Genomic DNA, 114,694 nt, shown 5'->3' on the forward strand with positions numbered 1-114,694 from the left:
AGCAATAGTTGTCTCAAGGTCCAAAGCAGTCCATGTCGTCCACTAAACTTAGCCGAATGTCGCGAACCCTGGTGTCTCTCTTCGCTTTCATTGCCATTGCGTACCTGGTGCTCTGCGCGGCGCTGTTCGTGTTTCAACGCGCCCTCATCTACTACCCGCAGCCACGCGCCATCGACGCACCCGAAACGGCGCTGACGCTGCAAGTCGCCGACGCGCAGGTGCTGGTGACCGTCAGGCCGCACGACGGCCCGAAGGCGTTGATCTACTTCGGTGGCAATGCCGAGGACGTTTCCCGCAACCTGCCGGGGTTCTCGCAGGCCTTTACGGATCATGCGATCTACTTGCTGCACTACCGAGGCTACGGTGGCAGTTCCGGGTCGCCGTCCGAGGAGGCGATTCAGCGCGATGCCATGACCTTGTTCGACAAGGTCTACAACACTCATCCCACGATTGCCGTGGTCGGGCGCAGCCTGGGTTCGGGCGTTGCCGTGCGCCTCGCCAGCCAACGCCCGGCCTCGCGGCTGATCCTGATCACGCCCTACAACAGCCTTGAAGACCTCGCCATGCGCCAGTTCGGCTGGTTCCCGGTGAAGTGGCTGCTTCGGGACAAATTTGAATCCTGGAAATACGCCGCTCACATCACCGTACCGACACTGTTGATTGCCGCCGAGCACGACGAAGTCATACCGCGCTCAAGTACCGATCAGCTCTACACGCATTTCGCCAAGGGCGTGGCATCGCTGCAGGTCATACCGGGCACGGGCCACAACTCGATCTCCGAGAGCCCTCAGTACCTCAAGCTGCTCGGCGCCGCGTTGTGAGTCAGGTGTAGGCCAGCAGTCGGCCGCACAGCACCACGGTGACCCATAACCCCATCGAAATCACGGCCTGCACTTTTGCAATGGCCGGTGCCGCGATGCCCGTGTTCCACCGGCTGACTGAGCGGTATACACCGACGTGGAAAAGGGCTGCATTGAGCCCCGCCGTAGCGATCAGGCACAGCTTCAATATGAAAATGTCGTTGGTGGCGAAGTCATGGGGATGGGCGGTAAACATCATCAGGCCGGCGGGTACGATCAACACCAGGGCCGCGACGGACCATCTCAGCAGATGCCGAGCCAGGGCCGTCACCGGAATATCTTTGGACAGGCCGAGCACCCGCAGATCGAACATGACGACCGAGCCGACGAGCACCACAAACCCAATGATGTGAACCACCTCGACTATCGGGTAAAGCCACAACTCGCTTCGCATGGCCCACCCAAGTCGCGAGTCATCCAACCAGTCCAGCCAGCTTTGCGAACCGGCCCCTGGGCGGGTGCTTGTGGCGTCCATCAGCGTAACTCGGTGGTTTTATCGTCGATGGTGATGCGTTCGGCTCGCAGTTCATCGGGCTTGTTTCGATTCGGGTAGCCGACCACGGTAGCCGTCGTACCGACATTCAGCATGTCCTTCGACAGCCCACGGTTCTCCATGCGCGATGGAGGCGCCAGGACAATGATCCACGTCTTGTCGACGGTTTTGAGACGCAGGAGCCCGTGCGGATGGGAATAGCCGGATTCCTCTATCGTGCCGTTCAGCTGCAAGGATTTGCTGGAGTCATACTCGCTCCAGCCGTGATGAGCGAACGCCGCAGTGGCCACCAGTAGCGATGACAGTCCGATGCTCCTGAGCAAGACGTTCATGATGCGGTTCTCCTGTTTTATCTCGCGCTGCTGGTGATACGACAACGGGCTGCGACAGCTTTCTCCTTTGGCGAGACGAAACCATGGGCTAGTCGTCGGAAAGAGAACAAGGCCGTCTACTTTGGAGCAGGCGTTGCCGTGGCAAATTCTTGTCTATATTCCAGTCCGAGACCCACGACACCGTTCCAGCACACTCAGAATCAGGGAGAGTACATCGTGCAGCGTACCCACAGAGACCCCGTCACCGTTCCAGAGGAACAGAAGGATCTGATTGTGCTGTTTCATTCCATGGGTGGCTCCGAAAAAAAACTGCAGCATCTTAAGGCTGCGGTACTGCAAGCCTGGGAGCAGCGTAAAGCGCCAGCGCCGGTTGTCTTCATTCCCAACTTACCGATTGGAACCCTGTCTTTCGCTGATCCTTGCGACATCACACGCTCGGTCATGGAGCAAATCGACAGCGTCTGGCAGAACTCGGAACACGGGTTTGCAGGTATTTACCTGGTTGGGCACAGCATGGGCGCATTGCTGGCGCGCAAGGTGTATGTCTGCGCCTGCGGAGAAACGCCGGAAGCGCCTTTTGAGCCTCAGCTGAAAGGCTGTGTAAAACGCCCGTGGGCCTCACACGTCCAGCGGGTCGTGCTGCTGGCAGCGATCAATCGAGGCTGGCGTCTTTCTCCCCATCTTTCCCTTATTAATTTTCTACGGTGGGGGGCCGGTGTTGTGCTCGGCAACACGGTAATGGCGATAACCTTGGGCCGATTAACGCCGCTGGTCTTCACCATTCATCACGGTGCGCCCTTTTTGACACAGCTGCGTCTTCAATGGATGGCCATGCGCAGACACGCCAAAAATGAGTCATCCACGTCCGCCATCACCGTTCAATTACTGGGCTCCACCGATGACCTGGTCTCGCCCGAGGACAACATCGACCTTGTCGCAGGGGATGATTTCTATTATCTCGACGTGCCCAAGTCTGGTCATGTCGATGTAGTCGACGCCGATGGCACCGCGGCGGGTCATCTACGGCGGCAAGTGATCATTAAAGCCCTCAATTCATCCCCGCAGGAGCTCAGTGATCTCTCTATCCTTCCGACAGACCAGGACCTGCCAAAACCCGACAACTCCATCACCGATGTAGTGTTTGTCATTCATGGGATCCGTGACCAAGGCTACTGGACACAGAAAATCGCCCGGCGGGTTGTTGCCCTGGCTCGCCAACGGAACAAGATAATTGACCGTCATATCGACGCCGATATCGTTGGGCCGACACCTCAAAAACAAATTATCAAAACCGAGACGTCCAGCTACGGATACTTCGCCATGCTGCCCTTTCTGCTGCCCAATATTCGGCGAAAACGGGTGGAATGGTTGATGGATCGCTACGCGGAAAACAAAGCGGTCTACCCGAATGCCTCATTCTCTTACGTTGGCCACAGCCACGGCACTTACATGCTGGCCAAGGCCCTCAGTACTTATTCGTGCTTGCGTTTCAAACACATTGCTTTCGCCGGAAGTGTGGTGAACGTCAATTATGACTGGAAGACCCTGGCGGGTTTGGGACGGGTCAAAGGCGTCGTGAACTTCGTTGCCAGTGCCGATTGGGTCGTTGCCATTTTCCCCCGCACCTTCCAAATGCTCAGGCTGCAGGATCTTGGCAGCGCTGGCCATGACGGTTTCGAGCAGGAAAACAAAGAACTCTTCGAATCGGAATATGTGAAAGGAGGTCACAGTGCGGCGTTGAGAGAGGAAAACTGGGACGTCATCGCCTCTTTCATACTCGATGGAAACAAGCCTTCGGAACCCGATCTTGCCCATGAAAGAAATCCGTGGACTGTCGACCTCGGACACTATGCCCCTCAACTCATACTGTTGGTGCTGTTCCTGGTTGTCTTGGGTGGATACCTTCTTCTCGCACCGTTACTGGCCATGGAGCGCGGGCAATGGCACAGCGTGATTGCGTTCATGCTGTACGTGCTGGGGGTGTGGAAAGTGCTGACATGGCTTTGAAAAGCCGACAGCCCGTTAAGAAAAGGACCTGCCAAGTGCAGAACCTGTGGCGAGGGGGCTTGCCCCCGTTGGACTGCGAAGCAGTCCTAACCTGCAACCTCGTTCTGCCAGGCACACCGCATGCACCGGATTTGCGACTGCTTCGCAGCCGAACGGGGGCAAGCCCCCTCGCCACAGGTTCTGCACCTGGACGTCCTTTTCTTGACTGACTGGCATCAGCCCATTCGACCACCTATCGGACAACAAAAAGATGTTCCCCCCCGCTGCCATAGCGCACATTCCAGGTCTTTAATGGTTGCAGGATTCAAAGCCAGCCCCCTCAACCCGTCCAGAAACACGACGCCCAAGTGGGGCTGACACCTCGCAACCCACTGCGCACGCATCGGGAGACTGGACATGAAAATCGTCGTCATTGGCGGTTCCGGGCTGATCGGCAGGCAGCTCTGCAAAAACCTGCAAAACCTGGGGCATGAAACCCTGGCCGCGTCACCGAGCACCGGCGTCAACGCCCTCACCGGCGAAGGATTGCAAGACGCCTTGCAAGGCGCCGACGTGGTGGTCGACGTGGCCAACTCGCCCTCCTTCGAAGACGCTGCCGTGCTCGAGTTCTTCGAAACCTCCGGGCGCAACCTGCTCGCCACCGAGAAAACCGCAGGGGTCAAACACCATGTCGCCCTATCGGTGGTGGGCACCGAGCGCATGCTCGACAGCGGTTACTTCCGGGCGAAAATGGCGCAGGAAACACTCATCAAGGACTCAGGCATCCCTTACACAATCCTGCGGGCCACGCAGTTCTTCGAATTCATCGGGGCCATTTCGCACTCGGGCGTGCAGGAAGGCGACACCGTGCGCTTGACCTGCGCCGAGCTGCAACCGATTGCCGCGGTCGATGTCGCGACGGCGCTGACAAAGGTCGCCGTGCAAGCACCGAGCAACCAGACGCTGGAAGTGGCCGGGCCTGAGCGCTGGCCACTGGTGGAGTTCGTGCGCTTGTTTTTGCAACACACCAACGACCCGCGCCAGGCCCAATCGGACGACACCGTCCCCTACTTCGGCGCGCCGATCGATGACCACTCGCTCACGCCGGGAGAGCACCCCATCATCGGGCCGACGCGCTTCGAAACCTGGCTCAAGCGCACAATGCTGTTCACTTAAGCGCCTCTGAGTCAGTGAGAAACCTGTGGCGAGGGAGCTTGCTCCCGCTTGAGTGCGTAGCACTCACAAAAATCGGCGATTGTTATCAGATTTTGGGGCCGCTACGCAGCCCAGCGCGAGCAAGCTCGCTCACCACAAAGGTAAGCATGACTGAAGAGTCTCGCTTAAGTGAACAGCATTGGGCTCAAGCGCAGCGCTTGATACTCAAACGAGGCCCTACACCAACCGCTCAATCTTCTGATGCTGCCAGACCATTTTGTAATACAGCGTCTGCAGCATCAGCATGCCCAGATACGCCACCGGAAACGCCATCCACACCCCTTGCAACCCAAAGCGCGCATCCAGCAAATACGCCACCGGCAATTGCACCCCGACCACGCAAACGATCGAAACCGCCATCGGCACCAACACAGTGCCGCTGGCGCGCATGATGCCGCCGACGATCGCCTGGAAGCCAAACACCAGCAGGCTCCAGAGCATGATGTGCAACAGGTGTTCGGCCTGCACCCGCGTACTCTCGTCGGTGATAAACAGCCCCAGCAACCAGTGCGACAGCAAATAACCCAACACCACCAGGCCACCGGTCAGGCACACGTTGATCAACAACCCCGTGCGCAGAATCGGCCCCATGCGCTCGATGCGCCCGGCCCCAATCGCTTGCGCGCCAAGGATCGACGCCGTGATCGCAATCGACAGCGCCGGGAACTGCACGTAATTGACGATCTGCGTCACCGCCCCATACGCCGCCGTCGCCTGGGAACCGTGCTGGTTCACCAACGCCAGAATCACCAACTCCGACACCGACAACACCACCATCTGCAACCCCGTGGGCAGCCCGATGCGCAACACCTTGCCGAGGATCTCCATGTCCAGCCGCATCGCCGCAAACATCTCCCGATCCGGCGCCAACGGATGCCCCTTGCGAATCAACCGCCACGCCAGCCACCCCATCGCCGACAAGTTCCCCACCAACCCCGCCCACGCCGCACTCTGAATCCCCATCGGCGGCAGCCCCAACCACCCGAGAATCAACGCCGGCGTCAGCAGCAGCCCCACACACGTGGACACCACCAGCGCCAACAACGGCGACACCGTATCGCTCACCCCACGCAGCAACTGCGTAAACAACACAAACACCAACAGCGACGGCATGATCCACATCATCACATGCGCATACGTCACCGCATCGTCCAGCACATCCACCGGCGTCCCCAAACCCTGCAACGCCGGCCGGGCGAACACACTGCCCAACACCGCCGCCGCCAACCCGATCATCGCCCCCAACAGCAACGTCGAACCGGCAATGGCCTTCACCAAATGCGGCTCGCGAGCGCCCCAAGCCTGGCCGATCAACACGCCTGCGCCAGCGCCGAGGCCGATGACCAGGGCGATGAAGAAGAACACTACGGGGAACATGCCCGATACCGCCGCTAAAGCCTGGGTGCCGAGCATTTGGCCGATGTAGATGCTGTTGATCGTGCCGGACATGGATTGGAGGAAGTTGGAGAGGACCATGGGGGCGAGGAATAGGAGGTAGGTTTGCCAGAGGGGGTGTTGGGTGGTGGGGGTTTGCATGGAGGTTCCGACTCGGGTGGGGGCTGGCGTTTTGGAAATTCTACGCTACGGAACTGGGAACGACGCGCTTCTATTTTGCGGGTTTGGGTAGCATGAGTAATGCTTTCAGCCAGAACCGAATATTCGTGCTACTCCTTCAAGCTGATGCTCGTATCCTAGGTCTGAAAGTGATCGCCGTATGGAGTATTTCCTTTCGGTCTGCGCCTAGCACGCATCTTGCCGCTACCCAAATATCGACCACTTCGTATTGGTCCATGCGCTGAAAGAGATTCTCGGTGAAATAGACTTTTCAGGTTTTACGGCACGCTGGCTTGTGCTGAATGACCTCCAGATGATTTGTGTACATCGCGAAACCATGTTCCTCAAGGCAGGCGCGGGTGATGACCTAGCACTTCCAGCCCTAGTTGCATCAGCGTCTGGTCGATAGCCGTTACCGGTTTTGCACTGATGGACGATGGACGATGGACGATGGACAGCCTGTGGCAGCGATAGCGGCGTAGCAGCTACCTAGTTATGATCCGCAAAAGGAAAACTTTGATGCACAGTGCTTGACACACATGTGCCACTTTCGGAACGTTTAGGACGCACTAAATGCATCGTCTAGGAGCAATCGAAGAAGCAAGAGCCAAAGTATTAGCCGACGCGCATCGCTGCATGGAGCGCATCCGAAATGCTGCCGCCGTCTCTTTCGATACGCCAAGCGACGCGGTTCAAGTACTTCAGCGCGTTCGATCAGAGACATACGAAGATCTGAACCAGATCCAGCATGAGTACCTGATCATTTGTGCCGCTGAATGGCTTTTAGCGCAGCGCATCTGTGGACAGGAAACGCTATGGCACTGGAATCCCCGTCAAACAGGTGACCACACCGAACCTGATCTAGTGGGCATAGATGATGGCGTAATCGTGTTGTCGGCTGAGATCACAACTTCTGCAAAACCTGATGGCGTTATAGATACACGCATGCGCAAGACGCTTACAAAGCTTGCACAACAACGTGGCCAGCTTTACTACTTTGTCCAGACTCCCGCCATGGCAACTAGAGCAGCAACAAAAATTCGCAAGGCAGGCTGGAATATACGAGTTTCTCAACTACCATGAGAGTCCGCCCTAATAATTCATTAAAATTGACACCGCTTTGCGGAACAGCTTAACTCGATGTTGGAGCTTAAAATGGCAGGCCATACGACCTTCACCATTGGATACATGACAGTAACTCGCGCAGAGCACGATGAAAAATATTCGTACTCCAACTGCCACTCCACAGAAACTGTCGAACCTGGAAAGCAACCCAAGATATCTTTCATTTCAAATAAGGCTAAATGATACCTGCTACTCACGATACGAAAGCTGCCTAAATTAAATACCAAAGCACATGTCAGTTTTAGAGCCCTAACAATGCACTCGACACTGCTCGCTTCGCTGGTTGGACTCGCAAAGGCTACGCTTTTGCAAGTCCAACCAGCTTAATCATTAACCATCTACATGAAATACGGAGAACTCATGACCAAAGAGATATATTTGTATGCAATCGCTTCCGGGGCACTTGGCGCATTTTCTTCCTATTTACTAATGCTTTTTTCCGGTTTCGAGAGACTCCCTTCAAACGTTCCAGACCAAAGCAGACCTATAGTCCTTCAGCGCATATATTTTTGCTTTGGCCGCATGATTTTTGGCGTAACCACCGCAATGATATTGATATTTTTTCTAATGGATTCATTTCTTGCTCACGAGATATCTAAATATAAATTATATGGTTACACAAGCTTGGCAGGATTTAGCGTTTCCACACTAAGCCAGTTCTCCAAGGCAGTAATGCCTCAGTGGCTAACAAGGCGCTGAAATTCCTCATACCACTTGCTGAGACGGGCTAAAGCCCGTCCCTTAGCTTAATTGTTATGTGGAGAAGCCATGAGTACTGATCTGATGAAGCATCTAAGCGACATGCTCTCTCTGTCGAGATAGCTACCAGGAAAGGGAGCGACCTTATGAAACCCGTCAGAATTCGTACCCTACAAAGTACTGACGCTGAGGCGTTGCTGGCATTTGAACTGGACAATCGCGAGTGGTTCGAGCGTTTCATTGATGCGCGCGATGCTGTTTTTTACTCGGTGCAGGGTGTCACCGACCACATTGCGGCTTATTTATCTGATTTTGCCGCCGGAACCTGGCGCCCATTTGTCATTGAAGATGCTGGCGGAAAAATAGTGGGTCGGGCGAATCTGAAGGGCATCGACATGTCCGAGCGGTCGGCAGAAGTCGGCTATCGGATTGCTCAACGTGCTTGCGGACGGGGACTGGCAACGCTGGCGGTGAGGCATCTGATCCAGGAGGCGCAGTTGCATTGGAATCTTAAACAACTGGTTGCCAACGTATACGCTGGAAATATCGGCTCGGCAAAAGTACTCAAAAGGTGTGGCTTCTTGATCGAACCTAATTCTCGGCAAGAAGGTACAGAGCACGATTATCGATTTGGCCTTTCGATTTAGATGAGTGAATTGTTGGCCAATCTGTACCTATCGTCCCAAGCCAACCCGTTATAGATCAGCTCAATTCGGAAATAGCGCCATGAAAATCCATCGAACTCTGAGGGTGTCGTGGTTACCATGGACGCCGGTTTGGCAGGAGGCATGCAATGGAGCTGAAGTTCAGTCACGTAGATGTACTGGTCAATAATCTCGACGAAGCCTGTGCTTACTACGCGCAGATACTGAAAGCCAGGATCTCCAAAACGCTCGTCTGGGAACGAGGTGGTCTGCACGTGCGCTACGCGATTGCGCTGATCGGTCAAGAGCGTTTCATGCTGGTACAGCCGTTGGCGGGGAACCTGAGGGAGCTGTTGGACTCCTCGGGCGAGGGGATGATTTACCGCCACTGCTACTCGACACCGGACATCGAGAAGGCCTATGACGAATTGATGGTCGCCGGTGTTCAGCCAGAAGACGAAAACGGAAAGCCATTGGCCCGCGCGAACCTGCAATCCCCGTCCGGGGCACGCATCATCTGGTTGCCCAAGCGCTTCGGGCACTTCTCTATCGAGATCCTGGAAGACAAAGCGCTGGAGGCATTTATCGAGGCTGCGTTTGCCTGAGAAATGCTGCGTTGAAAACAGGCTCGTGCGCGAGTCCAATCGGAATGCTCATTTACTGCCCGCTTCTGAAGCACCACTACCGGCAGCCAAAGCGAACCCATGCAAAGGAAGATGATCAACGACGTCAGAACCCAGACGCCCGGACTGAGCATTTACGTCTAAAATTGAGAAGGAACCAGGGTTGCCCTTTTGGGACAGGATGCACGGCGAAATTTTTAGATTATTGAGCGCTATTACCATCCTCGCCAAGAGGGGGGCCTTATGAATATTCTAGCCACATGCAAGGGTGTATGTATTCCTCTGACGCTGTGCGTGGCTGTGCTCCTGGCCTTTGTGGTTTCCTGCAGTACATTGCCAAGGATAGTGCCTGACATGGCTCGCGCGCCCTCTGCGCCAGTGCAGCTCGACGGGATACACGGACCTCTGTCAGCCGAGCGCAGCAAAGCCATTCTCGACCGACTCAAGTCCACCGGCGCAGAGACCAACATCTTCGACGTGCACCTCGCAATCGAAGAATCCATCGTCGGCAGCCCGCTAACGGAAGGAAACAAGGTCGACTTGCTACAGGACGGCCCCACCACCTACCAGTCGATGATCAAAGCCGTGGAAGCTGCGCGCGACCACATCAACATGGAGACCTACATCCTCGACGACGATGAAGTCGGCCAGCGCTTCGCCGCCGCACTGATCGCTCGGCAACAGAAAGGCGTACAGGTCAATCTGATCCGTGACAGCGTCGGAACCCTTGGAACACCATCAGCGTTTTTCTCTCGATTGACCGAAGCGGGCATTAAGGTGCTGGAGTACAACCCCGTCAATCCGATGACGGCCAAAGCGGGCTGGGACGTGAACCAGCGCGACCACCGAAAGCTGCTGATCGTGGACGGCCGTATTGCCTTTCTCGGCGGGATCAACATCAGCAGCGTCTATTCGGGGGGCTCGTTCAGCTCTCACTCGAAGACTCGCCCAACGGGTGATCTGCCCTGGCGCGATACCGACTTGCGCATCGAGGGGCCCGTGGTTGCGGACCTGCAGAAGCTGTTCATCGGAACCTGGACGACCCAGAAAGGTGAACCACTCGCGGCTCGCCACTACTTTCCGCCACCTGAGCGCAAAGGCACCGAGGTGGTGCGCGCCATCGGCAGCTCGCCAGATGAGCCGTTCAGCCTGATCTATGCCACGCTGATTTCGGCGCTGCGTAGCGCGCAGACCGAGATATGGCTGACTAACGCCTACTTTGTACCCGATCCGCAGTTGCTGGCGGCACTCAAGGAGGCGGCAGCTCGAGGAGTCGACGTCAAGCTGGTGCTGCCCAGCAGCACCGATTCGTGGCTGGTGTTCCATGCTGGACGCACTTACTACAGCGAGCTGCTGAAGGCCAACGTCAAGCTTTACGAGCGCCGTGACGCGCTACTCCACGTCAAGACCGCTGTAATCGATGGCGTGTGGTCGAGTGTCGGCTCCACCAACCTCGACTGGCGCAGCTTCCTGCACAACGATGAAGTCAACGTTGTTGTGCTGGGCACCGGGTTTGGAAAAAAGATGCAGGCGGCATTCCTGGCTGATTTGGCCAAGTCGAACGAAATCAAGCTGGAAAAGTGGCAGCGCCGCTCGCTCGGTGTGAGAGCCAAGGAGCAGATGGCGCGACTTTGGGAATACTGGCTATGAGTTGGGATGCACTGTTCTGCACCCTGATGGGTATGTCGCTGACCCAAACCCAAGAAGCAGCGCAAGCTTTGAAAACTACGTCACCCTGGACCACAGATTGGCCAGTTACGCCCACCTGACATGCCCGTAGCTGAAGTGTTGCGTCCAATTGAATCTCGATAACGCGTTTTAGGGTGTACTATCAATACCTGTCCATCGGATATCAGTTAGCCATGTCCACGCTAAGCGAAGAGAGCCGCCAGATCGTAGCTTCTCTGGCGCACCGCGTTGGCCCCAACGCTGACAGTGCAAAAATCGCCCAAGCGATCGTTTCAACTTTGCAGGATATGGACGCAGCCCTCACCCCCATCATCGGCCAGCAAGGGGTTGTTGCGCTTTATCGTCGCAGCCTCCATCTGTGCGTCTCCACTAATCCGCGTCTGGCCGGCACCTATGACAGTGTGCAAGCTGCCATGGATCTGACGACCCTCACATCCATACTCGTTCAGCAAAGCGAAGCCGATGTGCTATTTCTCGGTGAGGTGTTGCTGACCACCCTCTACGAGCTTCTGAGCACGCTGATTGGGCCCTCGCTCACCGCACGTTTGCTTAGTGGCGTGTGGGAACCTTCTTTGAGCGACACCCCTTCGCAGGAAAATTCGCCATGAGCACCAAAGTGACTATCAACCGCTTGGCCACCGGCGTGCCAGGGCTGGACGAGGTGCTGGGCGGAGGACTGCCGGAGTTTTCGTTCAACCTGATCGCCGGCCCGCCAGGCTGCGGCAAGACCACCCTGGCCCACCAGATGATGTTTGCCTTGGCAACACCCAAGCGCCCGGCGCTATTTTTTACTGTGCTCGGCGAGCCGCCGCTGAAAATGCTGCGCTATCAGCAGCAGTTCGATTTTTTCGACAGTGATGCGATCAACCAGTCGATTCGCTATATCAACCTGGTCGATGACACTCTGGCCGGGGATCTGGATCAGGTACTGCGGCGTATCGTCAGCGAAGTCGAAACCCACTCGCCGTCGCTGGTATTTGTCGACTCGTTCCGTTCGGTGGTGCTGGCCAGCCAGACCCAGGACAACCCCAACAACAACCTCCCGCAGTTCATCCAACAGTTGGGCATGTTGATGACCAGCTGGCAAGCGACGACCTTTCTGATTGGCGAATACTTCACCGAAACCGACACCAACCCGATTTTTACCGTGGCCGATGGTCTGATCTGGTTGCGCCAGAGCGTTCAGCGCAATTCCATGGTGCGCAAGATGGAAATCATGAAGATGCGCGGCCAGCCGACGCGGCCAGGGCTGCACACCTTCCGCATCGCTACGTCGGGGATCAAGGTTTTTGCTCCAGCGGCAATCAATCCGGCTGAGGCTCCGCTGGAGTTCCCCATCAAACGCCTGAAAATGGGCGTGCCACGGCTCGATGACATGCTCGGTGGCGGTCTGCCACGCGGCTATTCATTGCTGGTGGCCGGGCCTTCGGGCTCGGGTAAAAGTATTCTGGCGGCAACCTTCCTCGCCGAAGGCGCACGCAATGGTGAAACCGGCGTGATTGCAGTGTTCGAACAGCGCCCCAATCATTCACAAAACGCCACGCTGGCCAGCCTGATCCAGAGTGGCCAGATCGGTCTGGTGGACAGCCGCGCGCCGGATCTATCCATCGACGAAATCGTCCAGTTGCTGTTAGCCGAGATCGCCCGACTGAAAGCCACTCGCGTGGTGATCGATTCGCTGTCGGGTTTCGAACTGGCGCTGGCGCCGACCTTTCGCGAAGATTTTCGCGAGTCGCTGTCACGCATGGTCACTGCGCTGACCAGCGCCGGGGTCAGTGTACTGATGACCTCGGAGCTGGAAGACCGCTACACCGATCTGCGATTCAGCCCTTACGGCACCGCGTTTCTCACCGACGCGATCATCGTTCAGCGCTATATTGAAGTGCAGAGCCGCTTGTTGCGCATCATGGCCGTGGTCAAAGTGCGGGCCAGCACCCACTCCGATGAGTTGCGCCTGTACCACATTGACGATAACGGCCTGCAAATCGGCGAAATGTTGCCGGATCAGGAAGGTTTGCTCGGGGGGCGGCCAACCCGGCAGCGTCCCGGAGACAACAATGCGTGAGTCAATGTCATGAGCAAGGCCGATGGCAAGAACGAAGAAGCGGTGGCCAATGCCGCTCACGAACTGTTCCTGCTCGGCCAGAAAACCGTTAAGGCGCGGGCAGTGTTGGCGGCATTGCAAAGAGAGTTGAACGACGCCAACACCCAACTCGTCGATAGCCAGCAGGTCGAGCAACTGATCGAGGCCAATCAGCAATTGGTGCTGGCGATCCTCCTGGCGCATTCAGAGGCGGCCCCCCCCCAGCGCACGCAAGAAGAACAACGGCTGTACCTGGAAATGCGCGAAGCCAACGAACAATTGGTGATCGCCGCCCTCAGCGCGCAACATTTGCAAGCCTCGGCCGAACACTCGCTGGAACAACAACGACACATTCTCGCCATGGTGGCCCACGAGCTGCGCAACCCGCTGACGCCCATCAGCATGATCGCCGGACGGTTGGCGCGGGTACCCAGTGAAGAACTGCCGCGAATGCAGGCGTTGATCGAAGGCCAGGTGCGGCACATGTCGCGGCTGGTGGACGATTTGCTCGACGTCTCTCGCGCCAGCACCGGCAAGCTGCGCCTCGATTGCCGCACGGTAGACATGATGCAGATCATCCATGAAGCCATTGCCGTGTGCAGTCCGGTAATGATTGCTCACCATCTGCACTTCACGGCGCGGCTGCCCGAGTGTGCGCTGGCGGTGAACGGCGACCCGGTGCGTCTCACGCAGATTCTCGGCAACCTGCTGGGCAACGCGGCCAAATACACACCAGAAGGCGGCACTGTCACGCTTTCGGTCTCGACCGAGGTCGATGTACTTGAGATGAGCATCTGCGATAACGGCATCGGCATTTCCGCCAAGGCACTGCCGTTTATCTTCGAGCCGTTTGTACAGGACGATCATGCCGTCGGCTTCAACGGCGTCGGTCTGGGTATTGGTCTGACGGTGGTGCGTGAGTTGGTCGAAGCCCACGGCGGCACCGTGACCGGCATGAGCGAGGGTGATGGTAAGGGAAGCGAGTTTGTGGTGACGTTACCGTTGGTGAGCCATTGAGTTTTGATGCAGGGCCATGATGGACCATTCGCGCGTCGGTCGACGCTTGCGGGCGCAGGCGGCGGAGTAAATGAAAACGGGCGTCTTTTGTAGACGCCCGTTTTGTTTGGCACTCGGTAATAGCCCAGGAGAATTGCCCTCTCCCCTCGCGAGAGAGGGCAACTGCCAACCTTAGGTGTGATGAATTTCCCGATCCTTGGTTTCCGGCAGGAAGAAGGTGCCAAGAATGGCCGTCATCACGGCGATGACGATGGGGTACCACAGCCCGTAGTAGATATCACCCGTGGCCGCGACCATGGCGAATGCCACCGTGGGTAGAAAGCCGCCGAACCATCCGTTGCCGATGTGGTACGGCAGCGACATCGAGGTGTAGCGGATGCGTGCCGGGAAGAGTTCCACCAGCCAGGCGGCGATCGGTCCGTAGACCATGGTCACGTAGATCACCAGGATGGTGAGGAGCAGCAGCACCATCGGGTAGTTGGTCTTGGCCGGGTCGGCCTTCTCGGGGTAGCCGGCGTCCTTGAGGGCGGTGCCGAGGGTGGCGGCGAAGGCGTCGTTGCGGGTCTTGAAGTCGGCGGCCGGCATGCCGGTGCCTTCGAAGCGCTGGATCACTTTCTCGCCGATGCGCACTTGCGCGATGGCACCCGGTTCGGCCTTCACGTTCTCATAGGGTATGGCCTTCTTCGCCAGCACGGTCTTGGCGAGGTCGCAGGAACTGGTGAATTTGGCCTTGCCCACCGGGTCGAACTGGAACGAGCACTGGCCGGGGTCGGCGACCACAGTGACCGGGCTCTTCTCCTGCGCGATGAACACGTCGGGGTTACCGTATTGGGTCAACGCATGGAAGATCGGGAAGTAGGTCAGCGCCGCGAGGATGCAGCCGGCCATGATGATCCCTTTGCGGTCGATGCGGTCGGACAGGCTGCCTAATATGACGAAGAACGGCGTGCCGATCAGCAACTAGCCGGCAATCAACAGGTTGGCGGTCTGCGCGTCGATCTTGAGCGTTTGCAGCAGGAAGAACAGCGCATAGAACTGCCCGGTGTACCAGACGACGGCCTGGCCGGCAGTGCCGCCGAGCAAGGCCATGATCACGATTTTGAGGTTTTCCCAGCGGGCGAAGGACTCGGTCAGCGGCGCCTTGGAGGATTTGCCTTCGGCTTTCATCTTCAAGAACACCGGCGACTCGCTGAGTTGCAGGCGGATGTACACCGAGACGATCAGCAGCAGGATCGACAGCAGGAAGGGAATCCGCCAGCCCCAGGCCTCGAAGGCTTCGGTGCCGAGAATGGTGCGGCAGGCGAGGATCACCAGCAGCGAAAGGAACAGGCCGAGGGTCGCGGTGGTCTGGATCCACGAGGTGAAGTAGCCGCGCTTGCCTTTCGGCGCATGTTCGGCCACGTAGGTCGCCGCGCCGCCGTACTCACCGCCCAGGGCCAGGCCTTGCAGCAGGCGCAGGGTGATCAGGATGATCGGCGCCGCCACGCCGATGGTCGTGTAGCCGGGCAGAAAGCCCACTATGGCCGTGGAGATACCCATGATGACAATGGTGATGAGGAAGGTGTGCTTGCGCCCGATCATGTCGCCCAGCCGGCCGAACACGAAGGCGCCGTACGGCGAAGCCCGCGGCGAACGCGAGCAGTGCGAAGATGAAGGACGTTGTCTCGTTGACGCCAGCGAAGAAGTGCTTCGCAATAATCGCGGCCAGGGAGCCGTAAAGGTAGAAGTCGTACCACTCGAATACGGTGCCCAGGGACGAGGCAAAAGTAACCTTGCGCTCCTCCTTGGTGATCCCGTGGTGGGGCGCGCTGCCCGTGGACGTATTGTCGATTGCGGCCATGAGTCTTCTCCGTCTTGCTCTTGTTACAGGCCGGAGTACCTCACTGTCTTTTTCCCGCATCCAGGCCCTGAGGCTGATGTCATCGGATTACGCGAAGCATGGAAGCAAGTAGACGGCCTCGCATCGCTGCAAGGTTTCTTGAAGCATAATCGGCTTCGCGCAGATATCCACTCGCCTTCCGGTGATTCCGGGAAGGTTAGATCATCAATACAAGTCAAAGGGACAACACCGTGACGATGCTGGACAGCACAAAGGGAAGTAGTCGAGTGAAAACAACGGCAGACCATCGTGTACTTTTGGGGGCTGGCCACTCGGTAGCGTTTCAGGATTTTAGCGATATGTTTTTGAAATTATTGTCCGTACTGCTCTTTCTCTGTGCGACTCATGCAAATGCCGAAAGCATCGAGGGTGTTGGAGCGAAGAAGCTCGAAGTGATCGATCCCGTTGAACAACGCCCGATGGAAGCGGTGGCGTTCTTTCCCAGCCCCGAACGAACGGGAGTGACCCGCATTGGCCCCTATGAGATTGCGGCGTCGCGATCAGCCTCGATCGGAGGCAACCGCTACCCTTTGATCTTGATATCCCATGGGAATATGGGGGGCATGTGGGGCCACCATGACCTCGCCTCCTCCCTCGCGCAACAAGGGTACATCGTCGTCAGCGTGACCCATCCGGGCGATAACTTTCAAGACGCAAGCCGGATCGGCGCTACCAGCACGATTTATGGCCGCCCCATGCAGATATCGGCGGCCTTGACGGCCGCTCTCAAGGACTCCGTGCTCGCTGGGCACATCGATCGCGACCGAATCGGGTTCGTCGGATTTTCGGCAGGGGGCACCACAGGGCTTATCCTCGCAGGGGCCAAGCCTGTCCTTGCCAATCTCGCAGGTTATTGCGCCAAGCGTCCTGATGACCGCCACGTCTGCGAAGCGCAAGGGCGCATCAGGATCGATCGCGCCGAACTTACCCCGTCTGCTGATCCGCGCATTCGCGCCCTCGTTCTGCTCGCGCCCCTCAGCGTGGTATTCCCTGCCGAGCAATTGAAGTTCATCACGACGCCAACGCAGGTGTATGTCGGGGAAAAGGATGAAGAGTTATCGCCCGAAGATAATGCCGTGGCACTTGCGCGCCAGATGCCATCCGAAGCCAAAGTGCAGGTGATCCCGAACGCCGGCCATTTCACTTTCCTCGCGCCGTGCTTACCTCAATTGAGCCGTACCATGCCGGCGCTATGCGTCGATCATCAAGGCGTTGATCGCGTCGCGCTCCACCGAAGCATCAATTCCGACATTGCGAGGTTCTTCACTGAAACGCTTGAGACAGTGGCTCCATAAGTTTGCGAGTAGTCGCGGTGCGAAACCTGTGGGAGCGAGCTTGCTCGCGAACGCGGTGTGTCAGTCGGCATCAATATTGACTGGGCCGCCGTCTTCGCGAGCAAGCCCGCTCCCACAGGGATTGCGCCTTAAGTGATTGGCATTGGCCTCATCAGCCGGGTTTAATGAGGTGCTCGCCTTCAACCTGCTGGATTCACCGCTCAATTGACACGACAAGGAATGCCCGCTCATGAAATTTGGCTACATGATCATCTACGTCCCGGACGTTGTTGCCTCACTCCAGTTCTTTTCGTCAGCCTTCGGGCTTGACGTTCGCTTCCTCCATGAATCCAACACCTATGGCGAACTCGAAACGGGAGAAACCGCGCTGGCATTCGCCGCCGATGAACTGGCTGCGATGAACTTCAGCACCGGCCATGTCTCGGCGCACTCTTCCCCCAAACCACTCGGAATCGAAGTCGGCCTGGTGACGGAGGACGTTCCGGCGGCGCATGCCAGAGCGTTGAAAGCGGGCGCTACCGAAATTTCTGCGCCAGGCACCAAACCCTGGGGACAAATCGTCTCCTACGTTCGATGCCCTGACGGAACGCTGGTGGAACTCTGCACGCCGATACAGCCGTAATGGGGGATCGGTGAGCGCATCGTCGCGACAGGCATGACCGTCCGTAAGCCTGTCCCGGCGGTCTCTGCGCCTTCGCTATTCTTAACCTCACACACCGCAGGCACGGCTGAATGCAGGGCTTGCAGCATCATCGCCAGGAGTAAGGATCCGGGTAAGGAGCACGCCACTTCTAACTGAGTGTCGAATAATGAAAATGCTACTGATGGTCGAATTCCCCCATGAACCTTTCAATGCGCTTGTCAGGTCCGGGAAGGTCGGCGAAATCATGAACCGAATCCTGGAAACCATTAAGCCGGAGGCGGCTTATTTCACTGAGCATGACGGAATGCGAAGCGGGATTTTTCTGATCGATATCGTGGATCCTTCCGAAATTCCCGGCTATGCGGAACCCTTCTTTCTCAACTTCCAGGCCAACTGCAAATTCCGTGTGGTCATGAGCCCGCAAGACCTGCAAAACGCCGGTCTGGAGGAGCTCGGAAGAGCATGGGCGTGAGGCGCTAATACCAGTCAGTCAGCCATTTCAGCCGCGACGCACTCTTCGTAGCAGCCGAACGCAGGCTTCGCCAGCTGCTACGAAGAGTGCATTACGGCTGAAATGTCTGAAGGTAAGCCAACAGATTTTCGACCTTCTCCGGATCGCTGATGCCCCAGAAAATCATCCGGGTTCCGGGGACCACTTCTTTGGGGTCTTCGATGTAGGCGATGAGCGTTTCGCGGGTCCAGACGACGCCCGATGACTTCATCGCGGATGAGTATTGGTAGTCCGTCGTACTTCCCGCATGGCGCCCAAAAATGGCATTAAGTTGCGGACCAAAGGAACCCCGAGCCGAACTCCCGACTTGATGACAACCGCCGCAGATACGGTTAAATAGTTTCTGACCGGCTTCAGCATCCCCCGCCGCTTCTGTTGGCATGCTGAATAACCCGGTATTGAGCATCAAGGCGAAAGTAAGTACGGCGGCGTTTTTCATGTGGTGCTCCAAATCAGGTGTTGCTGACAGCAAAAACGGGTGGCTATTTCATCACGACTGGCTGCTACACCGAAGCCTGAGCCTAACCTATAACGTTCCTTTAACGCTGCTGCAGGAGGGCCAGGATGAAACCCGTCGAACCCTTTTTCCAGGACGCAGGCATGGGCCCGGGGGTTGTCTGCTTTCACGCCAATGCGAGTCACTCGGCGCAGTGGCGTGGGCTGCAAGATCGCCTGGCCGCGAAGTTTCGCGTACTCGCGCTCGATTCGTTTGGCGCCGGCAAGAGCCCGGCATGGCCCACCGATCGAATCGTCACCCTCGGTGACGAAGCGCTCTTCGCCGAGCCGGTGCTTACCCGCGCCGGCCAACCGCTCATACTGGTCGGCCACTCTTACGGTGCGGCGGTGGCTTTGATCGCGGCGTTGCAGAACCCCGGCCGGGTTCGCGCCATGGTTCTGTATGAGCCCACGCTGTTTGCCCTGCTCGACGCCCAAACGCCCCCACCCAATGAAGCAGACGCCATCCGTGACGTCGTCGCAGACGCCGGGCTCGCGCTTGAGGCGGGCAACCGGAACGCGGCGGCCCAGCGATTCATTGATTACTGGATGGGTGCCGGGGCCTGGGAACAAATCCCGGAACAACGCAAGCCCTCCATCGCGGCCGCGGTGGTCAATGTGCGGGGCTGGGCTCACGCGTTGCTGAACGAGCCAACGCCATTGCAGGCGTTCCGTTCGCTCAACCTGCCGGTGCTGTATATGGTTGGCAAAGACTCGCCTGCATCGTCACTGGCGGTGGCGAGCCTGCTGACCGGCGTATTGCCGAACGTTGAAGTGGTAGAGCTCGAGGGGCTCGGACATATGGGGCCGATTACGCATCCCGAGATCGTCAATCAAGTCATTGTGCGATTCATTGAGCGCAGTTGATGTGAGCTCTCGCTCTATACTGGCTCCCCATGATGATAATTAGAGCGATGTCCGTCATGCCTGATCAACGTCCTCCAGTCATTTTGGTCGCGGCTCAACAAAGCGATGTGGACAATCTTGTGGCTATTCGAATTGAGGCCATGCGTGAAAGTCTGGAACGTATCGGGCGATTTGATCCAGTACGCGCGCGTGAGCGCTTTCTCAACGGTTTTGATTCCCGCAACACGCGTCACATTGAGCTGGCCGGTGAGCGGATCGGTTTTATTGTGGTCAGGCATCACCAAAAAGAACTGCTGCTTGACCACTTGTATGTGAGACCGAAAGCTCAGGGATCAGGTGTGGGCGCCGCTGTCCTCAAACAGATTTTCAAAGAAGCAGACGCTGCCGCGCTCCCTATCAGGGTCGGCGCACTCAAAGAGAGCGCTTCGAATCGGTTTTACATCCGTCATGGTTTCCAATTCGTCGAAAGCGGCGAGTTCGACAATTACTATGTTCGTCCGAGCGCCGCGCCTTGACAGGTACGGGTGACATGCATGAATGATCCAATTGCGCTTTTCGCATGAAAAAAGTCATTTGCGCACCTACCTCCCGCGCATTCCCCGCCCTAAAGTGCACCGTTCTACTCAACCCTCGGCGCAATTATGAATCTCTGGTTTCGACTTATCCTCATGCTGTTTCGTCGCCCGTGGCGCAAGCCCGTTGACGCCCTGGCCACTACCGTCATCCGCATGCGCGTCTGGCCGCTGGACCTCGACCTCAATCGGCACGTCACCAATGGCCGCTATTTCACCCTGGCCGACGTAGGACGCATGGATTTCGTGCTGCGCAGCGGTGCCTACCGAGTAGCCCTGCGTCACAAGGCGGTACCGATCGTTGGGGATACCTGGGGCAAGTTTCGTCGTGAACTGAAGCTGTTCGAAGTGTTCGAGATTCACACTCGAATGCTCGGTTGGGACGATAAGTGGAGCTTTATGGAACACCGCTTCGTGAGCAAAGGACGGGTGATCGGCGTCGTCATCATGCGGGGGCTGTTCCGCGCTGCCAAAGGCACAGTTGCACCTGCAGAGTTCGTCCGGGAGTTGGGATTGGCCGAACAGTCCCCCGAGATGTCGGCATGGCTGACGGCCTGGTCGCAAAGCTGCGACGACATGAGCCGTCAGCTCCGAGAGGAGGAAGGTCTGGTCGCTCAACCGCCCTTCTGAAGAGAGATCAAAGCGAGTCAATTCAGCTCGATTCCTGTGGGAGCGGGCTGTGGTGAGGGGGCTTGCCCCCGTTGGGTCGCGAAGCGACCCCGGCATTTCAAAGTCAAACCGCATGTAATGGGTTTACGACTGCTTCGCAGCCGAACGGGGGCAAGCCCCCTCGCCACACAAGCCCGCTCCCACAGGGTCCGCACCTGACTGCTCAAGCCCATCGATCACCTGGATGAACCGGGCGCTACTCACACCGACGTGTTGAGCGTCACGGCGGCGCGAATGAGCGCCTTCAACCCTGTTTCATCAATCCTGTCGCCCTCATGGATATCAATGGCACGTCGGGTGTTGCCTTCAAGGCTGGCGTTGAAGAGACCTGAAGGATCCTCCAGCGAGGCGCCCTTGGCGAAGGTCATTTTCACGGTATTCTTGTACGTCTCGCCAGTGCAGAGGATGCCCGCGTGGGACCACACCGGAACGCCCCTCCACTTCCATTCCTCGACCACGTCGGGGTCGGCCTGCTTGATGAGTGTTCGGACCCGAGCGAGCGTCTCGCCTCGCCAATCCCCCAGCTCCTTGATTCTCGCCTCTATCCGTTGAGAGGCAGAACCTCCCTCCTCGGCTTCCTTTGACTCGACCTTCTCCTTGCTCATGATGGTTATCCACCCTCTTCATGATGATTGTCGCCTCACCCGCCACTTGAGTATTGCCGATAGCCCGTCGAGCATTTTCCCCTTTTCAGGGAGTGCTCCAAATGACGGGGCATTTGTTTAGGGGGCGATGGCGTCAGGATCTGAAATATTGGATTTTTGTTGCTTGATGCGACTGCTATAGATGGATTGGATCTAACGAAAGACTAAAAAAGCTTATTTCGAAGCCACAAGGAATAATAGCCATGCCGTCAACTGCGTCCACCAGTCACGCTCCTGCCAAGGGTCTGTTCGGACTTTTTTGCCTGGGCAGTTACTTGTTATCTCTGTCTTATGGCACCACGTTTTTATTGGCCATGAAGCTCAGGGAAAGCGGAGGCAGTGAATCCGACGCCGGTACAATCATCTCGATCGCCATGCTCAGCACGTTCCTGGCGGTGATATTTTCCGGGCACCTGACCGACCTGATCGGCGCACCCAAGGCAATCGCCGCCGGCGCGCTGTTGCTGGCCGCGGCCTGCCTGGGCTTCGCAACAGTCCCCACTTACGGCGTGGCCTTGTTGGCCTGCGGCCTTCTTCTGGGTTTTGGCTGGGGTGTTTTCTACACCTTGGGCCCGATCATCGTGGCGATGATCATCGAACCCGCCCGGCGGGTGAAGTACTTTGCCTTGCTGTCGGGCAGCATGATGAGCGGGATCGGTACTGGCCCATTGGTAGGGCGAGCAGCCGAGGCGCTGGGTTATTCGGTGGAGTCGGCGTTTCTGGTGGCCGCGATCACCAGCCTGTTGGGGGGCCTGGTGTTTTTCCTGATCGGACCGAAAATCAAACAGCAACAAGCCAATCTTGGCCCGGTCACCGTTTGCAAAATCACGGCCCGGGCAGCACGTTCGGTGCTGCGCTCCAAGGCCGTCTTCGCCATTGTCATGGTTGGACTGGGTGGCGCAATCTTCGGCGGGCTGTCAAGTTTCCAAACGTCTTATGCGGCGCTCAACCACCTCGATTACTCGCTGTTCTTCCTGGGCTTCATGTGCGCGGCGATCTCATGTCGCCTGCTGATCGCGGGATTTATCGTCAAGCGCGACCCGTACGTGATGTCCTGCGTGCTGACCGCGTTAATGGTGGTATCGGTCCTGATGTTTATCTTCACAGTAAACTCTTCGGGCGCTTATTTGCTGGCCGCGGTCGTTCTCGGGGTGGGCTATGGTTTGACTTACTCAGTCATTAACGGGCTTGCCGCCAACGAAGCACCTGCCGGGCAAACAGCGCAATCATTGGTGTTGTTCAGTCTTTCTTATTTTGTCGGCGTGTTCGGGTTCCCCTTGTTCGCCGGCAAAGTGATCGTCAGTTACGCAATGCCCGCCCTGCTCTATATCATTCTGGTTATCGCCTTGTGCAACTGGTCGATTACGTTGGCTCGTATCGTGTGGCGACGGACGATGGTGGGCGCTACGGCGTAAAATTTCTCATAGGGATGCGCCCTGGCAGGTGGTTAAATAGGAGCTAATATCCTCCTGAATCCCCCTGCCAAGGACTGCAACCATGAGCCGGCTTGAGCTACTGACCAAATGGAATCGCATGATTGTTCGGTTGCAGATTGAACACGAAATCAGTGCCCGGGATTTCGAGAAATTCAGTTGGAAACTGGGCATCCCTTGCGTGGTGCTGTCGGCGGTAGTCAGCGCCAGTGTCTTTGGCTCGATCAGTGACGCATCGCCCATATGGCTCCAATATGTAGCCGGCATCCTGTCACTCCTGACCTTGGTGTTGAGTTCGGTTCAGACCTTCCTGAACTTTGACACCAGGGCTGCCGGGCACAAAGACACCGCCGAGAAACTCGGTGCGATCTCTCGTGAGATTCAGGACGAAATCGCCAGCGGCAAGGATGAGGCTCTCCTGGGCCCCATCGTTTTTGACATCCGCAAGCGCATTGATTCGATTCTTCTTGATGCGCCGACCTTGCCTAAATCGACGATAAGGAGACTGGGGGATGTTCGCGTCTACACAGAGACACCGCCCGCCGAGCAAGACACCGTCCCCGCTTGAATAGAGGCCAGACGCTGGTCCGCAACATCGTGAAAGGAGGCGTTTGAAATGCAACTCATCACGTTGAAAATCGATAAGCCGGAAACGACGAACTTCATTTTGGGTCAGACGCACTTCATCAAGTCCGTCGAGGACATCCACGAAGCGTTGGTCAACGCCGTGCCCGGTATCCAGTTTGGCGTGGCCTTTTGTGAAGCCTCCGGCAAATGCCTGGTGCGCTGGTCTGGCACCGATACCGCCATGATCGAACTTGCCCGAAAAAATGCGCAAACCATTGCCGCAGGCCATAGCTTCATCATATTCCTTGGCGACGGCTTCTATCCGCTGAACGTGTTGAACACCGTCAAGATGGTTCCAGAGGTGTGCCGTATTTTTTGTGCCACAGCCAATCCAACCGAAGTGATTCTCGCGCAGACGCAACAGGGCCGAGCGATCCTGGGCGTCGTGGATGGCTTCTGTGCCAATGGCATTGAAGGCGACGAAGACATCCTGTGGCGCAAGAACTTGTTGCGGCAGATCGGCTACAAGCTGTGAATTGCCCCTGCGCAAACGAAAAAGCCCGCCCTGTGCGTAATGCCAGTCAGTTAAACCGTAATGCGATCCGTAGCAGCTGCCGAAGGCTGCGTTCGGCTGCGAAGCAGTCGTGAATCCGGCTGACGCGGTCTGCCCGACATACCGCATGCTCTGGTTTTACGACTGCTTCGCAGTCGAACGCAGCCTTCGGCAGCTGCTACAAAGAATGCGCCCGCGGCTGAATTACACCTTGTGCGGGCTTTGAGGCTCACCTGCCGGAATTGTGCACGAGCTGCTCAACGAAGAACTCCACATGCCCTCTGGGGTGAGTCGGCAAAGGCCAGGTGTCGACGTTGTGAGCAAGGGCCAGGAAGGCTTGAGCACATTTGGAGCGGGGAAAGGCTTCAACCACTGCACGTCCCTTCTGCGCGGCCTTGTGCGCACATTCGTCGTTCGGCACCGCGCCGACGTACTGCAGCGAGACATCAAGGAACATATCGGTAATTTTTTCCAGCTTGGCAAACAGATTGCGACCTTCCGCCGGGCTGTTCGTCATGTTGGCCAGCACGCGAAAACGGTGCATACCGTAGTTCAGATTGAGTAGCTTGATCAGGCCGTAGGCGCCGCTGATCGAGGTGGGTTCATCGCACACGACCACCATCACTTCCTGAGCCGCGCGCAGGAAATTGATCACCGAGCCACCGATACCGGCCGCCGTATCGATGATCAGCACATCCAGTTTGTCCTCAATATCGCTAAAGGACTGGATCAGCGCACGGTATTGCGCAGGCTCTAGATGAATCATGCTCTGCAAGCCTGAAGAGGCAGGGACCACACTAATCCCTCCAGGCCCTGGCACCAGTACTTCGGACAGCTCGCAGCGCCCTTCGATGACGTCGGCCAGTGTGTACCGCGGGGTCAGCCCCAACAGAATGTCGATATTGGCCAGGCCAAGATCGGCATCCAATAAAACGACGCGCCTTCTCATTTTCGCCAACGCTAACGCAAGGTTAACGGCCACCGTCGTCTTGCCCACGCCACCCTTACCGCCAGTCACAGCGATAACTTGCACGCAATGCACATCATCCATTTTTTCTTTCCCTTCCCTGCGCATCGTGTGCCACGACGTAATGGCTACCATCCAGATGCCGGAAGAATAGCTGAAAAGCGCGGAATAGCAGCTTTGTCTCCCGACGAGAGGCATTTCGCCGTACTCCATCGAACCGTTTCAACGAAAACGCCGCGGGCTCAGGTGACTCGTTATCAGCCTGATTCAACCCGGATCAGTCCCCACGGCGCCCGCCGCTAAATTTGTCTGCGCCCCTCGTGAACCAGTCTTCAGACCCGCAGTCTTAGCCGTGCCGTAAAAGAAGCTCACCCAAAAAAGCGCTCCTACGGTCATTGCGCGTTCCTATTCCCCCTATCGTCGTCATCTCATCAGAGCTGTGTGTCTCATGCGCCCAACCGTCCGCTGCTGCCGCTTTATCTCGCTGTGCCTGATGCCTTTGCTCCCGCTGCTCGCCAGCCCCGCCCACGCCAGTGGAGAACGGCAACTGGTGGAAGTCATCAACGATTACCGCGCCGACCCCGATCGCTGCGCGGGGCGTACGGTCAAGCCATTACGGCCGCTGTCGCTGAAATCGAACCTGGCTTTACCGGTCGGCTATGGTGGCGGTCTTCGGGATGCGTTGAAAGCCAAGGGCTATCAAGCGGTGACCGTGCGGACCATCCGCCTGGTGGGCGCGCAAGATGCCGACGAGGCGTTTGACATGCTCGAGAGCAACTACTGCGGGGCGCTGCTCGATACCCAGTTCGCCGACATCGGCGTCACTCGCGCCCGCAGCGAATGGCAGGTGGTGCTGGCGCAACCGGTGCTCGATGGGCGTATCGGCGATTCGCGCGCCGTGGGCAAGGCGTTGCTGGCGCAGGTCAACGCGGCACGGGCCAGGCCGCGCCTGTGTGGGCGCCAACGCTTCGCCGCCGCACGGCCATTGGCCTGGAATGCCGCCTTGGGGGCCGCTGCGCAAGGGCACAGCAAGGCAATGGCCTACGGCAATTACTTCGCCCATCGCGATCCCGACGGCGATACGCCGCTGGATCGGGCCAGAGCCGCTGGTTATCGGGGCCGGCAGATTGGCGAGAACATCGCCGCCGGGCAAAGCTCACCGAACAAAGCGATGGCCGGCTGGCTGGCCAGCCCCGGGCATTGCGCCAACCTGATGAACCCGATGTTTACCCAAGTGGGTGCGGCCTATGCCGCCGATTCGCGCAGCGATGAGGGTGTTTATTGGACGATGCTGTTTGGCGCGCCTTGAGTGAGGTGCGTTCCATAGCCCCTGAAATGCCATTCGGTTAAACGCAAAACTCGTAGGAGCCAGGCTTGCCGGCGAAGGCGTCCTGCAGATCGCCTTCGCCGGCAAGCCTGGCTCCTATGAAAAGCGCCCGCGAAGGCGGCGGTACAGTCGACATTGATGTCGCCTGACCCACCGCTTTCGCGAGCAAGCCCACTCCCACAGGTTCCGACGGTGTTCTTCAGACTCGGATCATGATTCAAATGCTCGACGGCGCTGCCACGCTTTGCCGCCCTTTGAAGGCCAGCGAAAAACAGAAAAATATCGCCAACGCAAACCCTGCCGGGAACAGCCAGATGTTTTTCCAGTCATGGCTGTCCGCCAAAGCGTAGTGATCGGTTACCTGCCCAGCCACCCAAAAGCCAATCAACATGCCCAAGCCGTATGTCGCGAGCGTGATCAACCCTTGCGCGGAGCTTCTGAAACGCTCCGACGCTTTGGCATCGGTGTAGATCTGCCCCGAAACAAAGAAGAAGTCGTAGCAGATGCCATGCAAGGCGATGCCGGTGAACAACATGAAGGCGAGGTCGCCGTTGTTGCCGTAGGCGAACAACAGGTAGCGCAACGCCCACGCCAGCATCCCCACCAACAGCGCGATCTTGATGCCGAAACGCTGGATGAACAGCGGCAGAAGCAACATGAACAGCACTTCCGAGACTTGTCCGATCGCCATCTTGGCGGTTGGATTGGTCACGCCGATTTCCGCCAGAAACGGGTTGGCATTCTGGTAATAAAACGCCAACGGAATGCAGATCAAAATGGAGGCGATGAAGAACACCAGGTAGCTGCGATCCTTCAACAAACCCAAGGCATCCAGCCCCAGCATTTGCTTTAAGCCGACACTGCCCGGCTCAGGTTTGAGCGGCGCGGTACGCGGCAGGCTGAAGCTGTAGACCCCGAGTACGAGGGAGGCGATGGCCGACATCAGAAACGTGTTGCGCAAGCCACCGGATGAGATCGCTTGTTGCGAATCCCAGGCAAACACAAAGCTGATCACCACGCCCGCCACAATCCAGCCGATGGTGCCCCACACTCTGATCCGCGAGAACTCCAGGGCCGGGTCGCGCATCTGCCGGAACGCCACCGAATTCACCAATGCCAGCGTCGGCATGTAGATCATCATGTAGGCCAGCACGAACGGGTAAAACGCACTGAAGTCAGGCGCTCGATAGAGTTGCAACAGCAGCACCGCGCCGATCAGATGCAATACCGCGAGGATGCGCTCGGCATTGAAGTAGCGGTCGGCAATCAAACCGATCACAAAGGGCGCGATGATCGCGCCCCAGGACTGCGTCGAGAACGCCATGCCGATCTGCCCGCCGCTGGCCCCCAGGTTACTGGAGAGGAAGGTGCCGAGGGTTACGAACCATCCGCCCCAGATAAAGAACTGCAGGAACATCATTACGCTTAATCGCGCACTCATCGTGGTCATATCAGTCACCGCTTTATTGTTTTTTTTGGGGGAGAAAAGGGCAAACAGGTTTTTCAGGCGTCGGGCAACCCCAATAGCCGTCGATTGAAACGCTCGTCAGACGCCACGCGGGCGAAATCGTCAAACGCCTTTCGGGTTTTGCTGATCATGTGCTGCTGGATGAAGGCCGCTCCTTCTGCGGCGCCCTGCTCCGAATCCTTCAGGCAACACTCCCATTCCAGAACCGCCCAGCCGGCAAAGTCGTACTGCGTCAATTTGCTGAAAATCGATTTGAAATCGATCTGCCCATCGCCCAAAGAACGGAAGCGGCCAGGCCGCTCGACCCAGCCTTGATAGCCGCCGTAGACACCCGAACGGGCATCGGGCCGGAACTCGGCGTCCTTGACGTGGAACATGCGGATGCGCTCGTGGTAGCGATCGATGAAGCCCAGATAGTCCATTTGCTGAAGCAGCAGATGGCTCGGGTCGTAGAGAATCGCGGCGCGCGGATGGTGATCAACGGCCTCAAGGAAACGCTCGAACGAGGCGCCGTCGTGCAGGTCTTCGCCGGGATGGATCTCGTAGCAGAGGTCGACGCCGGCCTGCTCGAAACAATCGAGGATCGGCAACCAGCGCTTGGCGAGCTCGGCAAAACCCTGCTCGACCAGACCACTCGGGCGTTGCGGCCACGGGTAGACATAGGGCCAGAGCAGCGCACCGGAAAACGTCGCGTGCGCCTTCAATCCCAAGCGCTGGCTGGCGCGCGCGGCGAGCTTCAACTGATCGATGGCCCACTCGGTTCGTGCCTGGGGCTGGCCGCGCAAATGCGCGGGAGCGAAGTCATCGAACAACGTATCGAACGCCGGATGCACCGCCACCAGTTGGCCCTGCAGATGCGTCGACAGCTCGCTGATTTCGACACCCGCCTGGGCGCAGACGGCTTTCAATTCGTCACAGTAATCCTGACTGTCGGCCGCGCGCGCCAGATCGATGTACTGCGTGCCCAGGGTCGGCAATTGAATGGCTTTGTAACCCTGCGCTGCGGCCCAGCGGGCAATGTTGGCGAGGGTGTCGAAGGGTGCTTCGGCGGACATGAACTGCGCGAGGAAAATGCCCGGGCCGCGCAGGCCTGCCGGTGTTGGGGAGGTGTGGTTCACGGGAGGGTTCTCCGGATTCATGGGTTGCAGACCAGTTCGGTCCACTTCGCGTCGCCGCGATGATTGGCGACCACCGCCTCGATGAACGCCATGCCACGCAACCCGACGTCGATGCCTGGCACGCCGGGGGCATCGTTGCCTTCGATGTTGCTGCGGATCGCGGTGGCGAAATCACCATAGAGATTGGCCATGGCCTCGAGATAACCTTCGGGATGCCCGGCGGGCAAACGCATGCGCTGGCTGGCGGCCTCGCATAACCAGGGCTGGCCGACACCGGAACGAAGGATGCTCAACGGTTGATCGAGGGAACGATGGATCAGGCTTGCAGGCTCTTCCTGACGCCACTCCAGCCCGCCCTTGTCGCCATAGACGCGGATCTTCAACGGGTTCTCTTCGCCGGCGCAGACCTGGCTGGCGATCAACACCCCGCTGGCCCCGGCGGCCATCTTGAACAGCATCGCCGCGTCATCGTCCAGTTGCCGCCCGGCAACGTGCGCACCCAAGGTTGCGCACACCTGTTCGATGGGTTGGTCCGCGACGAATTCAGCCAGTGAAAAGGCATGGGTGCCGATGTCGCCAATGCAGCCACCCAGCCCGGACTGCTCGGGCTGATCGCGCCAACTCGCCTGCTTGTTGCCCTGCCCGGCCACATCCCGGCTCAGCCAGCCCTGCGGGTACTCGACGATGACCTTGCGCACAGCGCCGATCACGCCGGTACGCACCATCTTGCGCGCCTGCCAGACCATCGGATAACCCAGATACGTGTGGGCCAGTCCATAGAGGCGGTCGCTGCTTTTCACCACTGCCTTGAGCGCCAACAGCTCGGACAGATTCAGTGCCGCGGGCTTTTCGCTGAACACATGAAAACCCGCGCTCAGTGCCTGGCTGGCGATCGGCGCGTGCAGGTGATTGGGAGTGACAATGACCAATAGCTCCATGCGTTGGTCGGCAGGCAGTGCGCGCTCGCTATCCAGCATCTGCTGCCAGTTGCTGTAGCAGCGTGAGGCGGACAATCCCAGCGCGGCGCCGGTGTCCTGATTGTTGCGGGCGTCTCGGCTGAATGCACCGCACACCAGTTCAAAACGACCATCGAGGCCGGCGGCCTGGCGGTGGGCTTTGCCGATGAAGGCGCCCTCGCCGCCCCCGACAAACCCCATTCTTATTTTTGCCGTTGCAACATTCATCGCAAATTTTCTCTTTTTCGGGGCGGATTAACGCTCAGGTTTGACTATGATGTAACCGGTTACATCATGCCGGAAATTTAGGCTCAGTTACTTCAGGTGTCAAACCCGGGATTAAAAATGAAGGTCATTTCAGCGCACGGCCGGACTGCGGTAAGCTCGCCGGCCATGTTTACATCTGCCGGTTCGATAACGAGGTCGTCTTGTCCAATATCCGTGAAGTAGCCCGGCTGGCCGGCGTCTCGGTGGCCACCGTGTCCAGAACGCTGAAGTCACCAGAGCGCGTACTCCCCGAAACCCGAGACAAGGTCAACGCCGCCGTGGAACAGGCCGGCTATCGGCCGAACCTCATGGCCGTGCAGTTTCGTTCGCGCAGAACCGGCAACCTGGTGATTCTGGTCCCGGCCATCGCCAACACGTTTTTCGCACGGGTGATCAGCGGTGCCCAACAGGCGGCTCAGGCGGCCGGTTATCGACTGCTGTTGTGCGACACCCAGGGCCGCGAGGAAATCGAACGGGAATTTGCCGCGCTGGTGTACGCCCACCAGGCCGACGGCGTGATTCAGTTGCGCGCCTACGACCCGTTTGAATCGCCCTTCCCCCACGGCGAGTCACCGCCCTTGGTCAACGCCTGCGAGGTGATTCAAGGCGGGCGGCATCCGACGATCAGCCTCGACAACCGGGCTGCGGCCAAGGCCATGACGGAGCATCTGATCGATCTGGGTCATCGCCGGATCGGCCTGATCAAAGGCCCGAAAAGCAGCCCGCTCACACGCGACCGCGTGGCCGGTTATCAAGATGCATTGCATCAGGCCGGTATCGAGTCGGATCCGCAATTGATCTGCCACGGGGACTTCACGTTGCAGGCCGGTTTTGATGGCGCGGGAATGCTGCTGGAACTGCCCGACCGCCCGACCGCGTTCTTTTGCGAAAACGATGAAATGGCGATCGGTGCATTGAAGCGCATCAAACAACAGGGTTTGCGGGTACCCGACGATATTTCGTTGGTCGGTTTCGATGACATTCCGTTCGCGGCCTACTGTGATCCAGCGTTGACGACCATTGCGCAACCGGCAGAAATCTTTGGCCAAAAAGCCGTTGAAATGCTGATCGCCCTCATTGAAAAAAAGCCCATCCCGGACCGCCAGGTGGTGCTGCCGTTCACATTAACCCTGCGTAACAGTACGACCGCCCGAAAGGGATGAGGGAGAAATCATGGACATCAAAACCGACCTGCAACGCATCGCGCTCCAGGAAGAAACCCTGAGGTTTGAGCGCTTCGACAAAGCGACGGCCTGGGACTTGGGCACCCGTTTAAAAACTGCCTGCGAGGAGCAAGGCGTGTCCGCCACCATTGAGGTCAGGCTGGCACGGGACACCGTGTTTTTCTACTCGATGCCGGGAACCTCCGCCAGCAATGCCGACTGGGCACGACGCAAGCGAAATGTCGTAGAGCTGATGGAGCTCAGCTCATACCGCGTAGGCCTGTCCTTTGCGCTTCAGGGCAATTCACTCGAAAGTTTGATGGGGTTGCCCCTGCGTGATTACGCCGATCATGGCGGCAGCTTCCCGGTGTCGGTCAAGGGCGTTGGGTGCATCGGGGCCGTCACCGTTTCAGGCCTGCCCCAACGTGAGGATCATGCTTTGGTGGTTCAAGTGTTGGCACAGATGTGTGGGGCCGACCCGAGCGAACTCGCGCTCGAAGGTGAGTAGCCAACCCATTAAGTCGCAATGCGATCTGTAGCAGCTGGCGAAGCCTGCGTTCGGCTGCGCAGCAGTCGTGAAATCAGAGATTGCGGTACATCAGACAGACCGCATCAGGCGGATTCACGACTGCTTCGCAGCCGAACGCAGCCTTCAGCAGCTGCTACAAAAAGTGCGTTACGGCTGAAAGAGGCTCATTAGGCAAGGCTCACCTGGCCGGCCATATTGTGCTCTCCCAAGAATGGCTTACTTCGGTTGCGCCACCGTGCGCAAATAAGGTTTCACCGTCTTGAAGCCATCTGGATATTTCTTCCTGGCATCCTCATCGGAGACCGAAGTGGGAATGATCACGTCCTCGCCCGGACGCCAGTTCACCGGAGTGGCAACGGTGTGCTTGGCGTTCAACTGCAGAGAGTCGAGCAGACGCAGCACTTCATCGAAGTTGCGCCCGGCACTCATCGGGTAGATCAGCATCGCCTTGACCTTCTTGTCCGGCCCGATAATGAACACTGAACGCACCGTGGCGTTGTCCACGGCAGTCCGCGCGCCGCCACTGGCATTCGGATGAATCATGTCGTAGAGCTTCGCCACCACCAGGTTCTCGTCCCCGATCATGGGATAGTTGACCGCATGCCCTTGGGTCTCTTCGATGTCTTTGGCCCAGGTCTGATGGTTGCTGACGGGGTCGACGCTGAGCCCGACGATCTTGGTGTTGCGTTTATCGAACTCCGGCTTGAGCCCTGCCATGTAGCCAAGTTCAGTGGTGCATACCGGAGTAAAGTCCTTGGGGTGCGAAAACAGGATCGCCCACTTGTCGCCGATCCACTCGTGGAAATGCAGCGGGCCTTCGGTGCTTTCGACGGTAAAATCCGGTGCTTCGTCGCCAATACGGATTGCCATGTTCGTTCTCCTTACTGTTGAGTCGTAGGGAAGCCGCTGGCTGCTGCTCCAGCGGCATTCAGGATCTGCGTTGAACCTGTCAACGCGGATCAGTATAGGAGACGCGTGAACACAAGGAAGTTATCGCCGCGTCCACTCTGCAGCCCTTGAACGACGGGGCCTTCAAGCCTTCGAGTTACCTTCGACCGACACAGCAAGCGCGGATGTCCTGGCCACCCAGTAGTAGAGAATGCCCGGTACCACCAGCCCGACGATCCAGGAAATATCGACGCCGCCAAGCTGCGCGACCATCGGTCCGGAATAGAAGTGCGTGTCGACAAAAGGCAGCTGAACCAGCACACCGAAGACGTACACGCTGATCCCCAACACATTCCATCGGCCATAACGCCCCGCCGGATCGGACAACGCGGGAATGTCATAACGCTCTTTGTTGATGAAGTAATAATCCACCAGGTTGATCGCGCTCCACGGCGTGAAGAAGGTCAACAGAAACAGGATGAAGTATTTGAACGTCGTCAGAAACGAGTGCTGCCCCAGCAATGCAAGCGCCGTGGACGCCCCGACAATCGCCAGCACAAACAGCATGCGTTTGCCGGCGGATATCTCGAAGCCACGACGAAAGCCACTGATAATGGTGGCCACGCACATGAAGCTGCCATAAGCGTTGAGGGTCGACACCGTGACCTTGCCGAACACCACGCTCAAATACAGCAAGGAAGCGATCACCCCGGTACTGCCCAACCCGACGATGGTGGCGACTTCATGCCCGCGAAAGCTCGTGCCTGCCAACGCAGCAGCGAACACCCCCAGCACCATGGACGCCTGGGCGCCCAGCACCGTTCCCAAGCCAACGGCGGTGAAGGTCTTCCAGGACGAAGTCTTGCTTGGCAGGTAGCGTGAGTAGTCGGCCACATAAGGGCCAAACGCGATCTGCCAGGACGCGGAAAGGGACACCGCCAGCAGGAAAGTGCTCCAGCCGAAATGCCGATTTTCCAGCAACAGGCCGATGTCGTTGAGCGTCATCAATCGGGTAAACAGGTAGACGAAGGCAATGATGCCCAGCACGCTGGCCACCCGTCCGACCAAGTGGATGACCCGATAACCGAAGATCGTCAGAAACGCGATGCAGGAAGCGAAAATCAGGATGCCGGCGCTGTCGCTGACATCGATCAACTGGGCAATGGCCTGCCCCGACAGTACCGCGCCGGTGGCGCTGAAGCCGAGGTACATCAGGCACACCAGCACAATCGGGATCGCCGCCCCATAGACGCCAAACTGCACGCGACTGGAGATCATCTGCGGCAACCCAAGCTTCGGTCCTTGTGCCGCATGCAGGGCAACCACCGCACCGCCGAGCAACTGGCCGATCAGCAAACCAATGAGTGACCAGAACACATCGCCACCCAACACCACGGCCAGAGCGCCGGTCACAATCGCCGTGATCTGCAGGTTGGCGCCGAGCCACAGGGTGAACTGGCTGTAGAGGCTGCCATGACGCTCGGCCTCGGGAATGTAGTCGATCGAACGTGTCTCGATCAGGGGACTTCGCTGCTGACTATCGCTGACCTTGGTCATTACGGTGTTCTCTTTTGAGGGCAGATGGGTACGGATGTTTTGTGGCGAGCGAGCTTGCTCGCGCTGGGCTGCGAAGCGGCCCCAAAAGCGACGGCTGCTGCGCAACCGAACGGGGGCAAGCCCCCTCGCCACAAGCAAGCTCCCTCGCCACAATTGATCGCTTGACTGTTAACTGACTGACAGGGCTTTTAACGCTTAGAAGGCCTTGCTGGCACTGGCTACCACGGTGGCAGTGCATAGATCACCGTAGCCGTACCAGCTCGCGCATTCGCTTTTCGACAGGTCGGTATCGATATAACTGAGTCCCCAGGTCACGCCCACGAAATCACGGGTCAGTTTGGCTTCCCACTCGGTGTAGGCATCACGGCTTTCACCGTTGGCGGACCAGAAAGCCGGGTCTTTGACATCGTTGCGACCCACGCGCAGGTCCAGGCCAATCTCCGCCGGCAATTCGATTTTGTAGCTGAGGTAGGTGTAAAGGGTGTCCTGATCCTCACCAAAGAAGTTCGGCGTATCGTTTGAGTAGTTGGCGCCGAGCTTCACGCCATAAACGTCAAGGATGGCGTAGACCTCACTCATGTTGAATTGGCCTTCCTTTGGATAGTCGTACTTGATGTACCCCAGATCGAGACTGATTGCCTCGGTCGCCTGCCAGTAGTAGCCCGCGTAATACTCGAGTTCCTGCCGGGTCTTGTAGGGGCCGCCGAAATCGACATTCGAGGTCCAGGCGCCAATGTACAAGCCGCTGCTGTGCACCAGCGTGGCGCTGGCCTGAACCGCCGGATCCCCCAGGGTTTGCGAAATGCCACGGGTGCGGTAGTCACTGAAAACGCCCAGGGTCATGTCCAGGCTGAAGTTGTCGTTAAGTGTCAGTGCCTGGCTGGTCAGGGGAGCCAATACAAGGCTGGCAAGGGTCAATGCTGAGCGTACGTTCATACAAGTCTCTTATTTTTATGGATCAGCGGGTAATTTCGGGCATGGCGTTGCCCAGCCCCTCGCAATGCGAGGAGCAGGAGCATTTTTTTCGGTGCTGCCGGCGGGTAGTCGTCAGGACGCGGGCGCGTAAACCTGCTTGCCAGCGAAGAAAGTCTTCAGGACCTTGGTGTCGAACAGCTCGTCGTCGCTGACCTTGAACACATCACGGTCGAGGATGATCAGATCGGCCTGTTTGCCGGGCGCCAGCGAGCCAATCTGTTGCTCCAGTCGCAGGACTTTGGCGGCATTGAGGGTGTAGGCGTAGAACATGGTCTGGCGATCAATGCTTTCATTGGCATTCAACACACCCAGCGGCCCTTTGCGAGTGCTGGCCTGAGCAATGGCATTCCATGGGTTGGGGCTGGACACCGGCCAGTCACTGCCACCCGCGATGACCGCACCGGCGTTATGCAGAGACCTCGCGGGATACTGATAACCGTAGGCGAACGCGCTGATATACGGTTTGACCAACTCCACCGTGTAAGACTCGCCGGTAGCCCACAACAGCTGCATGGAAGCGATCACGCCAAGCTGCTTGAAGCGCGGGAATTCCTTTGGATTGACCAGTTGCAGGTGAGTGATGCTGTGGGCCATCGGTGTCGGGTTGAGCTTGCGCGCGTATTCAAAGCCATTGAGTGACTCACGTACGGCACGGTCGCCGACCGCATGCGTGTGCACAATCCAGTCACGCTTCTCCGCCGCAACTACCAATTCACCAAAGTGTGCCGGGTCGATCAGCAACTGACCGTTTTTATGACTGTTGTAGAAGGGAACGATCACCGCTGCCGTCTGCCCTGGAAACTCCAGAACACCGTCAGCGAAGACCTTGATGCCAGGGAAGCTCAGGTTGGGCACGCCCTCGAATTTCTTCATCACCTTGGCCAGCACCTCCAGGTCCGCCGGCTGGCTTTTTGGGTTGACCAGCAGCAGAGCCGCGACGTGGGCATTGAGCTCGCCCTTCTCTGCCAGTTCGCGGTAAAGCGGTAGAACACCATAACTCTGCTCGGTGGCCTGGAAATCGAACAGCGAATCACCACTTCCGGCATTCGCTGCCGCGTCCATCCAGGCGGTAACGCCATATTGATTATTGACCTTCACCGCCTCGCGGGCAGCCTTCAGCATGACCTCGTTGCCGGGCGCGGGGATCTGACTGCGTACCTTGTCCCAGCGCGACTCGGCGAACAAACCATTGGGAGTGAAGTCCGCTGCGTGCCCCACGAAACTGCGGTCCTGTTCCGACAAACCTTTTACCAGTGCCGCGTCGATCTTCAGACGCTTGAGCATCGCGTTATTGGCCCAGCCGGTATGCCCGTCAATCCCGCTGAGGACTACCGGTTGGTCCGCCCAGCGTCCCTGATTGAAGCGCTGACCGAGCTCGCGGCTTTTCTCCCAATAGGCCGAACTCACCCCGGCAATGCTGATCACGTCACCGGCCCGTGCACGCCCCGCTTCATCCTGCTCGATCACCCATTGCTCAAGTTCCGGCAACGGCTTCACTTCATCCAGCAGGTTGGCCCCCTGGCTGTTGAAGGCCGCAACCACCGGGTGGCTATGGGTATCAATCATTCCAGGCATCAGTACTTTGCCCGCCAGATCGATTCGTTGCGTCTGGGCATCGGCCAGCGCGTTGATCTCGGCATCGCTGCCCACTTTAAGAATCTTGCCGTCTTGCACCGCCACGGCCTGAACCAGTCCTTGACCGGGTTCGGCGGTAAAGACCTTGCCGTTGAACAGCACAAGATCAGCGGCGGCCATGGCCTGCGCCGAGGAAATGGCCAGGGCTGCGGCCAACAGGTTGGGAATGAATAGTTGCATCGGAACACTCTCTTGTTTTTATTGGGCGGTTCGGGATGTGGAAGCTTGTGACAATGCCTTCGGATCAAGTCCAACGAACGGCGCCTTGGCCCACACGACCTTGCCGCCGACCATCGTCAGCAGCACCTCGTTTCGGCCCAGCTCATCCTCCGGCACCTGCATGAAATTCTTGTCCAGCACGACCAAATCGGCGAACTTGCCCACTTCGACCGAACCGACGACAGCGTCCAGTTTCAGTTGCTCGGCGGCGTTCAAGGTGATGGTGCGCAGCACGTCGGTGCGCGTCAGCGCCGGGTCGGCATTCAACCTGCCCGCATACTTGGGGCCATAGCTGTGCGGGTTCAGCGGATCGCCCGAGCGGGTGACCCCGATCTTCAGCGCCAGGAATTCATCGAGCGGATCGACGGGCCAATCGCTGCCATAAGCAACCCGGCCGCCAGCGCGGCTGATGCTGCCCGATGGCTCCATGCGGGCAAAACGCGCAGGCCCGAGATGATCGCTGGTGCCGTCGACCGTGGACGGCGCCTGCTGGGCCCACTGGAACGACATGTTGGCGGTCACATCGAGCGCCTTGAAGCGTGCATAGTCAGCGGGGTCCACCGACTCGGCGTGGGTAATGGCTGGACGAAAACCATTGCCAGGCAATTGCTGGCGCACGTATTCGATACCGTTCAACGAGTCACGCACCGCCCGGTCCCCGGTGGCGTGAAGGTGCGGATCGAGGCCGGCCTGCACCGCTTGCAACAGCAGCGGATTGAGCACTTGCGGCGGGAAGTACAGCTCCCCGACATTCTTGCCAGGCGTCCACTTGGGCGCGGCATCGGTGCCGGCATTGCGCAGGTACGGCGTCAGCATTGCCCCGGTATCCGCAGGAGCGTTGATAATGCCGTCCATGAACAATTTGACGTGGCGCATGCTCACACCGGGCGCGACTTTGGCTTCGCCCTGGTCATAGGTGTTGGCCAGTGCCTTGGCCTCGGCAATGGTTTTCGCCGGGTCTGCAGCAGCGGCGGCAGGGTCCAGTTTGATCGCCAGCAAGGCCCGTGCGGTCAGCTCGCCCGACTGTTGCAGGGTGGTAAACGCTTTGCCATTTTCAGGCCCCGACAAAGCATCGAAGAAACTGGTGATGCCTTGCTGGCGCATGGCGTCGAGCGCCGCGCGGGTCTGGTTGAGTTTTTCTGCGTCGCTGGCCGGCGGCACCACGGCGGCCATGGCATCGGCGGCACCGTCTTCGCAAATACCGGTCGGGTTGCCGGCGCTGTCGCGCACGTACTTGCCATCCCCCGGATTGGCCGTGTGCTTATTGATGCCAGCCACCGCCAGGCCACGGGAGTTTGTCAGCACGGTATGGAAGTCGGTGGAACGGACCTGAATCGGGCGAGTGGTCTTGAGCGCGTCCAGCGTTGATTTGTCGGGATCGCCATCGAGCCCGGTCATGCCCATGCGGTCCCAACTGCCCACTTCAAGCCAGACATCCGGGCCCTTGTCCTTGTCGGCATCCAGACACGCCTGAATGGTTTCCTGGAAAACCTTGCGGGTCATCGTCTGGTATTTCAGGTCGCACAACGTCATGGCGCGACCGCCGTCCCCCGGATGCATGTGCGCATCGATGAAGCCCGGCATCAACATGCGTCCCGCCAGATCGATCAGCTGTGTCTGCGTGCCGATGTACGAAGCAACGCCTTCATCGCTGCCGACATAGACGATCTTCCCGCCCGTGACGGCGATCGCCTGTTGCACCGAGTTCTTGCCATCGACGGTGTAGACATAGCCGTTGCGCATCACCATGTCAGCAGGTGTCGAACCCTGTGTCTGACACCCCACCAGCGCCATGCAGGAAAATGCCGTTGTCGACGCAACGGCGATAAACAGCCTGGAAAATTTCAACTGCCTCACCTCTATTTTTATAGTTTTGGAAGTGGCCCGAACAGACGGCCGCAAGCCTCTGATATGCAGGGCATACCCTATAGGGCGCGGGCGTCGGATGGACCTCTACAAATGAGGAGGGGTGAGGCAATTAAATGACAGGGATCCGATCTGGTGTAGCGGCGGAACCTGTGGGAGCGGGCTTGCTCGCGAACGCGGCGGCACAGTCAACATTGACCGAAGAGGCTTGTTTAAAAGACCTCAAAGTTACTTCCTGAAAGCTACAAAACCTTGCGCCGTTGCCTACGGCTGCACCAGAATCCGCCGGCTTGTGCGCTTTGGGGTCACTCGGTAACTTGATTCCTGTCACTGCCCATCAGTGATCGGGTTTAGCAGCCCGCGATAACTTGGCTGTGCGTGCATCTGTCATGCAGGTATTTTCATTGCCTGTAACTTGATGGTGGCTGTACGTAGGGCGCCCTCGGGCGCGCCGGATTGCTGAGTTTCCCGGTCTGCTAACCTGCGTGCAGCTGCCACCCTCTTCGTTTAGCAGCAGGAGGGTCGGCACACCATTAGGTAACTCAGCATATGATAAAGCCTTCACCGAACCCACCAGACGCCGATCCGATATCCCCGTACGAACCCGATTCAAAAAAGCTCAATGAGGCCGCCAAACGCGCCCTCGACTTCCACTCCCCGTCGAATGCCGACATCAAAGCCACTGCGCGAACACGCAGCACCCTGTTTTTCGTGGACCCAGAAGCCACGGCCGAAACCCTGGCGGTTTTTTTGGTTGAGACGCTAGCCTCAGTCGATGTGATGGTCCATCAGTTGGTGGATCATCTGGAGGGTGAGTCGCGCTACGCCCTGCTGGGCATTTCAAACAGCATCATGGTGGCGGAGATCACCGCGAACCGGGTGCTGGATAAAATCGATACACCTTAGAAACGTGAGCTCCATTCCCCTGTAGGAGCGAGCGGTGCGGCGATCCGACTTGCCCGCGAAGGCGTCAGGTCTGGCACACCGCGTTATCGTTCTTCGCGGGCAAGCCTCGCTCCTACAAGGGACGTGTCGTATCCGAGGCCGAGGTCGCTGAACGCAGCACCGAACCCAGTTCCACCTTGCTCTTCACGCCCAGTTGCAGGTAACAGTTGCGCAGATAAGTGCGCACTGTCGCAGGACTCAACTCAAGGATTTTGGCAATTTCCTTGTAGGAATGGCCGGCGGCGAACAGCATCGCTGCCGTTCGTTCGCGTGGCGCAAGCATCGCCCCGCGTGACTGGGCTTCGAGCGACAGGATAACGTGCTCGGCGTTAGGGCTCAGTGTCAGGGCGCAGCGGCCCAGGCGCATGACGCAGGGTGCCTTTTGCAGTTGCGCGATCACCGGCGCGGGAAGCATTGAACCGTTCCAGCCGGGCAATTCACGTTCAATGGCTGCACACAGCGTTGCCCCCACGTACAGCAAGCTGCCGTCCATGCGCGCGACGCCAAAGTCAGACGCCCCGTTGCCCGTGTTGAAGCGGATCATGTCCTGCACCTGGAATCGCCACAGCTGCAACAGATGGTCGCAGAAGGCCGAAAACAGATCGGCCTCACTGTCGTTGAAAGCCGAGGCATCAACGCCTCGGTAGAGACAGACGAAGAACATCAAACCGCTTTCGGGTAACTCGAAGGTGATGCACATCAGGTAGTAGAGGTCGTGGCGCCGGGCGAATGCATTCACTTCTTCATTGGGGTCGGTGAAGCCGCTGTCGCGCACGACCTCACCGGGTCGACTCATGGTGTCATGGGAGAATTTGTCGTTGCGCGCACACGTGTGCCACTCGGCGGCAAACGACTCGGGCAGATTGATTCGCCCGTGCATCCAGTTTCTGGGCGAAACATCGACGCCTGACCCAGACATCTCGCCCCACCAGGCCGAAGCGAAGGGCACCAGTTGGCTGAATGCCTGCAGGCCGTCGGTGATGAACCGGGATGCACCGCGATCTCGGGCAAGACGCCCCAGGTGCAATACGCAAAGGTTGAACGCTTGCAGCGTTGCCATCGACGTCTTGGCGCCGACCTCATCACCCTCCTCCATCGTTCTGATCCTGTTCGCTACATGGCGTATTATTTTTTTGACCATGCCACAGACGCAGCGATTGCGTCCAGCCTTGGGTAAGTTGTCTTGGGAACGATAGTCTTCAACCTGAATGAGCCCGTATTGCCATAGCGGTTTAAGGCATCAGGTCCAACGGCGTAATCTGTCCTTTCGCTCGCTCGTCATACCAACGTTGCAGTGCATCGGGTAAACGCCCTTTCCAGCTCGACATATTGGTGTAGTAACGGGCTCGAGAATTGTTCTGCTCATCGAACACCAACAGCACCAGCCAAAACCGGGCGTCCGCTGCGCGCATGAGAATGGCGGCGTTGGTATTGCCTAGCCCGCGCACCCACATTTCAGTCACTTCAGCGCCCGGCAGGTCACTCGACTCGTCACCGATCAACCTGGAACTGCTGCTGTCCATCAACGTCTGGTAATCGTCCTTGAGCAATTGCCGCAGCACGTCGTCTTCCTGCTGCGTTCGCGCCAACCCCAGGCTGAGCAAATCGTAGTCCAGAGCCAAAGTCTGTTCCGACGCTACATAACGCCCAGCGTAAAACACCCCCATGCCGGCTCCACAGTCGGCATCGGCACCTTCTTGTGTCACGTCGAGAACGCCATTGATGGCTTTGAAGGTCAAGGCACAGGCGCCTTCGGCGTAATGCGCCTGGGTGCCGTCGAGTTTGGCGATGCCGTCCAGGTTGCCAGAGTTGGCGCCGCTCGCGGCAGAGACTTCGAAGCCGAGATGAGTCGAGTCCCGGCGCGTTGTCTTCAACTCGGCTCCCGTCGAAACGCCCCAGGGAATGCGCTGCCAAGTGGTGTCCCAGTTAAACGGAATGGCCGCGTATTCGAGCTCGGTGATGCGCATCAGGTACTGCTGGCGCAGACAATCGATTTGGTCTGAACAGTGATTGCGTTGTTTCAGCCACTGACGTTGGTCTGCTTTTAAAGCTTTAGGGTCGGCGACTTTTGCCAGCGTCGAGCGCCAGACCTTTGCCAGCTTTTGGTCCAGCTTCGAAGTATGGGGGTCGGCGCAAATGGCTTTTTCACTGGGGCTGGCGGCACTGGTGCAATCGAAGCTACTGCCGTGGGTTGCGGCGGAGGATGCGAGCAGCACCAGCAGTAAAGCGCAACGAGTGTGAGAGCGAAACAAGGTCGGGGGCATGGGCAGATTCCGTTCTTTGGGCGTGCAAGTATGCCGAGACATGCGCAACAACGCGCTCGTTTTAGTGTGCAAGAACGATGGGCGCTGTGTCCCTCCAATGCGTGCAAAGCCGCTCGTCACAAACTCCGCAGGAAGCGTAAAGTCACAATCGTTATTAAGGAGCAAAACATGACTCATCCTTTGTCCCCACCACTACGGGAAATTTATCTCTCGGAGACATCCGACCAGGAACTGTTTAATCGCATTGCCAGTGAACTGGAGCAAGGGCTGGGCGGGACCTGGACGGCACAGATCAATGGGTTGGATCAGCGTTATTGGGACCTGGTAGTCGAGGGGCAAACGATTACGCTGCATCTGGAACATTATCTGGGAATCATGCTGCTTGTGGAGGACGCGGATCCGAATTGGGTCGCGTCGAAGCGTTTTCAGGCAGTGGTGCGGCGGTTACAGACGGATTGAACGAAAACGGGAGCCATGATCGGCGCCCGTTTTATTTGAAGCGAAAGAAAAATCACATCTGGGAATCACCCGAGCAAGCTCGCTCGACTAGCGACGTTTTCAGACTTTGATTTCGCTGGCCGGCATCACGTCGATCCGCGCCACGGAGCCGGTCAGGTGCGCCAGATCCTTGTTGTGTTCGGCGATGATGTCTTCGGCGCTCATCGGGCCGTTGTCGATGGTCGAATGGGCATCGGCGGCGAGCACCACGTCGTAACCCAGGATGAGGGCCTGGCGGACGGTGGCGTTGATGCAGTAGTCGGTTTGCAGGCCGCAGATGATCAAGCGGTCGGCGTCCAACCCTTGCAGCTGTTCATGCAGGTGGGTCTGGTAGAACGAATCCGGGGTGGTTTTGCGCACGCGCAGGTCTTGGGGTGAAGTCTTCAGGCCGTCGGCCAGTTGCCAGCCTTCTCCACCGTATTGCAGCAGGTCGCCCTCTTCATCGTGCTGGATCAGGATGACCGGGATGTTGGCGGCTCGGGCTCGGGTGCTGAGGTCGTTGATGGTTTCGATGATGCGCTGGATGTCGAAGCATTCATACTCGCCGGTGCACAGCGTGCGTTGGACATCGATGATCAGGAGTGCGGTGCTCATGGCTTCCTTCCTTAGACAGGTCGGTGGAACGATGAATTTCAACTCCCTTTTCTAGCCTGTAGCAGCTGTCGAGCCTGCGAGGCTGCGTTCGAGCGCGAAGCGGTCGCGATTTCAGCGAATGCGGTTGCCTGAATGAACGCAGCTAACCGACTTTACGACTGCTTCGCAGCCGAACGCAGCCTCGCGGGCTCGGCAGCTGCTGCCGGGGATCGGGGCCACCCAGGGAGCTGAGGTGGCCGTTGATCGCCTGTGTCAGTAACCGAGCGACAACCCGGTATTACGCCGTGGGTCGTTCGCTCCATAGAAGCGGTTCTTGCCCACTGGCTTGCCTTCCAGCGAAGGCGCACCTACCAGAATAGCTGCGATATGGTTGGGGTCCTGCGGTCCGGCAAATTTGTGCCCCCAACTTTCGAGCATCTTCTTCGTGTCCGGGCTGGTGGCGAAGTTCTCCAGGTTGGTTTCTTCCGGCAGCCATTGCTGGTGGAAACGCGGCGCATCCACCGCTTCCTGGATGTTCATGCCGTAGTCGATCACGTTGAGGATGGTCAGCAGGGTTGCGGTGATGATGCGGCTGCCACCGGGAGTGCCGACGACCATGACGACTTTGCCGTCCTTGGTGACGATGGTCGGGCTCATGGACGACAGCGGTGCCTTGCCGGGCGCGATGGCGTTGGCCTCGCCCTGCACCAGGCCGTACATGTTCGGCACGCCGATTTTCGAGGTGAAGTCGTCCATTTCATCGTTGAGGATGACCCCGGTTTTGCTCGCCATCACGCCGGCGCCAAACCAGTCGTTGAGGGTGTAGGTCACCGACACCGCATTGCCCCATTTGTCGACGATCGAGTAATGGGTGGTGTTGCTGCCTTCGTGGGGCGCTACGCCGGGTTTGATCTCGCGGGACACGCCAGCCTTCTGCGGGTCGATGCCTTCACGAATCTTGGTGGCGTAGTTTTTATCCAGCAGATGGGTGATCGGGTTTTTCACGAAGTCCGGGTCACCGAGGTAGCTGTTGCGGTCTACATACGCGTGGCGCATCGCTTCGATCTGGTAGTGCATGGCCTGAGCCGAACGGTAGCCCAGGTCTTTCATCGGGTAGCCGTCGAGGATATTCATGATCTCGCAAATCACCACACCACCGGAGCTTGGCGGTGGTGCCGAGATCACGTGATAGCCGCGGTAATCGCACTCGATCGGCGCCAGTTCGCGGGTCTGGTATTTGTCGAGGTCGGCCTGGGTGATGATGCCTTTGTTGGCCTGACTGGAGGTGACGATGGCGTCAGCCACCCAGCCTTTATAGAAGCCGTCGGCGCCCTTCTCGGAAATTTCCCGCAGGGTTTTGCCCAGGTCCTTTTGCACCAGTTTCTGCCCGACCTGCATCGGTTCGCCGTCGCTCAGGAAGATCGAGCCGGAGTCGCGCATGTCTTTCTTGAACATGTCAGTGGCGGTGTCCAGCAGATCGACATCGCCTTGCTCAAGCACGAAGCCGTCTTCGGCAAACTTGATGGCCGGGGCAATCACTTCCTTGCGGGGTTGGGTACCGTATTTCTTCAACGCCAGTTCCATGCCGGACACGGTGCCCGGCACGCCGACGGCCAGGTGGCCCCGGGTGCTGAGTTCCGGGATAACGTTGCCCTGCTTGTCGAGGTACATGTCGGCAGTGGCGGCCAGCGGGGCTTTTTCACGGAAGTCGAGGAAGGTCTTGCGCCCGTCGGCCAATTGAATCGTCATGAACCCGCCGCCGCCCAGGTTGCCCGCCGCGGGATACACCACCGCCAGCGCATAACCCACCGCAACGGCGGCATCGACGGCGTTGCCACCGTTCTTGAGGACATCGACGCCGACGTGGCTGGCCAGATGCTGGGCAGTGACGACCATACCGTTTTCGGCCGCGACCGGGGCAACAGAAGCCGCGTTGGCCATCAGGCAGCTCAGCGCCAACGTGGTCGCCATGAGTGATTTGGCAAAGGGTTCGAACTTCATGAGTCGGTCTCTATTTGTTTTCAGGCTCTGTACAAAAACAGAGGGAACGGTTCAAGAGCAGTAGGCAAGTATGGCCGGGATTGCGTATTGCGCCTCCCCGATGAGGCAGTATGCTTGGCCCCTGTTCAGCACTTTTGCGGAGTCCGCCGGCATGACCTACACCTTCGCCACGCTCGCGTCTCCGGTCGGCGAGTTGAAGCTGGTCGCGAAATGGTCGCGACTGGCAGCCATTCTCTGGGAAAACGACAAACCCGGACGGGTAAGACTTGGGCCAATGAGTGAAGCGCCAGACAACCCGATCCTGGTACGCACCGCACAGCAGTTGCAGGAATACTTTGCCGGCACGCGTAACTGTTTTGAGTTGGAGCTGGACTTTGCCGGGACGGATTTTCAGAAGCAGGTGTGGCAGGCATTGCTGACCATTCCGTTTGGCCAGACGCGCAGCTACAGCGAGATTGCCCGGCAGATCGGCAATCCCGGCGCGGTGCGTGCGGTGGGCGCGGCCAATGGTAAAAACCCGATTTCGATTATCGCGCCGTGTCATCGGGTGATTGGGGCCTCGGGAAAATTGACCGGGTTTGCCGGTGGGCTGGAGGCGAAAGAGCGATTGTTGACGCTGGAAGGCTGCGAATGGTCGGGGGCCGGCAGGACGGGTGATTTGTTTTGACTGGCAGGCATTGGCGGCCCATCAGACTCGCGGCACCGGCACGCGATCTGCAGATTCCACTACGCCCCTTTTTAAAGGCCCAAGACAGTATAAGTACGTGCTGGAAAGGCCACAGCTGTCGCCAGATTCGCTACCTTATCCATATTCAACTTGAACACAATGGACAGTGTGCTTCCATTGCCCAGTTCCCGCAGGTAACTGTACGCAACATAGGTGCTGAAACTGCCGGATGAGACCCACCCTCGAGTGACCGCGTTGCGCCCTCCCACCCACATCGTAAGATTGTGAGTGTCACCATTGGCTTTCTGCCCTTCCAGATCCAGCCAAATCCGCTGCCCGGTGGCAATAAGTGGCCAGCTGCCAAACAGAAGAGTCGCGCCAGCCAACACGTCTTTCAGATCCAACACCGCCGTACCGTTCGCCTGGGTAATCACCGGGGCAATAAACTTATCTGCCGGAATAGTCAGCACGTTCAATGTCAGCGGTAGCGACGTCATAGGCGCCGAGTTCTCTCGGATAACGGTGTAGGTCACCGCCACCGTTTTGCCCAGGTTAAAGGCCACCACTGCATTGCGCAGCGGTATTTCTCTGGGATATGTACTACCGGCCTCGACGAAACCCGTGGTGTATGAACCTTCGGCCGGGGTGCCCGCTGCGCCTGTCCAGGTCACACTGATCCTGTCGGTGGGTTGCATGGCGTACGGCACGACGGCAGTAAGGGTATCTTTGACCGCCACCGGGTTCAGGTTGGTGTTGTCGGGGTTTTCCTTGATGGACGGTGGCGGTAATTGCCCCGCTGCAAGCGTTCTGACGGTGTAGGTTCGTAGCGCAAACCTCACCGCCTCATCCTCATTCAGGCTCCTGCCCAGTGCCGCGTTGAACTCCAGGGTTAGCGTGCTGCCGTCCTTGAGCCCTTTCAGTGGGTTGGCCGAAAAGTTTTGCTGATGGAAGCCGTAGATGATCCAGGGCTGACTGACGTTGTTGGTGGGAGCCTTCCAGTACGTAACGTTGAAAAGGCTATCGTCGGCGTTGGTTCCTTTCAGGTGCAGCCATACGTACTGACCATAAGCAATCAGTGGCCACCCATTCATGCGCAGGGTGAATTCCGTCAGGTCTCTCACGTCCAGCACCGGACCTGCTCCATTGTCGGGTGCTTGTGTAATAAACGGTCTGGGCAGCGCGTCTTGCGCAAGCGGCAACACATTCAATGTCAGCGGTAGCGACGTCATAGGCGCCGAGCTCTCGCGGATAACGGTGTAGGTCACCGTCACCGTTTTGCCCAGGTTATAGGCCACCACGGCATTGCGCAGCGGTATTTCTCTGGGATGTGTACTACCGGCCTCGACGAAACCCGTGGTGTATGAACCCTCGGCCGGGGTGCCCGCTGCGCCTGTCCAGGTCACACTGATCCTGTCGGTGGGTTGCATGGCGTACGGCACGACGGCAGTAAGGGTATCTTTGACCGCCACCGGGTTCAGGTTGGTGTTGTCGGGGTTTTCCTTGATGGACGGTGGCAGCAGGTCGATAAGGACTTCTGCGGCAGACGGAACATTCATTATTCTTTCCATGAGCGTGATTAACCTTGTCCCTCTTGGGACGCTGGTTCATCACACACCGGTTCGGGAACATGCGCTACTGTCAGAACTTATAGGTAAATGAATATTACGGACGAATGGTAGGGTCCATTGCCCCCCACGTTACGCAGCTACAGCGGAGGTGTAGGCAACGGCGCAAGGCAATGTAGCTTTCCAGAAGTAACGTTAAACGCCGTTAAACAGGCCCTGTCTGCCAGGCACAAATCCCCTGTGGGAGCGGGCTTGCTCGCGAAAGCGGTGTGCCATTCAGCATTGATGTTGGCTGACCCGACGCTTTCGCGAGCAAACCCGCTCCCACAAGGACATTGAGGTGCCTTCAGGCTATCGGTAACCGCGAGCCTGCACGTTGAACAACTGCGCATAGCGCCCACCCGCCGCGACCAGGCTGTCGTGATCCCCCCGCTCAAGGATCGCCCCCTGGTCCAACACGATGATCTGGTCTGCATTGCGTACGCTGGAGAACCGGTGAGAAATCAGCAACGTCATGCGGCCTTCGGTGTGTTGGCTGAAATGCTCAAACACCGCTGCTTCCGCCGCAGGGTCCAGGGCCGAGGTTGGCTCATCCAGAATCAGGATATCGGCGTCGCGGCGCATGTACGCACGAGACAAGGCGATCTTTTGCCATTGCCCACCGGACAGCTCCTGCCCACCGGCAAACCACCGCCCCAATTGCGTGGCGTAACCGCGATCCAGACGCTCGATGAAAGGCGCGGCCATGCCCTGCGCGGCCGCTTGCTGCCAACGCGCTTCATCGTTGAACGCCAGGGTATCGCCCACGCCGATGTTCTCGCCCACGGAGAACTGGTAACGAATGTAGTCCTGGAAGATCACGCCGATGCGCCTTCTCAGCGCCTCTTCCTCCCAGGACTGCAAATCGCTGCCGTCCAGCAAAATACGGCCCTGGTCGGGGCGATACAACCGAGTGAGCAACTTGATCAACGTGGTTTTGCCCGAACCGTTTTCCCCCACCAGTGCAACGCTGTGCCCGGGCGTCAGGTGCAGATCAATGCCCTGCAAAGCGGTGCAGCTCGCCCCTGGATAACGGAAACCGACGTTCTCGAAACGCAAACCATCGCCGGGCACTGCGCCCACGGTAAGGTTTCCGGTATCGGCCACCACGGGCTCGGCCAAATACTCGTAGAGGCTCGACAGGTAAAGGCCATCCTCGTAGAGACCGCTGATCGCGCTCAAGCTGCTGCTCACGGCAGCCTGCCCTTGCTTGAACAGCACCAGGTACATGGTCATTTGCCCAAGGCTGATGTTGCCGTGAACGGTATCGACCACGACCCAGGCATAGGCCAGATAAAACGCAGCGGTGCCCAGCAGCCCCAGCACAAATCCCCAGCCGTCGCGCCGCAGCGTCAGACGCCGGTCTTCGGCAAAAAGGCGAGCAAACGTGTCCCGATAACGCTTCAACAGCAACGGCGCAAAGCCGAACAGTTTCACTTCTTTGATGTAGCCCTCATGGGAGAGCAGCGTCTCGATGTAATTCTGCTGCCGACTCTCCGGCGCCCGGCGAGTGAACAGCCGAAAGGCATCCCCGGAAAAATGTGCTTCGGCAAAGAACACCGGCAACGCCCCGACCACCAGCAGCACCAGTGCCCACGGCGAAAAATGCACCAGCAACACGCCGAAGCTGATCAACACGATCAGGTTCTGAATCAGCCCCAGCGACTTCATCACCAGCGCCAACGGCCGGGTCGATGCTTCACGCCGCACCCGAACCAGCTTGTCGTAGAACTCGGAATTTTCGAACTGTACCAACGATAACGTCTGGGCCTTCTCCAGAATCATCGTGTTGACCTTCTGCCCCAACTGCACCCGCAACAGCGACTGCTGAACCGACAGTGCGCGCTGCGTCCCGGACAGCAACGCAAGCACACCCGCTTCAAACAGCACATATCGCACAACCGGCCACAACGGCGCACTGCCTTGTTGAGCATGCAACTGCATGGCGGTGACTACCGCATCGACGATGCGCTGCCCCAACCATGCCGCCAGCGCTGGAAGCACCCCGGCGATCAGCGTCGCCAGAACCAGCCCCAGAAACAGCCCGCGGGACGTTCCCCAGACCAGTAACAAGGCACGTCTCGCCTGGTCGAGCAAAGAGGCGAAACGGCTAAGGACAGGCATAGGGCGATGGACTCGGTAGCGGATGTCAGAGAAGCGCGGCAGGTTCTACAGTACGTGGAATGAGCCATTCACTCTACGTGGACATGACGCGATAAGTCTCGCCTCATCCATAGGAAAAACATCTAAAAAAAAACCATCGTTCACTACGTTTTAGCGCTTTGCTATGGGGAGTCAATGCCATCGGATTAGAGGACGAGCCCGACGTCCACCCCGATGTACCCACTCCATGGCCAGGAGCAGGCGCAGATCATGAAAATCAATCCATACCTCATCTTCAACGGCGACTGCCAGAGCGCTTTCACGTTCTACGCCAAAAGCCTGCCAGGCAAGATCGAAGTCATGATGACCTTCGGCGAAACCCCGGCTCGCGACCACGTTCCAGAGGACTGCCACAACCTGATCATTCATACGCGCCTGCTGGTTGGCGATCAGGCAATCATGGGGTCGGATACCACACCTGATCGCCCCACCGCTGGCATGAGCGGTTGTTCGGTTTCATTGAATGTCGACAGCGTGACGGAGGCAGAGCGGGTGTTTGCTGCGTTGGCGGAAGGAGGCAATATTCAAATGCCATTGGAGGCGACATTCTGGGCGGCACGTTTCGCAATGCTGGTCGATCGATTTGGCGTGTCATGGATGATTAATTGCGAAAAGGATCAATGAGCAGGCCTCCCCCCAGTTAGTACATAATATTAATGGCGCTTTAATATCAACTTTAGCCTTTTTTATTCAATAACCAGACGAAATAACTACACGTTCGCAAATTCTGCTTTCGACACAAAATATTACGAATACAATGGGCAGGGAGTCAATTAACATAGCCGCCGGCTGACCCGCCCTAAAAGGAGGCGACATTTGAACTGACCGCCTTGCGAGAGCGCACCTGCCCAGCCATAGAGCACCGTGGAATATCCTTATAAATCAGCTCCAGCTTTCGAAAATGCAGACCTTCGCACAATTCATACGCAGACTTCTCCAGTTGTGCCTCGTTCTGTAGCCTCCGTCGGAGACCAGCCACGCATCAGTAGTGCTCATAGAAAAGTCAACCTAGACAGCCTAGTGCGACGGAAAAGACCCACCAACTAAAGTCGGATATCCAAAAAACAAATTGGCTAAAACCTCCACAGTTGGCTATGCCATTGAAATCAGATGGAACTACTGACGATGGAATGACACCTATTGACGAGGCCGAAATGTTATAAAAAGTCAGATAACTTCAGTATTTTGTGTATTAAGATTGCAACGCCAGCACATATGAGTAATTTGCATGATGAGCACTGAGAGCAAAATCGAAAATAGCCAGAGAGGTATTCTCGCTATTGGGCGCACTTGGCGCTCGACAGAGAAACTCCGTCAGCTATTTGTACCCTATCTCACGCATAGTTATACATTAGATTACCCAAATCCGCTAAGCCTTGATATCGAAACTCAAGCGCTCGATACCGTATTGATCGATATTGAAACCCCCTCCATTCTTAATGACTGCCTGGCGCTGATTAAGAAATTACGTACAACCCCGGCAGAACAGACCATTATCGTCGCAATCAATTATCGCTCTCCGCACGCTAAGATTGAATGCTACCTGGCCGGTGCCGATCATTGCATCAATGTGCCTAACGACCCGGATGAAAAGGCCAGGTTAATTTCGGCGCTGCTCGAAACCTCTGAATGGCAACCGACCGTCAAGTTGACCCTGGACCAAACATGCCTGCACTTATACAACAATGAATACAAACTGGATCTGGCCTATCAGGAAATGAAAGCCCTGGATGCACTTATCAATGCAAAAGGCAATATCCTGCACCATGATTGCATGGCCGAATCCATGGGCTTGAATATAAGGTTCTATGACTCACGCGTCTTGGAAAAATCCATAAGCCGGCTTCGAAATAAAATCAAAAAACATTTTGGCATTAATATTATTCACAGCGTTCGCGGTTATGGTTATCGACTGCTTCGAGGGGTCATTTCAGTGAACCCGGCAAACTTTCATTCTTAAAGGGGCTAAATGATGGAGTCCAGCAGGCAACCTATAGTGCAAGAAAACTTCGCATTGGTTTTCTTCAGGCAATCGATTCTCAAACGAAACGATGAACTGTTCGGCAGCGAAATCTATGCCAAGGCGACCAAACAGGAACCCCCTCTGAACAAGGGGTATCAGCAACTCTATCCCGATCATCCACTGGCGATCTATCGCGAAGTACTGAATCGGATCCAATTTAATGCCCTCTCACAGATCGAGGCCATACCGTCCTCGTTCACACAGGCGCCAAAAAAACTGTTCGTGACCATGAATCAATCCGCTTTGTTGGATAAAGCGCTTATCAAGGAAATGAACGACGCTCAGACGGTACTTAAAAAGCATGAACAACAGCTGATCCCCAGCATTAACAGCCGCTCGTTCCTTTCGTTCAACCTCAAAGAAAAAAGAACCATTATCAATCACATTCACCTCTTGAAAGACAATGGGATCGAGATCGCTTTCGATGGCTATGACTTAAGCGATGACAGCGCCGAAAAAATGATCAGCCCGACGCTGTTCGATTACATAAAAGTGGACCTGACCCAATCCAACTTCGACATCATGGTCGACAACAGCCAGGATTTTTTCAACCGGTCTTACGACTTCCTGAGCAGCATGATCCATGACAGCAAGATCAAATTCATAGCGGACCGAGTGGAGCACAAAGCGCTGCACACACTGGCTCGCAGCATGCCTTTCGACTTTTTTCAGGGGCGGTACTACTCCCCGACCGAGGTTATTTAAACTTAAATACTTCACCAAACTAGGAAGGAACCTTATTGTGAACACGCCAAACAATAGCTTTCTCATTTTTACCCGCGACCAACTGGCACGACAAGCCATTGAATCGCTTCTCGCACAACGCCTTTATTTATCTGTCGAGATCGAGTCTGGAAAACTCAGCAGCGAACGCATCAGAAAAAATCGATTCACGCACATTTTACTCGACCAGGCAGATATATCGCTGAGTGATGTCAGCTTTATTCGCAAGAATCAAAAGGATGCGGAAATCATCCTCATAACACCCAACTCGAAACATTCAGAACTCCATCACTTCTCGCACTTCGGGATTGATGGCTTTCTCAAGAAGCCGGTGGCCGACGAAGAGCTTATCTCGGCAGTCAGTCGGGTTAAAGAGTCGCAGGGCAACCCCGAAATCTGGTGGTTTAACGCTGACGATAGAACGCTGGTCAAGGACGATATAACCATCCCATTGACCGGTACCGAATCGTTAATGCTTACCCAACTGGTCATCAGCGATCGACGGGTACTCAGCAAGAATGATCTTATTCTACGCATCGATAAAGACCCGGAACATTATAGTGGTCTTGAGATGTGCCTGAGCCGGCTGCAGAAGAAGTTCAAGACTGCCGCCAATGGAGAACGCCTGGTTCGCTCGGTGAGAAACCGTGGTTATTGCCTGGCACAAAGGATAAGAGTCGCCTACTGAGCGAGATCGCAACAACAATAACAATAACAATAAATGCGACTTCCCGCCCTCCCCGATACCGCTTGACTGCCTGGCTTCCTTGCACCGCACTTCCCGCCTCCTGTCCTTCGTACATCCTTCTCGCCATAGTTCCTGCCCGGTGTCCTTCCCATGGGCTGGAACGCGCTCATCAGAGCGCTGCAATTATATAGACGATTGAGCGCTATATTCCTAACAAAAGAGCGCGACCTTTTATAACAAAGCCCCTGAAAGGATGAGCGTTATAATTCGTCAGACACCCACAAAGATTTAGGTACTAGTATAAAAACTGGACACTGAGACAACCGTATCAGCTGACTTGAAAACAAAGCCAGGATGGCCAGCCATAAGCCCACGTTATTCCCCTCCAATAATAAAAATAACTTCTGACTGAACCGCGTTCGCTCAGCCTTTGTGCGTGGCTGCCATTTATTAACCGTCGACTGATACACAACGTGGCGTATGCCCGAAGGACACCGCGATGGTACATAATCGTATTAATCGAAACAGCATAACCAAAGGACTGACTTTCTGGGGGCAATGGATAATTGCCATCACTTCGGCCAATGCGTTGCTATGTGCTCTGGCGCTGTACCAGACAGGAGAAATAGACGCCCATTATCGTGTGCTGGCGGTACTTACTTTCCTGGGTTCGGTCCCCTCCTACTCCCTGCTGCTGGTCTATCACAAGCAGCATGGCTACCTCACCGGTCTGGGACGCCTTCTGCTAGGGTGGCTGCTGACGCTGGCCGGACTGACCAGCATCGGCTTTCTCAGCAAGACCAGTGAATTGTTCTCCCGGGAAATCATCCTGATCTGGGCCGTGGCCGGTTATTGCGTGCAGGCCTTGCTGTACCTGCCTTTGCACAGTTTTTCCAGACACTACCACCGGCAATTGCACAGCCAGAACAACACCCTGATTATCGGCACTGACCAGTTGGCGGTGAATCTGGCCGACAAACTGGCCAAAACCGAGTATCCGCCGCTGGTTGGCCTGATCAGTTCAAGACCCAACGAGCTGTCTACCAACGTCAGTGCCCACAGGATTGTGGGCCAATTGCAGGAACTGCGGGAGCTGATCCGGATACACGATGTCCGGCGGTTGTACATCGCGCTGCCCTTGAGCGAAGCCAAACAGGTCGAAGCGCTGTACATCGACCTTCTCGACTCGAATGTGGACGTGGTCTGGGTTCCCGACCTGGGCAGCATGACGTTGCTCAATCACTCCGTCAGCGAACTGGATGGCCTGCCCGCCATCCACCTCAATGAAAGCCCGCTGACCAGCTACCCGACAGCGGCGCTGAGCAAGACCCTGCTCGACAGAGCCCTCGCCGCCCTGGCGCTGATCGGCTTCAGTCCGCTGCTTCTGGTGATCGCCGTCGCGGTGAAAATTTCCTCCCCCGGCCCGATCATCTTCAAACAGGAGCGCCACGGCTGGAATGGCAAAATCATCAAGGTCTGGAAGTTCCGCTCCATGCGCCTGCACGACGACCATCAGGTTCGCCAGGCCGGCCGCGAAGACCCGCGGATTACCTCGGTCGGCCGCTTCATACGACGTACGTCTATCGATGAACTGCCGCAGTTCTTCAATGTGCTGCAAGGCCATATGGCGCTGGTCGGGCCGCGGCCACATGCGATCGCCCATAACGACTACTACACGGGCAAGATTCAGGCTTACATGGCCCGCCATCGAATCAAACCGGGCATCACCGGGCTGGCCCAGATCAGTGGCTGCCGTGGCGAAACCGAAACCCTCGACAAGATGCAAAAGCGTGTGGAGATCGACCTCAACTACATCAACAACTGGTCGTTGTGGCTCGACATCAAGATCCTGATCAAGACCCCCTTCACGCTCTTTTCCAAGGACATCTATTAATCGCCGCGACTTTCGCGCCCATAGCCTGTCTATTCTTCAGCTCATTGCGAACAGGGCTGTAGCCCGGGCAGTCAGGTCTCTGACTGCCCGGAACACCCCGCCCCACACCCCCCTTTCATTCCAGGTTGAACCATGCGCCCGATCACCCGACGCCAGCTACTCGCCGCCACCGCCTGCGGGGCTGCCGGCCTGGCCAATGCCGCCGACCCGGATGCGGGGCCGAACATGATGGGGTTTGTGCAATCGGGGACAGGCACCGAATCGCGCACCGTCGGCGACAAGCTCAGGGAACGTCACAGCCTGCTCGACTTCATGAGCCAGGCACAGCGAGATGACGTGACCTCTGGAGCGGCGTTGCTCGACCACACAGCCGCAATCAATCGAGCCTTTGCCTCAGGGTATGAAATCGAGTTGCCGGACGGGGTGCTCAATGCCCAATACATCGAACTGGTCGACGGTACGCGTGCCATCGGCAAGGGGCATATCGCCGGTCGTATGGATACCAACAATTGGAGCGGCACGGTGATCAGAGCCTTGCCCTCCAGCGAACGCAAATTCATTCGCATGCCCGCGGGCAAAATCAGGGGGGTTTTGCTCGAGGGGTTTACGTTGGCCGGCGACCACTTGCATAACCCGTTGCAGGACGGCATCAGCCTGGAGGGAGTGGTGGCGGGCCGCGACGGCGGCTTGTGGGATTTCGAGCTGCGCCGCCTGTTCATCAAAGGGTTTGCCGGTGACGGCTTGCGGCTGGTGGGGGGCTATGAGGATTATCAGGCTCCCGTGCAGTTCGGCCATGTCGCTCATGTGCTCGTTGAGCGACCCGTGGCCACGGCACGTAGCCTGGTGTTGATGGGGCAGTGTGAACATATCGAATTCGACGAGTGCCGCTTCGATGGCGTGTACGGTCTGGGACCTGTGGGCACGGGCTCTTATATCGGCAGGTTCGATCCGTTCTACGACATCAGGCCCAACAACATCACGTTCACCAACCCCAGCTTTCAACGCGCCAACGTCGGCATCGAAATCGACCGCTGCGAAAACATCGTGATGATTGCACCCTGGTTTGAAACGGTTAAAACCGCGATCGAGCAAAAGAACTCATCGGCCGGGCTGGAGTTGATCGCGCCGCGTTTCGCCAATGTCGTCACCGGCCTGGATTGCGGCAAGAACTGCAGGGCGTCGATCCGTTCCCCCATCGTCGCAGGCCGCATGTCGAACCTGGTGGTTGGCAGTAACCATGCCGGCGTCAGGCTCGACTCACCGTCCAAGAGCGGCGTCGAGACCCAAGGTGTTCACGCCACTGTTTCGTTCAATGCCGGACGCCGGCTTGAGGTCAACGCCCATGCCTTGGTCAACGTCGAGTTTGGCCCGGGGTTGACGATAGAAACGATCAACGGCTACCACATGCCAGGCGAAACCTTGACCTTGTTGGTCAGTTCCAACCCGGTCAGATTCGCCACGGGAGGCAACCTCGCGCTCGGGAGCCAAGGACCTTATAAAGTATTGGACCCGGGCAGCACCATTACCTTCATTCGAACAGACGCTCCCGGTGTCGCGGCCTGGCAATGCATCGGGCTGGTATGACGTAGCAAACCCGCCCTGCTGACGCCCTAGCGCAGCCAGTACCTCGAGACCAGCAGCCCCATCAGCACGCCAATGCAATTTGCCAGCATGTCGTAGGGTGAGGCTGTGCGCAGCGGCATCAAACCTTGCGCGACCTCGATGAGCACGCCGGTGAACAAACACCCCAAGGCTATCCAAAGAAACTTCGCATTGGGAAAAGCCAGGCGGCAGCTGCACGCAAATACCAGAAAACCGATCCAGTGATGGAGCTTGTCCTCTTCGGCGAACAGCTCCGGGATCGGCTGAGGGCGCAATCCCGCGAACAGCAGAATCACGGTTACCGCGGCAAAGACCAGGCCCCGGAGCCAGAATGGCAACTCGACCAAGTCTTTGAGCCACGTGATCATTCGGTAATTTTCTCGAAGTTGTTGTAGAACAGGTCGCTGTCACGCCCGTCGGTCATGGTCTGCAGCGAGTAGGCGCGGCCCAGGCGTGCACCACCGTCGCGGGTCAACGGCGCCCAGACGACACTGGCCCGGCGCATGGTGGAGGTGCTCATCAACTCGTCGAACGGGATGGAAATATAGATCCCTTTGTCGAAGCTGCCCTCGCCATACTCTTCCTTCGAAGCGCTGGTCAGGGTGACCCAGGCACCAAACTTCACACCATTCTTGAACTCCCGCGACAAGTCGACGGTGGTACCCCAGTCCCGTGCCAGATAACGCCCGACACTGACCGCTGCAAGCATGTCATTGGGCAGCTCAGTATAGCTGGTGATATGGCCCGTTACGGTCTGGTAATCACGCAGGCCGAAGCCCTGATCAAAATCCCGCTGGCGCACGAAGTTCAGGTCTGCCCCCACCGACCAGCGTTTCCCCGTGGGTCGATACAGCACTTCGCTGCCGACCCCGGCAAACATGGACTCCAGATAGCCGCCATAGACCATGCCATACAGATCCCGATCCAGCTGCACCGCATGGTTGAGCTGGAACGTCGGCATCGTCACGTTGGAGGTGGTCAGGTATTCACGCAAATCGGTGCGCACTCGCGGCAGCCCGCTCGGCGCGTCGTAGGTGAACTTGTCGTAGTTGTTCAGCAAGTTGGCACTGAGCAAGCCGCTCCACCAGGTATTGCGGGTGAAACGGTACTCCGCGTCGGCATCGGCGGTGAACTGATAGAGCAGTCCGTCGGGGCCGCCGACGTTCTGTTTGTAGCCCAGGCCGAAGCCGTAGCTGAACGGCTCCAGCGCCTGGGTGTAGAGCGTGGTTTCGCGGTGCGCAATTGCCGGATTGACCTCGGTCGTACGGTGCAGATCCTTCAGCGGCTGGTCGTTGTTCACGACCGCGCGGAAGGTTTCCCGCGGCACGCTGGTTTCCTCGATGGACATGTCATAACGCTGGTTCACCAGGGTGAACCAGTCGATGTCCTGATTGACGCTGTTATCGAGAATCCGGCTGGCTCGCCCGACGGCCTTGGCCGGATAAAAATAGCGGGACTGCTCGCCATACACCATCAGTTCCGAACCACGTTGGGTGATGCGCTTCACTTTGTAGCCGGCATTTTGCTGCAACCGGTTGGAGACATCGGCCCAGTTGACCTGGTCGGTCGGGGTCGACGGTGCCTGCGCCGGCAATGGCTCGGCGGGAGGGTCGTAGGTTTTGACCGGCGCCTTGCGGCTGACAAAGTTGGTGTGCACGGTGATGCCGAACATCGCGGTGTTACCGCGCTCCCAACCTGCACTCAGATCGACGCTGTCGGCCAACTTGTAGACCACGCCGATGTTGATCGGCAGGTCTTGCTTGATCGAGTTGTCCAGTGGCTCATTTTTGTAATCGTTGCCCTCATACTCGATCTTCAGGCTCAGCGGTTCCCACGGTGTTTGATAGGCAATCCCGCCAAACAACGAAGGGTGGCCCCTGAAGTAAGCGTTGGCGTTCACGTCCCCCGCCCTGGCGACAGCCGCGGTGCTCTCTGGCCGGTCGTTGAACTTGCTGCCCAAGACCGCCAGCGGGTTACTGAAGTCCCCCCGATTACCCAGATAGCCCCAGGCAACGCCGAGGCTGAAATCCAGGTCGCCATAACGCTTGTTCGCGACGAAATATTCGCTGGAAAACAGCCCGGTACCACCGATGTCCCGGGCGCCGATGGCAACCTGTGGCGCCCAGCGACTTTCTTCCCAAAGCCGCGCCTTGAAGTCGATGGCTTTGTCTTTGAAGCTCTGGTCGCCGCTCAATTCCTCGGTGCCGTATTTGCGGTTGGTAATTGCGGTGTAACGAAACGAGCCCTCCAGCCAATCGAACGGCTGCAAGGAAAAACTGTAGCGTGAATAAGGGTCGGTGCGACTGGCAGTGGCGCTCAACTCTCCCGCGGGAGCCATGCGCGCGGTGGGGGTCTGTAACAGACCGACGCCACCAAAATCACTCTGGGTGTAACGCGGTTCACCGTGAACCAACCCGCAGGGCAGGAGCAATACAGCAGCAAAACATAACTTCAAGGGGCCACCTCAGCCAAGGGTTGAGTGGCAAGAAACTCGGCCAGTTGTTGATTGAGCTCAGGAGTCGGCACTTCAAGGTCGTCGTTTCGAATCGGTACCAGGATCCTGCTGCCAGGAGCAACCACGACGCCCTCCTCACGATTCCATGCCGCCACGCCCACCCGCCGTACCTGGCCGTCGGGCTGGATCAGCCACAGATAATCGCGCTCGGCGTCGTCGAGGATGGTGCAGTCGCGCGCGTAGGCACGGATTTCCTGCAGAGCGCGGTAAGGCACATGACAGGGCTGCGCGACCGCCCCGAGGATTTCTACCGTGGACGGTCGCACGGGATAAATCAGACGGTCGCCATCATCCAGCAGAGCATTGCGGGCGAACCCCACCTCCACAGCGATCGGGTCGAGCACCGCGACCTGGCGTCCGGTGACCGGCAGCCGCTCGATCTGCTCATACAGGCGCGCACTCAAGTCCGCTCGCGTGTCCTTGCCATCGAGCAAGGCACCCCGTTGCAGTAGCTTCAGATCGAACAGAACACCCGCCTTCAAACGCGCCTGCTTATCCACTAATGAGCGGTGCAGCCACGCCGCGCCCAGCCAGTAACTTTCGGCGTTGGGTTGGGCGTCGCGAATGACCTCCAGCAAGCGCGCACCGGGTTTGACGTCGATGGGGCCGGGGCTGCGCACATCGCCGCTGACCGTCACGGCCGCCTGGCCCACGCCCGGGCCGATCAAAAGCAAGCCAAGCAGCAAAAGGTTTAGACACTTCACCGGGCAGCTCCCCGATCAGGGCGCAACTGCACGATTTTAAGGAATAGCTGCGGCGTCAGATGCTGTTCGCTGCGCAGGATGAAACCGTCCTGGGGGTCGACCCAGTAACGGTTGGTGGCGTGAAAGTTCAGGGTGGGGGCATCCACCTGCTCGTCGATGCGCAGCAAGGCGTAATCCTTGTCCAGAATGCTGATGGTTTCGATGCCGTGGGTGCTGAAACGGCTGTTGACCGCGATACCGATTCGGTTGCCGTCGTAGATGTCGATCCAGCGCGTGCCGACATAGCCGTCGGGCACATGTTGAAGGCCGCGTTTGAAGGGTGACTCATCATTGAAGCGAGTGCCGTCCAGGGAAACGCCCAGCCCGACGGTGCGCACCACCAGACCGTCGCGCATCATCAGCACTTGCTTGCCGGAAGCGACCCAGAACTCCAGGTCGCCCCGCCGACGGGCCATGGCCATCACCCCCTCGCTGGAGGTGGTGGTGACCAGGATCTGCGGATATGGCACGGCATCGACCTGAGCGCGAGTCAGATTGAGGGAGGCAGGCCCCGCGATGGATGCTTCAAGGGTATCCCAGGAGGCCCTCATCAACGGGTTACACCCGCACAGCAAAAGCGCCATCGTCAGACAGGCGCTGGTAGGCAAAATTTTCACGACGGGATAGAGCCTTATCTGCTGTTGGCTTCGCTGAGATCGTTAAGTGAGCTGGCACCGGTCCCCAGGACAGTGGCGGTAGGCAGAAGCTGGCTGATCAGACGGTTCCAGCGCGTCACGCCGGCCGGGCCGACATAGACGATGTCTTGCGGCTGCAAATCGAAACGAGTGGCCAGCACCAGGGCCGAAGGGGATTCGGCGTCAAGCTGAAACACCTTGGCCGGTTCGTTTTCCAGGTTGTCCGCGCCGCGAATCACGTACACCGCGTTGCCATTGGAGGTGGTCTGGTTCAAGCCCCCCACAGTGCCCAGGGCATCGGTAAGGTTCATCGACTTGCTCTTGAAGCTCAGTGCGCGAGGCAGGTTGACCTCACCCATGACGTAGATCCGCTTGAGGTCGTTATAAGACAGATAGAGCTGGTCGCCCCCCTTGAGATAGACCTTGTGCAGCTGCGAGTCCTGGCGATTGAGGGTGTCCAGATCAAGCCTGTACTCGCGCCCGTCGCGGGTCAGCGTCAGGCCTGACAAGTCCGCATTCAGCGGGTCCACCCCCGCCACACCAATGGCCTCCACCAAGCTGAGTGGGTTGGTGGTGATCGATTGTTGGCCGGCTCTTGCCACCGCGCCGGAAATCACCACCGTCTGACTGGCGAAGCGCAATACGCTGACATCAACCTGCGGGCTTTCGACAAATTGCGATAACCGCTCGGCGATAAAGGCTCGCAACTCTTCGATGGTTTTACCGGCGGCCGGAATATTACCGATATAGGGATAAAACAGCGTGCCGTCCGGACGAACCAGGCGACCGTTGGCATCGATTTGCTGTTGCGGCCCGGAAGGTGCCGTCAACTCGGGGTGATCCCAAACCGTGATAAACAACAGGTCATTGGCGCCCACGCGATAACCGCCCGGAACATAGGACAACAACGCCGAGGGAACCGACTCGCGCACTTGAGTGGCGGCGTCCATGGCAATCAATTTCGGGGTGATCGGAATAAGCTCCACCCGGCTACTTTCCGGAGAGCCGTCACTCACCATTTGACTGGTGTCCATGTGTTGACCAGGCGAAAACATACAGCCGTGCAAGCTGATACTTGCCAGCATAACAACAGATAATCTACGGATCATAATGGCACTACGCTAGTCGAGGGCAAATCTAAAACAAGATCACCCAGAAAGTTCTGAGTGATCTTGAACAACACACTTCGCGGGGTACTAGTTGGTGCCTGTAGTTCCGGTAGTACCGGTAGTTCCGGTGGACCCCGTCGTTCCGCCATTGGAACTGCCACCAGAGTTGGAAGCAGCCACTGCGCCGCCAATGATAGCCGCGCCCACCACCACGGTTTCGGCGACCGTTACGCCCCCGACCAGCGGGGTATTCAAGGACAGTGGCTCGCTTAGTGCTTCGCTTGCCGCTTCACTCGGTGGTTCATCCGCCGCCAACGCTGCGGTGCTCATGACAGCCAGCAAGCCGGCCGTAAGTAGTTTCTTCATATCAGACTCCTTCTCGACATCAACTCTCTATAAGATTTGATACTAAGGGACCAGGAATGGAACAGCAGAACGAATGACCTAGACCGATTGAACGAGCCAGTTCATGCGCATTGCCTCCTTTGGAGCATGTCATTTATAGGTGTTACACGCTATACACCGAGCCTCGTCGCATCATGGGCGAAAGCGCTTGCACTGGACAGGGCCAATTGGCGAACAAGAGTGATTTTCCAAGATGTTTACCGCATTTTCAGTGCAGACTTCCGGGCGTGAATCACTCGCCTCCCGCACCTATTGTTATTATTAGTCAGGATTCTCCCGGGTTTTTATCCCACGACGTTCTACTGCGAGAAGAAATTCATGACTAAATAACATTCATAAATAGTTAATGTTAACTATAGACCATTATTAATCAGTCATTCCCCGCTCAACATCGCACGCAAGCGTGGATTGCGCAGGTCTTTTTCCGAGAGTTGAGGTGACTCCAGAGGCCAGGCAATGTCCAGGTCCGGATCATTCCAGAGCAGACCACCCTCGTCTTCAGGGAAATACAGGTCGGTGCATTTGTATTGAAAATCGGCGGTATCACTGAGCACGCAAAAACCGTGAGCGTAACCCGGTGGAATCCACAGCTGAAGATGGTTGTCGGCGGTCAACTTGACGCCCACATGTTCACCGCAAGTAGCGGATTCAGGATTGATGTCCACGGCCACGTCGTACACCGCCCCTTGGGTCACTTGCACTAATTTGCCTTGAGGCCGGGTTCGCTGGAAGTGCAGACCACGCAGCACGCCATACTGCGAGCGCGAGTGATTGTCCTGGACGAAAGGCAATTCGATGCCGGCGTCGCGATAACGCTGCTGGTGATAGCTCTCGAGAAAAAAACCGCGGGCATCACCGAACACTTTTGGCTCGATAATCAGTACGCCAGGCAAGCGGGTGTTGATGACATTCATTTCGCGGGCTCCATAGTCAGCACCTGTGCCAGGTATTGTCCGTAACCGGTTTTGCGTAACGCAGTGGCTTGCTGATCCAGTTGCGCAGCCGACAACCAACCCTGGTGGTAGGCCACCTCTTCCAGACAGGCCACTTTCAACCCCTGTCGCGCTTCGATGGTCTGGACGAAATGCCCGGCCTCCATCAACGAATCATGGGTCCCGGTATCCAGCCAGGCAAAACCACGCCCCAATACGCTGACGTGCAGATCCCCGCGCTGCAGATACGCGTTGTTCACATCAGTAATTTCAAGCTCGCCACGGATCGAAGGTTTGACTTGCCTTGCAATGCTCACCACGTCTTTGTCATAGAAATACAGGCCGGTGACGGCATAGTCGGACTTCGGATGTTTAGGTTTCTCTTCGATCGAGATCGCCTTGCCGTGGCCATCGAATTCGACAACGCCAAAACGCTCCGGATCGCCGACTCGATAACCGAAGACGGTGGCACCGCTTTGGCGTTGTGACGCTTCGCGCAACAAGGCACTGAAGCCATATCCGTAGAAAATGTTGTCACCCAGAATCAGCGCCACATTGCTGTCGCCGATAAAATCCTCACCAATCAGAAAGGCTTGGGCCAGACCATCGGGTGAAGGTTGTTCGGCATAACTGAGTTCAATGCCGAAAGAAGCACCGTCACCCAACAAATTCTGGAAGTTGGGCAAGTCTTGCGGCGTGGAAATAATCAATATCTCGCGAATGCCCGCCAGCATTAATACCGACAGCGGATAATAGATCATCGGCTTGTCGTAGACCGGCAGCAGTTGTTTGGATACACCACGGGTAATGGGATGCAAACGGGTGCCGGAGCCTCCGGCCAGAATGATGCCTTTCATATTGAGATTCCCTTCGAATTAATAGAGGCAGCGAATTAATAGAGGCAGGGTTTGAATGTTTCAGCCGGCGTGGCCAAGACGCTCCGACCGGTACTGGCCGTTGAGTATCCGTTCCCACCACCCTTGATGATCCAGATACCACTGAACCGTTTTGCGTATGCCGCTCTCAAAGGTTTCCTGTGGTCGCCAACCCAGTTCACGCTCGATCTTGCCCGCATCAATGGCGTAACGAAGATCATGCCCCGGCCGATCCTTGACGAAGGTAATCAGCTCACGATAACGCTCGACACCCGCAGGCTTGTTGGGTGCCAACTCTTCGAGCAGATCGCACAGGGTTTGCACGACCTCGAGATTGGTTTTCTCGTTATGGCCGCCGATGTTGTAGGTTTCACCGACCTTGCCCCGACACACAACCTCACATAACGCGCGCGCATGATCTTCTACAAACAACCAGTCACGAATCTGCAAGCCGTCGCCATAGACCGGCAGAGACCGGCCGTGGATGGCATTCAGAATCACATGGGGAATCAACTTCTCAGGGAAGTGATAAGGGCCGTAGTTGTTCGAGCAATTGGTCACCAGTACCGGCAGACCATACGTACGTTGCCAGGCTCGAACCAGGTGGTCCGAACTGGCCTTGGACGCCGAATAGGGTGAGCTGGGCGCATAAGGTGTGGTTTCACTGAACAGGCTATCGGTCCCTTCCAGATCGCCATAAACCTCATCCGTAGAGATATGGTGAAAGCGAAACGCCCATTTCACTTCCGCAGACAGCCCGTTCCAATAGCGCCGGGCCGCCTCCAGCAAGGTATAGGTGCCGACAATATTGGTGTGGATAAAGTCCGCAGGACCGTCGATAGAACGATCGACATGCGACTCCGCGGCCAGGTGCATCACCGCATCCGGTTGAAACTCCTCGAATACTCGATCCAGCGCCTGAGCCTCACAGATATCGACGTTAAAGAAGTAATAACGCGGTGACTTGGCGACGCCGGTCAAAGACTCCAGATTGCCGGCGTACGTTAACTTGTCGAGGTTCGCAACTTCGTATCGAGTATTTTCAATCAGGTGCCTGACGACGGCAGAACCAATAAAACCAGCTCCGCCCGTCAGCAGAATACGCATTGTCATCGTCATCTCCCTACCGGCTGATGGGGATACCACTTAGCCAATAATTCTTCGTACTGAAGCAGGATTTGATTCCACGTAAACCGCTGATGAAAGCGTGTACGGCTGGCCATTTCCATCTGCTGTTGCGTTGAATCGTCCGCCAATAGTTGAGCAAACAAGGCAGCACAAGAGGCTTCATCCTTGAAGTACGCGGCGCCACTTTCCGTTACCCAGCGATTGAATGGGTTGTCATGGGCAATGACTGCACAACCCGCGCCGAGCGCCTCGACCAACGATGGATTGGTTCCTCCGACACGATGCCCGTGCAGGTAAAACCGGCAGTAAAAGCGCAGCGCCTGCACGACGGAAGTCTCATAGATCGCCCCGGGAAAGATGACCTCTGCACTGGCCGCGTCCATGACCTGTTTATGGTATGGATTATTATTCGGTTGAAAGTTACCCAGCACGACAAGCGTGTGATTGCGCAGGGTGGAACTGAACGCGCGAACCATCTCCAGGAACGAGTTTTCGGGTTCGGGTCGGGCAATGATCACCGAAAACTGACCCGGCTCCAGGGCATACGTTGCCAGCAACGTCGGATCAGCGCCGGTGACTTCATCCCCGCCATAAGGAATCATCGTGATCCTGGCTGCGGACACCCGTGTCGCGAGATGCTCTTTTATCTTCGGGTGATCGGCGACCAGGTGATTGCCCATCCAGCAACCGGCCCGCTCATTGAGCCAGAACCAGGTCTTGGCAATCGTTCCCCACTTGTCTCGCCGCCACTCAATGCCATCCATATTAATGATGTTGGTCTGGCCTTTAAGCCTTTGCAGCAAACTGAACACGGCGGTGTTGTAACCCAGGGTCAGAAACAACCCCTGTTGTGATGCCGCATGACGCGTGGCTTTCCAGTCAAAAACAACTGTCCCCAGCGCGCCCGCCTGGGTCACAGGGATATGAATCCTGTTGACTTCGTTCCAGGTGCTATACGTGGTTTCTCCACGGCCTTCTTCCTGGCAGTAGACATACACCTGCCAGCCGTGCGCCGTTAAATAAAGCGATAGCTTTTCCGCGAAGGTTTCAAAACCACCGTGTTGAGCCGGGACACCTCTTATGCCAAGAATATAAAGTTTTTTAGGTGTCATGTTGCATCTCGTTGAATAAGGTTGAGAACTTGCTTTCGAACACTTTCAGGCTGAAGTCCCGAGTACGGGATAACGCATTGTCAGACAGCATTTTGTATTTCTTCGGATCCAACGAGATCCTGCACAATGTGCTGTAAAGCTCTTCTATGTTGTACGAAGAAATTAAATAGCCTTCGACATCACTGCGTATCAGCTCGGTGGGGCCACCGACGGGAGGAACGATCACCGGCAAGCCATGGGACATCCCTTCGAGAATGGTCAAACCGAATGTTTCTATCCAGCCATCAGGTCGGGAAAGATTCAGCAGCAAGTCGGATCGCGAATAAAAGTCCGACAAGTCCGTTTGGCGAGGATAAATCGCCACATTTCCCGGAATGTCGATACCGGAAAAGAAACTATCAATTTCATTCAGACTGGCATTGAGCACCAGGGTGAAATTCAGGTGTTGGTCATCCTTGCTGCGCCGGGCCAGCTCCAAAAACTCCATAACGCCCTTGTAGGCCTTCAAGGAGCAGATCATCAAGGAAGTGAAACCCGCCTCTTCCTTGACTCGATACTGCCGCTCGACCTCAGTATCCAGCGCATTATGAATAATCAACTGGGGGAGTTTGGTGAAACCCTCCACCTGCATAAGATAATGTGAGACGAAAACAACCTTTGTACTGGTCTTTTCAATGACCAGCCTGAGAAACCGCTTCAAAATATTGGGTTTTATCGATGTTTCATGCACATGATAATACACCGGTATCTTCAGCAGTTTTCCCGCCAACGCAGCACCAAACGGCATCATGGTATTTATATAAAACACCACATTCTGCCGTCTGTACTTCAGGCACTGAATAAATAACAACCCTTGGGATATCAGGTAGTAGCCCAGGGTCAGCAACTTATTCTCCGATCTTTTATAAAAAAGCCTGCTCTGCACATCGGCCACGCCGGCCAAGAAGCCGTCGCCATGAGCGCTGGTGATCACCTCAGTGGCTATATTGTTATTAGCTGCCGCCTTGACCACTTGAGACAAGACTTTTGGGCTCCCACTTCTGTCGTTGAACAGATGTATGAAAACCAGCTTCTTCGAGTTCATGCTTAAGTTCTTTTAATGAGTGAACGACTAAGTGTGGTGAACCGCTCGGTGAGCGCCAGGCACACCCAGAAAATGGCGATTGAATGCGCGGGAATGGTTTGGCTTGAGAAGGTCATGGCCAGAAAAAAAGCGACCAGAGCGGCCCCCACTCTGACTTGATAACGGTCAATACGTTGGTCAATCGCCATTTTTCGGACCGCCGTCAAACTGCGCTTGATGACCAGAATAATGAATGTGAAAAAGACGATGAAGCCGACGGCGCCCGTGTCATTGAGGATTGCCAAGGGCAAATTGGATATCCACGCACTGCGATGATTCTCTGAGCCGACCAGTTCCGGCGCAAAAGAATAGATTTCGCTGAAGCTGTAGATGCCATTTCCGAACAGAGGGTTTTCCAGGATGGAGTTTGCCGCCAATCCCCACATGATGAAACGCGTCTTGACCGAGTGGGTCCTGCCGATCAGCTCATAATTGCCAAAGGAAGAGGCAATGAAATAGGACAAAAGCGATATCACCGCCACCAACACGGCCGCCCCTAACAGGTACTTCACCAGGTCTCTGTTCGTGTATTTCCTCGGGTAACTCAGGCCGTGATAAAGCCAGACGGAGATAATGTAGGAAACCCACGGCGCCCTTGAGAACGAAAAAAGCAGGGCGGTGTGCAAGCCGATCACAAGCACCCACCACCATAATTTTCGGTAATAACCCAATGCCATCACCGTCAGGGTGATCAGCGAGACAAACACCCCAAACAGATTGGCCTCATAAATCCCGCCACGGATACGCGTCCCCCCACTCCCCTCCTGTAACCAGTGAACGGCCAAATCAGGAAGCGGAAACTTCAACAGTGAGAGCACGTAGATCACAGACAAAACCGGGCCTGAAAACCATGCCAGCAACAGATAGGACCTGGACTTGAAAATCGTAAAGGGATTGGCCTTTAACCAAATCACTACATAATAAAACGAAGCAGCCAGGAGCAAGCCTGCATACATTTTCAGGGACCAGGCCTCCACCGGCCCGGACGCTGACGCGTAAAAAGCCAGCACAATCCAGACCGTCAGAATCATTCCTGTCTTGGGCAGACGCAGGGGAATATTCGAGCTGACCAACAGCAGTACGGCGATAAAGAAAATAGGGGCGGCCAGCAACCTTTCCAGCGTCAGGTTATTGCCGCCCAACGACCATTCAATATTGTTGAACACCACCGTGATGCCGATGATGACTGCCAGCACATAACGCGGATTGATACTTGAGGATCTCAAGCTAGCGGCACGCTGGTTCATCATGAAACTTCAATTGGCTTTTTTACTATTTTGCTGACAAACGCCCCATCGAGGTAATTCCAGGTCGCCTGCCTCAAGGTCTCCAGCTGTTGATGACTGTGCGTAAAATCAATGGGCTTTACGACGACCGAGTTGACGTCACTCAAGCTGCTCACCAGACGATCGGTCAAACCGACTTTATCTAGAAGCCCCTTGATTCTGTTCAATCCGCTTTCCGGCAATGCCGTCACAAACGGAATGCCGAAGTTCAAGGCAAAGGCAGTGCCATGGAACGAATTAGTGATGACAAAGGAGGCATTGGCGAACAGCGAAATATAATCAACCGGACTGGCATCCATGATGTGTCGATCGCTTTTGTAGCCCAGGAACGGGTCTTGATCGATCGCCACCACTCGCAGCCCTAAAACGGTCCTTATTCTGTTGATGGTCTCCCGGACCAGCGTATCTTTCTTCAGGGTATAAACGAGAATGTATTTATCATCGTTACCTGACGCCTGACCGGACAGCTGCAGGCTCTGCATCCACTCCTGCTTGTTAAGCATCAAGGTAGGATCCAGGGTGTGATCAATTTTTTGGTTGCCCAGCATGCTGCGCAGTTTTCGCGCCGTGTCCTCTTCCCGGACGGAAATGCTGTCAAAGGTCGACAATGCCTTTCTGACCTTGAGCTCTTCCTCGTCGGAATAGCGGTAAGAGCCCGCACTTGAGGAAAACGAAATCTTCTTTTTCGCTCGGGAAAACGCCAGCATATAGTTCAGATCCAGCTCACCCGTAATCATCGGGTTCCATATCTGGTCGCTGCCGCACACCACACAATCAAAATCACTGGACAGGGTTTGAAGCGCTTGCAAATCCTGGCACGCGGGGGTCAGGTTGTAGTGAACCCGCATAAATTCCCTGAACTTTGCGATCAACCTCCGACGAGGAATGATTCGAAAAAAGTCCTTACCGGCTCTGAAAATACTGCGCGGGTTGCTGTCGACCCGAATCAGTTTTAACGTGTTCTCCAGCTCTTTGCTTTTGTAATCGATGATGTTGACGTCGCCATATTTCGATAGCACGTTCTGGCTGGCAAGCGCCTGTAGTGTTCCGCCATAACTGTTGGCGTGATGGATGGTAATCAATGCAATTTTCAAGGTGCTGAGTCCTTTGCGACCAAGGGTGAGACTTACTGACCGGACAGCTTGGTATACACTTCACTGATCGGGCGCCGCGGCGATGCACAGACCGTGTTCTGCTCGTTCGGATAACCTATCGCCAACATCATCATCACGGTGTGCTGCGGACTTATCTTGATCACTTTGCGAAACTTGATGTCTGCCCTTCCCGATTGACTCCAGTTCAAGCAGCACGAGGCAATACCTATTGAATGCAACGCCAGAATCAACGACATGGAAAACATTCCACCGTCGATCCAGTGCTGGTAGCGTTCTCGAGGGGAAACGAAAGCCCGCAGGTCGGTGGTTATAATCAGCAAATCTTTTATCTTGTGGCCAAACCCCCGGTTGCCATCTTGAAAAGCAAGGGCTTGTTGCGCCAACTCGCCCTCCAGGTGATAGACATGCCACGATTGCCTGTTACAGGCTGAAGGTGACTTCATGGCCATCTCCAGGGCTCTGCCTAACTCTTCGGCACTTATTTTCGCGTCGGAGAACTCCCGAAGCGAGTACCTGGACATGAAGAAGTCCTCTGGAACGGTCAGTCGCCCCTTATCGAACGCTGTCTTGTCGTGGTGAATGGCGCCGCTGTTGTCATAGAACGGAATTGAGCGATTGCTCAGACTCTCGACTTTAATCAGGCGCTTTATAAGTGCGGTGGTTTTTTCGGGTTGGTGGGTAATTTCCGCTTCAGCGAACTTCTTTAATACCGTGATCGCCACCAGGTCATGATAACCCGTGCCATTGAGCGTAAATGACTGTTCCAGTGCCTGGATAAGTGCATTGGCGCCCGCCCATCCAGACCCCGGCTTGCGGTTGGTAAAACTCAGGCTCTTTTCAAGGGTGTGGTACACCTTGACCATGTAATAGTTTCGGGCTTCTACCGAGTTGAGTGAAGATCGCCATCCGGCGTACCTGATATACCGACCCAAGTCATATAAAAAGCCAAACCCGGCCAGTATTGTTCGGGCATAGATTTTTGCGCTAGCAATCATGAGAATTCATCTCCCGATTGTCGATGGTCATAAATAATTTAGGCATGAGGAGCAGCACCTGCTATCGGAACTTTGTTCTTGAAAACCAACCGTTGGGCGCCATAAAAATATAACGACAACAGCAGTAGATTGCTGACCACGGTCGCGACCGCAGCGCCCCGCAGGTCAAAGCGAGGAATTAAGGCGAGGTTGAGCAATACATTGATGATCGCCACCATCGCCATGTATTTAACTTTCATTTTCATGTGTTCCTGGGTCACCAGTGTGGCGCCAGCGCTGAACGCCAGAAAAATGATCGGTGCCGACAGGGAAAGAATTTTCAAGATCGACGAAGCGTCTCGATAAGCCTCACCAAACAGCAGCGGTACTGCCCAGTCCGCGCAGACCAGAATCACTAACATGGCCAGCGTTCCAAGCAGCAGCATCAACCAGTTACCCTTTCGGTATATCTGATAAAACATATCCCGATCATGGTTTGCCCAGCGGTGCATCTTGGGCAGCAGGAACCGCTGATAAATCACGCTTGGCAACAAATACACGGCGGTCATGATGGTGAAGGCGACGCTGTAGATACCGGCGGCGCTATTACTTGAGAGATGTTTGAGCAAGATAATGTTGCTTTGAAAATAAATAAGGTGTGAGAACGCCGCAACGCCAAATGGCCAACTGGAGCCGGCAACACTTAACATGCCTGGCCTCACTGAGAGGCCCGTGAATTCAGCGGTCAGTTCGTGGCCCTTCAGGGTTAACTTCCCATTTGTCATATGCAATAACTGAGGGATGGCCAACAAAAAAAACACCACTGCAATGACCGAAAAAAAGGCGGCGTAATATTCCGCGGCTATCGGCGTGGCACTCATGACCGCCGTGACGAAGACCATCGAGCAACGAAGAAAATGCGGCAAGAACTGCCAAAGGGCCAAGTGCACATATTTTTCTTCAAGCTGAAGTTTGCTACTCACCAGTTCTATCGACAGCTGCCCCAGTATGTACAGGGAAAGAATCAACAGCAGGTTCTGCGTTAACCGGTCATGGCTGGAATAAAGCGCCCACGCCACAATGGAGCAGATGAGAAACAGCGTACTTAAGGCGATGAACTGGAACGAAGGTTTCAACCATCGTTTCGCTGCCCAGCCCTCCTGGCCAAACGCCTTGAGCCAATACTGCGATATCCCGAAGCCTGCCAAGGGAGCGAGTAGCGTGATGGTGGTGAGTGCTGACGAAAAAGCACCGAAATCATTGCTGCCCAACTTTCTTGCCAGGAACACCTGAGTGAGAAAGGCAAACCCGGCTCCCGCCAGAGAACCGATCCAGAGGAGCGATATAGCCTTGAACGCTGTGGTTTTATTCATTGACCTGTGTCTTTCGCAATCACGCTACCGCCCCAGGATTTTTCGTCATCTTCCTCAGGACGTGGTGTTTCCATGAAGTATCGGTTTGATCATGCCTATTGGCTTATGATCCGGCGCAGCCATAACGATAAGGACTCAAGAACAACAGCAGCCGTCAAACATCTGAACGGATGACGCGATGCTGTTCACTACTCATCAATTTTTATCGGAGGCATAGGCATAGTGGTAATAACCATAATCACTGTAGCCATATTTATTGGAGGCCTTTTTCTCCACGCCATTAAAAATCGCACCTTTAATGACAACGCCATTCTGGGAGAACCGGCGGACCGTCAACTCGATTTCCTTCGCCGGGTTCAGACCATAGCGCGTCACAATCAGGTTGGTCCCGGACAAGCGCCCGACGATCGCTGCATCTGTCACCGCCAGCAGTGGCGGCGTATCGAGAATCACCAGATCGTAGAGTTCGCTCGCCTGCTCCAATAGCGCGCTGAAATTGGCGTGCATCAGTAACTCGGAAGGATTGGGCGGGATCTGGCCTCGACTGACAAAATCGAAGTTGTCGATTTGGGTCTTATGGATGGCGGTGGCCACTTCGCAGCGCCGGGCCAGGATATCGGAGAGCCCATTGTCTGAAGAAACACCTAACACTTTGTGCAAATAGCCCTTGCGCATGTCGACATCGATCAACAATACCCGCAGCCCGGTTTGTGCTATCACCACCGCGAGGTTGGCCGACACAAACGTTTTACCCACCTGAGGGCTAGGCCCGGAAATCATCAAGCGGTTATTGTTGGCCTCATGCATGGCGAAGTGCAGACTGGTACGCAAACTGCGCAACGCCTCGACAGCCAGATCGGTGGGATGACTGATGGCCAGCAATGAAGAACCACCGGAACGCCCTGGTCCGCGGGAGACTTTGTCTTCTTCGGTTTTCTGCAGAATGCTGTAGGGAATTGACGCGTAGACCGGCAACCCAAGTTGCTCGATGGCTTCCGGGCTTTCCAGGCCGCGGTTCAGCGCCTTGCGTACCAGCACAAGGGCCACCGCCAGGAAGCCGCCAAGAATCGTGGCGACCAATACAATCAAGGCTTTTTTCGGTTTGACCGGTTTGAGGAAGTTGACGTCCGCGGTGTCGATCAGACGCACGTTACCGACCGTCCCCGCTCGCATCACATCCAGCTCCTGGGACTTGTTCAGCAGTTGGGTATAAATGGCCGTGCCGACCTCTACATCCCGGGTAAGGCTCAACAGTTCTTGCTGGGTGGAGGGAAGGCTCTCCACCTTGCTCGCCAAACTTTTCTGTTTGCTGCTCAACTCACCGATCTGGGTCAACAATGCGCGATAGGCGGGATGTTGACGGGTGAACTTGCGGTCCATCTCGGCTTGTTGCAACTTCAACTCGGAGATGCTGGTATCCAGCCCGACAATCTGATCGAGAATGGCTTTGGTTTCGAGCGTGATGTCGACGGACTTGCTGCGTGTCTGGTATTCATTCAAGGCATTCCCGGCTTTTTCCAGGTCCTTTTTGACCACCGGAAGTTGCTCTTTGAGAAACGCCAGGCTCTGCGCTGCCTCAGCTGAAGTGCGCTCTACGTTTTGCCGCACATAAATAGCGGCAATTTCATTGAGTATTTTAATGGCCTGGTCCGGGTCTGTACTTTCCAGCGCCAGACCGATCATGCCCGACTCTTTTCCGCGCTCGGCTACATCCAAAGCCTCTTGATAGTCGAGGATGCTGGTCAGGCGGGAATTACGGATGATTCTGAAACGGGCTCCAGGATTGGCATGCATTTCCTCAATCTGAAACGTAACGCCATTTTGCTCGAAAAGTTGGCCCGCCTGGCTGGCCGCCAATAGATTGTCATCTTCATCCACCAAAGTGAAATGACCCTCTTCACCCGTGGTCAAGGTTAATTTCTTGCCCAGTTGCGAGTCGGGGAGATCCAGTTTAAATATCTTCAGCGACTCCCCTCCCCAGGCGAAACTGTTCAACCCCAACAAGGGCTCAGCTATTTCACCGGGATTATTATTCTGGAATCGACGCGCCAGGAACTCACCGACCACCGGGAAGTACATCGGCTGTATGACGATATCCAGCTTCAAGTTGTCGACAGTTTTGCCAATCACGGAACGGGACTGGATCAACTCGATTTCGGTGGCCGAAGGAGACTCCTTGCCCAGCATGCTGCCGATATCCGAGAAGCCCAGCAAATCGTTCTTTTTCGCTTCGACCTGTAACAGTGCATTGGCCTGAAATACCGGGGTCGCCAAGACCGCGTACGCAGCCCCTGCCACCATGAAGGCACCGGTAATTGCCGCAATCAGCCATTTATGGTCGATAAGTGTCCCAAACAGGCCGAGAAGATCAATCTCGTCATTGTCGTCGTCCCGCACGTTGACTACCGGTGCTTGCTGCATAAGTCGGATTCTTTGCCTGTATTACGATTCAAAAAGGAGTGGCCATCAGCGCGCCAGGCGCTGTGCCCATGCGAGTACGGCTTCTTCGATCAACGCATAAGCGTGCACAAAAGCAGGTTTGCCTTGACGGTAGGGGTCGCTGATTTCACGATCGTCTTGCCATTTGCCCAGCAGCAACACCTTGCCTCGTGCTTCGGGGGCCATGCTGAGTACGCCACTGACATGCCTGTGCTCCATCACCAGAATCAAGTCCGCTTCGCTGACGGCTTGAGGAGTGAGTTGAACGGCCTCGTGCTCATGGGGCAGATGACCATGTTCCTTGAGTACAGCGTGTGCCGTCGGCTCGATGGGCTTGCCTGTCAAGGCAGCGAGGCCAGCCGAGCTGACCTCGATATCGGAATCGACGAGTGCCCCGCGCAACAGATGCTCCGCGGTGGGACTGCGGCAAATATTGCCGACGCAGACAATCAAAACCCTTTTAAGCAAGATAACATTCCCCGTCTTGTCAACATTGGCGGTGACATAGCACTTGCCGAACATAAGAGCTTTAAACTACGAATGAATCCGGGTATTGATAACCCCAGTAACTGCAGCTGAAACTTTAAAACCATCAGTGCGTATTTATTACCATGATGCTTGAACAGCCCCCAACTTTTTATTCAGACAAAAAATAACATCTCACTTTTTAGCGCTGAAAATAACAGTTCAAGAATTTATCCAGACAATTTCTAACAGTTGTCGTTTTCCCACAACCGTTCAATCTAAATTACACCGAAATAGCGAATGGCTAATGTATAGCCGTTCCGCTAGTACATTGCCAGGGTGTCGGACAATCGGTTAGTCGTTGGGTAAGGGACGCCTTGGGCAATAACTTTGTTTATAGCGAGTTGCATCAGGAGCATGCCATGGAACAACCAGGCTTGCTGGCTGGCCAACCGACCGACCGATCTTCCCTCTGCCCGCGCCTGGCGCGAAACATGGCGTACAGGCCTTTCGCTGCCGACTGAGCGTTACGAACATTTTTTCGAGTGATCGGGCCATTTAGAGCCCCCACTCTCCAGCGTTGCCGACTCCGACAACCTGGGTTGTACCTTTCCTACTGCCATTAGCCATTCCATCTGTCTACTTTCAAGGACGCTTCCATGATTCGTAAATGCCTATTCCCCGCTGCCGGCTATGGGACCCGCTTTTTGCCCGCCACCAAGGCGATGCCGAAGGAGATGCTGCCAATCGTCAATAAGCCGCTGATCCAGTACGCCGTCGAGGAAGCGCGCGACGCCGGCCTGCAACATATGGCCATCGTCACCGGTCGAGGCAAGCGAGCGCTGGAGGATCATTTCGATGTCAGCTTCGAGTTGGAACACCAGATTCGCGGCACCGATAAGGAACGATTCCTGGAAGGCACTCGGGAGCTGATCGATACCTGCACTTTTTCCTATACCCGCCAGGTGGAGATGAAGGGCCTGGGGCACGCCATTCTCAGCGGTCGCTCGTTGATCGGTGATGAGCCATTCGCCGTGGTGCTGGCCGACGACCTGTGCCTGAACCTGGAAGGCGATGGAGTACTGGCGCAAATGATCAAGCTCTACGAGCAGTTCCGCTGTTCGATCGTGGCGATCCAGGAAGTGCCCCGTGAACAGACTCAGAAGTACGGCGTGATTGCCGGCGAGCTGATTCGCGAGGGTATTTACCGGGTCAACAGCATGGTTGAGAAGCCCCGCCCGGAAGACGCCCCGTCCAACCTGGCCATCATTGGTCGATACATTCTGACCCCCGACATCTTCGACCTGATCGCCGACACCGAACCTGGCAAGGGCGGTGAAATCCAGATCACCGACGCATTGATGAAGCAGGCCCAAAACGGGTGCGTGCTGGCTTACCAGTTCAAGGGCCGACGTTTCGATTGCGGCGGCGCCGAAGGTTACATCGAAGCCACCAACTTCTGTTTCGAGCACCTGCATCAGAACACCTTGTAACGGCGCTGAACCCTGACAAGGCGTTGAATCGATTTTATGGTCTTTATTACCCTATGGACGAAGCCTCTATGAATACGTTGAGCGGTTTCAAGGCAGATGACAGTCGCCCCCCGTATGGCGCTGACCTTAAGCACAACCTCGCGTACCGCATCGTACGCGCCTATGCGTCGGAGCTGATTTCCCCCCGCGTGCAGAAACCACCGGTGCTGCTGGTGGAGCGCATCGGTGCCTTCCCCTCTTCCGGGGAGATCCGCCGTCAAGTCAAGGATGGTCCGGCGTTGCTGGCAAGCATCAGGCAGCGTTACGCCGCCGACGCCCTCGACATCGACGAGAGCGATGGCCTGAACCTGGTCTTTGCCGACTGGCGTCTCAGCTTGCGTCTTTTGGACGATGGTTGCGTGACTTGTCTGACCGTGGAAAGTCGCGGCGACAGCTCGCTCATGCAATGCAAAACCGCCGAATTGCTGGAGCAAATCGATGCTGGGAGGGAATTTGAATGAACGCGATTGCAGAACACGCCGCCAAAGCCTGGTATCTGGTCCAGTGCAAACCCAAACAGGATCAGCGCGCCGAAGAACATTTGCAGCGCCAAGGCTATGCCTGTTTTCGCTCGACCTACAGGCGTGAGCGCATTTTGCGCGGGCAGCGTCGCGTGATCAGCGAGTCGTTGTTTCCGGGCTATCTGTTTATTCAACTGAGCCTTCAGGACAGTTGGGGCCCGCTGCGCTCGACCCGCGGCGTTTCGCAAGTCGTCGGGTTCGGCGGTCAGCCACTGCCGATCCGCGATGCACTGATCGACGAACTTCAGGAACGGGACAGCCAGGCGATCGTGACAACGCTGTTGAAACAGGGAGATACCGTGCGCATCACTGAAGGCCCATTTTCCGATCTGGAAGCGGTGTTCCTGGCCATGGACGGTGATGAACGGGTGCTGTTGATGATGAATTTCCTGCAGCGCGAACAGCACATCAGCCTGCCACTGGCAGGGGTTAACAAGATTTAGATCCGCTCAGAGTCTTGAGTCAAAGAAACCTGTGGCGAGGGAGCTTGCTCCCGTTTGAGTGCGTAGCACTCACAAAAATCGGCAATGGTTGGCAGATTTTTGGGGGCCGCTACACAGCCCAACGCGAGCAAGCTCGCTCGCCACAAAGTGCAGGAAAACCTACGCCCCCTCTGAGAGGTGGTTCCAGTCGACCCAACCCAAAAACCACGTCGCCAGGATCAGCAAACCGAACGCGATCCGGTACCAGGCAAACACCGCATAGCTATGGTTGGCGATGAACTTGAGCAAACCGCGCACGGCAATCATCGCAAAGAGAAACGCGGCGACAAACCCCAAGGCAAACACCGGCAAGTCTGCGGCCTGGAACAGGTCGCGGTACTTATAGCCGGAGTACACCGCGGCCCCCACCATCGTCGGCATCGCCAGGAAGAACGAAAACTCGGTCGCCGTCTTGCGTGACAGGCCAAACAGCAACCCGCCGATAATCGTCGATCCCGAGCGCGAAGTGCCGGGGATCATCGCCAGGCACTGTGCGCAACCGACTTTCAAGGCATCGGTCCAGCGCATCTCGTCGACGTGATCGATCACCACCACATGCTCACGTTGTTCCGCCCATAACATGATGATTCCGCCTATCACCAGCGCCACTGCCACGGTGATCGGGTTGAACAGGTACTCATGGATCTTGTCGGCGAACATCACACCCAGGACAACCGCCGGCAAGAATCCAATCAATAAATTCAGAGTGAAACGCTGCGCATTACGCTGGGTCGGCAAACCGGTGGTGATCTCCAGAATCTTGCGACGGAACTCCCAGACGACCGCCAGAATAGCCCCCAACTGAATGATGATATTGAACGCCATGGCCCGCTCACCGCCGAAGTCGAGCAAGTCCGCGGCAATAATCTGGTGTCCTGTACTGGAAATGGGCAAAAACTCCGTGAGCCCTTCAACCAACCCTAGAATTGATACTTGCGTGGTGGTCCAGAAGTCCATTAATCCCCCGTTAGCCCCTCTCAGCTGAAAGGTCTGTTGATGATTGCGAGCATTAAAATCCTGATCGCGATTAAACCTGTCGGCCCCATGGAGGATTAAAGCGCACTCTCTGCCCGCTCAAACCAAACGTTATAAAACGTCCATGTCGGAGCGTCAGGTCCGGTCTCCAGCAAATGACCTACGCTCTACACAGCCAAAGCCCGAGCCCCGCGACTCGCGGAACGGAAGAACACACCGTGGATAATTTCGACAGCGTCGCCAATTTCGCCGCCGCTCTGGGCATCGGCCTATGGGTCGGGTTGGAGCGCGAGCGCAGGAAAGGCGATGGCAAGACGCGCGGTTTTGCTGGCCTGCGTACGTTCGCCATCACCTCATTGCTGGGCTATGTCGCGATGCTGTTGGGCGGGGAACTATTGTTTGCCATCACGCTGCTTGGCGTGACCGCACTCGTCGCCGCGGCCTACCTCAAAGCCCGCAGTCAGGACCCTGGCTTGACCACAGAGATTGCCTTGCTACTGGTTCTGGTACTGGGCGGGCTGTGTTCACGCGACCCGGCCTTGGCCATTGCCTTCGGCGTCGTCCTGTCCCTGCTGCTCACCTATCGCCAAAGCCTGCACCGCTTTGTCCGAACGCAGCTGTCCGAGCGGGAGATCCGTGATGGCCTGATCCTGGCCACCGCTGCGCTGGTGATCATGCCGTTGGTGCCGGACCGCTTTATCGGCCCGTTCTCGGCGGTCAATTTGCGCACGGTCTGGACACTGACGGTCTTGATAATGGCGGTCGGCGCTGCCGGACATGTCGCCATGCGCCTGCTCGGCCCCCGGTATGGTCTCGCCATTACCGGTATCGCTTCGGGCTTCGCATCAAGCACTGCAACCATCGCGGTGATGGGCAGTCGTGTTCGTAAAGAGCCCGCGCTCATGTTGCCGGCCAGTACCGCCGCGATTCTGTCCTCCCTCGCCACCGTGGTTCAAATGAGTATGGTCTTGGGTGCCGTCAGTCTCCCGACCCTTAAATTGATGTGGCTGCCCCTCTCACTGGGGTTCGCGACCACCCTGATCTATGCTCTGGTATTCATTTATCTGGGCAGGCATACCAAAAGCAACCCGGCCAATGATGTCGGTGGCGCTTTCAGCATCAAACTGGCGCTGCTGGTCGCATTGAGCATTGCGGGCATCTCGTTTTTATCGGCGGCGCTGTTGGCCTGGCTCGGTCAACGCGGCGTGCTTATTGCCACCGTTCTGGGTGGATTTGCCGATGCTCACGCCTCTTCCGCCTCTGCCGCCTCGTTGGTAGCGTCCGGTCAGCTGCCGGCTGCCGGCGCCGTTTTACCGATTGTCGCGGCCATGAGCACTAATGCCTGCTCAAAATGTTTCGTCGCCTGGAGCAGCGGTGGAGCAACATTTTCCGGACATGTCATACCGGGCCAAATCCTGTTGCTGTGCGCGCTCTGGGGCGGTGTCTTCCTATATGAGTGACACGAACGGCCAGATGACTTGATCAGACAGATACGACTTCCGCCCGCCTGCTACGCTTCTCTTCATCACTGGAGGAATAGCCATGCCAGACGATCCTACCCCCGCCCTGCTCGATCGTTTCAACCAGAACATCACAGCCCTCGGCTGCGCTATCGATGAGATTGGTCTCTGGATTGACAGGAGCGGTGCTACTGACGTGTCAGGGCGGATAACCGCTCACCTTAAGGTGCTGGCCGGCAATACCGACGCCATTGCCGAGCTGATGGCTGACCTGATCGCCAGATGCAAGCCTGAAGAAGAAATTGACCCGGAAGACTGATACTTCTGTCTCACTGGGTCTATGGTTGCCGCTCATCGTTAGATCGTTGACGTTTTGAGTTTAGGCGCGCGCAATGACCACCCCAAAATGATCGCCCAGAGAACACTCCATATGGCAAGGATCATAGTGCTCGCCGGTGACTTCCCGCAGTGCGATGGGGAGTATCACTCGGGTACCATCACGCTCAAAACGGCCCTTAAACCACGATTGGGGAAAAGTTTCCCGGTCTCGGAATTCAAAGATCTGACGGTCCAGAACACGGACTCCAATAAAAATATGAAGAGCGCCATAGGCCTGAGCATTGCCGGCGCGATGTTGTTGGGGCCAGTCGGGGCCATCGCAGGCTATCTGCTCGCTGGCAAGAACACCGAGGTGACCTTCATGGCCACACTAAAGGACGGTGGCAAGCTCTTGGCTGCCACCGATTGCGATACCTACCGGGATATCTCGGCACGCGCCCTCAAAAAATCCCGACCCAGTCGCCGATGCGCCCCTTCCGATTCACTTGATAGCGGATCCATTCATTGATCCGCTTGCCCCGTGACCGCGAAAATGTTGCAGGGCACTTGATACAGAACATGCTCCGTCGTACTGCCCACCCACTTGCCCAGTCCCTTGCGATGCGCATTTCCCATGACGATCACATCGGCTCGGTGATGCGCTGCAAAGTCGGCCAGCGCTTTAGTCGGCGGCCCTGCAACGAAGTGCTGTCGCTCAGTGGGCACGCCATAGTGGTCGGCCAATGCGATGAATGACTTATGCAGAGACTTGCGCACATCGCTGCCAAAGCCTGGCATCGTCACTGCACCAGCGCCTGCATCAGACATATGGGTGTGTGATAGATCGTAGGCATGCAGCAGATGCAGCTGCGCATTGCATTGCATCGCCAATCCGTTCGCCGCCTGGATGATGCGGTCATTGATGCCGGTGATCTGCGTCTCGGGTTGCGACGGATCGACGGCCGCCACGATCACGCGCGGAAGTGGGCAACTGACTTCGCTGACCAGATGGACAGGCACCGGACACTCGCGCAGCAGGTGCCAATCCAGAGGCGTGATGAATACGCGCTTGAGCGCGGACTCATGCTGCACGTCCTTGATCACCAGGTCTGCCTGCATTTCTGTCACATGCCGAAGGATCTCTTGCAGCGCGTCGCGAGTGAAAAGCACCTCAGTGCTCAGCTTGATCCCGCGTCCACGTATTAGATCGGCCTCATCCTTGAGCCATGTTTCATTCTCTTGCTGACAAGCCTCACGAAACCGCGCACTGGCGTGCATCAAGCCCAAGAGGTTGGAGTCTTCGATAAACACAGTGATATGCAGCGCTGCACCCGTGGCTTCGGCAATGGCGACAGCCCGCTGCAACGCCGGCGTGTGACGCATGGTGGGACCGGCTATTAGAAAGAGTCGTTGATATTGGCTCATGTCGTACCTCCAAACGTTCTGGGATATCTGCTTGCTCCCCCAGCCACTGGTCTGTCGCACCGCCAGCGATTTGCTACCGCCTCAATGACCTGGATCGACACCCTCAATATACGCCTGGATTCAACTAACCCGACAAGATGTGTCTCATCGCACGAATACGATGATCCACATCCCGACGGCCAATTGAATGACGACGCCAAGTTACTTCTTCGCGTATTGCGCGCCGTGCGGATCGTTAAGCTTCGCCTGCATCAGCCCCCACTCACGCTGAATGATCGAGTAAGGGATAAAGATGCTGATCCTCTCGGCGCCCTTTACGCCGGGGTGGAAACTGACATCGTTGAGTGTGGTGGAGAAAAAACCGACATTAATACCGACAATGCTGCCGTCACTGGCGATGACTGGCCCACCCGACATCCCCTTGATCATCGGGGCATCATGGATGGCATAGCGTTCACCACTGCCTTCATCGCTATTGATGAAAGGCGCCGGGTACACTTTGCCTTGCCCGGTGACGGTCGTCATATACGGGCTCGCCCCCACCGCAGTGATGTGCTCACCCACACGCGGTGCGCGCCATGACGGATAACGGCCGTCGGCCTTGTGCTGAATGAAGACGAGGTCGCAGCCAGTGCTGCAGCTGTATTTCACGTGGCGGATGAGTGGGGTGTGGCGGGTGGTGACGGCGTAGTCCTCGTTCCATTGCACGGCCGAGGCCATGTACAGATAGGGCAAAGGAAAGCCTGAGAAGACAGAAAAGTATGAATCATTGGCAGGCCCCGACAAGTCGGGCTTCACCATACCGTTGCATCCTGCAAGAACAGCTCCTGTTAAAAAGTAGGCCATGATTTTAATCATGATATATCACCGACTTATAAGGAGAGTTTAGTTTTTGTTGTGGCGAATCTTTAGTTGTCAGGTTGTTGTAGGTTTCCTCGTGGCCAAGCCTGGTGGGTTATTTATGGTTGAAGTTGTAATAGTGTGCATGAATGAATTGCGCTAAGGCTAATCGCTTTTCGATCCATCTAACGATCTGCAAATATTTGACGCCTGAAAAACGGTCAACAAAAATTGAAGTTAAAGTTTCAACATTGCCAGTAAAATCAGTAAAACTGCCGCCTTCAGAGCAGTCTAAATCACTTCGGCATGCCTCGGTAATGCCATAGAAATCAGTGCTGCGAAAATAACAAAGACGCTGGATATCCATAAACACGCCCCCAGCCCAAAGACCTGATAAATCCAGCCAGAGAGCACGGTGCCCATCAGCCGTCCCATGGCGTTGGACATGTAGTAAAAGCCCACGTCCAGCGACACGCCATCCTCCTTGGCATAGGACACGATCAGGTAGCTGTGCAGCGAGGAATTCACCGCGAACAGCGCACCAAAGACCATCAAGCCGCCCAACAGCACCCCCTGTTGCGGCAACCCGGTGTTCAGCCCCAGAGCGATTGCCGCGGGCAGGCCCGCCAGAGCAAGCGCCCACACAAACGCAGCGCGGCCATCAGGGACATGTCCTCGTTTTTTGCCGGTGATCCGCGGAGCGAACGATTGCACGATGCCGTAGCCGATCACCCAGGCCGCCAGGAATCCACCGACCGCCCAGAAATCCCAACCAAAGACGCTGCTCAGGTACACCGGCAAAGCCACGACAAACCAGACATCGCGGGCGCCGAACAGAAACATCCGCGCCGCTGAAAGGATATTGATGGCCCGGCTCTTGGAGAGGATGTCGCGAAACCTGGGCTTGGCTTTGGCTTTGCCCAAGTCCTTTTTCAACAGGATCAGGCTACTGATCCAGATCAGCGCCAGGACACTCGCCATGGCCAGCAATGCCCCTTTGAACCCGATCAGGGCGAGCAATGCCCCGCCGAGAAAGAAACCGACACCCTTGAGTGCATTCTTCGAGCCGGTGAGGATGGCGATCCATTGATAAAGCTTGCCCTGCTGCCCGTCCGGCACCAAAAGTTTGATGGAGCTTTTGGCGCTCATCTTGTTCAGGTCTTTGGCGATCCCCGACAGCGCCTGAGCCCCCATCACCCAAGGGATCGTCAGCCAGGCCACTGGCACCGTCAGCATCAACAGCGCCACAACCTGCATCCCCAGCCCGATGTTCATGGTTCGGTTCAGCCCCAGTCGGGCGCCGAGATAACCGCCCACCAGGTTGGTGATCACACCAAAGAGTTCGTAAAACAGAAACAACGCCGCGATGTGCAGCGGGCTGTAACCCAGCGCGTGAAAGTGCAGCACCACCAACATGCGCAAGGCACCGTCGGTGAGGGTGAAAGCCCAATAGTTGCCTGTAACGAGCAAGTACTGCCGCACTTCCGGAGCGAGGGCTGACAACGCTTTCATGACCGCTCCTCAGACTGCCAGACCGACCATTCTGGCCAGTTCGACGGTGCGGTTCGCGTAACCCCATTCGTTGTCGTACCAGGCATAGAGTTTGACCTGGGTACCGTTGATGACCATGGTCGACAGCGCATCGATGATCGATGAGCGCGGGTCGGTGCGGTAGTCGATGGACACCAGCGGACGCTCCTCGAACCCGAGGATGTCTTTCAGTTCGTTCTCGGACGCGTCCTTGAGGAACTGATTCACTTCTTCAACCGTGGTGACGCGCTCGACTTCAAACACACAGTCCGTCAGCGAAGCGTTGGCCAGCGGTACGCGCACGGCATGGCCATTCAGGCGCCCGCGCAGTTCCGGGAAGATTTCGGCAATGGCGGTGGCCGAGCCGGTGCTGGTCGGGATCAGGCTCATGCCCGAAGCCCGTGCCCGGCGCAGATCCTTGTGAGGTTGGTCGAGGATGCTTTGCGTGTTGGTCAGGTCGTGGATGGTGGTGATCGAACCGTGGCGAATGCCCAGTTTCTCGTGGATCACCTTCACCACCGGTGCCAGACAGTTGGTGGTGCACGAAGCAGCGGTGACGATGCGATGCTCCGCCGGTTTGAACAGTTGATGGTTGACGCCCATGACGATGTTCAGCGCACCCTCTTCCTTCACCGGAGCGCTGACCACCACACGTTTAACGCCCTGGTCGAGGTAAGCCTGCAACACCGCGACGGTCTTCATCTTGCCGCTGGCTTCGATCACCAGATCGCAGCCCGACCAATCGGTGTCGGCAATCGCCTTGTTGGCGGTGACCTTGATTCGTTTGCCGTCGATGACAATACAGTCACCCTCGGCGCCCGCCTGATCATTCCAACGGCCATGCACCGAGTCGAAGTTCAGCAAGTGCGCATGGGTCGCCGCATCGCCTGCCGGGTCGTTGATCTGCACGAACTCAAACTCTGGCCAGCGCCAGGCTGCACGCAGAGCGAGGCGACCGATGCGGCCAAAACCATTGATACCCACTTTAATAGTCATGTTGGTGTGCTCTGTCTCTGTTATCAGGGATGGCGCTTCTGGGTTCATCGAGCCGGACAGCAAGCCGCTGCCCGTTCAGGACGGTCGCCCATTTCTTCAAGGCGTTTGGCATCCGGGCTCAGCCAGTGCTTGTTGGCTTCGAGCACCACGGTCAGCACCTGATGCACCCAGCCTGGAAGATTCGGGTGCAGTCGGTAGTAAACCCATTGGCCTTGTCGACGGTCCGACAGCAATCCGCCTGTGCGCAACTGCGCCAGATGCCTGGAGACTTTGGGCTGGCTCTCATTCAACGCACAGGTCAGCTCGCAGACACACAGCTCTCCCTCACGGGCGATGAGCAGCATCATGCGGACGCGGTTATCGTCAGCCAGGCATTTGAAAACAGTGGTCGGCGTCAGAGGGGCAGCCATTTCGGTTCTCGGTGGTTTGGGCTTTACGACACAGTGAAGCTTCAGCTCATATGCATTTTTTCGAATATACGTTTTCCCGTATATGCGGTAAAGCCTCAACGGCGCATACCAACTACCGATTCTGAGTGAAAACCTGAAATCAAACGCCGCAATGCAAATTCCTGTGGGAGCGGGCTTGCTCGCGAAAGCGGCATGTCAGGCGACATCAATATTGACTGTGCTGCCGTCTTCCCGAGCAAGCCCGCTCCCACAGGTTTCGCACCCAGCCCGCAACACCGTGACAGTGATTAAAAGCTCAACTAATCTTCAGCGCGCGGAGAGTGACTGAGAATCTCTCGCGTTGTCAGACAATAACAATATTCGAGGAAAACCCATGCGCAAACTTCTGTTGCTCTCCCTGCTTGCCGCCTCTCCCCTGGCACTCGCCGGTACTCAATGCACCACAGCCGACAAGGCCCAATGGCAGGACCAGGCCAAGTTTCAGGAAGACCTCAAGGCCAAGGGCTACAACATCAAGAAGTTCAAAGTCACGAGCGGCAATTGCTACGAGATCTACGGCTGGGACAAAGACAAGCGCAAAATCGAGATCTACTTTGACCCGGTCACCGGCAAGGTCGTGAAAGAAGAAATCGAATAGGCCCCATGTGAACGCTCAAACCCTGCGCCTTTGGGACCCTCTCGTACGTGTTTGCCACTGGTCCCTGGTGGTTGTCTTCATCAGCGACTACTTCCTCAATGAGGAGGGCGACGGCTGGCATCGCTGGCTCGGCTATTACGCCGTGGCTATCGTGCTGGTGCGTGTGCTGTGGGGGTTCATCGGCCCGCCAGCGGCGCGTTGGTCAGACTTCTGGCCGACCCCGACGCGTATCGTTCAGCATGGCCGGGCGCTGTTTTCCGGCAAGGGCTATCACCGCATGGGGCACTCGCCCATCGGTGCACTGGTGATGGTCTTCATGCTGCTGTTGATGACCGGCCTCGGTATTACCGGTTTCTTGATGGAAGAAGTGGACTATTTCTGGGGCGAGGACGGGTTACGCGATGTCCACGAGTTTATGGCCAATGCGCTGCTCGCGCTGGTTTGCGTGCATATCGTCGCGGCGCTGGTGGAAAGCGTCCGCTTGCGTGAAAACCTGCCTCTGTCGATGATCACGGGCAATCGTCGTAAGCGCTAGAGGCTCAGGCACTCGCCCCGAACTTGCAGCAGGCACCGCGCGCTCAACGCATCAATCTGCGGACGGCCGAATAGATAACCTTGCCCCCACTCGCTGCCGCAGGCGGTGGCAAGCGCCCGGTCGGCTTCCGATTCGATCCCTTCAATGATCACGCACGGCGCCAGGGTCTTGCACAGCTGCACCAGGTGCCCAAGGGTCTGGGCGTTGTTGGTCTGCAGGCGTGCACGCTGGATGTACCCCTGGTCGATCTTGACGATGTCCGGCCGGGTCTGGCGAATAAATTCCAGGGTGCCCAGACCCGAGCCAAAGTCATCGATCGCCACCCGGCAGCCAAGTTCGCGCAGGCACAGGACGAATTCGATCGCCGCCAGGGTGCTGGGTGGTGTGGCGCTTTCAGTGATTTCAATAACCAGTCGCGCGGCCACCGAGGGGGCGTCACGCAACTGCGCGATGGGATCTCTTGCCAGTAGTGGTCGACGATGGCGCTTTGCGCGGAGATGTTGCAGCCCAGTCGCAGGTGTTCGTCCAGCAGCAAGCTGTCGATCACGCTATGCACCACGCTGCGGTCGAGCTCGCGCATCAGTTGATGTTTCTCCAGCATCGCAAAGGGATAGACCCCTTCTCCCTGCGCATCGATATGCCGCAGCAGCCCTTCCTGATACAGCACCTGATTGCTGTCGGGTAACCAAACCACCGGCTGAAACGCCAGCACTAATCGGCCGTGTGCCAACTCACGATAAAAGCTTCTGACTCTGTGCATGACACATCCGTGGACAAAGCAGCGGCCTGTCGCCGGTTGAGTATGACTGCGGCGAGCGGGCGTTCCTGCAACTGCAAGGGTTGACTGCCGGCCATAATCCCCCCACCTCACGCCGTCAGGAAGTGTTCCCGGATACCTTTCGTTTGTCCTTGGAAGCGTGGGCGTCCCGTTAATCGACTGTGGTGATTTGTTTATTGCGATCATGCGCCGGCTCGCGCGACATCACTTAGCTATCACTTTCAGGAAGAACTATGCACAGAATGACTGGCGCCAGTTTTCGGGTGCTTGCCGATGTCTTGACCGACGGAGGTGCAAACGTAAAAGCCTTGCTCAAGCAGTTCGACAGCAGCGAGGAGGTCTTTGCAAACCCCAAAGGTGTCGGGCTGGAGCTGGTCTATAAGGTGATGGAAGAGGCGGTAAAGCGTACCGGCAATCCAGACATCGGTCTGCTGGCCTATACCCGGGCGCACCCGGCCCATCTTGAGGTGCTCGGCTATGCAATGATGTCCTGCGCCACACTGGGCACCACTCTGCAACGTCTGGTGGATTATCACTCACTGATCAGCAACGGCTTCTGCATGTGCCTGGAACGCAAACCCCGGGCGCTGAGGCTGATCAGTTTCGACATCAGCATGGAGCCGTCACTGACGCCCCGCCCGTTCATCGACGCTGGTGCCTCGCAAACGCTGGGGCTGATCCACTGGCTGCTGCCCAAGCACAAACCCCATCCTCTGGCAGCGACCTTTACCTACCCCGAACCCGTGGACACTAGCCGGCTGGAACGCTTGCTGGGCAGCAACCTGCTGTTCGGCGCACAGTACAACAGCCTGATGTTCAGCATCGATGACTGCTCGATTGCATTGCCCACCGCCGATCCTGCATTGGATGTGCTGCATGTCGAATACGCTCGCACGCGCTTGAACCTGCTGCTCAACGACTCGATGACCGCGCGGGTTCGACGGGTCCTGTCCGAACGTTTGGCCCAAGGCGTGCCCAGCGACCTGGACAAAATAGCCCAGGTGGTCGGGGTCAGCGCGCGCAGCCTGCAACGGCGCCTGAGCAATGAAGACATGCACTTCTCCGCGCTGCAGGACGAGGCGCGGCTGATGCTCGCGCACAACTTCCTGCGCAACTCGGTGCGCAGCGTAAAGTACATCGGCGCGCTGCTGGGCTTTCGCGATCAGAGCAGCTTTCATAAAGCCTGCATACGCTGGTTCGGCATGACCCCGGGGCGCTATCGCGAAGAGTCCTGAGGTGCGCGAGGCCCTCAAGTATCGTTGAAACGATCGACGTTGTGTGGCCAGGCCACTCGTCTGAGGCGTAACGCGATCAATTGACATCGATTGGGGTCTGCGCAACTATTATTTACATCGCATGCGATACAAGCGCACACGATACATAAATCACATCTTTTGAAACGTTGAGGATCCACCCCATGAGCAAGATCGAAAAAGTCCTGGCCACCGGCAAGACCCACACCACCGTCAGCGCCGCTGGCAACACTTCGCGTGGCCATAACGGCAGTCTCGACATCCAGCTGTCGTCGCCTGGAAACGCGAAACCGGCGCATGTGTTCGTCGCGACTCAGCCACACCCGACCGCCGAGCAACTGTTCGCCGGCGCATGGTCGGCCTGTTACACCGCCGCCGTCGGGCTCGTGGCCAATGACATGAACGTGGTGCTGCCGTCTGATCTGTCCGTCGACATCGAAGTCGATCTGGGTCAGAGCGGTCCGGCCTACTTCCTTCAGGCTCGGTTGACTCTGCGCGTGCCGGGTCTGGCGCACGACATCGCGACGACGCTGGCGCACACCGCAGATCAAATTTGCCCGTACTCGAAAGCGACGCGGGGCAACATTGACGTGGCCCTGAACGTCCTCACGGTTTGACGCACCGCGATTAGCTTTTTTTCCATATATATCGCATGCGCTTTAAGCGCATGCGAATCAGAAACCCATCCATACGGCCGGTTCGACGTTGCTGCCGAACCGGCCCCAGTCGAAAGTCAGAGCTGTTCCGATACAATCGCATACGAGGTATATTTTGCCTTAGCGAGCCTTCAACTTTGGCCAACGAGGAAGCATATGAAACTCACCGACAAGACGGCTCCCGCCAACCTGAAGCTCTCCGACTTCCTGTGCTTTGCGGTCTATTCCACGAACCTGGCCTTCGGCAAGGCCTACAAGCCGATACTCGAGCAGCTGGGCCTCACCTATACGCAATACATCACCATCGTTGCGCTATGGGAGCAAGACCATCAAACCGTGGGCAGCCTGGGCGAGAAGCTGTTTCTCGAATCGAACACACTCACACCGATCCTGAAGAAGCTGGAAGCGATGGGCTATCTACAGAGGCAGCGTGATCCCGAGGACGAGCGGCAGGTGCGGATCAGCCTGACGAAGAGCGGTCGACAGCTGCGCGAAGACCGCCCCGAAATGGGCCTCTCCCACGCAACTGGCCTGACACCGGACGAGTTCACACACATGCAGAACGCGATCGTGAAGCTGCGCAATAATCTCATCAAATCGGCGAAAGCCGGGGAATGAGTGATGCCCCCTTCGGCGGCATCAGGTGCCAGCGCAAAGCTGACTGGGCCCTGCCGAAAGCTTGATCAATGGACCTGACAGCAAGATGGGGCAGTGGCGAGTTCATGACGGTAAATCAACGGCACTCTTACGCAACGCCTCCACCGGCAATCGCACGGCGGGTCAGTGCCGGGAAACACGTACTCCTTGCAGACCTGCGGGAAGAGAACGCCGCTGCTGCCGCGAAAGTCCTTAGTGATGCTGGATTCGAAGTCACCACTGCTGTTGTCGATGTTTCCTCACGCGAATCTGTTCAGGCGCTAGTTCAGACGGCTACAGCGATCGGAGATATCACAGGCGTTATTCACGCAGCCGGAGTATCACCGTCGCAAGCGTCACCCGCGACGATCCTATCGGTCGATCTTTTTGGAACGACGCTTGTACTAGAGGAGTTCGGCAATGTCATCGCGGCGGGTGGCTCCGGGATCGTAATCGCCTCTCAATCTGGTCACCGCTTACCCGCTTTGACAGCCGAGCAAAACAAGGCGCTCGCGGTAACACCTGCTGACGAATTATTGGCTCTGCCAATGCTTCAACCAGATCAAGTGACAGACTCCCTCAATGCTTATCAAATTTCCAAGCGTGGTAATTCACTACGTGTGATGGCCGAAGCAGTTCGCTGGGGGAAACGCGGAGCACGGATCAACACAATCAGTCCTGGCATTATTTTCACGCCGCTAGACAAGGACGAGCTAACGGGCCCTCGCGGTGAGGGATACCGGCGCATGATCGAATCTTGCGCAGCAAAACGCGGAGGTACACCCGACGAGGTAGGCGCTGTAGGCGCACTGCTGATGGGGCCAGAAGGTACGTTCATCACCGGGAGTGATTTTCTGTTACGGCTCAATACTGGTACGGTGAGCAGACCCAGTAATTGCGAATGATTAGGTCACAAAATCGAGTCTGTCATGCTTACGCGCTTTAACCGCGAAAAGACCGATTTGGCGCTCATCCTTATCTGCCGCACGCGCTTAATACAGATGACGTGACTAATGGTGGAGGAAATTACTACCCATCCCGCTGTATGAAAGTCATAAGCCCAAATACCGTGTCAGACCTGCTCAGGTAAAACCCTTGCTGGGAACGCTTCCACTTTTAGCTTCTCCATCACCAGTCCTATAAAGGCTGATACCGCCAACGGCAAATGTTGCCGACTGGGATAAAGCACATGCAGGCCGTATCCAGTGCGATGGTAATGCGGTAATACAGGCACAAGGCGGCCAGCCTGAAGATCGAAATTAACTATCGTGGGCGGCAGCAACGCAATGCCCAAGCCAGCCACCGTGGCCTTACGCAATGCCTGAGCCGTGTTTCCATTGAAACGGCTGGTAACCTGCACCTCTTCCTCAACACCGTTTGGCCCATTAAGACGCCACGTGGTGACGCCGCCAGGATGACCGAAATTCACACAGTCGTGATTGACCAGATCCTCTAGCGTAGCGGGCACACCTCGGTTATTGAGGTACTTGGGGCTGGCGACCAAACCTTCATTGCCTGCTCCAATGAGTTGGCGACCGACGTATCCCGAGTCTTGCAAAGTGCCCCCTCGAAACGCGATGTCGATCCGATCAGCGATCAAATCGGCGCGTGCATCACTTAGCACGAAGTCAAGCTGAACCCGTGGATGCAAGGCTAGAAAATCGGCCACCCATTCCATAGGGAAGAAGTCGAAGAAGTCAGCCATCGCCGCAATGCGCACGAGGCCACTCGGCTCCTGGTTTCCCGTTATTAATTGCTGTCCGGCATCGATCAGGCCTTCTACCGCGCCGGAGCACCGGTCATGAAAAGCCTGACCTGAGTGGGTAAGTGTGAGCTTGCGCGTGGAGCGCTGCAGCAGCCGTGTGCCGAGCTGCGCCTCGAGTTGTTGAACGCGTCTGCTTAAGGTGTTGGACGGCATTCCAAGCTGCCGCGCCGCTTCGGCAAAGCTGCCGTTGCGTACCACTTGTACAAACAAGGCGACGTCGTTCAGGTCAATCATCTTATTGCCTCTGCTTCGTTAAATGGATTAGTTCAATCCAATTATGCCATCTAATAAATCAATCAACAGGCGCATATCCTTTGGGCATAGCTGCAGTCGACCCTCTACTGCACAACCCAATCCAAGGCCGCGCAAGCTTGGCAGTTGCGCCCTGTGTCCCAGTTCAGTGCAGCAAGCTAGTCATTGGCCCAGGCAGCCAAAGCGCTGCTCGACGACATTGTCTGGTGGACCCAGGCGCTCAAAACCCCGAGAGAAAACATATGACCGCCACCGTCGCTGTTCTGCAACGCGCCATTGTCCATCGCACTAAAGGCAGCACCCATGGCCCTATAACGCGGCTTATGAGCCCGGGCGATCTGGGCGAGCTTTTGAAGCCTTTCATTTTCCTTGATATTTTCAGTTTGAACGCCAGTCGCGGTAAGTCCAATTTCGGCATGCACCCGCACTCAGGGATCGCGACGGTTACTTTCATGACCAAAGGCGATGTCGCCTACGAAGACACCACTGGCGCAACGGGTGTATTGCTTGCCGGTGGTGTTGAGTGGATGCGCGCCGGCAGCGGGGTGTGGCACGACGCTACGCTAGCCAACGAGTCCTCGATGCAGGGATTCCAGCTCTGGGTGGCACTACCGCCGTCATTAGAAAACGCACCTGCGCTGAGTGTCTATCTTGCGCCTTCCCAGGTTTCGCAATCAGGCCCGGCGCGCGTGCTCCTGGGCCGCTACGGTAATGCGCAGAGCCTGATTGAAGCGCCGAGTGACATGAACTATCTCGCGGTGAATTTGAAAGACGGCGAGCGCTGGCGGTACACCCCGCCGTCCGGACACACCGTGGCCTGGCTCGCTGTTAATGCAGGACGTCTGGACACAGGGGGCCTGATTAATGCCGGAGAACTCGCCGTGTTCGAGGAGTCCGAGCAACACATCGACTTCATGGCACAAGGCGATTGCTCATTCGTGATGGGCTCAGCGGTGAAGCATCCGCACGATCTGGTGACGGGCTACTACTCGGTACACACGAGCAAAGTGGCTCTGGCGCAGGGCGAAGCTGAGATACAGCGTATCGGCGAACGCCTGCGGCAGGAGGGACGTCTGAGCTAGCCCCCAAGCCGCGCCTTCAGTCGATAAGTCTCCCCACTAAACACCCCACCAATCCCGAATTATCAATCCTCAACCTACTGAGATACATCATGACCACGAACAATCTCGACCTGCTTTTGTCCCCTGCACAAATCGGCGCCCTCCCTCTGAAAAATCACATGGTCATGGCGCCTTTGACGCGAAGCCGCGCCGGTGAAGGTGATGCTCCGACGCCCACCGTGGTTGAGTATTACCGGCAACGTGCCAGTGCCGGCCTCATCATCACCGAGGGTTCTCAGGTCTCGGCACAAGGCAAAGGCTATATGAGAACGCCGGGCATCTTCACCTCTGAACAAATCATGGGGTGGAAGCAAGTGACCGACGCTGTTCATGCAGAAGGTGGACGGATATTCCTGCAACTCTGGCATGTCGGACGGCTCTCACATCCATTGGTGCAGATCAACAACGCCCTGCCAGTAGCACCTTCAGCGATCAATGCTGATGGCGAGATTTACACTTGCGAGGGACTCAAGTCTTACGAAATCCCACGGGCTCTGGATCTCGATGAGATTCCTGGCGTGATCGCTGATTTTCGCCAAGGAGCTGAAAACGCAAAACGTGCTGGATTCGACGGCGTTGAAATCCATAGTGCGAACGGTTATTTGATCGACCAGTTCCTGCGCGATGGCACCAATAACCGAACCGATACCTACGGCGGTTCTGTAGAGAATCGCGCTCGATTTCTCAAGGAAGTAGTCGAGTCCGTCATCGAGGTCTTCGGAGCCAGCCGAGTGGGGGTTCGCCTGTCGCCGATCTTCAATTATTTCTCCATGAGCGACAGCGATCCCCAAGCGACTTTCAACTACGCGGCGAAGATGCTCAGTCGCTATGGGTTGGCCTACATTCACGTGGTGGAACTCGGTGCAGGGCCATTCGATTTCAGGGAATTGAAGCGTCGTTTCGGTGGCACCTACATCGCCAATGGTGGCTATGACGCAGAGCGAGCCGCAACGGCGCTCAGCTTAGGCGATGCTGATCTGGTGTCGTTTGGCACCGGGTTCCTGGCCAACCCGGATTTGGTGGAGCGATTCAAACACGGCGAGTCCCTGAACGAAGCAGACCCAACGACGTTCTACCAAGGTGAGGAACGCGGTTACACGGACTATCCGACCATAGCGCAATCCCGATCGACACTATGAGCAAAATACTGGATTAGACGTCAGTCAGCGTTATGTCTCACGGCGATCGCGAGCCATTCGCTGGCGCTTACAGGACTGCTTAGTAAAAGCTCCAACTAATCAGCCCTGGACGCTCCGTCCGCTATCCCAGCGCCTCCAACTCGGCCAGCATGTCAGGCGCGATGACCAATTCACTCGCGGTGAGATTCTCTCGAAGGTGTGCCACCGAGGAAGTACCAGGAATCAACAAGATATTAGGACAACGTTGCAGCAGCCATGCCAGCGCCACGCACAGGGGTGAAGCTCCCATGCGCGTCGCTACGTTCGAGAGTACTTGCGACTGCAGTGGTGTGAAACCACCTAAAGGAAAGAACGGCACATAAGCAATGCCCTGCTGACGTAATTCAGAAATAAGCGTTTCGTCTTCCCGATGAGACAGATTGTAGTGATTCTGCACGCAGACAATGTCAGCGATCCCCTGCGCCTGCTTGACCTGCGATGCCGTGACATTGCTTACGCCCAAGTGGCGAATGAGTCCCTGGCGCTGTAATTCGGCAAGCGTGGTAAAGGATTCCTCGATGGACCCCTCGGTGGGCGATTGCTGGTTGCCCATTGCCCGAAGGTTCACCACATCCAGTACGTCCACCCCAAGATTACGCAGGTTGTCATGCACGGCATGGGTCAATTCGGTGGGGCTCTGCGCTGGATTCCAGGCGCCATCGGAACCGCGGAGTGCGCCGACCTTTGTCACGATCACCAGGTTTTCAGCGTAAGGGTGTAAGGCTTCACGGATCAGTTGGTTAGTCACGTGAGGGCCGTAAAAATCTGCGGTATCAATGTGGTTTACACCCGACGCCAGCGCTTCACGCAGTACGGCAATGGCCGCTTTCGGGTCCTTGGGAGGGCCAAAAACGTTAGGTCCCGCCAGTTGCATCGCACCGTAGCCCATACGATTTACCACCCGGTCACCCAATAAGAACGAACCTGCTTTGGCCACTTTGCTCATTGTGTCTACCTCAATCGGAGTATGTGTGGCGCACTATAGGCATTGACCACTTCACTGATAATAGGGTGCAATCGGCACAGGTTGTACGGCTGAGAGAACAATGCAAACCAACATTCAAGACTTGCTGGCCTTTGTAGCGGTGGTCAATGCAGGAGGTTTTCGCGAAGGAGCCAAGTCCTGCGGTAAATCCGCTTCAAGCCTCAGTGACGCAGTGCGACGCCTGGAAGCCAGGCTAGGTGTAAGACTGCTCAATCGCACCACCCGGAGCGTGGCGCCGACTGAAGCTGGCGCAAGGCTGATGGAACGCATCGTGCCCGCATTGGGCGAAGTCGAGTCGGCTCTTGATGTGGTGAACGACTTCCGTGACCGCCCCTCAGGCACCCTCAAGCTGAATGTTCCTGCCAGCGCCGCAAGACTTGTGCTGCCGTCGATCATTACCCCTTTCCTGCGAACCTATCCCGACATCAGCCTGGAAGTGACGATCGAGGAGAGCTTCGTCGACATGCTTGCGGCAGGTTGTGACGCGGGTATTCGTTACGATGAACGCCTTGAGCAGGACATGATTGCAGTCCCCATCGGCCCACGATTTCAACGCTTCGCGACGGCCGCATCACCGGCTTATCTCGATGCCAGAGGTCGACCAGAGCACCCACGAGACCTGTTGAAACACGCATGCCTGCGGGGCAGATTTCCGAGTGGCGCGATGCCACTCTGGGAGTACGAACGTGATGGCGAAACCGTTAGCGTGGACCCGACTGGGCCGTTGATTGTCAGAGTGGGAGGCGCCGTGGACCTGACTGTTCAGGCTGCGATTGATGGACTGGGTATCGTCTACCTGTTTGAGGACTGGCTTCAGCCCCATCTGGACAGTGGGGCACTTGAACCGGTGCTGGAACCCTGGTGGCAGAGCTTTACCGGGCCGTTTCTCTATTACCCTGGCAGACGCTATCTGCCCTCGCCTCTGAGGGCATTTATAGACTTTATCAATGCCCAGCGAACGTAGTTCATCAATAACCATTCGACGAATGTTAAACGCGGAAATGCCTTGAAAGATTCCACCCAGAGCCAGTGATTTTTTTGGGGGGGGTAAAAAAGGCTGAAAATAAAAAGGGGTCGCGAGATAAAATCTCGCGACCCCTTTGAATTATATGGTCGGGACGGAGTGATTCGAACACTCGACCCCTAGCACCCCATCTCCTTTTTCATACTTCTTGAAAGCTTCCAAAATTTTACTCTGGATTTTTCTAAGCTAGTATTTACTTGAGCTCCAGCGGCGTTCTGCTCTACGAGAGTCCAGTAACGTCCATCAAGAGCCGACGTTTTTGTGGGGGTAAAAGTAGGGGGAGTCCGTTTCATGGCCAAAATTACCATCAAAGAACTCGAGTCACTGACCGCCAACGATGCCGGCCGCATCCTCAGGGAGGATGGCAATCTCGCCGGTCGAATCTCAGTCCGTAAGGACGGTGTGTCGGTCAGCTTTTTCTATCGCTATCGGTGGGGCGATCAGAACAAAGAGTACTCCTGCGGGTCCTGGCCGCGCAAATCCCTGACGGACATCCGCAAGGCACGCAACCAGGCCCGGGCGCTCATTGATGAGCAAATCAATCCCAACGCGCACAAGAAAACCACCAAGGCACAGGCATATGCCGCTGCTAACGTAGAGGCCGACCAAGTAAAAACGACGAAGGTGCAAACGCTGACCGTCCAAGATCTGGCCAAGTCCTGGCTGTTGGATGGCGTGGCGCGGAAAGATGGCAATGCTGAATTGCAGCGCCGTTTCAACAAGGACCTGTACCCGGCACTCGGCAAGACGTCAGTCAGTAGTGTTTCCGAGCATGATGTTCGGGCGCTGATCCGGGCCGTGGTCAACCGCGGCGCTCACCGGCAAGCGATCAGCTTCTTTCGCCGACCTCAATCAAATGTTCAGTTGGGCCAGAAAGCGCCAGCCTTGGCGGGCGCTACTGGTTGAGGGTGATCCGACTGAACTGGTCGACATCTCCCCATTGATCCCTGCCGACTACGAAGCGGAAAGAAGCCGGATCCTTTCGCCGGCTGAGCTGTTGGAATTGCACAACCGCTTCCAGCAAATGACCGCCGATTACAGCACCCTCCCCGCCGGGCAAAAATACGAGGGCATTCGGCCGTTAAAGAAAGAAGCTCAACTCGCGCTCTGGATCAGCCTGGGCACCTTGTGCCGGATTGGCGAGTTGCTGCAGGCCGAATGGAAAAATGTCGATCTGGACCGGCAGACCTGGTTCCTCCCCAGTGAAAACGTCAAAGGCACCCGGGGCAAGAAACAGGACCACCATGTCTTCCTCTCCCCCTTCGCCCTGCATTTCTTTCAGGAACTCAAGAGCCTGACGGGACATTCACAGTGGTGCTTCCCCAACAAGCAGGATGATGGGCATGTGGACATAAAGGTGGTGAGTAAACAGGTCGGCGATCGCCAGGCCCAGTTCAAAAACCGCAAGGCCCTCTCAAGACGGCGTCACGACGATACCCTGGTCCTTGCCGACGGCCAGAACGGCGACTGGACGCCGCATGACCTGCGCCGCACCGGCGCGACCATGATGCAGGCCTTGGGGGTCAGTCTGGACGTCATCGATCGCTGCCAAAATCATGTGTTGGCCGGCTCCCGGGTGAGACGCCACTACCTGCACCACGATTATGCCGAAGAGAAGAAGCGTGCCTGGAACCTGTTGGGCGATCGGCTCAGTGCTGTGTTGTCCTCAACCTACGAGCATCCACCCTCCGAGTCGATGATGTCTTTCCCAGCGTACGCATTGACATAGGCACGGCCATCTTCATAGGCCGAACGTACCATGGCCCGAAGATTCGGAAACCTCAGTGGACGCAGTGATTTGCGTCCACTGGCGTCAGTAATCCGTGACTAAGCTGCTGCCTGTGGACGCGCCGAACTTAACTTTCGTTCGTTATTCTTGACGCTGAGAAAGAGCCCTGCGGCAAGATTGAAGCATGGCGGGCCTGAGACGCCCCAATCAGAGAACACCTTGCCCACAAGGCTCGGAAGCCAAGCAGAAACACACTCAGCCAAATCAGAATGATTTACAATGCGTTTCCTTTGGCTGAGGCTGGCGTTTCGTGGATGCATTCTCGCTTGTCTGTAAGCACCTGATCGAGTGGGTGATCGCGCCTGTCACCGAGCAGTTTCTCAGCATTTTTAATCTGAACGGCCGCCTCGGGGTCTTGTTTCTTTGCGTCTCCTACAGCGTCGCCTATGGCCTGTTCCGCTTCAGAAAATATCGGGGCCTGACCGACGCCCGTTCGTTCTGGAAATTCATCGGCGGTCGCCAGGTGTACTTGCATCGCTCGGCGCTGCTGGATTACCGCTACTACTTCGTGCGGGCCATTCTCAAGGTCGCCCTGGTGCTGCCCATTGTCCATCTGGTCGATCCGTACATCCTGCGCTCCGGGGATTACCTGGATTTTTTTAGCAATCTTTGGGGCGCGCGCCCACGCCTGGAGGAGAACCTCTCGCTCGCCCTGCTCTACGGGCTGGGGGTGTTCTTGGTAAAGGATTTCGTCCATTACTGGGCGCACCGGGCCTTTCACTCGCGCTGGCTCTGGGCATTTCATAAGGTCCATCACTCGGCGCCGGTGCTGGTACCGGCGACGGCGAGCAGGGTGCACTTCGTGGAAAAGATCGTCGAGAAACTCAGCACCACCGCCTGCCTCGGCCTCTATGTCGGTGGCTTCTGGTACGCCTGTGGTGGCGAGATCAGCCGCTACACCCTGTTCGGCGTGACCTATCTGGTGTTCATCTTCAATGGCCTAGCGGCCAATCTGCGTCACACTCATGTCTGGCTGTCATTCGGGCCGGTGCTCGAACATCTGCTTAACAGCCCAGCCCAGCACCAGATCCACCACAGCGACGCCCCCCGTCACTTCAACCGGAACTTCGGCACCAACCTGTCTCTTTGGGACTGGATGTTCGGCACGCTATATGTCACCCGCTCGCAGCCCGAGAACCTGCGCTTCGGCACCGGAGAACAGGACCACCAGCATTACCTGACGGTCTATAGCCTGATCGTCACGCCCTTTGTCGAAACCGCCCGCAAGCTCCTGGCGAAACGCCCGCGAAGGGTTGAGCCTGAAACGCCCTATTCATAGCCCCAACCATAAGAGACGAAGGGATGACTGCGGAAGCCGTCATTTCTGATTTCGAGTTGGACTTGGTTGTTTAACGCGTCCTTGTTTCGACACAAGGAAGTTCTTATGCATCCGACGGGCCTTCCTGACAGAGTCGTAATTGTACAGCCCGTTACCAGCGACTAAACTCCCTCGCATGAAACGCTATTTGCGGTGCTGCCTCATTTTCCTGATCAGCTTGGCGCTTCCCCTGAGCGGGATGGCGGGCATTCAGGCACCGACAGTACCTTGCCCGATGAAAACGACGGGCATGACCATGATGGACGATATGAACCCGGACTGCTGCCTTGACATGAGCAGCTCCGCCGATCATGGCAAACCCTGCAAGCCTGGCCAGGAATGCAGGAGCGCCAGTCTGCTACAAGTGTCGTTTGGGAAACCTGCCACCCGTTTGTCCAGTCCGCAGATGCTAACAATCTTCAGCGACTTCCTGCCTGCTTATACCCCGTCCGGGGTGTGGCGACCGCCTCGCGCTTGATTCCTGTACCACACTGAACCTTATCCCGCTCTGCGCGGGAAGGCATATCTGCGCGCATGTCTAATGAGGCGCGCAGTGGATCCTCACAGGAATCGTGAACATGAAACCCAAGTGCTACTGCACCGGTTGGCCCCTCGTGGCCGCCCTGGCGGCAAGCGTGCTGGTATTGCCGAGCTTGGCCGCCGCCCTGACACTCGACGAAGCCTTGCGCCTTGCCGAAACCAATGCACCATCGCTGACCGCCCAAGCGGCCAAACTGCAAGCCGCCAGCAGCGCCGCCATTCCAGCCGGCGAACTACCCGACCCGAAGCTTCTGCTGGGCGTACAAAACTATCCCATCGGCGGCCCTGACCGCTGGCGCCTTGAGCAGGACTTCATGACCATGCAGATGGTCGGCGTCATGCAGGAGGTGCCCAACCGCGACAAACGCAAAGCACGTGTTGAGGTCGCCGAGGCGGCCGTCGATCGAGCTGCGGCTGAAGCTCGTGTGGAGCGTCTGAATGTTCGTCAGGCCACGGCATTAGCCTGGATCAGCAGCTACTCCGTCGAGCGTAAAGAGGCACTGTTCCAGGACTTCTTTCGAGAGAACCGCCTGTTGGCTGATACCGTCCGGGCACAGATCGCCGGCGGTCGCGCTCAACCTGCCGATGCAGTCACGCCCAAACAGGAAGCCGCTCAGTTGGCGGAGCAACAGGACGAATTAATTCGCCTGCGTGCCCAAGCCCGAGCCGCACTCAAACGCTGGATTGGTTCGGCCGCCAATGACCAACCAATCGGCAGCTTGCCGAAGTGGCCCATCGATACGTCGGGGTACGCCCAGAAGCTGCAACATCACCCCGCGCTGACGGCCTTCGCCCCGATGACCCGCGAAGCGCAGGCCAAGGTCCGTGAAGCGGAAGCGGAAAAGCAGTCCGACTGGAGCTGGGAACTCGACTATCAGCGGCGCGGGCGGGAATTTGGCGACATGGTCAGCGTGCAATTCACATTCGACCTGCCACTGTTCCCCGACTCCCGACAAAACCCGAAGATCGCCGCCAAACACGCCGAACTGAATCAGTTGGAGGCCGAGCGCGAAGCGCTCGTACGTGAACATACCCAGCAACTGGAGGACGATCTGGCCGAATACGAGCGTCTGAACCGTGCCGTGCACCGCAGCCAGGACAGTCTGTTACCCCTGGCCAAGGAAAAAGTCGGGCTGACCATGGCCAGCTATCGCGCCGGTAAAAGCGACTTGGCGGCTGTCATCGCTGCCCGACGTGAACTCATCGAGACCCGCCTCAAACACGTCGACTTCGAAGAACAGCGAGCCCTCACTAGTGCTCGCCTGTATTTTGCTTATGGGGACGCCAATCAATGAGCTCTCGAATCTGGAAAGGGGCTTTGCTGACAGGCCTCTCGATTGCCTTGGGCGCTGCCGGCGGTTACTGGTTCGCCCAGCAGCGCATGAGTGCAATGTCTGAGACCACCGCCGAACAACCCCCTGAAACGCAAGAGGAACGCAAAGTACTGTATTGGTACGACCCGATGTCCCCGCAGCAGAAGTTTGATAAACCAGGCAAATCGCCCTTCATGGATATGGAGTTGGTGCCCCGATACGCTGATTCCGCGGCGGATAGTGCGGTCATCAGTATCGACCCAAGCCTGACCCAGAATCTCGGCCTGCGCTTGGCGACAGTCACTCGTGGAGTCCTCGCTTCCAGCCTGGATGTAACCGGTGTGCTGGCGTTCAATGAACGGGATGTCGCGGTGATTCAATCGCGAACTGCCGGCTTTGTGGAGCGGGTGTATGCCCGCGCACCAGGCGATGTGCTCAAAGCCAATGCGCCATTGGCGGATATCCTCGTACCGGAATGGGCTGCTGCTCAGGAAGAATTCCTCGCACTTAAACGTAACGGTGATGCTGACTTGCTGGCAGCGGCACGCCAACGTCTGCGCCTCACGGGAATGCCGGCGACACTGATTACTCAGGTAGAGCGCAGCGGCAAGGTTCAGCCGAACATGACCCTCACCAGTCCCATTGGCGGTGTGCTGCAAGAGTTGGATGTACGAGAGGGAATGACGGTGGCCGCCGGCGAGACCCTGGCACGCGTCAATGGTTTGAGTAGCGTCTGGCTGGCTGTGGCCGTTCCAGAGTCGGAGGCTGGATCGATCGTCGTCGGTCAAACGGTCGAAGCACGTCTGCCAGCCTTCCCTGGGACTGTGCTCAACGGCACGGTCAGCGCGATTCTTCCCGAAACCAATCCGGACAGCCGCACCATTCGTGTACGCGTCGAACTGCCCAACCCTGACGGGCGCCTCAGACCCGGATTGACGGCGCAGGTGCGCCTGAATCATTCGACTGAGCAAAGCGTGTTGTGGGTACCGAGTGAGGCACTCATTCGCACCGGCCGACGCGTCCTGGTGATGCTCGCCGAAGACGCTGGTCGCTACCGTCCCGTAGAAGTGCAACTCGGGCAGGAAAACGAAGGCAAGACGGTGGTGCTGAAAGGTTTGGAAGAAGGCCTGCAGGTGGTTACCTCCGGTCAGTTCCTGCTCGACTCCGAGGCCAGTCTCCAGGGCATCGTCGCAAGCACGATGGAAACGCCACCCTCTACCGCCGTAGCTTCGGCCTTGCATGAGGCGGACGGGCAGATTGTCGAAATCAACAACAACGACGTAACCCTCGCCCATGGTCCGTTCAAGACGCTCGGCATGCCGGGGATGACCATGACCTTCCCATTGGCGGACCCTGCGCTCAGGCAAGGACTCAAGGCGGGCGACAAGGTTCGGATTGCGGTGAGCCAAACCGACGATGGCTTGCGGGTTGAACACCTGGAAAAACCAGGGGGCCAGCCATGATCGCCGCCCTGATTCGCTGGTCAGTGGCCAACCGCTTCCTGGTACTGCTGGTGACGCTCTTCGTCACGCTCTGGGGCGTCTGGTCGGTTCAGAGCACCCCCATTGATGCACTACCGGACCTCTCCGATGTTCAGGTGATCATACGCACCCCTTATCCAGGACAAGCGCCGCAGATCGTTGAAAACCAAGTGACCTACCCGTTGACCACCACCATGCTTTCGGTACCGGGAGCCAAGACCGTACGCGGCTATTCCTTTTTTGGCGACAGCTTCGTTTACGTGCTGTTTGAGGACGGTACGGACTTGTACTGGGCCCGCTCACGGGTGCTGGAATACTTGAGTCAGGTCCAAAGCCGCCTGCCGGCTTCCGCCAAACCGTCCTTGGGACCCGACGCCACAGGTGTGGGCTGGATCTATCAGTATGCACTGGTGGATCGCAGTGGCGGACACGACCTGGCGCAACTGCGGGGCCTGCAGGACTGGTTTCTCAAGTTCGAACTCAAGACCCTGCCCAACGTTGCGGAAGTCGCCACCGTGGGCGGCATGGTCAAGCAGTACCAGGTGCAGCTCGATCCACTCAAATTGGCCAGCTTGGGCATCACTCAAGCTGAGGTGACCGAGGCCATTGGCAAGGCCAATCAGGAAACCGGTGGCGCCGTACTGGAGATGGCGGAGACCGAGTTCATGGTCCGCGCCTCCGGCTATCTGAAGACCCTCAATGACTTTCGCGCGATTCCACTCAAGCTCGGTGCGGCTGGCGTACCGGTGACCCTTGGCGATGTAGCCACAATCCAACTGGGGCCGGAGATGCGTCGTGGCATCACCGAACTCGACGGCGAAGGCGAGACCGTCGGCGGCGTGGTGATTCTGCGCAGCGGCAAGAACGCTCGCGAAACCATTGCCGCGGTCAAGGCCAAACTTGACGACCTGAAAAGCAGCCTGCCGGCCGGGGTGGAAATCGTCACCACCTACGACCGTAGCAAGCTGATCGACCGCGCTGTGAAAAATCTCAGTCACAAACTGCTCGAAGAATTCATCGTCGTCGCGCTGGTCTGCGGGATCTTCCTCTGGCATCTGCGCTCATCCCTGGTGGCTATTATCTCGCTGCCGGTGGGGGTGCTGATTGCCTTCATAGTCATGCGGCACCAAGGGATCAACGCCAATATCATGTCCCTGGGCGGGATCGCTATCGCCATCGGCGCCATGGTAGATGCCGCCGTGGTGATGATCGAAAACGCTCACAAAAAGGTCGAGGCCTGGTACGCGGTCCATCCCGGCGAAGAGCTGAAGGGCGAACATCACTGGCATGTGATGACCGAAGCGGCGGCCGAGGTGGGGCCGGCGCTGTTCTTCTGCCTGTTGATCATCACCCTGTCGTTCATTCCGGTGTTCACCCTGGAGGCGCAAGAGGGTCGCCTGTTTGGCCCCCTCGCCTTCACCAAGACCTATGCCATGGCCGCGGCGGCCGGACTGTCTGTGACCCTGGTACCGGTGCTGATGGGCTACTGGATTCGCGGACGGATCCCCAACGAACAACAGAATCCATTGAACCGCTGGTTGATCAGGATCTATCAACCGGCCCTGGACGCGGTGCTGCGTCGTCCCAAAATCACCCTGCTGGTCGCGCTATTGATTTTTCTCAGCGCGCTATGGCCGATCTCTCGCTTAGGTGGCGAGTTCCTCCCTGCACTGGACGAGGGTGATCTGCTCTATATGCCTTCGGCTCTGCCGGGGTTGTCGGCGCAGAAAGCCGCGCAGCTGTTGCAACAGACTGATCGCCTGATCAAGACCGTCCCCGAAGTCGAACACGTCTTCGGCAAGGCTGGCCGCGCCGAAACCGCCACCGACCCGGCTCCGCTGGAGATGTTCGAGACCACAATCCAGTTCAAACCACGCGAACAGTGGCGTCCCGGTATGACCCAGGAAAAATTGGTGGAAGAGCTGGATCGAGTGGTACGCGCCCCAGGGCTGACCAACATCTGGATACCACCGATCCGCAATCGCATCGACATGCTCGCCACCGGGATCAAGAGTCCGATCGGAGTGAAAATTGCCGGCACCAACCTGACCCAGATCGACGCGGCTACTCAGGCGGTCGAGCGCGTGGCCAAGGATGTGCCCGGGGTCAGTTCAGCCCTGGCCGAACGCCTGACCGGCGGCCGCTATATCGATGTGGACATCGACCGCAAGGCTGCTGCCCGCTACGGGCTGAACATCGCCGATGTGCAGTCGATCGTGGCCGGTGCTATTGGCGGTGAGAACGTCGGGGAGACGATTGAAGGGCTCGCGCGCTTCCCGATCAACGTGCGTTATCCCCGTGAGTGGCGTGACTCGCTCGTCGCCTTGGAGCAGCTGCCGATCTACACCCCTTTAGGGAGTCAGATCACCCTCGGCACCGTGGCAAAGGTCAAGGTCAGCGACGGCCCTCCCATGCTCAAGAGCGAGAACGCCCGGCCTTCCGGCTGGGTGTACATCGACGTGCGTGGCCGGGATATTGCCTCAGTGGTCGCCGACCTGCGCCGGGTCGTCAGTGAGCAGGTCAAGTTGCAGCCAGGTATGAGCCTGAGCTACTCAGGACAGTTCGAATTTCTCGAGCGGGCCAACGCGCGGCTCAAACTGGTAGTACCGGCCACGTTGCTGATCATTTTCGTGCTGCTCTATCTGACGTTCGCCCGCTTCGACGAGGCCTTGCTGATCATGGCCACCCTGCCGTTCGCCCTGACTGGCGGGGCGTGGTTCCTCTATCTGCTGGGGTTCAATCTGTCGGTGGCCACCGGAGTCGGGTTCATCGCCCTGGCCGGCGTGTCGGCCGAATTTGGCGTGATCATGCTGCTTTACCTCAAGAACGCCTGGACCGAGCGAGAAGACGCCGGTGATAACACAGAGCGAGGGTTGATCGCTGCGATTCGTGAAGGCGCGGTGCAGCGGGTCCGACCCAAAGCCATGACTGTGGCGGTCATCATTGCTGGCCTGTTACCGATCCTATTGGGTAGCGGTACCGGTAGCGAAGTGATGAGCCGCATCGCCGCGCCCATGGTCGGTGGCATGGTCACCGCGCCCTTGTTGTCCTTGTTCGTCATTCCGGCGGCCTACCGTTTGATGCGCCGTCGGCACCTTCCAGTTGTATCCATCAACCCTCAAGGGAAAGTCGTATGAAACTCACCCTGATCGCCGTTGCAAGCACCGTTATTGCACTGTCTCTTTATGCCCAGGCAGAGGACATGCCAGGTATGAAGATGGACGATATGCCCATGAACGACATGCAGATGAAACAGGAGGCGAAGCAGGCTCCCGTGGCCAAAGCCGAGGGTACGATCAAGGCCATCGATACAACGAAACACACGGTGACTATCGCCCATGGCGCTGTGCCGGCCGTGCAGTGGCCCGCCATGACCATGGGGTTCAACGCAACAGCCAAACAACTGGCAGGCCTGAAGATTGGGGATCAAGTAGCGTTTGAGTTTCGTGCAGAGGGGATGGCAGCCACAATCGTGTCCATCAAGACTCTGAAGTAGCAATGGAATGGATGCCTGGTCCGACATCCACAAGCTGATATCGGGCCAGTCATCCGTCATTAAAAATGACTCTGACCTATCGCGTCGCTGCAAAGTCCTAAACCGCCGGGAATGCGGGGCTGTGGACGATCCATCTACGTATTAAACCGCCAAAATCATAAAATTTTGGGCATCGCGAAGCGGTGCCAGGCATCGCGCGAAAAAATCCAAAACAGAGCGTCAACTCACACGGAACTGGTGAGGATTCTACTGAGAGCCAGCCGTTTTGTAGGGGTAAAAACGCCTAGAAATAAAAAGGGGTCGCGAAATAAAGTCTCGCAACCCCTTGAATTATATGGTCGGGACGGAGTGATTCGAACACTCGACCCCTAGCACCCCATGCTAGTGCGCTACCGGACTGCGCTACGCCCCGACTAGGCGTTGACTCTGTTCCTCATCTCGAGGAACGCTCAAGAATATATCGCAAGCTTTTGAAAACTGGAAGTATTTAAAAGCAGGAATTTATTTCTTGAGAACCACCAGAACATCTTCGAGCTCGGCGATCATCTGGCGGATCATTTGTTTGTATTGGGTGGTGTCGTCTTTGGCTTCATCGCCGGACAAACGCAAGCGTGCGCCGCCGATGGTGAACCCCTGATCATAAAGAAGCGCGCGGATCTGCCGGATCATCAGCACGTCCTGGCGCTGATAATACCGGCGGTTTCCGCGGCGTTTGACGGGGTTGAGTTGAGGAAACTCCTGCTCCCAGTAGCGCAGCACGTGCGGTTTTACCGCACACAGCTCGCTGACTTCACCAATGGTGAAGTAGCGTTTGCCCGGGATGACGGGTAGTTCGTCGTTATGACTTGGTTCCAGCATAAGCCTCAACTCGGGCCTTCAACTTCTGCCCTGGACGAAAGGTGACCACACGGCGAGCCGTGATCGGGATTTCTTCTCCCGTTTTCGGATTGCGGCCAGGCCGCTGGCGTTTGTCCCGAAGGTCGAAATTGCCGAAACCGGACAATTTGACTTGTTCGTTGTCTTCAAGAGCGTGCCTGATTTCTTCAAAAAACAGTTCGACCAATTCCTTGGCTTCCCGCTTGTTCAGGCCCAGCTCTTCATACAGACGTTCCGCCATCTCAGCTTTCGTCAAAGCCCCCATACGTCACTTCCTTAACGTGGCGTTCAACCTTTGTTCGAGCGAGGTGAGGATGTTTTGCGTCGTGGTATTCACCTCATCGTCATTAAGAGTGCGCGATGGATGCTGCCAGGTCAAGCCAACTGCAAGGCTTTTTCTATGCGGATCAATGCCTTTACCCTGATACACGTCAAATAGCCTGAGGTCCGTCAGCCATTCGCCTGCATTTTCACGGATTACGTCCAGTACGGCAGTGGCCGCAACGTCTTTGTCCGCCAGCAGTGCAAGGTCACGACGCACTTCAGGAAAGCGCGATAACTCTTGGAATTTAGGCATTTTGCCCGCAGCCACTTCGGCCAGAACCAGCTCGAAAACGAAGACCGGACGATCGAGACCGAGGGTTTTCGACAATTCAGGGTGAATCGCGCCAACGAAACCTACCAAACGGCCTTCACGTTCGATGCGCGCGGTTTGACCCGGGTGCAATGCTGGGTGTTTGCCCGGCACGAAAGTGAACGAGCCCAGTGCACCGGCGAAGCCCAGCACCGCTTCCACATCGGCTTTGACGTCGAAGAAATCCACGACATCGCGACCTTGTGCCCAGCCTTCCGGCAGACGGCTACCGCACACCACACCCGCCAGCATCGGCTCTTGCTTGAGGCCTTCCAGCTGACCGACGAAGCGCAGACCGCTTTCGAACAGGCGGACGCGATCCTGCTGGCGGTTCAGGTTGTGCTGAAGCGCCTTGACCAGACCCGGCCACAGGGACGAACGCATGGCAGCCATGTCGTTGGAAATCGGGTTGGCCAACAGCAGTGGCTCGACACCCGGATTAAACAACTCGAACTGTTTCGGATCGATGAAGCTGTAAGTAATCGCTTCCTGATAACCACGGGCCACCAACAGACGGCGCAGCTCAGGCAGATCGCTACGCGCTTCAGCCTTGGCTTGCGGCGCCAGACGGGCTTGCGGGTAGCGAACCGGCAGACGGTTGTAACCGTACAGACGGGCCAGCTCTTCGATCAGGTCGACTTCCAGGCTGATATCGAAACGGAAGCTTGGCACTTCTACGCGCCACTGCCCTGCCCCGTCAGCAGAAATGGCCAGGCCCAAGGCGCTGAGCAGACGCTCGACTTCGGCCGAATCCATTTCCATACCCAGCATCTGGGTAATGCGCTGGGCACGCAGGGTGATCGGCGCGATCGACGGCAGGTGCTGCTCGCTGACAGTTTCGATAATCGGGCCAGCTTCGCCACCGGTGATGTCCAGCAGCAGGCCAGTGGCACGCTCCATGGCTTCACGGGCCAGTTGCCAGTCCACGCCACGCTCATAGCGGTGCGAGGCATCGGTGTGCAGGCCATAGGAACGGGCCTTGCCAGCAACGGCAATCTGATCGAAGAACGCGCTTTCGAGGAAGATATCCCGAGTGGTCGCGGTGTTGACGCCGCTGTGCTCGCCGCCCATCACGCCGGCGATAGCCAGGGCGCGGGTGTGGTCGGCGATCACCAGCGTATCGCTACGCAGGCTGACTTCCTGACCGTCGAGCAACACCAGCTTCTCGCCGTCTTCGGCCATGCGTACGCGGATACCACCATTGATTTCGGCGAGATCGAAGGCGTGCAGCGGCTGACCTAGCTCCAGCATCACGTAGTTGGTGATGTCGACAGCGGCATCGATGCTGCGCACGTCGGCACGACGCAGACGCTCGACCATCCACAGCGGCGTAGGCTTGGACAGGTCAACGTTACGGATCACACGACCCAGGTAACGCGGGCAAGCAGCCGGCGCCAGCACTTCAACCGAACGCACTTCGTCGTGCACGGCAGGAACGGTGGCGATGACCGGACGGGTGACTTCAGCGGCGTACAGCGCGCCGACTTCACGGGCCAGACCGGCCAGGGACAAGCAGTCGCCGCGGTTCGGGGTCAGGTCGACTTCGATGCTGGCGTCGTCCAGGCTCAGGAACTCACGAATGTCCTGACCGACCGGCGCATCGGCCGGCAATTCCATCAGGCCGTCGTTGCCTTCGCCGATTTGCAGTTCGGCCTGCGAGCACAGCATGCCGTTGGACTCAACGCCACGCAGCTTGGCTTTCTTGATTTTGAAGTCGCCCGGCAGTTCGGCACCGATCATGGCGAACGGGATCTTCAGGCCCGGGCGCACGTTTGGCGCACCGCAAACGACCTGGAAAGTCTCCGCGCCACTGCTGACCTGGCAAACGCGCAGCTTGTCGGCGTCCGGGTGTTGCTCGGTGCTCAGCACCTCGCCCACCACCACGCCACTGAATTCACCGGCGGCCGGCGTAACGCTATCGACCTCAAGACCGGCCATCGACAGACGAGCAACCAGCTCGTCGCGACCTACCTGCGGGCTTACCCAGCCACGCAGCCATTGTTCACTGAATTTCATCCTGCTCTCCTAAGAATTCGTTACGACTAGCGAAATTGCGCGAGGAACCGCAAGTCGTTGTCGAAGAACAGACGCAAGTCGTTCACGCCGTAACGCAGCATGGCCAGACGCTCAACGCCCATGCCGAAGGCAAAGCCCGAAAACTCTTCCGGGTCGATCCCGGACATACGCAGCACGTTCGGGTGAACCATGCCGCAGCCCATGACTTCCAGCCAGCCCGTCTGCTTGCAGACGCGGCAGCCTTTACCGCTGCACATCACGCATTCCATGTCGACTTCGGCGGACGGCTCGGTGAACGGGAAGTACGAAGGGCGGAAACGCACGGCCAGTTCTTTTTCGAAGAACACGCGCAGGAACTCTTCGATGGTCCCTTTCAGGTCGGCGAAGTTGATGTCGCGATCAACCAGCAGGCCTTCGACCTGGTGGAACATCGGCGAGTGGGTGATATCGGAGTCGCTACGGTACACACGGCCTGGGCAGACGATGCGGATCGGCGGTTGTTTCGATTCCATGGTGCGAACCTGTACCGGCGAGGTATGGGTGCGCAGCAACATGTTGGCATTGAAATAGAAGGTGTCATGCATCGACCGGGCCGGGTGATGGCCTGGGATGTTGAGCGCTTCGAAGTTGTGGTAGTCGTCTTCGACCTCAGGGCCTTCGGCGATGCCGTAGCCGATGTGAGTGAAGAACTGTTCGATACGTTCCAGAGTGCGAGTAACCGGATGCAGACCACCCGAGGTCTGGCCGCGGCCAGGCAGGGTCACGTCAATGGACTCGGAGGACAGTTTGGCGGCCAGATCGGCCTCTTCAAACAGTGCCTTGCGCGCATTGAGAACCTCTGTGACACGCTCCTTGGCAACGTTGATCAGCGCGCCGACTTGCGGACGCTCTTCTGCCGGCAAATTCCCCAAGGTCTTCATCACCTGAGTCAATTCGCCCTTTTTACCAAGGTAGTGAACCCGGATTTGCTCCAGGGCATTGATATCTTCAGCGCTTTGCACAGCCTCTAGTGCTTGAGAGACGAGCGCATCCAGGTTTTCCATGTACAGACTCCAGATACAAAATAGGGGAAGAGCTTGAAGGCTCTTCCCCTATTTATGACGTTTAACACCTGGCCCCACAGAGGTGAGGCCGGGTGACTGTCGGGGGTACTTAAGCCAAGGTGGCTTTAGCTTTCTCGACAATCGCAGCAAACGCCGCTTTTTCGTTCACTGCCAGATCAGCCAGAACCTTACGGTCGATCTCGATGGACGCTTTTTTCAGGCCGGCGATGAAACGGCTGTAGGACAGACCGTTGATACGTGCACCAGCGTTGATACGAGCGATCCACAGAGCGCGGAACTGACGTTTTTTCTGACGACGGTCACGGTAGGCGTATTGGCCTGCCTTGATTACCGCTTGCTTGGCAACACGGAATACGCGCGAGCGAGCGCCGTAGTAGCCTTTAGCAAGTTTCAGAATTTTTTTGTGACGTTTACGGGCAATGACGCCACGCTTTACACGAGCCATGAGTTACTTCCTCTATTCTTGACTAAAATTAACGAAGGCGCAGCATGCGCTCGACTTTTGCCACGTCAGACGGATGCAGCAAGCTGCTACCGCGCAGTTGACGCTTACGCTTGGTCGACATTTTAGTCAGGATGTGGCTCTTGAAAGCGTGCTTGTGCTTGATACCGTTAGCAGTTTTCAGAAACCGCTTAGCAGCACCACTTTTCGTTTTCATTTTTGGCATGTTCGGATACTCCGCATTCAGTTGATAAACATAATCAGAAGGCCTGCCGTGCCCTGTTGATTACTTCTTCTTTTTCGGGGCGATGACCATGATCAGCTGGCGTCCTTCCATCTTAGGATGCTGTTCGACCGAACCGTACTCGAGCAAGTCACCTTCAACTCGCTTGAGGAGTTCCATCCCCAGCTCCTGGTGGGCCATCTCACGGCCGCGGAATCGCAAGGATACCTTGGCCCTGTCCCCATCACTCAGGAAACGTACCAGGTTGCGCAGTTTTACCTGGTAATCCCCTTCCTCCGTCCCTGGACGAAACTTGATTTCTTTAACCTGAATCTGCTTCTGGTTTTTCTTGGCTGCGGCAACCTGCTTCTTCTTCTCGAAGATCGATTTGCCGTAGTCCATCAGTTTGCAAACAGGGGGTACTGCATCGGCGGAAATCTCCACCAGATCCAGCTTGGCCTCTTCAGCCTTAAGAAGCGCGTCTTCAATTGACACAATCCCAAGCTGTTCACCTTCAGCCCCAATTAACCGAACCTCGCGTGCCGAGATATTCTCGTTGATCGGGGCTTTCGGTGCAGCTCGTTTATCTTGTCTCATTTCACGCTTAATAATAATTACTCCGAATCTGGGCGACCACGCCGGGAAACCGCTTGCGCGAGAAACTCAGCGAACTGGGCGACGGGCATCGAGCCCAGGTCAGCACCTTCACGAGTACGCACAGCGACAGTCTGCATCTCGACTTCCCGATCTCCGATAACCAAGAGATAGGGAACCTTGAGCAAAGTATGCTCGCGGATTTTAAAGCCGATCTTTTCATTTCTCAAGTCAGACTTGGCACGAAATCCGCTTTCATTGAGGGTTTTTTCAACCTCAGCGGCAAAATCGGCCTGTTTATCAGTGATATTCATGATCACTGCCTGGGTCGGAGCCAGCCACGCGGGGAATGCACCCTCGTAGTGCTCGATCAGGATTCCGACGAAACGTTCGAAGGAGCCCAGGATCGCTCGGTGCAACATCACCGGGTGCTTGCGACTGTTGTCTTCGGAGACGTATTCGGCTCCCAGACGGACAGGCAGGTTAAAATCGAGCTGAAGGGTACCACACTGCCAGACACGGCCGAGGCAATCTTTCAGCGAGAACTCGATCTTCGGACCGTAGAACGCACCCTCACCCGGCTGCAGATCGTACGGCAGGCCCGCGCTATCAAGGGCTGCAGCAAGTGCAGCTTCGGCGCGATCCCACAGTTCGTCGGAACCGACGCGTTTTTCCGGACGAGTGGACAGCTTCATTTCGACGTCTTTGAAGCCGAAGTCGGCATAGACGTCCATGGTCAGCTTGATGAACGCAGCGGATTCGGCCTGCATCTGCTCTTCAGTACAGAAGATGTGAGCATCGTCCTGAGTGAAGGCGCGAACGCGCATGATGCCGTGCAGCGCACCCGACGGCTCGTTACGGTGGCAGGCCCCGAACTCCGCCAGACGCATCGGCAACTCGCGGTAGCTTTTCAGGCCCTGGTTGAACACCTGCACGTGGCAAGGGCAGTTCATCGGCTTGATGGCGTAGTCGCGGTTTTCCGACTGGGTGGTGAACATGTTGTCGGCGTAGTTGGCCCAGTGCCCGGATTTCTCCCACAGGCTGCGGTCAACGACTTGTGGAGTCTTGATCTCCAGATAGCCGTTGTCGCGCTGAACCTTGCGCATGTACTGCTCGAGCACCTGGTACAGAGTCCAGCCGTTCGGGTGCCAGAACACCATGCCCGGCGATTCTTCCTGGGTGTGGAACAGGCCCAGGCGCTTGCCGATTTTGCGGTGATCGCGCTTTTCAGCTTCTTCAATGCGCTGGATGTAAGCTGCCAGCTGCTTCTTGTCCGCCCATGCGGTGCCGTAAACGCGCTGCAATTGCTCGTTCTTGGCATCACCACGCCAGTAGGCGCCGGACAGCTTGGTCAGCTTGAAGGATTTCAGGAAGCGCGTATTCGGCACGTGCGGGCCGCGGCACATGTCGACGTATTCTTCGTGATAGTACAGGCCCATGGCCTGCTCGTTCGGCATGTCCTCGACCAGACGCAGTTTGTAGTCTTCGCCGCGGGCCTTGAACACTTCGATCACTTCGGCGCGCGGAGTGACTTTCTTGATCACGTCGTAATCTTTCTCGATCAGCTGCTGCATGCGCTGTTCGATAGCAGCCAGGTCGTCCGGCGTGAAAGGACGCTCGAAGGCGATGTCGTAATAGAAGCCTTCGTCGATGACCGGGCCGATGACCATCTTGGCCGTCGGGTACAGCTGCTTGACCGCGTGGCCAACCAGATGAGCGCAAGAGTGGCGAATGATCTCCAGCCCCTCTTCATCCTTTGGCGTAATGATTTGCAGCGAGGAATCGCTGTCGATGATGTCGCTGGCGTCGACCAGCTTGCCATTGACCTTGCCGGCCACGGTGGCCTTGGCCAGACCGGCACCGATGGATGCGGCGACCTCGGCTACGGAAACCGGGTGATCGAATGAACGTTGACTGCCGTCGGGAAGAGTAATAGTTGGCATGGCGCCTCCTCTCCTAGTGGTGACCCCTACCAAAGGTCACGTGGGTTGGGATGAGCCAGTACAAGATCCGATCCAGGCCATTCAATAACGAACGCCTGCCTTACAGCGGCAGGAGCCTTGCGGCCAACCGGAAAACCGAACCAGAGTGACTGGGATTCAAATCAGGGTTATTCGTGCCGCTGCCGCTGCCGGGACTGAAGGTCATCCGGAGCCTGCAAACGCCCGAGCGAGGCATGCTAGCACAGATGAACGGTCATCGCGGTGGCAAGGTTTTGTGCTTGGGCAAATCAGGCATTTTTATGCCAGAGTGCTGAACTTGAACCCCGCTTTACCCCTCAGATAACAAGACATTGACCCAATAGGAGCATCTCAGCATGCGTCTGAATCGTTTATTCGCCG

106 protein-coding genes, 1 tRNA gene and 5 pseudogenes (1 of these 112 cut by a window edge) are annotated in these 114,694 nt (G+C 57.0%); 55 read left to right on the top strand and 57 right to left on the bottom strand.

Going from position 1 to position 114,694, the window contains the following annotated elements; all coding sequences use genetic code 11:
- The first annotated feature begins 32 nt into the window (after positions 1-32).
- Complete coding sequence (locus ACA044_RS19540; protein WP_497442863.1) at positions 33-821, top strand: alpha/beta hydrolase; 789 nt, start codon at positions 33-35, stop codon at positions 819-821.
- Position 822: 1 nt separating this feature from the next.
- On the opposite strand, the gene ACA044_RS19545 is transcribed toward ACA044_RS19540, so the two are convergent.
- Complete coding sequence (locus tag ACA044_RS19545; RefSeq protein ID WP_497442864.1) at positions 823-1,335, bottom strand: DUF6644 family protein; 513 nt, start codon at positions 1,333-1,335, stop codon at positions 823-825.
- Positions 1,335-1,685 carry a DUF6152 family protein gene (locus ACA044_RS19550; RefSeq protein ID WP_497442865.1) on the bottom strand — a complete coding sequence of 117 codons (351 nt, stop codon included), beginning with the start codon at positions 1,683-1,685 and terminating at the stop codon, positions 1,335-1,337. Before ACA044_RS19550 ends, ACA044_RS19545 begins: the two co-directional genes overlap by 1 nt.
- Positions 1,686-1,901: 216 nt before the next feature.
- Here ACA044_RS19550 and ACA044_RS19555 point away from each other — a divergent pair, with 216 nt between their 5' ends.
- Together ACA044_RS19555 and ACA044_RS19560 are read left to right on the top strand one after the other, a co-directional pair.
- Complete coding sequence (locus ACA044_RS19555) at positions 1,902-3,692, top strand: alpha/beta hydrolase (RefSeq protein WP_497442866.1); 1,791 nt, start codon at positions 1,902-1,904, stop codon at positions 3,690-3,692.
- Positions 3,693-4,088: 396 nt separating this feature from the next.
- Positions 4,089-4,847, top strand: coding sequence for an SDR family oxidoreductase (locus tag ACA044_RS19560; protein WP_497442867.1), 759 nt, complete (start codon positions 4,089-4,091; stop codon positions 4,845-4,847).
- A 216-nt stretch (positions 4,848-5,063) separates the two neighbouring features.
- On the opposite strand, the gene ACA044_RS19565 is transcribed toward ACA044_RS19560, so the two are convergent.
- Positions 5,064-6,422 carry an MATE family efflux transporter gene (locus tag ACA044_RS19565; protein ID WP_497442868.1) on the bottom strand — a complete coding sequence of 453 codons (1,359 nt, stop codon included), beginning with the start codon at positions 6,420-6,422 and terminating at the stop codon, positions 5,064-5,066.
- Between the two features lie 591 nt (positions 6,423-7,013).
- Here ACA044_RS19565 and ACA044_RS19570 point away from each other — a divergent pair.
- The 4 genes from ACA044_RS19570 to ACA044_RS19585 all read left to right on the top strand — a co-directional run bounded on the left by ACA044_RS19570 (position 7,014) and on the right by ACA044_RS19585 (position 9,513).
- Positions 7,014-7,523 carry a hypothetical protein gene (locus ACA044_RS19570; RefSeq protein WP_497442869.1) on the top strand — a complete coding sequence of 170 codons (510 nt, stop codon included), beginning with the start codon at positions 7,014-7,016 and terminating at the stop codon, positions 7,521-7,523.
- 402 nt (positions 7,524-7,925) lie between these two features.
- Positions 7,926-8,264 (top strand): hypothetical protein, encoded by a 339-nt coding sequence (locus ACA044_RS19575; RefSeq protein ID WP_497442870.1) that lies wholly within the window; start codon positions 7,926-7,928, stop codon positions 8,262-8,264.
- 146 nt (positions 8,265-8,410) lie between these two features.
- Positions 8,411-8,911: a GNAT family N-acetyltransferase gene (locus tag ACA044_RS19580; protein ID WP_497442871.1), complete on the top strand. Its 501-nt coding sequence runs from the start codon at positions 8,411-8,413 to the stop codon at positions 8,909-8,911.
- 146 nt (positions 8,912-9,057) lie between these two features.
- Complete coding sequence (locus ACA044_RS19585) at positions 9,058-9,513, top strand: VOC family protein (RefSeq protein ID WP_497442872.1); 456 nt, start codon at positions 9,058-9,060, stop codon at positions 9,511-9,513.
- A gap of 59 nt (positions 9,514-9,572) precedes the next feature.
- Here the strand turns inward: ACA044_RS19585 and ACA044_RS19590 are convergent.
- Positions 9,573-9,647 (bottom strand): annotated as a pseudogene (locus ACA044_RS19590) (DUF2269 domain-containing protein); the annotation flags it as partial.
- 238 nt (positions 9,648-9,885) lie between these two features.
- Here ACA044_RS19590 and cls point away from each other — a divergent pair.
- From cls to ACA044_RS19610, 4 genes are all read left to right on the top strand, one after another.
- Positions 9,886-11,181, top strand: coding sequence for a cardiolipin synthase (cls, locus tag ACA044_RS19595; RefSeq protein WP_497442873.1), 1,296 nt, complete (start codon positions 9,886-9,888; stop codon positions 11,179-11,181).
- Positions 11,182-11,354: 173 nt separating this feature from the next.
- A complete protein-coding gene (locus ACA044_RS19600) occupies positions 11,355-11,828 on the top strand; it encodes a hypothetical protein (RefSeq protein ID WP_497442874.1) in 474 nt (157 codons plus the stop codon).
- Positions 11,825-13,285 (top strand): ATPase domain-containing protein, encoded by a 1,461-nt coding sequence (locus ACA044_RS19605; RefSeq protein ID WP_497442875.1) that lies wholly within the window; start codon positions 11,825-11,827, stop codon positions 13,283-13,285. Before ACA044_RS19600 ends, ACA044_RS19605 begins: the two co-directional genes overlap by 4 nt.
- A 9-nt stretch (positions 13,286-13,294) precedes the next feature.
- Positions 13,295-14,320 (top strand): sensor histidine kinase, encoded by a 1,026-nt coding sequence (locus ACA044_RS19610; RefSeq protein ID WP_497442876.1) that lies wholly within the window; start codon positions 13,295-13,297, stop codon positions 14,318-14,320.
- A gap of 171 nt (positions 14,321-14,491) precedes the next feature.
- Here the strand turns inward: ACA044_RS19610 and ACA044_RS19615 are convergent.
- Positions 14,492-16,160, bottom strand: a pseudogene (locus ACA044_RS19615) (MFS transporter).
- Positions 16,161-16,396: 236 nt separating this feature from the next.
- On the opposite strand from ACA044_RS19615, the gene ACA044_RS19620 reads away from it, so the two are divergent.
- The 3 genes from ACA044_RS19620 (at position 16,397) to ACA044_RS19630 (ending at position 18,609) form a co-directional block, all read left to right on the top strand.
- Positions 16,397-17,494: an alpha/beta hydrolase family protein gene (locus ACA044_RS19620; protein WP_497447269.1), complete on the top strand. Its 1,098-nt coding sequence runs from the start codon at positions 16,397-16,399 to the stop codon at positions 17,492-17,494.
- A gap of 229 nt (positions 17,495-17,723) precedes the next feature.
- Complete coding sequence (locus ACA044_RS19625) at positions 17,724-18,116, top strand: VOC family protein (RefSeq protein ID WP_497442877.1); 393 nt, start codon at positions 17,724-17,726, stop codon at positions 18,114-18,116.
- A 187-nt stretch (positions 18,117-18,303) separates the two neighbouring features.
- Positions 18,304-18,609, top strand: a complete 306-nt coding sequence (locus ACA044_RS19630; RefSeq protein WP_497442878.1) for a panthothenate synthetase — start codon at positions 18,304-18,306, stop codon at positions 18,607-18,609.
- A 91-nt stretch (positions 18,610-18,700) separates the two neighbouring features.
- On the opposite strand, the gene ACA044_RS19635 is transcribed toward ACA044_RS19630, so the two are convergent.
- A complete protein-coding gene (locus tag ACA044_RS19635) occupies positions 18,701-19,087 on the bottom strand; it encodes a c-type cytochrome (protein WP_497442879.1) in 387 nt (128 codons plus the stop codon).
- Between the two features lie 125 nt (positions 19,088-19,212).
- On the opposite strand from ACA044_RS19635, the gene ACA044_RS19640 reads away from it, so the two are divergent.
- From ACA044_RS19640 to ACA044_RS19650, 3 genes are all read left to right on the top strand, one after another.
- Complete coding sequence (locus tag ACA044_RS19640) at positions 19,213-20,010, top strand: alpha/beta fold hydrolase (RefSeq protein ID WP_497442880.1); 798 nt, start codon at positions 19,213-19,215, stop codon at positions 20,008-20,010.
- Positions 20,011-20,057: 47 nt separating this feature from the next.
- The gene (locus tag ACA044_RS19645) at positions 20,058-20,525 is read left to right on the top strand and encodes a GNAT family N-acetyltransferase (RefSeq protein ID WP_497442881.1); all 468 of its coding nucleotides are present in this window, start codon (positions 20,058-20,060) and stop codon (positions 20,523-20,525) included.
- 126 nt (positions 20,526-20,651) lie between these two features.
- On the top strand, positions 20,652-21,212 hold the full coding sequence (locus ACA044_RS19650; RefSeq protein WP_497442882.1) for a thioesterase family protein: 561 nt from the start codon (positions 20,652-20,654) through the stop codon (positions 21,210-21,212).
- Between the two features lie 239 nt (positions 21,213-21,451).
- Here ACA044_RS19650 and ACA044_RS19655 read toward each other — a convergent pair whose 3' ends face one another.
- Complete coding sequence (locus tag ACA044_RS19655; RefSeq protein WP_497442883.1) at positions 21,452-21,856, bottom strand: DUF1801 domain-containing protein; 405 nt, start codon at positions 21,854-21,856, stop codon at positions 21,452-21,454.
- 242 nt (positions 21,857-22,098) lie between these two features.
- Between ACA044_RS19655 and ACA044_RS19660 the strand changes: the two genes are divergently transcribed.
- The 3 genes from ACA044_RS19660 to ACA044_RS19670 all read left to right on the top strand — a co-directional run bounded on the left by ACA044_RS19660 (position 22,099) and on the right by ACA044_RS19670 (position 24,430).
- Entirely contained in the window at positions 22,099-23,310 is a 1,212-nt protein-coding gene (locus tag ACA044_RS19660; protein WP_497442884.1) for an MFS transporter, read from the top strand.
- 82 nt (positions 23,311-23,392) lie between these two features.
- Entirely contained in the window at positions 23,393-23,896 is a 504-nt protein-coding gene (locus ACA044_RS19665) for an SLATT domain-containing protein (protein ID WP_497442885.1), read from the top strand.
- Between the two features lie 48 nt (positions 23,897-23,944).
- The gene (locus tag ACA044_RS19670; protein WP_497442886.1) at positions 23,945-24,430 is read left to right on the top strand and encodes an adenosine-specific kinase; all 486 of its coding nucleotides are present in this window, start codon (positions 23,945-23,947) and stop codon (positions 24,428-24,430) included.
- Positions 24,431-24,677: 247 nt separating this feature from the next.
- Here the strand turns inward: ACA044_RS19670 and ACA044_RS19675 are convergent, their stop codons facing one another.
- Positions 24,678-25,499, bottom strand: a complete 822-nt coding sequence (locus ACA044_RS19675) for a MinD/ParA family protein (RefSeq protein WP_497447270.1) — start codon at positions 25,497-25,499, stop codon at positions 24,678-24,680.
- A 364-nt stretch (positions 25,500-25,863) separates the two neighbouring features.
- On the opposite strand from ACA044_RS19675, the gene ACA044_RS19680 reads away from it, so the two are divergent.
- Positions 25,864-26,724, top strand: coding sequence for a CAP domain-containing protein (locus tag ACA044_RS19680; RefSeq protein ID WP_497442887.1), 861 nt, complete (start codon positions 25,864-25,866; stop codon positions 26,722-26,724).
- Positions 26,725-26,959: 235 nt separating this feature from the next.
- Here ACA044_RS19680 and ACA044_RS19685 read toward each other — a convergent pair whose 3' ends face one another.
- Genes ACA044_RS19685 through ACA044_RS19695 form a run of 3 tightly spaced genes read right to left on the bottom strand, consistent with a single transcriptional unit; the run spans position 26,960 to position 30,512 of the window.
- On the bottom strand, positions 26,960-28,192 hold the full coding sequence (locus ACA044_RS19685; protein WP_497442888.1) for a nucleoside permease: 1,233 nt from the start codon (positions 28,190-28,192) through the stop codon (positions 26,960-26,962).
- Between the two features lie 53 nt (positions 28,193-28,245).
- Positions 28,246-29,349 carry a sugar phosphate isomerase/epimerase family protein gene (locus ACA044_RS19690; RefSeq protein WP_497442889.1) on the bottom strand — a complete coding sequence of 368 codons (1,104 nt, stop codon included), beginning with the start codon at positions 29,347-29,349 and terminating at the stop codon, positions 28,246-28,248.
- Positions 29,346-30,512, bottom strand: coding sequence for a Gfo/Idh/MocA family protein (locus tag ACA044_RS19695; RefSeq protein WP_497442890.1), 1,167 nt, complete (start codon positions 30,510-30,512; stop codon positions 29,346-29,348). Before ACA044_RS19695 ends, ACA044_RS19690 begins: the two co-directional genes overlap by 4 nt.
- A gap of 200 nt (positions 30,513-30,712) precedes the next feature.
- On the opposite strand from ACA044_RS19695, the gene ACA044_RS19700 reads away from it, so the two are divergent.
- Together ACA044_RS19700 and ACA044_RS19705 are read left to right on the top strand one after the other, a co-directional pair.
- Positions 30,713-31,714, top strand: coding sequence for a LacI family DNA-binding transcriptional regulator (locus ACA044_RS19700; protein ID WP_497442891.1), 1,002 nt, complete (start codon positions 30,713-30,715; stop codon positions 31,712-31,714).
- A gap of 10 nt (positions 31,715-31,724) precedes the next feature.
- Positions 31,725-32,222: a heme-degrading domain-containing protein gene (locus ACA044_RS19705; RefSeq protein ID WP_497442892.1), complete on the top strand. Its 498-nt coding sequence runs from the start codon at positions 31,725-31,727 to the stop codon at positions 32,220-32,222.
- Positions 32,223-32,459: 237 nt separating this feature from the next.
- Here ACA044_RS19705 and ACA044_RS19710 read toward each other — a convergent pair whose 3' ends face one another.
- The 5 genes from ACA044_RS19710 to ACA044_RS19730 form a co-directional block, all read right to left on the bottom strand.
- A complete protein-coding gene (locus tag ACA044_RS19710) occupies positions 32,460-33,113 on the bottom strand; it encodes a peroxiredoxin (protein ID WP_038982589.1) in 654 nt (217 codons plus the stop codon).
- 162 nt (positions 33,114-33,275) lie between these two features.
- Positions 33,276-34,688, bottom strand: a complete 1,413-nt coding sequence (locus tag ACA044_RS19715; protein ID WP_497442893.1) for a purine-cytosine permease family protein — start codon at positions 34,686-34,688, stop codon at positions 33,276-33,278.
- Positions 34,689-34,883: 195 nt separating this feature from the next.
- Positions 34,884-35,624, bottom strand: coding sequence for a TorF family putative porin (locus ACA044_RS19720; RefSeq protein WP_497442894.1), 741 nt, complete (start codon positions 35,622-35,624; stop codon positions 34,884-34,886).
- Positions 35,625-35,735: 111 nt separating this feature from the next.
- Positions 35,736-37,478, bottom strand: coding sequence for an amidohydrolase (locus ACA044_RS19725; protein ID WP_497442895.1), 1,743 nt, complete (start codon positions 37,476-37,478; stop codon positions 35,736-35,738).
- Positions 37,479-37,496: 18 nt separating this feature from the next.
- Positions 37,497-39,365, bottom strand: coding sequence for an amidohydrolase (locus ACA044_RS19730; protein WP_497442896.1), 1,869 nt, complete (start codon positions 39,363-39,365; stop codon positions 37,497-37,499).
- Positions 39,366-39,932: 567 nt separating this feature from the next.
- Here ACA044_RS19730 and ACA044_RS19735 point away from each other — a divergent pair.
- On the top strand, positions 39,933-40,289 hold the full coding sequence (locus ACA044_RS19735; protein WP_497442897.1) for a DUF6124 family protein: 357 nt from the start codon (positions 39,933-39,935) through the stop codon (positions 40,287-40,289).
- A 112-nt stretch (positions 40,290-40,401) separates the two neighbouring features.
- On the opposite strand, the gene ACA044_RS19740 is transcribed toward ACA044_RS19735, so the two are convergent.
- Both ACA044_RS19740 and ACA044_RS19745 read right to left on the bottom strand, forming a co-directional pair.
- Positions 40,402-41,424 carry a helix-turn-helix transcriptional regulator gene (locus tag ACA044_RS19740; protein WP_497442898.1) on the bottom strand — a complete coding sequence of 341 codons (1,023 nt, stop codon included), beginning with the start codon at positions 41,422-41,424 and terminating at the stop codon, positions 40,402-40,404.
- Between the two features lie 136 nt (positions 41,425-41,560).
- Positions 41,561-42,592 (bottom strand): lysozyme inhibitor LprI family protein, encoded by a 1,032-nt coding sequence (locus tag ACA044_RS19745; protein ID WP_497442899.1) that lies wholly within the window; start codon positions 42,590-42,592, stop codon positions 41,561-41,563.
- Between the two features lie 168 nt (positions 42,593-42,760).
- Here ACA044_RS19745 and ACA044_RS19750 point away from each other — a divergent pair, with 168 nt between their 5' ends.
- The gene (locus ACA044_RS19750; RefSeq protein WP_497442900.1) at positions 42,761-43,051 is read left to right on the top strand and encodes a DUF3630 family protein; all 291 of its coding nucleotides are present in this window, start codon (positions 42,761-42,763) and stop codon (positions 43,049-43,051) included.
- A gap of 99 nt (positions 43,052-43,150) precedes the next feature.
- On the opposite strand, the gene ACA044_RS19755 is transcribed toward ACA044_RS19750, so the two are convergent.
- Together ACA044_RS19755 and ggt are read right to left on the bottom strand one after the other, a co-directional pair.
- The gene (locus tag ACA044_RS19755) at positions 43,151-43,684 is read right to left on the bottom strand and encodes a cysteine hydrolase family protein (protein WP_497442901.1); all 534 of its coding nucleotides are present in this window, start codon (positions 43,682-43,684) and stop codon (positions 43,151-43,153) included.
- 252 nt (positions 43,685-43,936) lie between these two features.
- Positions 43,937-45,664, bottom strand: coding sequence for a gamma-glutamyltransferase (gene ggt, locus ACA044_RS19760; protein ID WP_497442902.1), 1,728 nt, complete (start codon positions 45,662-45,664; stop codon positions 43,937-43,939).
- Positions 45,665-45,815: 151 nt separating this feature from the next.
- Here ggt and ACA044_RS19765 point away from each other — a divergent pair, with 151 nt between their 5' ends.
- The gene (locus ACA044_RS19765) at positions 45,816-46,331 is read left to right on the top strand and encodes a methylated-DNA--[protein]-cysteine S-methyltransferase (RefSeq protein WP_497442903.1); all 516 of its coding nucleotides are present in this window, start codon (positions 45,816-45,818) and stop codon (positions 46,329-46,331) included.
- A gap of 71 nt (positions 46,332-46,402) precedes the next feature.
- On the opposite strand, the gene ACA044_RS19770 is transcribed toward ACA044_RS19765, so the two are convergent.
- Positions 46,403-47,887 carry a hypothetical protein gene (locus tag ACA044_RS19770; protein WP_497442904.1) on the bottom strand — a complete coding sequence of 495 codons (1,485 nt, stop codon included), beginning with the start codon at positions 47,885-47,887 and terminating at the stop codon, positions 46,403-46,405.
- 360 nt (positions 47,888-48,247) lie between these two features.
- Positions 48,248-50,059: an ABC transporter ATP-binding protein gene (locus ACA044_RS19775; RefSeq protein ID WP_497442905.1), complete on the bottom strand. Its 1,812-nt coding sequence runs from the start codon at positions 50,057-50,059 to the stop codon at positions 48,248-48,250.
- Between the two features lie 249 nt (positions 50,060-50,308).
- Here ACA044_RS19775 and ACA044_RS19780 point away from each other — a divergent pair, with 249 nt between their 5' ends.
- From ACA044_RS19780 to ACA044_RS19805, 6 genes are all read left to right on the top strand, one after another.
- The gene (locus tag ACA044_RS19780) at positions 50,309-50,722 is read left to right on the top strand and encodes a VOC family protein (protein WP_497442906.1); all 414 of its coding nucleotides are present in this window, start codon (positions 50,309-50,311) and stop codon (positions 50,720-50,722) included.
- 604 nt (positions 50,723-51,326) lie between these two features.
- Positions 51,327-52,058 carry a winged helix-turn-helix domain-containing protein gene (locus tag ACA044_RS19785; RefSeq protein WP_497442907.1) on the top strand — a complete coding sequence of 244 codons (732 nt, stop codon included), beginning with the start codon at positions 51,327-51,329 and terminating at the stop codon, positions 52,056-52,058.
- Positions 52,059-52,070: 12 nt separating this feature from the next.
- Positions 52,071-52,826 carry an EAL domain-containing protein gene (locus tag ACA044_RS19790; RefSeq protein WP_497447271.1) on the top strand — a complete coding sequence of 252 codons (756 nt, stop codon included), beginning with the start codon at positions 52,071-52,073 and terminating at the stop codon, positions 52,824-52,826.
- Positions 52,827-52,863: 37 nt separating this feature from the next.
- Positions 52,864-53,532, top strand: coding sequence for a response regulator (locus ACA044_RS19795; protein WP_497442908.1), 669 nt, complete (start codon positions 52,864-52,866; stop codon positions 53,530-53,532).
- A gap of 499 nt (positions 53,533-54,031) precedes the next feature.
- Entirely contained in the window at positions 54,032-55,426 is a 1,395-nt protein-coding gene (locus ACA044_RS19800; RefSeq protein WP_497442909.1) for an undecaprenyl-phosphate glucose phosphotransferase, read from the top strand.
- 132 nt (positions 55,427-55,558) lie between these two features.
- Positions 55,559-57,010 carry a hypothetical protein gene (locus tag ACA044_RS19805; protein ID WP_497442910.1) on the top strand — a complete coding sequence of 484 codons (1,452 nt, stop codon included), beginning with the start codon at positions 55,559-55,561 and terminating at the stop codon, positions 57,008-57,010.
- 26 nt (positions 57,011-57,036) lie between these two features.
- Here ACA044_RS19805 and ACA044_RS19810 read toward each other — a convergent pair whose 3' ends face one another.
- The 17 genes from ACA044_RS19810 to ACA044_RS19890 all read right to left on the bottom strand — a co-directional run bounded on the left by ACA044_RS19810 (position 57,037) and on the right by ACA044_RS19890 (position 75,314).
- On the bottom strand, positions 57,037-57,396 hold the full coding sequence (locus ACA044_RS19810; protein ID WP_497442911.1) for a VanZ family protein: 360 nt from the start codon (positions 57,394-57,396) through the stop codon (positions 57,037-57,039).
- Entirely contained in the window at positions 57,393-59,483 is a 2,091-nt protein-coding gene (locus ACA044_RS19815) for a YjbH domain-containing protein (protein ID WP_497442912.1), read from the bottom strand. Before ACA044_RS19815 ends, ACA044_RS19810 begins: the two co-directional genes overlap by 4 nt.
- Positions 59,480-60,247: a capsule biosynthesis GfcC family protein gene (locus ACA044_RS19820; RefSeq protein WP_497442913.1), complete on the bottom strand. Its 768-nt coding sequence runs from the start codon at positions 60,245-60,247 to the stop codon at positions 59,480-59,482. The genes ACA044_RS19815 and ACA044_RS19820 overlap by 4 nt, the downstream gene beginning before the upstream one ends.
- A complete protein-coding gene (locus ACA044_RS19825; protein WP_497442914.1) occupies positions 60,244-60,903 on the bottom strand; it encodes a YjbF family lipoprotein in 660 nt (219 codons plus the stop codon). Before ACA044_RS19825 ends, ACA044_RS19820 begins: the two co-directional genes overlap by 4 nt.
- Positions 60,904-60,917: 14 nt before the next feature.
- Positions 60,918-62,030, bottom strand: coding sequence for a polysaccharide biosynthesis/export family protein (locus ACA044_RS19830; protein ID WP_497442915.1), 1,113 nt, complete (start codon positions 62,028-62,030; stop codon positions 60,918-60,920).
- A gap of 87 nt (positions 62,031-62,117) precedes the next feature.
- Entirely contained in the window at positions 62,118-62,396 is a 279-nt protein-coding gene (locus ACA044_RS19835) for a hypothetical protein (RefSeq protein WP_497442916.1), read from the bottom strand.
- A 413-nt stretch (positions 62,397-62,809) separates the two neighbouring features.
- The gene (rfbC, locus tag ACA044_RS19840; protein ID WP_497442917.1) at positions 62,810-63,349 is read right to left on the bottom strand and encodes a dTDP-4-dehydrorhamnose 3,5-epimerase; all 540 of its coding nucleotides are present in this window, start codon (positions 63,347-63,349) and stop codon (positions 62,810-62,812) included.
- Positions 63,346-64,224 (bottom strand): glucose-1-phosphate thymidylyltransferase RfbA, encoded by an 879-nt coding sequence (gene rfbA, locus ACA044_RS19845; RefSeq protein WP_497442918.1) that lies wholly within the window; start codon positions 64,222-64,224, stop codon positions 63,346-63,348. Before rfbA ends, rfbC begins: the two co-directional genes overlap by 4 nt.
- Before the next feature lie 60 nt (positions 64,225-64,284).
- Positions 64,285-65,355, bottom strand: a complete 1,071-nt coding sequence (rfbB, locus tag ACA044_RS19850; RefSeq protein ID WP_497442919.1) for a dTDP-glucose 4,6-dehydratase — start codon at positions 65,353-65,355, stop codon at positions 64,285-64,287.
- Positions 65,356-65,357: 2 nt separating this feature from the next.
- Positions 65,358-66,482 carry a DUF1972 domain-containing protein gene (locus tag ACA044_RS19855; protein WP_497442920.1) on the bottom strand — a complete coding sequence of 375 codons (1,125 nt, stop codon included), beginning with the start codon at positions 66,480-66,482 and terminating at the stop codon, positions 65,358-65,360.
- Positions 66,472-67,566, bottom strand: coding sequence for a glycosyltransferase family 4 protein (locus tag ACA044_RS19860; RefSeq protein ID WP_497442921.1), 1,095 nt, complete (start codon positions 67,564-67,566; stop codon positions 66,472-66,474). Before ACA044_RS19860 ends, ACA044_RS19855 begins: the two co-directional genes overlap by 11 nt.
- A gap of 2 nt (positions 67,567-67,568) precedes the next feature.
- Entirely contained in the window at positions 67,569-68,855 is a 1,287-nt protein-coding gene (locus ACA044_RS19865) for an O-antigen ligase family protein (RefSeq protein WP_497442922.1), read from the bottom strand.
- Entirely contained in the window at positions 68,852-69,985 is a 1,134-nt protein-coding gene (locus tag ACA044_RS19870; protein WP_497442923.1) for a polysaccharide pyruvyl transferase family protein, read from the bottom strand. Before ACA044_RS19870 ends, ACA044_RS19865 begins: the two co-directional genes overlap by 4 nt.
- 32 nt (positions 69,986-70,017) lie before the next feature.
- Positions 70,018-71,001: a nitroreductase family protein gene (locus tag ACA044_RS19875; RefSeq protein ID WP_497442924.1), complete on the bottom strand. Its 984-nt coding sequence runs from the start codon at positions 70,999-71,001 to the stop codon at positions 70,018-70,020.
- Positions 71,002-71,039: 38 nt separating this feature from the next.
- A complete protein-coding gene (locus ACA044_RS19880; RefSeq protein ID WP_497442925.1) occupies positions 71,040-72,353 on the bottom strand; it encodes an oligosaccharide flippase family protein in 1,314 nt (437 codons plus the stop codon).
- A 195-nt stretch (positions 72,354-72,548) separates the two neighbouring features.
- The gene (locus ACA044_RS19885) at positions 72,549-74,774 is read right to left on the bottom strand and encodes a polysaccharide biosynthesis tyrosine autokinase (protein WP_497442926.1); all 2,226 of its coding nucleotides are present in this window, start codon (positions 74,772-74,774) and stop codon (positions 72,549-72,551) included.
- Between the two features lie 45 nt (positions 74,775-74,819).
- Complete coding sequence (locus ACA044_RS19890) at positions 74,820-75,314, bottom strand: low molecular weight protein-tyrosine-phosphatase (RefSeq protein WP_497442927.1); 495 nt, start codon at positions 75,312-75,314, stop codon at positions 74,820-74,822.
- Between the two features lie 602 nt (positions 75,315-75,916).
- On the opposite strand from ACA044_RS19890, the gene galU reads away from it, so the two are divergent.
- From galU to rfaH, 3 genes are all read left to right on the top strand, one after another.
- Complete coding sequence (gene galU, locus ACA044_RS19895; RefSeq protein WP_429581186.1) at positions 75,917-76,750, top strand: UTP--glucose-1-phosphate uridylyltransferase GalU; 834 nt, start codon at positions 75,917-75,919, stop codon at positions 76,748-76,750.
- A 68-nt stretch (positions 76,751-76,818) separates the two neighbouring features.
- Positions 76,819-77,250 (top strand): phosphomannomutase, encoded by a 432-nt coding sequence (locus ACA044_RS19900; protein WP_497442928.1) that lies wholly within the window; start codon positions 76,819-76,821, stop codon positions 77,248-77,250.
- Positions 77,247-77,753 carry a transcription/translation regulatory transformer protein RfaH gene (gene rfaH / locus ACA044_RS19905; protein WP_497442929.1) on the top strand — a complete coding sequence of 169 codons (507 nt, stop codon included), beginning with the start codon at positions 77,247-77,249 and terminating at the stop codon, positions 77,751-77,753. Before ACA044_RS19900 ends, rfaH begins: the two co-directional genes overlap by 4 nt.
- A gap of 159 nt (positions 77,754-77,912) precedes the next feature.
- Here the strand turns inward: rfaH and ACA044_RS19910 are convergent, their stop codons facing one another.
- Entirely contained in the window at positions 77,913-78,749 is an 837-nt protein-coding gene (locus ACA044_RS19910; protein ID WP_497442930.1) for an undecaprenyl-diphosphate phosphatase, read from the bottom strand.
- Between the two features lie 173 nt (positions 78,750-78,922).
- Here ACA044_RS19910 and ACA044_RS19915 point away from each other — a divergent pair, with 173 nt between their 5' ends.
- From ACA044_RS19915 to ACA044_RS19925, 3 genes are all read left to right on the top strand, one after another.
- On the top strand, positions 78,923-80,227 hold the full coding sequence (locus ACA044_RS19915) for an MgtC/SapB family protein (protein WP_497442931.1): 1,305 nt from the start codon (positions 78,923-78,925) through the stop codon (positions 80,225-80,227).
- A gap of 82 nt (positions 80,228-80,309) precedes the next feature.
- Entirely contained in the window at positions 80,310-80,546 is a 237-nt protein-coding gene (locus ACA044_RS19920; protein WP_497442932.1) for a hypothetical protein, read from the top strand.
- Positions 80,547-80,657: 111 nt separating this feature from the next.
- Positions 80,658-81,074, top strand: coding sequence for a hypothetical protein (locus ACA044_RS19925; protein ID WP_497442933.1), 417 nt, complete (start codon positions 80,658-80,660; stop codon positions 81,072-81,074).
- On the opposite strand, the gene ACA044_RS19930 is transcribed toward ACA044_RS19925, so the two are convergent.
- From ACA044_RS19930 to ACA044_RS19950, 5 genes are all read right to left on the bottom strand, one after another.
- On the bottom strand, positions 81,068-81,970 hold the full coding sequence (locus ACA044_RS19930) for a universal stress protein (RefSeq protein WP_497442934.1): 903 nt from the start codon (positions 81,968-81,970) through the stop codon (positions 81,068-81,070). The two genes, ACA044_RS19925 and ACA044_RS19930, sit on opposite strands and share 7 nt — an antisense overlap.
- 201 nt (positions 81,971-82,171) lie before the next feature.
- The gene (locus ACA044_RS19935) at positions 82,172-82,771 is read right to left on the bottom strand and encodes a trypsin-like peptidase domain-containing protein (protein WP_497447272.1); all 600 of its coding nucleotides are present in this window, start codon (positions 82,769-82,771) and stop codon (positions 82,172-82,174) included.
- 330 nt (positions 82,772-83,101) lie between these two features.
- Positions 83,102-84,322, bottom strand: coding sequence for an organoarsenical effux MFS transporter ArsJ (gene arsJ / locus ACA044_RS19940; RefSeq protein WP_497442935.1), 1,221 nt, complete (start codon positions 84,320-84,322; stop codon positions 83,102-83,104).
- A gap of 9 nt (positions 84,323-84,331) precedes the next feature.
- Complete coding sequence (locus ACA044_RS19945) at positions 84,332-85,336, bottom strand: ArsJ-associated glyceraldehyde-3-phosphate dehydrogenase (protein ID WP_497442936.1); 1,005 nt, start codon at positions 85,334-85,336, stop codon at positions 84,332-84,334.
- A gap of 44 nt (positions 85,337-85,380) precedes the next feature.
- Complete coding sequence (locus ACA044_RS19950) at positions 85,381-85,746, bottom strand: metalloregulator ArsR/SmtB family transcription factor (protein ID WP_497442937.1); 366 nt, start codon at positions 85,744-85,746, stop codon at positions 85,381-85,383.
- A gap of 373 nt (positions 85,747-86,119) precedes the next feature.
- Between ACA044_RS19950 and ACA044_RS19955 the strand changes: the two genes are divergently transcribed.
- Both ACA044_RS19955 and ACA044_RS19960 read left to right on the top strand, forming a co-directional pair.
- A complete protein-coding gene (locus ACA044_RS19955; RefSeq protein WP_497442938.1) occupies positions 86,120-86,383 on the top strand; it encodes a PepSY domain-containing protein in 264 nt (87 codons plus the stop codon).
- 7 nt (positions 86,384-86,390) lie between these two features.
- The gene (locus ACA044_RS19960; RefSeq protein WP_497442939.1) at positions 86,391-86,918 is read left to right on the top strand and encodes a cytochrome b/b6 domain-containing protein; all 528 of its coding nucleotides are present in this window, start codon (positions 86,391-86,393) and stop codon (positions 86,916-86,918) included.
- On the opposite strand, the pseudogene ACA044_RS19965 reads toward ACA044_RS19960, so the two are convergent.
- Positions 86,915-87,678, bottom strand: a pseudogene (locus tag ACA044_RS19965) (EAL domain-containing protein). The gene ACA044_RS19960 and the pseudogene ACA044_RS19965 overlap by 4 nt on opposite strands.
- 251 nt (positions 87,679-87,929) lie before the next feature.
- Between ACA044_RS19965 and ACA044_RS19970 the strand changes: the two are divergent.
- From ACA044_RS19970 to ACA044_RS19985, 4 genes and pseudogenes are all read left to right on the top strand, one after another.
- Positions 87,930-88,931: an AraC family transcriptional regulator gene (locus ACA044_RS19970; protein ID WP_497442940.1), complete on the top strand. Its 1,002-nt coding sequence runs from the start codon at positions 87,930-87,932 to the stop codon at positions 88,929-88,931.
- 182 nt (positions 88,932-89,113) lie between these two features.
- Positions 89,114-89,566 (top strand): Ohr family peroxiredoxin, encoded by a 453-nt coding sequence (locus ACA044_RS19975; RefSeq protein WP_497442941.1) that lies wholly within the window; start codon positions 89,114-89,116, stop codon positions 89,564-89,566.
- 195 nt (positions 89,567-89,761) lie between these two features.
- Entirely contained in the window at positions 89,762-90,223 is a 462-nt protein-coding gene (locus ACA044_RS19980; RefSeq protein ID WP_497442942.1) for a MarR family winged helix-turn-helix transcriptional regulator, read from the top strand.
- Positions 90,224-90,327: 104 nt separating this feature from the next.
- A pseudogene (locus ACA044_RS19985) lies at positions 90,328-91,136 on the top strand (SDR family oxidoreductase).
- A gap of 177 nt (positions 91,137-91,313) precedes the next feature.
- On the opposite strand, the gene ACA044_RS19990 reads toward ACA044_RS19985, so the two are convergent.
- The gene (locus ACA044_RS19990; RefSeq protein ID WP_497442943.1) at positions 91,314-92,240 is read right to left on the bottom strand and encodes a LysR family transcriptional regulator; all 927 of its coding nucleotides are present in this window, start codon (positions 92,238-92,240) and stop codon (positions 91,314-91,316) included.
- A gap of 260 nt (positions 92,241-92,500) precedes the next feature.
- Between ACA044_RS19990 and ACA044_RS19995 the strand changes: the two genes are divergently transcribed.
- Together ACA044_RS19995 and ACA044_RS20000 are read left to right on the top strand one after the other, a co-directional pair.
- On the top strand, positions 92,501-93,340 hold the full coding sequence (locus tag ACA044_RS19995; RefSeq protein ID WP_497442944.1) for a pirin family protein: 840 nt from the start codon (positions 92,501-92,503) through the stop codon (positions 93,338-93,340).
- Between the two features lie 89 nt (positions 93,341-93,429).
- Positions 93,430-94,518, top strand: coding sequence for an alkene reductase (locus ACA044_RS20000; protein WP_497442945.1), 1,089 nt, complete (start codon positions 93,430-93,432; stop codon positions 94,516-94,518).
- Between the two features lie 121 nt (positions 94,519-94,639).
- On the opposite strand, the gene ACA044_RS20005 is transcribed toward ACA044_RS20000, so the two are convergent.
- Positions 94,640-95,503, bottom strand: a complete 864-nt coding sequence (locus ACA044_RS20005; RefSeq protein ID WP_497442946.1) for an aldo/keto reductase family oxidoreductase — start codon at positions 95,501-95,503, stop codon at positions 94,640-94,642.
- A 100-nt stretch (positions 95,504-95,603) separates the two neighbouring features.
- On the opposite strand from ACA044_RS20005, the gene ACA044_RS20010 reads away from it, so the two are divergent.
- From ACA044_RS20010 to ACA044_RS20045, 8 genes and pseudogenes are all read left to right on the top strand, one after another.
- Positions 95,604-96,506 carry a LysR family transcriptional regulator gene (locus ACA044_RS20010; protein WP_497442947.1) on the top strand — a complete coding sequence of 301 codons (903 nt, stop codon included), beginning with the start codon at positions 95,604-95,606 and terminating at the stop codon, positions 96,504-96,506.
- 351 nt (positions 96,507-96,857) lie between these two features.
- A pseudogene (locus ACA044_RS20015) lies at positions 96,858-98,295 on the top strand (tyrosine-type recombinase/integrase).
- Between the two features lie 310 nt (positions 98,296-98,605).
- Positions 98,606-99,634, top strand: a complete 1,029-nt coding sequence (locus ACA044_RS20020; RefSeq protein WP_497442948.1) for a sterol desaturase family protein — start codon at positions 98,606-98,608, stop codon at positions 99,632-99,634.
- Between the two features lie 175 nt (positions 99,635-99,809).
- Complete coding sequence (locus ACA044_RS20025; RefSeq protein ID WP_497442949.1) at positions 99,810-100,151, top strand: hypothetical protein; 342 nt, start codon at positions 99,810-99,812, stop codon at positions 100,149-100,151.
- 100 nt (positions 100,152-100,251) lie between these two features.
- The gene (locus ACA044_RS20030; RefSeq protein ID WP_497442950.1) at positions 100,252-101,508 is read left to right on the top strand and encodes a TolC family protein; all 1,257 of its coding nucleotides are present in this window, start codon (positions 100,252-100,254) and stop codon (positions 101,506-101,508) included.
- Positions 101,505-102,989 (top strand): efflux RND transporter periplasmic adaptor subunit, encoded by a 1,485-nt coding sequence (locus ACA044_RS20035; RefSeq protein WP_497442951.1) that lies wholly within the window; start codon positions 101,505-101,507, stop codon positions 102,987-102,989. The genes ACA044_RS20030 and ACA044_RS20035 overlap by 4 nt, the downstream gene beginning before the upstream one ends.
- Positions 102,986-106,144, top strand: coding sequence for an efflux RND transporter permease subunit (locus ACA044_RS20040; protein WP_497442952.1), 3,159 nt, complete (start codon positions 102,986-102,988; stop codon positions 106,142-106,144). Before ACA044_RS20035 ends, ACA044_RS20040 begins: the two co-directional genes overlap by 4 nt.
- Positions 106,141-106,503, top strand: coding sequence for a copper-binding protein (locus ACA044_RS20045; protein WP_030131280.1), 363 nt, complete (start codon positions 106,141-106,143; stop codon positions 106,501-106,503). The genes ACA044_RS20040 and ACA044_RS20045 overlap by 4 nt, the downstream gene beginning before the upstream one ends.
- Positions 106,504-106,838: 335 nt before the next feature.
- Here ACA044_RS20045 and ACA044_RS20050 read toward each other — a convergent pair.
- The 9 genes from ACA044_RS20050 to thrS form a co-directional block, all read right to left on the bottom strand.
- Positions 106,839-106,915 (bottom strand) — tRNA-Pro (locus ACA044_RS20050).
- 89 nt (positions 106,916-107,004) lie between these two features.
- On the bottom strand, positions 107,005-107,361 hold the full coding sequence (locus tag ACA044_RS20055; RefSeq protein ID WP_003179985.1) for a MerR family transcriptional regulator: 357 nt from the start codon (positions 107,359-107,361) through the stop codon (positions 107,005-107,007).
- Positions 107,342-107,644 (bottom strand): integration host factor subunit alpha, encoded by a 303-nt coding sequence (gene ihfA / locus ACA044_RS20060; protein WP_002553164.1) that lies wholly within the window; start codon positions 107,642-107,644, stop codon positions 107,342-107,344. Before ihfA ends, ACA044_RS20055 begins: the two co-directional genes overlap by 20 nt.
- Before the next feature lie 3 nt (positions 107,645-107,647).
- Positions 107,648-110,029, bottom strand: a complete 2,382-nt coding sequence (pheT, locus tag ACA044_RS20065) for a phenylalanine--tRNA ligase subunit beta (protein ID WP_497442953.1) — start codon at positions 110,027-110,029, stop codon at positions 107,648-107,650.
- Between the two features lie 26 nt (positions 110,030-110,055).
- Positions 110,056-111,072 carry a phenylalanine--tRNA ligase subunit alpha gene (gene pheS / locus ACA044_RS20070; protein ID WP_497442954.1) on the bottom strand — a complete coding sequence of 339 codons (1,017 nt, stop codon included), beginning with the start codon at positions 111,070-111,072 and terminating at the stop codon, positions 110,056-110,058.
- 109 nt (positions 111,073-111,181) lie between these two features.
- Positions 111,182-111,538, bottom strand: a complete 357-nt coding sequence (rplT, locus tag ACA044_RS20075; protein WP_007905879.1) for a 50S ribosomal protein L20 — start codon at positions 111,536-111,538, stop codon at positions 111,182-111,184.
- Between the two features lie 28 nt (positions 111,539-111,566).
- On the bottom strand, positions 111,567-111,761 hold the full coding sequence (gene rpmI, locus ACA044_RS20080; protein WP_002553160.1) for a 50S ribosomal protein L35: 195 nt from the start codon (positions 111,759-111,761) through the stop codon (positions 111,567-111,569).
- 60 nt (positions 111,762-111,821) lie between these two features.
- Positions 111,822-112,373, bottom strand: a complete 552-nt coding sequence (infC, locus tag ACA044_RS20085) for a translation initiation factor IF-3 (RefSeq protein ID WP_172668659.1) — start codon at positions 112,371-112,373, stop codon at positions 111,822-111,824.
- Entirely contained in the window at positions 112,373-114,295 is a 1,923-nt protein-coding gene (gene thrS, locus ACA044_RS20090; protein WP_008007259.1) for a threonine--tRNA ligase, read from the bottom strand. Before thrS ends, infC begins: the two co-directional genes overlap by 1 nt.
- Before the next feature lie 374 nt (positions 114,296-114,669).
- Here thrS and ACA044_RS20095 point away from each other — a divergent pair, with 374 nt between their 5' ends.
- Positions 114,670-114,694, top strand: partial view of a hypothetical protein gene (locus tag ACA044_RS20095; RefSeq protein WP_497442955.1) — the beginning only. The gene runs 278 nt beyond the window's last position; 25 of the gene's 303 nt are visible here — the first part of the coding sequence; it begins with the start codon at positions 114,670-114,672; the stop codon falls past the right edge of the window.

The organism is Pseudomonas sp. LBUM1673, from assembly GCF_059695645.1.

What these genes read in the sequence shown, in the direction of transcription:
- ACA044_RS19540 (WP_497442863.1), top strand. Translation starts at nt 33, where the DNA reads ATGTCGTCCACTAAACTTAGCCGAATGTCGCGAACCCTGGTGTCTCTC.
- ACA044_RS19545 (WP_497442864.1), bottom strand. Translation starts at nt 1,335, where the DNA reads ATGGACGCCACAAGCACCCGCCCAGGGGCCGGTTCGCAAAGCTGGCTG.
- ACA044_RS19550 (WP_497442865.1), bottom strand. Translation starts at nt 1,685, where the DNA reads ATGAACGTCTTGCTCAGGAGCATCGGACTGTCATCGCTACTGGTGGCC.
- ACA044_RS19560 (WP_497442867.1), top strand. Translation starts at nt 4,089, where the DNA reads ATGAAAATCGTCGTCATTGGCGGTTCCGGGCTGATCGGCAGGCAGCTC.
- ACA044_RS19565 (WP_497442868.1), bottom strand. Translation starts at nt 6,422, where the DNA reads ATGCAAACCCCCACCACCCAACACCCCCTCTGGCAAACCTACCTCCTA.
- ACA044_RS19570 (WP_497442869.1), top strand. Translation starts at nt 7,014, where the DNA reads ATGCATCGTCTAGGAGCAATCGAAGAAGCAAGAGCCAAAGTATTAGCC.
- ACA044_RS19575 (WP_497442870.1), top strand. Translation starts at nt 7,926, where the DNA reads ATGACCAAAGAGATATATTTGTATGCAATCGCTTCCGGGGCACTTGGC.
- ACA044_RS19580 (WP_497442871.1), top strand. Translation starts at nt 8,411, where the DNA reads ATGAAACCCGTCAGAATTCGTACCCTACAAAGTACTGACGCTGAGGCG.
- ACA044_RS19585 (WP_497442872.1), top strand. Translation starts at nt 9,058, where the DNA reads ATGGAGCTGAAGTTCAGTCACGTAGATGTACTGGTCAATAATCTCGAC.
- cls (WP_497442873.1), top strand. Translation starts at nt 9,886, where the DNA reads ATGGCTCGCGCGCCCTCTGCGCCAGTGCAGCTCGACGGGATACACGGA.
- ACA044_RS19605 (WP_497442875.1), top strand. Translation starts at nt 11,825, where the DNA reads ATGAGCACCAAAGTGACTATCAACCGCTTGGCCACCGGCGTGCCAGGG.
- ACA044_RS19610 (WP_497442876.1), top strand. Translation starts at nt 13,295, where the DNA reads ATGAGCAAGGCCGATGGCAAGAACGAAGAAGCGGTGGCCAATGCCGCT.
- ACA044_RS19620 (WP_497447269.1), top strand. Translation starts at nt 16,397, where the DNA reads ATGCTGGACAGCACAAAGGGAAGTAGTCGAGTGAAAACAACGGCAGAC.
- ACA044_RS19625 (WP_497442877.1), top strand. Translation starts at nt 17,724, where the DNA reads ATGAAATTTGGCTACATGATCATCTACGTCCCGGACGTTGTTGCCTCA.
- ACA044_RS19630 (WP_497442878.1), top strand. Translation starts at nt 18,304, where the DNA reads ATGAAAATGCTACTGATGGTCGAATTCCCCCATGAACCTTTCAATGCG.
- ACA044_RS19635 (WP_497442879.1), bottom strand. Translation starts at nt 19,087, where the DNA reads ATGAAAAACGCCGCCGTACTTACTTTCGCCTTGATGCTCAATACCGGG.
- ACA044_RS19640 (WP_497442880.1), top strand. Translation starts at nt 19,213, where the DNA reads ATGAAACCCGTCGAACCCTTTTTCCAGGACGCAGGCATGGGCCCGGGG.
- ACA044_RS19645 (WP_497442881.1), top strand. Translation starts at nt 20,058, where the DNA reads ATGTCCGTCATGCCTGATCAACGTCCTCCAGTCATTTTGGTCGCGGCT.
- ACA044_RS19650 (WP_497442882.1), top strand. Translation starts at nt 20,652, where the DNA reads ATGAATCTCTGGTTTCGACTTATCCTCATGCTGTTTCGTCGCCCGTGG.
- ACA044_RS19655 (WP_497442883.1), bottom strand. Translation starts at nt 21,856, where the DNA reads ATGAGCAAGGAGAAGGTCGAGTCAAAGGAAGCCGAGGAGGGAGGTTCT.
- ACA044_RS19660 (WP_497442884.1), top strand. Translation starts at nt 22,099, where the DNA reads ATGCCGTCAACTGCGTCCACCAGTCACGCTCCTGCCAAGGGTCTGTTC.
- ACA044_RS19665 (WP_497442885.1), top strand. Translation starts at nt 23,393, where the DNA reads ATGAGCCGGCTTGAGCTACTGACCAAATGGAATCGCATGATTGTTCGG.
- ACA044_RS19670 (WP_497442886.1), top strand. Translation starts at nt 23,945, where the DNA reads ATGCAACTCATCACGTTGAAAATCGATAAGCCGGAAACGACGAACTTC.
- ACA044_RS19675 (WP_497447270.1), bottom strand. Translation starts at nt 25,499, where the DNA reads ATGGATGATGTGCATTGCGTGCAAGTTATCGCTGTGACTGGCGGTAAG.
- ACA044_RS19680 (WP_497442887.1), top strand. Translation starts at nt 25,864, where the DNA reads ATGCGCCCAACCGTCCGCTGCTGCCGCTTTATCTCGCTGTGCCTGATG.
- ACA044_RS19685 (WP_497442888.1), bottom strand. Translation starts at nt 28,192, where the DNA reads ATGACCACGATGAGTGCGCGATTAAGCGTAATGATGTTCCTGCAGTTC.
- ACA044_RS19690 (WP_497442889.1), bottom strand. Translation starts at nt 29,349, where the DNA reads ATGAATCCGGAGAACCCTCCCGTGAACCACACCTCCCCAACACCGGCA.
- ACA044_RS19695 (WP_497442890.1), bottom strand. Translation starts at nt 30,512, where the DNA reads ATGAATGTTGCAACGGCAAAAATAAGAATGGGGTTTGTCGGGGGCGGC.
- ACA044_RS19705 (WP_497442892.1), top strand. Translation starts at nt 31,725, where the DNA reads ATGGACATCAAAACCGACCTGCAACGCATCGCGCTCCAGGAAGAAACC.
- ACA044_RS19710 (WP_038982589.1), bottom strand. Translation starts at nt 33,113, where the DNA reads ATGGCAATCCGTATTGGCGACGAAGCACCGGATTTTACCGTCGAAAGC.
- ACA044_RS19715 (WP_497442893.1), bottom strand. Translation starts at nt 34,688, where the DNA reads ATGACCAAGGTCAGCGATAGTCAGCAGCGAAGTCCCCTGATCGAGACA.
- ACA044_RS19720 (WP_497442894.1), bottom strand. Translation starts at nt 35,624, where the DNA reads ATGAACGTACGCTCAGCATTGACCCTTGCCAGCCTTGTATTGGCTCCC.
- ACA044_RS19725 (WP_497442895.1), bottom strand. Translation starts at nt 37,478, where the DNA reads ATGCAACTATTCATTCCCAACCTGTTGGCCGCAGCCCTGGCCATTTCC.
- ACA044_RS19735 (WP_497442897.1), top strand. Translation starts at nt 39,933, where the DNA reads ATGATAAAGCCTTCACCGAACCCACCAGACGCCGATCCGATATCCCCG.
- ACA044_RS19740 (WP_497442898.1), bottom strand. Translation starts at nt 41,424, where the DNA reads ATGGAGGAGGGTGATGAGGTCGGCGCCAAGACGTCGATGGCAACGCTG.
- ACA044_RS19745 (WP_497442899.1), bottom strand. Translation starts at nt 42,592, where the DNA reads ATGCCCCCGACCTTGTTTCGCTCTCACACTCGTTGCGCTTTACTGCTG.
- ACA044_RS19750 (WP_497442900.1), top strand. Translation starts at nt 42,761, where the DNA reads ATGACTCATCCTTTGTCCCCACCACTACGGGAAATTTATCTCTCGGAG.
- ACA044_RS19755 (WP_497442901.1), bottom strand. Translation starts at nt 43,684, where the DNA reads ATGAGCACCGCACTCCTGATCATCGATGTCCAACGCACGCTGTGCACC.
- ggt (WP_497442902.1), bottom strand. Translation starts at nt 45,664, where the DNA reads ATGAAGTTCGAACCCTTTGCCAAATCACTCATGGCGACCACGTTGGCG.
- ACA044_RS19765 (WP_497442903.1), top strand. Translation starts at nt 45,816, where the DNA reads ATGACCTACACCTTCGCCACGCTCGCGTCTCCGGTCGGCGAGTTGAAG.
- ACA044_RS19770 (WP_497442904.1), bottom strand. Translation starts at nt 47,887, where the DNA reads ATGAATGTTCCGTCTGCCGCAGAAGTCCTTATCGACCTGCTGCCACCG.
- ACA044_RS19775 (WP_497442905.1), bottom strand. Translation starts at nt 50,059, where the DNA reads ATGCCTGTCCTTAGCCGTTTCGCCTCTTTGCTCGACCAGGCGAGACGT.
- ACA044_RS19780 (WP_497442906.1), top strand. Translation starts at nt 50,309, where the DNA reads ATGAAAATCAATCCATACCTCATCTTCAACGGCGACTGCCAGAGCGCT.
- ACA044_RS19785 (WP_497442907.1), top strand. Translation starts at nt 51,327, where the DNA reads ATGATGAGCACTGAGAGCAAAATCGAAAATAGCCAGAGAGGTATTCTC.
- ACA044_RS19790 (WP_497447271.1), top strand. Translation starts at nt 52,071, where the DNA reads ATGGAGTCCAGCAGGCAACCTATAGTGCAAGAAAACTTCGCATTGGTT.
- ACA044_RS19800 (WP_497442909.1), top strand. Translation starts at nt 54,032, where the DNA reads ATGGTACATAATCGTATTAATCGAAACAGCATAACCAAAGGACTGACT.
- ACA044_RS19805 (WP_497442910.1), top strand. Translation starts at nt 55,559, where the DNA reads ATGCGCCCGATCACCCGACGCCAGCTACTCGCCGCCACCGCCTGCGGG.
- ACA044_RS19810 (WP_497442911.1), bottom strand. Translation starts at nt 57,396, where the DNA reads ATGATCACGTGGCTCAAAGACTTGGTCGAGTTGCCATTCTGGCTCCGG.
- ACA044_RS19830 (WP_497442915.1), bottom strand. Translation starts at nt 62,030, where the DNA reads ATGATCCGTAGATTATCTGTTGTTATGCTGGCAAGTATCAGCTTGCAC.
- ACA044_RS19835 (WP_497442916.1), bottom strand. Translation starts at nt 62,396, where the DNA reads ATGAAGAAACTACTTACGGCCGGCTTGCTGGCTGTCATGAGCACCGCA.
- rfbC (WP_497442917.1), bottom strand. Translation starts at nt 63,349, where the DNA reads ATGAATGTCATCAACACCCGCTTGCCTGGCGTACTGATTATCGAGCCA.
- rfbA (WP_497442918.1), bottom strand. Translation starts at nt 64,224, where the DNA reads ATGAAAGGCATCATTCTGGCCGGAGGCTCCGGCACCCGTTTGCATCCC.
- rfbB (WP_497442919.1), bottom strand. Translation starts at nt 65,355, where the DNA reads ATGACAATGCGTATTCTGCTGACGGGCGGAGCTGGTTTTATTGGTTCT.
- ACA044_RS19855 (WP_497442920.1), bottom strand. Translation starts at nt 66,482, where the DNA reads ATGACACCTAAAAAACTTTATATTCTTGGCATAAGAGGTGTCCCGGCT.
- ACA044_RS19860 (WP_497442921.1), bottom strand. Translation starts at nt 67,566, where the DNA reads ATGAACTCGAAGAAGCTGGTTTTCATACATCTGTTCAACGACAGAAGT.
- ACA044_RS19865 (WP_497442922.1), bottom strand. Translation starts at nt 68,855, where the DNA reads ATGATGAACCAGCGTGCCGCTAGCTTGAGATCCTCAAGTATCAATCCG.
- ACA044_RS19875 (WP_497442924.1), bottom strand. Translation starts at nt 71,001, where the DNA reads ATGATTGCTAGCGCAAAAATCTATGCCCGAACAATACTGGCCGGGTTT.
- ACA044_RS19880 (WP_497442925.1), bottom strand. Translation starts at nt 72,353, where the DNA reads ATGAATAAAACCACAGCGTTCAAGGCTATATCGCTCCTCTGGATCGGT.
- ACA044_RS19885 (WP_497442926.1), bottom strand. Translation starts at nt 74,774, where the DNA reads ATGCAGCAAGCACCGGTAGTCAACGTGCGGGACGACGACAATGACGAG.
- ACA044_RS19890 (WP_497442927.1), bottom strand. Translation starts at nt 75,314, where the DNA reads ATGTTCGGCAAGTGCTATGTCACCGCCAATGTTGACAAGACGGGGAAT.
- galU (WP_429581186.1), top strand. Translation starts at nt 75,917, where the DNA reads ATGATTCGTAAATGCCTATTCCCCGCTGCCGGCTATGGGACCCGCTTT.
- ACA044_RS19900 (WP_497442928.1), top strand. Translation starts at nt 76,819, where the DNA reads ATGAATACGTTGAGCGGTTTCAAGGCAGATGACAGTCGCCCCCCGTAT.
- rfaH (WP_497442929.1), top strand. Translation starts at nt 77,247, where the DNA reads ATGAACGCGATTGCAGAACACGCCGCCAAAGCCTGGTATCTGGTCCAG.
- ACA044_RS19910 (WP_497442930.1), bottom strand. Translation starts at nt 78,749, where the DNA reads ATGGACTTCTGGACCACCACGCAAGTATCAATTCTAGGGTTGGTTGAA.
- ACA044_RS19915 (WP_497442931.1), top strand. Translation starts at nt 78,923, where the DNA reads ATGACCTACGCTCTACACAGCCAAAGCCCGAGCCCCGCGACTCGCGGA.
- ACA044_RS19920 (WP_497442932.1), top strand. Translation starts at nt 80,310, where the DNA reads ATGCCAGACGATCCTACCCCCGCCCTGCTCGATCGTTTCAACCAGAAC.
- ACA044_RS19925 (WP_497442933.1), top strand. Translation starts at nt 80,658, where the DNA reads ATGGCAAGGATCATAGTGCTCGCCGGTGACTTCCCGCAGTGCGATGGG.
- ACA044_RS19930 (WP_497442934.1), bottom strand. Translation starts at nt 81,970, where the DNA reads ATGAGCCAATATCAACGACTCTTTCTAATAGCCGGTCCCACCATGCGT.
- ACA044_RS19935 (WP_497447272.1), bottom strand. Translation starts at nt 82,771, where the DNA reads ATGGTGAAGCCCGACTTGTCGGGGCCTGCCAATGATTCATACTTTTCT.
- arsJ (WP_497442935.1), bottom strand. Translation starts at nt 84,322, where the DNA reads ATGAAAGCGTTGTCAGCCCTCGCTCCGGAAGTGCGGCAGTACTTGCTC.
- ACA044_RS19945 (WP_497442936.1), bottom strand. Translation starts at nt 85,336, where the DNA reads ATGACTATTAAAGTGGGTATCAATGGTTTTGGCCGCATCGGTCGCCTC.
- ACA044_RS19950 (WP_497442937.1), bottom strand. Translation starts at nt 85,746, where the DNA reads ATGGCTGCCCCTCTGACGCCGACCACTGTTTTCAAATGCCTGGCTGAC.
- ACA044_RS19955 (WP_497442938.1), top strand. Translation starts at nt 86,120, where the DNA reads ATGCGCAAACTTCTGTTGCTCTCCCTGCTTGCCGCCTCTCCCCTGGCA.
- ACA044_RS19970 (WP_497442940.1), top strand. Translation starts at nt 87,930, where the DNA reads ATGCACAGAATGACTGGCGCCAGTTTTCGGGTGCTTGCCGATGTCTTG.
- ACA044_RS19975 (WP_497442941.1), top strand. Translation starts at nt 89,114, where the DNA reads ATGAGCAAGATCGAAAAAGTCCTGGCCACCGGCAAGACCCACACCACC.
- ACA044_RS19980 (WP_497442942.1), top strand. Translation starts at nt 89,762, where the DNA reads ATGAAACTCACCGACAAGACGGCTCCCGCCAACCTGAAGCTCTCCGAC.
- ACA044_RS19990 (WP_497442943.1), bottom strand. Translation starts at nt 92,240, where the DNA reads ATGATTGACCTGAACGACGTCGCCTTGTTTGTACAAGTGGTACGCAAC.
- ACA044_RS19995 (WP_497442944.1), top strand. Translation starts at nt 92,501, where the DNA reads ATGACCGCCACCGTCGCTGTTCTGCAACGCGCCATTGTCCATCGCACT.
- ACA044_RS20000 (WP_497442945.1), top strand. Translation starts at nt 93,430, where the DNA reads ATGACCACGAACAATCTCGACCTGCTTTTGTCCCCTGCACAAATCGGC.
- ACA044_RS20005 (WP_497442946.1), bottom strand. Translation starts at nt 95,503, where the DNA reads ATGAGCAAAGTGGCCAAAGCAGGTTCGTTCTTATTGGGTGACCGGGTG.
- ACA044_RS20010 (WP_497442947.1), top strand. Translation starts at nt 95,604, where the DNA reads ATGCAAACCAACATTCAAGACTTGCTGGCCTTTGTAGCGGTGGTCAAT.
- ACA044_RS20025 (WP_497442949.1), top strand. Translation starts at nt 99,810, where the DNA reads ATGAAACGCTATTTGCGGTGCTGCCTCATTTTCCTGATCAGCTTGGCG.
- ACA044_RS20030 (WP_497442950.1), top strand. Translation starts at nt 100,252, where the DNA reads ATGAAACCCAAGTGCTACTGCACCGGTTGGCCCCTCGTGGCCGCCCTG.
- ACA044_RS20035 (WP_497442951.1), top strand. Translation starts at nt 101,505, where the DNA reads ATGAGCTCTCGAATCTGGAAAGGGGCTTTGCTGACAGGCCTCTCGATT.
- ACA044_RS20040 (WP_497442952.1), top strand. Translation starts at nt 102,986, where the DNA reads ATGATCGCCGCCCTGATTCGCTGGTCAGTGGCCAACCGCTTCCTGGTA.
- ACA044_RS20045 (WP_030131280.1), top strand. Translation starts at nt 106,141, where the DNA reads ATGAAACTCACCCTGATCGCCGTTGCAAGCACCGTTATTGCACTGTCT.
- ACA044_RS20055 (WP_003179985.1), bottom strand. Translation starts at nt 107,361, where the DNA reads ATGCTGGAACCAAGTCATAACGACGAACTACCCGTCATCCCGGGCAAA.
- ihfA (WP_002553164.1), bottom strand. Translation starts at nt 107,644, where the DNA reads ATGGGGGCTTTGACGAAAGCTGAGATGGCGGAACGTCTGTATGAAGAG.
- pheT (WP_497442953.1), bottom strand. Translation starts at nt 110,029, where the DNA reads ATGAAATTCAGTGAACAATGGCTGCGTGGCTGGGTAAGCCCGCAGGTA.
- pheS (WP_497442954.1), bottom strand. Translation starts at nt 111,072, where the DNA reads ATGGAAAACCTGGATGCGCTCGTCTCTCAAGCACTAGAGGCTGTGCAA.
- rplT (WP_007905879.1), bottom strand. Translation starts at nt 111,538, where the DNA reads ATGGCTCGTGTAAAGCGTGGCGTCATTGCCCGTAAACGTCACAAAAAA.
- rpmI (WP_002553160.1), bottom strand. Translation starts at nt 111,761, where the DNA reads ATGCCAAAAATGAAAACGAAAAGTGGTGCTGCTAAGCGGTTTCTGAAA.
- thrS (WP_008007259.1), bottom strand. Translation starts at nt 114,295, where the DNA reads ATGCCAACTATTACTCTTCCCGACGGCAGTCAACGTTCATTCGATCAC.